The 113,328-nt window shown below is 71.4% G+C and carries 103 protein-coding genes, 2 pseudogenes and 1 riboswitch (1 of these 106 only partly in view); of the genes and pseudogenes, 41 read left to right on the forward strand and 64 right to left on the reverse strand.

From position 1 onward, the window contains the following. The 5 genes from ACP4J0_RS18795 to ACP4J0_RS18815 all read right to left on the reverse strand — a co-directional run. A partial coding sequence (locus ACP4J0_RS18795) for a 4Fe-4S binding protein (protein ID WP_426599817.1) occupies positions 1-726 on the reverse strand: 726 nt, incomplete at its 3' end. A 2-nt stretch (positions 727-728) separates the two neighbouring features. After that, positions 729-1,697 (reverse strand): complex I subunit 1/NuoH family protein, encoded by a 969-nt coding sequence (locus ACP4J0_RS18800; RefSeq protein WP_426599818.1) that lies wholly within the window; start codon positions 1,695-1,697, stop codon positions 729-731. After that, positions 1,694-3,301: an NADH-quinone oxidoreductase subunit C gene (locus ACP4J0_RS18805; protein ID WP_426599819.1), complete on the reverse strand. Its 1,608-nt coding sequence runs from the start codon at positions 3,299-3,301 to the stop codon at positions 1,694-1,696. The genes ACP4J0_RS18800 and ACP4J0_RS18805 overlap by 4 nt, the downstream gene beginning before the upstream one ends. After that, on the reverse strand, positions 3,298-3,969 hold the full coding sequence (locus ACP4J0_RS18810; RefSeq protein WP_426599820.1) for an NADH-quinone oxidoreductase subunit B: 672 nt from the start codon (positions 3,967-3,969) through the stop codon (positions 3,298-3,300). The genes ACP4J0_RS18805 and ACP4J0_RS18810 overlap by 4 nt, the downstream gene beginning before the upstream one ends. Continuing rightward, positions 3,960-4,415, reverse strand: coding sequence for an NADH-quinone oxidoreductase subunit A (locus ACP4J0_RS18815; protein ID WP_426599821.1), 456 nt, complete (start codon positions 4,413-4,415; stop codon positions 3,960-3,962). The genes ACP4J0_RS18810 and ACP4J0_RS18815 overlap by 10 nt, the downstream gene beginning before the upstream one ends. Before the next feature lie 187 nt (positions 4,416-4,602). Here ACP4J0_RS18815 and ACP4J0_RS18820 point away from each other — a divergent pair, with 187 nt between their 5' ends. The 7 genes from ACP4J0_RS18820 to rarD all read left to right on the forward strand — a co-directional run bounded on the left by ACP4J0_RS18820 (position 4,603) and on the right by rarD (position 14,338). Continuing rightward, entirely contained in the window at positions 4,603-5,832 is a 1,230-nt protein-coding gene (locus tag ACP4J0_RS18820) for a sensor histidine kinase (protein ID WP_426599822.1), read from the forward strand. A gap of 437 nt (positions 5,833-6,269) precedes the next feature. Further along, a complete protein-coding gene (locus ACP4J0_RS18825) occupies positions 6,270-7,637 on the forward strand; it encodes a sensor histidine kinase (RefSeq protein ID WP_426599823.1) in 1,368 nt (455 codons plus the stop codon). Between the two features lie 434 nt (positions 7,638-8,071). Continuing rightward, positions 8,072-8,731 (forward strand): response regulator transcription factor, encoded by a 660-nt coding sequence (locus ACP4J0_RS18830; RefSeq protein WP_426599929.1) that lies wholly within the window; start codon positions 8,072-8,074, stop codon positions 8,729-8,731. Positions 8,732-9,013: 282 nt separating this feature from the next. Further along, entirely contained in the window at positions 9,014-10,942 is a 1,929-nt protein-coding gene (locus ACP4J0_RS18835) for a 2-oxoacid:acceptor oxidoreductase subunit alpha (RefSeq protein ID WP_426599824.1), read from the forward strand. After that, complete coding sequence (locus ACP4J0_RS18840) at positions 10,935-12,014, forward strand: 2-oxoacid:ferredoxin oxidoreductase subunit beta (RefSeq protein WP_426599825.1); 1,080 nt, start codon at positions 10,935-10,937, stop codon at positions 12,012-12,014. Before ACP4J0_RS18835 ends, ACP4J0_RS18840 begins: the two co-directional genes overlap by 8 nt. A 227-nt stretch (positions 12,015-12,241) precedes the next feature. After that, positions 12,242-13,096 (forward strand): SDR family oxidoreductase, encoded by an 855-nt coding sequence (locus ACP4J0_RS18845; protein WP_426599826.1) that lies wholly within the window; start codon positions 12,242-12,244, stop codon positions 13,094-13,096. Positions 13,097-13,291: 195 nt separating this feature from the next. Further along, positions 13,292-14,338 carry an EamA family transporter RarD gene (gene rarD, locus ACP4J0_RS18850; RefSeq protein ID WP_426599827.1) on the forward strand — a complete coding sequence of 349 codons (1,047 nt, stop codon included), beginning with the start codon at positions 13,292-13,294 and terminating at the stop codon, positions 14,336-14,338. A 122-nt stretch (positions 14,339-14,460) separates the two neighbouring features. Here rarD and ACP4J0_RS18855 read toward each other — a convergent pair whose 3' ends face one another. Then, complete coding sequence (locus tag ACP4J0_RS18855) at positions 14,461-15,111, reverse strand: CGNR zinc finger domain-containing protein (protein ID WP_426599828.1); 651 nt, start codon at positions 15,109-15,111, stop codon at positions 14,461-14,463. Between the two features lie 21 nt (positions 15,112-15,132). Between ACP4J0_RS18855 and ACP4J0_RS18860 the strand changes: the two genes are divergently transcribed. Both ACP4J0_RS18860 and ACP4J0_RS18865 read left to right on the forward strand, forming a co-directional pair. Beyond that, complete coding sequence (locus ACP4J0_RS18860) at positions 15,133-15,609, forward strand: VOC family protein (protein WP_426599829.1); 477 nt, start codon at positions 15,133-15,135, stop codon at positions 15,607-15,609. A gap of 159 nt (positions 15,610-15,768) precedes the next feature. Further along, positions 15,769-16,746, forward strand: coding sequence for a M28 family metallopeptidase (locus ACP4J0_RS18865; RefSeq protein WP_426599830.1), 978 nt, complete (start codon positions 15,769-15,771; stop codon positions 16,744-16,746). A gap of 220 nt (positions 16,747-16,966) precedes the next feature. On the opposite strand, the gene ACP4J0_RS18870 is transcribed toward ACP4J0_RS18865, so the two are convergent. Beyond that, positions 16,967-17,482, reverse strand: coding sequence for a hypothetical protein (locus ACP4J0_RS18870; RefSeq protein WP_426599831.1), 516 nt, complete (start codon positions 17,480-17,482; stop codon positions 16,967-16,969). 720 nt (positions 17,483-18,202) lie between these two features. Between ACP4J0_RS18870 and ACP4J0_RS18875 the strand changes: the two genes are divergently transcribed. Continuing rightward, the gene (locus tag ACP4J0_RS18875) at positions 18,203-18,448 is read left to right on the forward strand and encodes a hypothetical protein (protein WP_426599832.1); all 246 of its coding nucleotides are present in this window, start codon (positions 18,203-18,205) and stop codon (positions 18,446-18,448) included. A gap of 375 nt (positions 18,449-18,823) precedes the next feature. Next, positions 18,824-19,429 (forward strand): flavodoxin family protein, encoded by a 606-nt coding sequence (locus ACP4J0_RS18880; protein ID WP_426599833.1) that lies wholly within the window; start codon positions 18,824-18,826, stop codon positions 19,427-19,429. Here ACP4J0_RS18880 and ACP4J0_RS18885 read toward each other — a convergent pair. The 4 genes from ACP4J0_RS18885 to ACP4J0_RS18900 form a co-directional block, all read right to left on the reverse strand. Next, positions 19,419-20,333, reverse strand: coding sequence for an ABC transporter permease (locus ACP4J0_RS18885; protein ID WP_426599834.1), 915 nt, complete (start codon positions 20,331-20,333; stop codon positions 19,419-19,421). The two genes, ACP4J0_RS18880 and ACP4J0_RS18885, sit on opposite strands and share 11 nt — an antisense overlap. 31 nt (positions 20,334-20,364) lie before the next feature. After that, positions 20,365-21,360, reverse strand: coding sequence for an ABC transporter ATP-binding protein (locus ACP4J0_RS18890; RefSeq protein WP_426599930.1), 996 nt, complete (start codon positions 21,358-21,360; stop codon positions 20,365-20,367). Between the two features lie 118 nt (positions 21,361-21,478). Then, on the reverse strand, positions 21,479-22,711 hold the full coding sequence (locus ACP4J0_RS18895; protein ID WP_426599835.1) for a LolA family protein: 1,233 nt from the start codon (positions 22,709-22,711) through the stop codon (positions 21,479-21,481). A 386-nt stretch (positions 22,712-23,097) separates the two neighbouring features. Beyond that, entirely contained in the window at positions 23,098-24,108 is a 1,011-nt protein-coding gene (locus ACP4J0_RS18900; protein WP_426599836.1) for a polyprenyl synthetase family protein, read from the reverse strand. 687 nt (positions 24,109-24,795) lie between these two features. Then, positions 24,796-24,963: riboswitch (cyclic di-AMP (ydaO/yuaA leader) on the forward strand. A 5-nt stretch (positions 24,964-24,968) separates the two neighbouring features. On the opposite strand from ACP4J0_RS18900, the gene ACP4J0_RS18905 reads away from it, so the two are divergent. Further along, entirely contained in the window at positions 24,969-25,469 is a 501-nt protein-coding gene (locus tag ACP4J0_RS18905) for a transglycosylase SLT domain-containing protein (protein ID WP_426599837.1), read from the forward strand. A 138-nt stretch (positions 25,470-25,607) separates the two neighbouring features. On the opposite strand, the gene ACP4J0_RS18910 is transcribed toward ACP4J0_RS18905, so the two are convergent. After that, positions 25,608-26,417 carry an HAD family hydrolase gene (locus ACP4J0_RS18910; RefSeq protein ID WP_426599838.1) on the reverse strand — a complete coding sequence of 270 codons (810 nt, stop codon included), beginning with the start codon at positions 26,415-26,417 and terminating at the stop codon, positions 25,608-25,610. A 280-nt stretch (positions 26,418-26,697) separates the two neighbouring features. Between ACP4J0_RS18910 and ACP4J0_RS18915 the strand changes: the two genes are divergently transcribed. The 3 genes from ACP4J0_RS18915 (at position 26,698) to ACP4J0_RS18925 (ending at position 30,126) form a co-directional block, all read left to right on the forward strand. Next, positions 26,698-27,768 (forward strand): GNAT family N-acetyltransferase, encoded by a 1,071-nt coding sequence (locus ACP4J0_RS18915; RefSeq protein ID WP_426599839.1) that lies wholly within the window; start codon positions 26,698-26,700, stop codon positions 27,766-27,768. A 28-nt stretch (positions 27,769-27,796) separates the two neighbouring features. Next, positions 27,797-29,281 carry a glycosyltransferase gene (locus ACP4J0_RS18920; protein WP_426599840.1) on the forward strand — a complete coding sequence of 495 codons (1,485 nt, stop codon included), beginning with the start codon at positions 27,797-27,799 and terminating at the stop codon, positions 29,279-29,281. 89 nt (positions 29,282-29,370) lie between these two features. Next, on the forward strand, positions 29,371-30,126 hold the full coding sequence (locus tag ACP4J0_RS18925; protein WP_426599931.1) for a polysaccharide deacetylase family protein: 756 nt from the start codon (positions 29,371-29,373) through the stop codon (positions 30,124-30,126). 35 nt (positions 30,127-30,161) lie between these two features. Here the strand turns inward: ACP4J0_RS18925 and ACP4J0_RS18930 are convergent, their stop codons facing one another. The 5 genes from ACP4J0_RS18930 to ACP4J0_RS18950 all read right to left on the reverse strand — a co-directional run bounded on the left by ACP4J0_RS18930 (position 30,162) and on the right by ACP4J0_RS18950 (position 38,083). Further along, positions 30,162-31,292, reverse strand: coding sequence for a glycosyl hydrolase (locus tag ACP4J0_RS18930; RefSeq protein ID WP_426599841.1), 1,131 nt, complete (start codon positions 31,290-31,292; stop codon positions 30,162-30,164). After that, a complete protein-coding gene (locus tag ACP4J0_RS18935) occupies positions 31,289-31,759 on the reverse strand; it encodes a hypothetical protein (protein WP_426599842.1) in 471 nt (156 codons plus the stop codon). The genes ACP4J0_RS18930 and ACP4J0_RS18935 overlap by 4 nt, the downstream gene beginning before the upstream one ends. Positions 31,760-31,941: 182 nt before the next feature. Then, a complete protein-coding gene (locus tag ACP4J0_RS18940) occupies positions 31,942-34,263 on the reverse strand; it encodes a glycosyltransferase (RefSeq protein WP_426599843.1) in 2,322 nt (773 codons plus the stop codon). A gap of 36 nt (positions 34,264-34,299) precedes the next feature. Next, positions 34,300-36,834, reverse strand: a complete 2,535-nt coding sequence (locus ACP4J0_RS18945) for a lipopolysaccharide biosynthesis protein (RefSeq protein WP_426599844.1) — start codon at positions 36,832-36,834, stop codon at positions 34,300-34,302. Further along, positions 36,827-38,083: a DegT/DnrJ/EryC1/StrS family aminotransferase gene (locus ACP4J0_RS18950; protein ID WP_426599845.1), complete on the reverse strand. Its 1,257-nt coding sequence runs from the start codon at positions 38,081-38,083 to the stop codon at positions 36,827-36,829. Before ACP4J0_RS18950 ends, ACP4J0_RS18945 begins: the two co-directional genes overlap by 8 nt. Positions 38,084-38,487: 404 nt before the next feature. Between ACP4J0_RS18950 and fahA the strand changes: the two genes are divergently transcribed. Beyond that, positions 38,488-39,720, forward strand: a complete 1,233-nt coding sequence (gene fahA, locus ACP4J0_RS18955; RefSeq protein ID WP_426599846.1) for a fumarylacetoacetase — start codon at positions 38,488-38,490, stop codon at positions 39,718-39,720. 356 nt (positions 39,721-40,076) lie between these two features. Then, a complete protein-coding gene (locus ACP4J0_RS18960) occupies positions 40,077-41,015 on the forward strand; it encodes a M56 family metallopeptidase (protein WP_426599847.1) in 939 nt (312 codons plus the stop codon). A 62-nt stretch (positions 41,016-41,077) separates the two neighbouring features. On the opposite strand, the gene recQ is transcribed toward ACP4J0_RS18960, so the two are convergent. Next, positions 41,078-43,084 carry a DNA helicase RecQ gene (gene recQ / locus ACP4J0_RS18965; RefSeq protein WP_426599848.1) on the reverse strand — a complete coding sequence of 669 codons (2,007 nt, stop codon included), beginning with the start codon at positions 43,082-43,084 and terminating at the stop codon, positions 41,078-41,080. A 232-nt stretch (positions 43,085-43,316) separates the two neighbouring features. Here recQ and ACP4J0_RS18970 point away from each other — a divergent pair, with 232 nt between their 5' ends. Then, positions 43,317-43,916 carry a Uma2 family endonuclease gene (locus ACP4J0_RS18970; RefSeq protein ID WP_426599932.1) on the forward strand — a complete coding sequence of 200 codons (600 nt, stop codon included), beginning with the start codon at positions 43,317-43,319 and terminating at the stop codon, positions 43,914-43,916. A 78-nt stretch (positions 43,917-43,994) separates the two neighbouring features. On the opposite strand, the gene nuoN is transcribed toward ACP4J0_RS18970, so the two are convergent. The 14 genes from nuoN to ACP4J0_RS19040 all read right to left on the reverse strand — a co-directional run bounded on the left by nuoN (position 43,995) and on the right by ACP4J0_RS19040 (position 60,164). After that, the gene (nuoN, locus tag ACP4J0_RS18975) at positions 43,995-45,653 is read right to left on the reverse strand and encodes an NADH-quinone oxidoreductase subunit NuoN (RefSeq protein ID WP_426599849.1); all 1,659 of its coding nucleotides are present in this window, start codon (positions 45,651-45,653) and stop codon (positions 43,995-43,997) included. Continuing rightward, positions 45,650-47,221: an NADH-quinone oxidoreductase subunit M gene (locus ACP4J0_RS18980; RefSeq protein WP_426599850.1), complete on the reverse strand. Its 1,572-nt coding sequence runs from the start codon at positions 47,219-47,221 to the stop codon at positions 45,650-45,652. Before ACP4J0_RS18980 ends, nuoN begins: the two co-directional genes overlap by 4 nt. A 5-nt stretch (positions 47,222-47,226) precedes the next feature. After that, positions 47,227-49,200: an NADH-quinone oxidoreductase subunit L gene (gene nuoL, locus ACP4J0_RS18985; RefSeq protein ID WP_426599851.1), complete on the reverse strand. Its 1,974-nt coding sequence runs from the start codon at positions 49,198-49,200 to the stop codon at positions 47,227-47,229. 15 nt (positions 49,201-49,215) lie between these two features. Next, positions 49,216-49,515 carry an NADH-quinone oxidoreductase subunit NuoK gene (gene nuoK / locus ACP4J0_RS18990; RefSeq protein WP_003974374.1) on the reverse strand — a complete coding sequence of 100 codons (300 nt, stop codon included), beginning with the start codon at positions 49,513-49,515 and terminating at the stop codon, positions 49,216-49,218. Continuing rightward, positions 49,512-50,369, reverse strand: a complete 858-nt coding sequence (locus ACP4J0_RS18995) for an NADH-quinone oxidoreductase subunit J (RefSeq protein WP_426599852.1) — start codon at positions 50,367-50,369, stop codon at positions 49,512-49,514. Before ACP4J0_RS18995 ends, nuoK begins: the two co-directional genes overlap by 4 nt. Further along, entirely contained in the window at positions 50,366-51,007 is a 642-nt protein-coding gene (gene nuoI / locus ACP4J0_RS19000) for an NADH-quinone oxidoreductase subunit NuoI (protein ID WP_426599853.1), read from the reverse strand. The genes ACP4J0_RS18995 and nuoI overlap by 4 nt, the downstream gene beginning before the upstream one ends. Next, a complete protein-coding gene (gene nuoH, locus ACP4J0_RS19005; RefSeq protein WP_426599854.1) occupies positions 51,000-52,376 on the reverse strand; it encodes an NADH-quinone oxidoreductase subunit NuoH in 1,377 nt (458 codons plus the stop codon). The genes nuoI and nuoH overlap by 8 nt, the downstream gene beginning before the upstream one ends. Next, positions 52,373-54,877, reverse strand: a complete 2,505-nt coding sequence (locus ACP4J0_RS19010; RefSeq protein ID WP_426599855.1) for an NADH-quinone oxidoreductase subunit G — start codon at positions 54,875-54,877, stop codon at positions 52,373-52,375. Before ACP4J0_RS19010 ends, nuoH begins: the two co-directional genes overlap by 4 nt. Then, positions 54,874-56,226, reverse strand: a complete 1,353-nt coding sequence (gene nuoF / locus ACP4J0_RS19015) for an NADH-quinone oxidoreductase subunit NuoF (protein ID WP_426599856.1) — start codon at positions 56,224-56,226, stop codon at positions 54,874-54,876. The genes ACP4J0_RS19010 and nuoF overlap by 4 nt, the downstream gene beginning before the upstream one ends. Next, complete coding sequence (gene nuoE / locus ACP4J0_RS19020) at positions 56,223-57,095, reverse strand: NADH-quinone oxidoreductase subunit NuoE (RefSeq protein ID WP_426599857.1); 873 nt, start codon at positions 57,093-57,095, stop codon at positions 56,223-56,225. The genes nuoF and nuoE overlap by 4 nt, the downstream gene beginning before the upstream one ends. Continuing rightward, a complete protein-coding gene (locus ACP4J0_RS19025) occupies positions 57,092-58,426 on the reverse strand; it encodes an NADH-quinone oxidoreductase subunit D (protein ID WP_426599858.1) in 1,335 nt (444 codons plus the stop codon). The genes nuoE and ACP4J0_RS19025 overlap by 4 nt, the downstream gene beginning before the upstream one ends. Next, positions 58,423-59,139: an NADH-quinone oxidoreductase subunit C gene (locus ACP4J0_RS19030; protein ID WP_426599933.1), complete on the reverse strand. Its 717-nt coding sequence runs from the start codon at positions 59,137-59,139 to the stop codon at positions 58,423-58,425. Before ACP4J0_RS19030 ends, ACP4J0_RS19025 begins: the two co-directional genes overlap by 4 nt. Positions 59,140-59,237: 98 nt before the next feature. Further along, positions 59,238-59,792, reverse strand: a complete 555-nt coding sequence (locus ACP4J0_RS19035; protein WP_018528252.1) for a NuoB/complex I 20 kDa subunit family protein — start codon at positions 59,790-59,792, stop codon at positions 59,238-59,240. A 12-nt stretch (positions 59,793-59,804) separates the two neighbouring features. Next, positions 59,805-60,164 (reverse strand): NADH-quinone oxidoreductase subunit A, encoded by a 360-nt coding sequence (locus ACP4J0_RS19040; RefSeq protein ID WP_003974383.1) that lies wholly within the window; start codon positions 60,162-60,164, stop codon positions 59,805-59,807. Positions 60,165-60,952: 788 nt separating this feature from the next. Here ACP4J0_RS19040 and ACP4J0_RS19045 point away from each other — a divergent pair. Together ACP4J0_RS19045 and def are read left to right on the forward strand one after the other, a co-directional pair. Continuing rightward, a complete protein-coding gene (locus ACP4J0_RS19045; protein WP_426599859.1) occupies positions 60,953-61,801 on the forward strand; it encodes a C40 family peptidase in 849 nt (282 codons plus the stop codon). Positions 61,802-61,970: 169 nt separating this feature from the next. Beyond that, positions 61,971-62,597, forward strand: coding sequence for a peptide deformylase (gene def, locus ACP4J0_RS19050; RefSeq protein ID WP_426599860.1), 627 nt, complete (start codon positions 61,971-61,973; stop codon positions 62,595-62,597). Between the two features lie 9 nt (positions 62,598-62,606). Here def and ACP4J0_RS19055 read toward each other — a convergent pair whose 3' ends face one another. Then, entirely contained in the window at positions 62,607-63,941 is a 1,335-nt protein-coding gene (locus ACP4J0_RS19055; protein WP_426599861.1) for a geranylgeranyl reductase family protein, read from the reverse strand. A gap of 47 nt (positions 63,942-63,988) precedes the next feature. Here ACP4J0_RS19055 and ACP4J0_RS19060 point away from each other — a divergent pair, with 47 nt between their 5' ends. Continuing rightward, entirely contained in the window at positions 63,989-64,507 is a 519-nt protein-coding gene (locus tag ACP4J0_RS19060; protein WP_426599862.1) for a GNAT family N-acetyltransferase, read from the forward strand. A gap of 166 nt (positions 64,508-64,673) precedes the next feature. On the opposite strand, the gene ACP4J0_RS19065 is transcribed toward ACP4J0_RS19060, so the two are convergent. Genes ACP4J0_RS19065 through ACP4J0_RS19080 form a run of 4 tightly spaced genes read right to left on the reverse strand, consistent with a single transcriptional unit; the run spans position 64,674 to position 69,575 of the window. Continuing rightward, complete coding sequence (locus ACP4J0_RS19065) at positions 64,674-65,384, reverse strand: demethylmenaquinone methyltransferase (RefSeq protein WP_426599863.1); 711 nt, start codon at positions 65,382-65,384, stop codon at positions 64,674-64,676. A gap of 43 nt (positions 65,385-65,427) precedes the next feature. Then, positions 65,428-66,546 carry an acyltransferase family protein gene (locus tag ACP4J0_RS19070; protein WP_426599864.1) on the reverse strand — a complete coding sequence of 373 codons (1,119 nt, stop codon included), beginning with the start codon at positions 66,544-66,546 and terminating at the stop codon, positions 65,428-65,430. Then, positions 66,546-69,014 (reverse strand): bifunctional polysaccharide deacetylase/glycosyltransferase family 2 protein, encoded by a 2,469-nt coding sequence (locus ACP4J0_RS19075; RefSeq protein ID WP_426599865.1) that lies wholly within the window; start codon positions 69,012-69,014, stop codon positions 66,546-66,548. The genes ACP4J0_RS19070 and ACP4J0_RS19075 overlap by 1 nt, the downstream gene beginning before the upstream one ends. Before the next feature lie 18 nt (positions 69,015-69,032). Then, positions 69,033-69,575 (reverse strand): hypothetical protein, encoded by a 543-nt coding sequence (locus tag ACP4J0_RS19080; protein WP_426599866.1) that lies wholly within the window; start codon positions 69,573-69,575, stop codon positions 69,033-69,035. A gap of 184 nt (positions 69,576-69,759) precedes the next feature. On the opposite strand from ACP4J0_RS19080, the gene ACP4J0_RS19085 reads away from it, so the two are divergent. Continuing rightward, on the forward strand, positions 69,760-70,803 hold the full coding sequence (locus ACP4J0_RS19085) for a chitinase (protein ID WP_426599867.1): 1,044 nt from the start codon (positions 69,760-69,762) through the stop codon (positions 70,801-70,803). Positions 70,804-70,876: 73 nt separating this feature from the next. On the opposite strand, the gene ACP4J0_RS19090 is transcribed toward ACP4J0_RS19085, so the two are convergent. The 6 genes and pseudogenes from ACP4J0_RS19090 to ACP4J0_RS19115 form a co-directional block, all read right to left on the reverse strand. Further along, on the reverse strand, positions 70,877-71,332 hold the full coding sequence (locus ACP4J0_RS19090; RefSeq protein WP_426599868.1) for an imidazolonepropionase-like domain-containing protein: 456 nt from the start codon (positions 71,330-71,332) through the stop codon (positions 70,877-70,879). A 105-nt stretch (positions 71,333-71,437) separates the two neighbouring features. Next, a complete protein-coding gene (gene mqnC, locus ACP4J0_RS19095) occupies positions 71,438-72,637 on the reverse strand; it encodes a cyclic dehypoxanthinyl futalosine synthase (protein ID WP_426599869.1) in 1,200 nt (399 codons plus the stop codon). Between the two features lie 78 nt (positions 72,638-72,715). Further along, positions 72,716-73,630, reverse strand: a complete 915-nt coding sequence (locus ACP4J0_RS19100) for a prepilin peptidase (protein ID WP_426599870.1) — start codon at positions 73,628-73,630, stop codon at positions 72,716-72,718. Between the two features lie 86 nt (positions 73,631-73,716). Continuing rightward, a pseudogene (locus tag ACP4J0_RS19105) lies at positions 73,717-73,956 on the reverse strand (hypothetical protein); the annotation flags it as partial. Between the two features lie 157 nt (positions 73,957-74,113). Further along, entirely contained in the window at positions 74,114-75,007 is an 894-nt protein-coding gene (locus tag ACP4J0_RS19110; protein ID WP_426599871.1) for a hypothetical protein, read from the reverse strand. Between the two features lie 33 nt (positions 75,008-75,040). Next, a complete protein-coding gene (locus ACP4J0_RS19115) occupies positions 75,041-75,466 on the reverse strand; it encodes an ATP-binding protein (RefSeq protein WP_426599872.1) in 426 nt (141 codons plus the stop codon). 215 nt (positions 75,467-75,681) lie between these two features. Here ACP4J0_RS19115 and ACP4J0_RS19120 point away from each other — a divergent pair, with 215 nt between their 5' ends. Continuing rightward, positions 75,682-76,533: a helix-turn-helix domain-containing protein gene (locus ACP4J0_RS19120; RefSeq protein WP_426599873.1), complete on the forward strand. Its 852-nt coding sequence runs from the start codon at positions 75,682-75,684 to the stop codon at positions 76,531-76,533. Between the two features lie 10 nt (positions 76,534-76,543). Continuing rightward, complete coding sequence (locus ACP4J0_RS19125) at positions 76,544-76,735, forward strand: DUF397 domain-containing protein (protein WP_426599874.1); 192 nt, start codon at positions 76,544-76,546, stop codon at positions 76,733-76,735. A 438-nt stretch (positions 76,736-77,173) separates the two neighbouring features. On the opposite strand, the gene ACP4J0_RS19130 is transcribed toward ACP4J0_RS19125, so the two are convergent. From ACP4J0_RS19130 to ACP4J0_RS19140, 3 genes are all read right to left on the reverse strand, one after another. Next, positions 77,174-79,534, reverse strand: coding sequence for a PQQ-binding-like beta-propeller repeat protein (locus ACP4J0_RS19130; protein ID WP_426599875.1), 2,361 nt, complete (start codon positions 79,532-79,534; stop codon positions 77,174-77,176). 157 nt (positions 79,535-79,691) lie between these two features. After that, positions 79,692-81,470 (reverse strand): serine/threonine-protein kinase, encoded by a 1,779-nt coding sequence (locus tag ACP4J0_RS19135; RefSeq protein ID WP_426599876.1) that lies wholly within the window; start codon positions 81,468-81,470, stop codon positions 79,692-79,694. An 87-nt stretch (positions 81,471-81,557) separates the two neighbouring features. Further along, complete coding sequence (locus ACP4J0_RS19140) at positions 81,558-82,406, reverse strand: menaquinone biosynthetic enzyme MqnA/MqnD family protein (protein WP_426599877.1); 849 nt, start codon at positions 82,404-82,406, stop codon at positions 81,558-81,560. Positions 82,407-82,725: 319 nt separating this feature from the next. On the opposite strand from ACP4J0_RS19140, the gene ACP4J0_RS19145 reads away from it, so the two are divergent. Together ACP4J0_RS19145 and ACP4J0_RS19150 are read left to right on the forward strand one after the other, a co-directional pair. Beyond that, positions 82,726-82,929, forward strand: a complete 204-nt coding sequence (locus tag ACP4J0_RS19145; protein ID WP_003974443.1) for a cold-shock protein — start codon at positions 82,726-82,728, stop codon at positions 82,927-82,929. A gap of 133 nt (positions 82,930-83,062) precedes the next feature. Continuing rightward, the gene (locus ACP4J0_RS19150) at positions 83,063-83,707 is read left to right on the forward strand and encodes a methyltransferase domain-containing protein (RefSeq protein WP_426599878.1); all 645 of its coding nucleotides are present in this window, start codon (positions 83,063-83,065) and stop codon (positions 83,705-83,707) included. 45 nt (positions 83,708-83,752) lie between these two features. Here ACP4J0_RS19150 and ACP4J0_RS19155 read toward each other — a convergent pair whose 3' ends face one another. The 11 genes from ACP4J0_RS19155 to ACP4J0_RS19205 form a co-directional block, all read right to left on the reverse strand. Then, positions 83,753-85,681 (reverse strand): AMP-dependent synthetase/ligase, encoded by a 1,929-nt coding sequence (locus tag ACP4J0_RS19155; RefSeq protein ID WP_426599879.1) that lies wholly within the window; start codon positions 85,679-85,681, stop codon positions 83,753-83,755. Positions 85,682-86,143: 462 nt separating this feature from the next. Then, a complete protein-coding gene (locus ACP4J0_RS19160) occupies positions 86,144-86,878 on the reverse strand; it encodes a TetR/AcrR family transcriptional regulator (RefSeq protein ID WP_426599880.1) in 735 nt (244 codons plus the stop codon). Between the two features lie 108 nt (positions 86,879-86,986). Next, the gene (locus tag ACP4J0_RS19165) at positions 86,987-88,300 is read right to left on the reverse strand and encodes a dicarboxylate/amino acid:cation symporter (protein ID WP_426599934.1); all 1,314 of its coding nucleotides are present in this window, start codon (positions 88,298-88,300) and stop codon (positions 86,987-86,989) included. A gap of 315 nt (positions 88,301-88,615) precedes the next feature. Then, positions 88,616-88,915 carry a DUF4229 domain-containing protein gene (locus ACP4J0_RS19170; RefSeq protein ID WP_426522278.1) on the reverse strand — a complete coding sequence of 100 codons (300 nt, stop codon included), beginning with the start codon at positions 88,913-88,915 and terminating at the stop codon, positions 88,616-88,618. A 153-nt stretch (positions 88,916-89,068) separates the two neighbouring features. Next, positions 89,069-89,593, reverse strand: a complete 525-nt coding sequence (locus tag ACP4J0_RS19175; protein WP_426599881.1) for an N-acetyltransferase family protein — start codon at positions 89,591-89,593, stop codon at positions 89,069-89,071. Positions 89,594-89,609: 16 nt separating this feature from the next. Beyond that, on the reverse strand, positions 89,610-90,260 hold the full coding sequence (locus ACP4J0_RS19180; RefSeq protein WP_426599882.1) for a UdgX family uracil-DNA binding protein: 651 nt from the start codon (positions 90,258-90,260) through the stop codon (positions 89,610-89,612). A 75-nt stretch (positions 90,261-90,335) separates the two neighbouring features. Next, positions 90,336-91,499 (reverse strand): aminofutalosine synthase MqnE, encoded by a 1,164-nt coding sequence (mqnE, locus tag ACP4J0_RS19185; protein ID WP_426599883.1) that lies wholly within the window; start codon positions 91,497-91,499, stop codon positions 90,336-90,338. A gap of 48 nt (positions 91,500-91,547) precedes the next feature. After that, positions 91,548-92,003, reverse strand: coding sequence for an Lrp/AsnC family transcriptional regulator (locus ACP4J0_RS19190; protein ID WP_426522274.1), 456 nt, complete (start codon positions 92,001-92,003; stop codon positions 91,548-91,550). A gap of 172 nt (positions 92,004-92,175) precedes the next feature. Then, on the reverse strand, positions 92,176-92,865 hold the full coding sequence (locus ACP4J0_RS19195) for a UbiX family flavin prenyltransferase (protein ID WP_426599884.1): 690 nt from the start codon (positions 92,863-92,865) through the stop codon (positions 92,176-92,178). Positions 92,866-93,094: 229 nt separating this feature from the next. Further along, positions 93,095-94,075 (reverse strand): helix-turn-helix domain-containing protein, encoded by a 981-nt coding sequence (locus ACP4J0_RS19200; RefSeq protein WP_426599885.1) that lies wholly within the window; start codon positions 94,073-94,075, stop codon positions 93,095-93,097. Then, positions 94,072-94,890 (reverse strand): peptidoglycan-binding protein, encoded by an 819-nt coding sequence (locus ACP4J0_RS19205; protein WP_426599886.1) that lies wholly within the window; start codon positions 94,888-94,890, stop codon positions 94,072-94,074. The genes ACP4J0_RS19200 and ACP4J0_RS19205 overlap by 4 nt, the downstream gene beginning before the upstream one ends. Before the next feature lie 389 nt (positions 94,891-95,279). On the opposite strand from ACP4J0_RS19205, the gene ACP4J0_RS19210 reads away from it, so the two are divergent. The 3 genes from ACP4J0_RS19210 to ACP4J0_RS19220 all read left to right on the forward strand — a co-directional run bounded on the left by ACP4J0_RS19210 (position 95,280) and on the right by ACP4J0_RS19220 (position 97,241). Next, positions 95,280-95,714, forward strand: coding sequence for a peptidoglycan-binding domain-containing protein (locus ACP4J0_RS19210; RefSeq protein ID WP_426599887.1), 435 nt, complete (start codon positions 95,280-95,282; stop codon positions 95,712-95,714). Between the two features lie 199 nt (positions 95,715-95,913). Beyond that, the gene (locus ACP4J0_RS19215) at positions 95,914-96,180 is read left to right on the forward strand and encodes a twin-arginine translocation signal domain-containing protein (RefSeq protein WP_345591181.1); all 267 of its coding nucleotides are present in this window, start codon (positions 95,914-95,916) and stop codon (positions 96,178-96,180) included. Continuing rightward, positions 96,177-97,241 (forward strand): peptidoglycan recognition protein family protein, encoded by a 1,065-nt coding sequence (locus tag ACP4J0_RS19220; protein ID WP_426599888.1) that lies wholly within the window; start codon positions 96,177-96,179, stop codon positions 97,239-97,241. Before ACP4J0_RS19215 ends, ACP4J0_RS19220 begins: the two co-directional genes overlap by 4 nt. A 53-nt stretch (positions 97,242-97,294) precedes the next feature. On the opposite strand, the gene mqnP is transcribed toward ACP4J0_RS19220, so the two are convergent. Further along, positions 97,295-98,200, reverse strand: coding sequence for a menaquinone biosynthesis prenyltransferase MqnP (gene mqnP / locus ACP4J0_RS19225; protein WP_426599889.1), 906 nt, complete (start codon positions 98,198-98,200; stop codon positions 97,295-97,297). Then, the gene (locus tag ACP4J0_RS19230; RefSeq protein WP_426599890.1) at positions 98,197-99,654 is read right to left on the reverse strand and encodes a menaquinone biosynthesis decarboxylase; all 1,458 of its coding nucleotides are present in this window, start codon (positions 99,652-99,654) and stop codon (positions 98,197-98,199) included. Before ACP4J0_RS19230 ends, mqnP begins: the two co-directional genes overlap by 4 nt. A gap of 90 nt (positions 99,655-99,744) precedes the next feature. On the opposite strand from ACP4J0_RS19230, the gene ACP4J0_RS19235 reads away from it, so the two are divergent. Then, positions 99,745-100,137, forward strand: coding sequence for a PLD nuclease N-terminal domain-containing protein (locus ACP4J0_RS19235; protein WP_426599891.1), 393 nt, complete (start codon positions 99,745-99,747; stop codon positions 100,135-100,137). 33 nt (positions 100,138-100,170) lie between these two features. Here ACP4J0_RS19235 and ACP4J0_RS19240 read toward each other — a convergent pair whose 3' ends face one another. Both ACP4J0_RS19240 and ACP4J0_RS19245 read right to left on the reverse strand, forming a co-directional pair. Beyond that, positions 100,171-102,069, reverse strand: coding sequence for a protein kinase domain-containing protein (locus ACP4J0_RS19240; RefSeq protein WP_426599892.1), 1,899 nt, complete (start codon positions 102,067-102,069; stop codon positions 100,171-100,173). Positions 102,070-102,202: 133 nt separating this feature from the next. After that, positions 102,203-103,981: a protein kinase domain-containing protein gene (locus ACP4J0_RS19245; protein ID WP_426599893.1), complete on the reverse strand. Its 1,779-nt coding sequence runs from the start codon at positions 103,979-103,981 to the stop codon at positions 102,203-102,205. 295 nt (positions 103,982-104,276) lie between these two features. On the opposite strand from ACP4J0_RS19245, the gene ACP4J0_RS19250 reads away from it, so the two are divergent. Both ACP4J0_RS19250 and ACP4J0_RS19255 read left to right on the forward strand, forming a co-directional pair. Next, a complete protein-coding gene (locus ACP4J0_RS19250; protein WP_426599894.1) occupies positions 104,277-104,717 on the forward strand; it encodes a peptidoglycan-binding domain-containing protein in 441 nt (146 codons plus the stop codon). A gap of 90 nt (positions 104,718-104,807) precedes the next feature. Further along, positions 104,808-105,251, forward strand: coding sequence for a peptidoglycan-binding domain-containing protein (locus ACP4J0_RS19255; protein ID WP_426599895.1), 444 nt, complete (start codon positions 104,808-104,810; stop codon positions 105,249-105,251). Positions 105,252-105,297: 46 nt separating this feature from the next. On the opposite strand, the gene ACP4J0_RS19260 is transcribed toward ACP4J0_RS19255, so the two are convergent. Then, the gene (locus ACP4J0_RS19260; protein WP_426599896.1) at positions 105,298-105,705 is read right to left on the reverse strand and encodes a VOC family protein; all 408 of its coding nucleotides are present in this window, start codon (positions 105,703-105,705) and stop codon (positions 105,298-105,300) included. A gap of 118 nt (positions 105,706-105,823) precedes the next feature. Here ACP4J0_RS19260 and ACP4J0_RS19265 point away from each other — a divergent pair. Beyond that, positions 105,824-106,122 (forward strand): annotated as a pseudogene (locus tag ACP4J0_RS19265) (helix-turn-helix transcriptional regulator); the annotation flags it as partial. On the opposite strand, the gene ACP4J0_RS19270 reads toward ACP4J0_RS19265, so the two are convergent. Then, on the reverse strand, positions 106,118-106,288 hold the full coding sequence (locus ACP4J0_RS19270) for a hypothetical protein (protein ID WP_426599936.1): 171 nt from the start codon (positions 106,286-106,288) through the stop codon (positions 106,118-106,120). The pseudogene ACP4J0_RS19265 and the gene ACP4J0_RS19270 overlap by 5 nt on opposite strands. A 42-nt stretch (positions 106,289-106,330) precedes the next feature. Here ACP4J0_RS19270 and ACP4J0_RS19275 point away from each other — a divergent pair, with 42 nt between their 5' ends. Then, positions 106,331-106,966: a hypothetical protein gene (locus tag ACP4J0_RS19275; protein WP_426599897.1), complete on the forward strand. Its 636-nt coding sequence runs from the start codon at positions 106,331-106,333 to the stop codon at positions 106,964-106,966. A gap of 45 nt (positions 106,967-107,011) precedes the next feature. Here ACP4J0_RS19275 and ACP4J0_RS19280 read toward each other — a convergent pair whose 3' ends face one another. Beyond that, on the reverse strand, positions 107,012-107,386 hold the full coding sequence (locus ACP4J0_RS19280; protein WP_426599898.1) for a MerR family transcriptional regulator: 375 nt from the start codon (positions 107,384-107,386) through the stop codon (positions 107,012-107,014). 65 nt (positions 107,387-107,451) lie between these two features. Between ACP4J0_RS19280 and ACP4J0_RS19285 the strand changes: the two genes are divergently transcribed. The 7 genes from ACP4J0_RS19285 to ACP4J0_RS19315 form a co-directional block, all read left to right on the forward strand. Next, positions 107,452-107,787, forward strand: a complete 336-nt coding sequence (locus ACP4J0_RS19285; RefSeq protein ID WP_426599899.1) for an EthD domain-containing protein — start codon at positions 107,452-107,454, stop codon at positions 107,785-107,787. 68 nt (positions 107,788-107,855) lie between these two features. Next, a complete protein-coding gene (locus tag ACP4J0_RS19290) occupies positions 107,856-108,578 on the forward strand; it encodes a MerR family transcriptional regulator (protein WP_426599900.1) in 723 nt (240 codons plus the stop codon). 132 nt (positions 108,579-108,710) lie between these two features. Continuing rightward, positions 108,711-110,111: a condensation domain-containing protein gene (locus ACP4J0_RS19295; RefSeq protein WP_426599901.1), complete on the forward strand. Its 1,401-nt coding sequence runs from the start codon at positions 108,711-108,713 to the stop codon at positions 110,109-110,111. Positions 110,112-110,218: 107 nt separating this feature from the next. Further along, positions 110,219-110,935 carry a tRNA-dependent cyclodipeptide synthase gene (locus ACP4J0_RS19300; protein ID WP_426599902.1) on the forward strand — a complete coding sequence of 239 codons (717 nt, stop codon included), beginning with the start codon at positions 110,219-110,221 and terminating at the stop codon, positions 110,933-110,935. Positions 110,936-110,947: 12 nt separating this feature from the next. Then, positions 110,948-111,754, forward strand: coding sequence for a class I SAM-dependent DNA methyltransferase (locus ACP4J0_RS19305; protein ID WP_426599903.1), 807 nt, complete (start codon positions 110,948-110,950; stop codon positions 111,752-111,754). Further along, on the forward strand, positions 111,751-112,785 hold the full coding sequence (locus ACP4J0_RS19310) for a squalene/phytoene synthase family protein (RefSeq protein ID WP_426599904.1): 1,035 nt from the start codon (positions 111,751-111,753) through the stop codon (positions 112,783-112,785). Before ACP4J0_RS19305 ends, ACP4J0_RS19310 begins: the two co-directional genes overlap by 4 nt. Continuing rightward, a protein-coding gene (locus tag ACP4J0_RS19315; protein WP_426599905.1) for an SAM-dependent methyltransferase crosses the window boundary here: on the forward strand, positions 112,782-113,328 show its 5' portion. 302 nt of this gene lie beyond the right edge of the window; the window shows 547 of its 849 coding nt (coding positions 1-547); the start codon lies at positions 112,782-112,784; the stop codon falls past the right edge of the window. The genes ACP4J0_RS19310 and ACP4J0_RS19315 overlap by 4 nt, the downstream gene beginning before the upstream one ends.

The following is a 113,328-nucleotide window of genomic DNA, read 5'->3' on the forward strand; positions in this document are numbered from 1 at the left end:
GTCCGGCGTCGGCCCCGGCTGGTCCGGCGTCGGCCCCGGCTGGTCCGGCGTCGGCCCCGGCTGGTCCGGCGTCGGCCCCGGCTGGTCCGGCGTCGGCCTCGGCTGGTCCGTCTGCTGCTTGGAGTCGCCCATCGCGCGGGTGGGCTGCTCGGCGGCGCGGGCCTGCTCGGCGGCGTGCGGTTCGGCCGTCCCGGCCGCTTCCTGCTGGGCGGCCAGTTTGTCAGCGGCCTTGCGGGCGGCGGCGAGTTCCTTGGGTTCCTCCGCGCCGGGGTCGAGGGCGGGCGGGGCCGGGACCGTCCACATCCACTCGCGGAGCTTGTCGCGCTCGTGGGTGAGGTCTCGGATGTCGGTCTCGGAGTACTCGAACTCCGGGGACCAGAACAGGGCGTCGAACGGACAGACCTCGATGCAGATGCCGCAGTACATGCACAGAGAGAAGTCGATGGCGAAGCGGTCGAGGACGTTGCGGCTGCGGTCGCGTCCGCCGGGGGTCGCCGCCGGGACCGTCTCCTTGTGGGAGTCGATGTAGATGCACCAGTCCGGGCACTCGCGGGCGCACAGCATGCAGACCGTGCAGTTCTCCTCGAACAGGCCGATCACACCGCGGCTACGGGGCGGGAGCTCGGGCTGGGTGTCCGGGTACTGCTCGGTGACGGTCTTCTTGGTCATCGTGCGGAGGGTGACGGCCAGGCCCTTGGCCAGACCCGAGCCGGGGATGGGGGGCATGGTTACTGGATCACCACCTTGACGATGCCGGTGAGGGCGATCTGGGCGAGGGAGAGGGGGACGAGGAGGGTCCAGGACAGCTTCTGGAGCTGGTCCTCGCGCAGGCGCGGGTAGGTCACTCGCAGCCAGATCACGACGAAGGCCAGGACGGCCGTCTTCAGCAGGGTCCACACCCAGCCGAGGCCGTCGGCTCCCCAGGGGCCGTGCCAGCCGCCCAGGAAGAGGACGGTGGTCAGGCCGCACAGGACGACGATCCCGGCGTACTCGGCGAGGAGGAACAGGGCGAAGCGCAGACCGGTGTACTCGGTGTAGGCACCGAAGATGATCTCGGAGTCGGCGACGGGCATGTCGAACGGGGGCCGTTGCAGTTCGGCCAGCCCGGCGACGAAGAAGACGATCGCGCCCACGATCTGCCAGGGCAGCCACCACCACTCGAAGGCGTCGAGGATGCCGACGAGCGAGACCGTGCCGGCCGCCATCGCCACGGAGGCGGCGGTGAGCAGCATCGGGAGTTCGTACGCGAGGAGCTGGGCGGCGGTGCGCAGGCCGCCAAGGAGGGAAAACTTGTTGGCGGAGGACCAGCCGGCCATGAGCGAGCCGAGAACGCCCACGCCCATGACGGCGAGAACGAAGAAGATGCCCGCGTCGACTACCTGACCGACCGCGCCCTCTCCGGGGCCGATGGGGATGGCCAGGAGAACCAGCAGGTACGGCAGGAGGGCCACGGCGGGGGCCAGCTGGAAGATACGGCGGTCCGCGTCGGCGGGGACCACGTCCTCCTTCTGCGCGAACTTCACCCCGTCCGCGACGAGCTGGGCCCAGCCGTGGAAGCCACCGGCGTGCATCGGGCCCAGGCGGCCCTGCATGTGGGCCATCACCTTGTGCTCGGTCTGGCCCACGATCAGGGGGAAGGTGAGGAAGACGACGAAAACGATCAGGAGGCGCAGGGTGACGTCGAGCGCGTCGTTCACTGCTGACCTCCTGAGGAGTTCGGGCGGTTCTGGTTCTGGGGCGTGTCGGAGGCGGACGGGGTATCGGTGTCGTCGGGTGCCTGGGGCTCGCCGTTGGGGCCGGGCTCGCCCGACGGCACAGGCTCAGCCGAAGCCGCAGGCTCATCCGGAGAGGCAGGCTCGCCCGAAGCATCGGGGGTGTCGGAGGTGCCGGGCTCGGGACGGGTTTCGGTGGCTTCGCGCGCCTCGGGGCTTGGAGCCGCCTCCGGCCTCGGAGCCGGCTTGAGGCTTGGGGGTGCCTCGGCGCCTTGCCCGGCTTCCGGTTCCTGGCCCTGCTCGGGTCCCGGTTCCTGGCCTCGTCCTGGTTCCGGTTCCTGCCCCCGCCCTGCCTCGTCGAAGGCGGGGCGGGCGTGGTGCCATGGGGCGTCCGGGCTGCGGGGCGCGGAGGGGGTCGCCTTCGGGGCCGGTTCGTCGGTGGTCGGGGTCGTGGCAGCGTCGTCCCCGACGGGGATGGGGCCGACGACCGTCTCGTCCGCCGCCCCGGCGCCCGAGGCGGCGCGCTGGCTCGCTGAGCCCTCCGACGCGCTCCGGGTACGCCGGGAAGCCGCGGTGCCGCCCGATCCGGCCCGCTGCGACGCCGCGTCTTCACCGGCGCTGCGGGCACGTCCAGTCCGCGGGGCCGCCGCCGACCCGCCGCCGTCCAGCCCAGCCGAGCCCCGCCCGGCCGAGCCCTGCCCAGCCGCAGTCTCCGCGGCGGGCTCGTCCGTCGGAGCGCCCGCCCGCTGGGATGCGGAGCCCTCGCTCGCGCTCCGCGCACGCCTGACCGGCGGGGCAGCCGAGTGCTCGGCAGCGGGGGGCGTCTGACTGACGGAGCCCTCCGCGGCCGTGCGGGAACGGCGAGGAGAAGCAGGAGTGTCGGCACCGGATGCCGTCTGACTGGCGGAGCCTTCGGTGGCCGTACGGGTGCGACGGGGCGGGCGGTCACCTGCCGCGCGGGCCGGGCGCTCCCCCGCCGCACGCCCCGCCCCGCGTGCCGGGCGGCCCGGAGCGGGGGGCAGCTGGCCTTTCAGCGGGCCCCACTCGTTGGGATCGGGGACGCCTGGCGGCAGCATCTGACGGCGCCGGGGACCGCCGTGGTCGGACTCGCCCGGCTCCTTGGCCCCGGGCCAGGCCTTGGCCACGCGGGCGGCGAGGACGAAGTCCTTCCGCAGGGGGTGGCCCTCGAAACCCTCCGGCAGGAGCAGGTGGTCCAGCGCGGGGTGGTCCTCGAAGACGACGCCGAACATCTCGTGGGTCTCGCGCTCGTGCCAGGCCGCACCCGCGTACACCGCGACGGCGGTGGGCAGCACTGGGGACTCGTGCGGAACCGTCGTGCGCACCAGCAGTCGGCGCACCGGTGCGAGAGCCACGACATGCGCCGCGACGCGAAAACCCGTGCCCGGTTCGTCGACCGCGCTCAGCCAGTCGAAGTACGTGCAGCCCAGCCGGTCGCGGGCGGTCTCCAGGGCGGAGATCCAGGACGCCGGCGGCACGTCCACGGTGAGGACGTCGTACATTTCCTCGGCCGTGGCCTCCGTGCCGAAGAGTTCCTCGGCGTCGGCGGGCAGCCAGCCGACCGCGGTCATCGCGCCTCCCCCGGGTCCGAGGCCCGCTCCCCGGCGGAGTCCGGGGCGGGGGCGGTTTCGGGAGCGGGGGCGGTTTCGGGGGCGGTGTCAGGAGCCGGCGGTCGCACGAGGCCGCTCCGCAGTGCGGCCGCCGACGGCCGCGGCGGGCTGCCGTACCGCTCCCCCAGCGACTCCCGGGCGATCTTCTCCTGGAGCTTCAGGATCCCCTGGAGCAACGCCTCGGGGCGCGGCGGGCAGCCGGGAACGTAGACGTCGACCGGGATGATCTGGTCGACGCCCTTCGTCACGGAGTAGGAGTCCCAGTAGGGGCCGCCGCAGTTGGAGCAGGCGCCGAAGGAGATGACGTACTTCGGCTCCGGCATCTGTTCGTACAGGCGCTTGACGGCCGGCGCCATCTTGTCGGTCACCGTGCCCGAGACCACCATCAGGTCGGCCTGGCGGGGGCCCGGCGCGAACGGGATGACGCCGAGCCGGATGAAGTCGTGGCGGGCCATCGACGCGGCGATGAACTCGATCGCGCAGCAGGCGAGGCCGAAGTTGAAGACCCAGAGGGAGTACCGGCGGCCCCAGTTCAGGACCACCTTCATGGGCTCGGGGGCGAGGCGTGCGAGCGCGCCCAGCCTCTTGGGCTCGGGGAGGAGCACGGGTTCGGAGGGGTTCACGTCCATGACAGGACGCCCTTCTTGTATGCGTACAACAGCCCTACGGCGAGGAAGCCGAGGAAGATGAACATCTCCACGAGGGTCGTCGCGCCGTAACCGGGGTCGGCGAAGACCGTCGCCCAGGGGAACAGGAAGATCGAGTCGACCGCGAAGATGACGTACAGAAAAGCGTAGACGTAGTAGCGGACCTGAGTGTGGGCCCAGCCCTCGCCGACGGGGTCGACACCGCACTCGTACGTCAGCAGCTTCTCGGGCGTCGGGACCACCGGCCGCAGCAGGCGCCCGGCTCCGAAGGCGACGGCGACGAAGAGCACGCCCACGAGGGCGAGCAGTCCGACGACCGAGTAGGACTGGAAATAGTCGGCGGCCAGCTCGACGGTCGCGTCATCGACGGTGGTGTCAGCGACGGTCACATGGACGGCGCTCACATCGCCGACGGTCGGTTCCGGCACCTGCGTCCCTCGCTCCCTGTCCCGAACGCTGCTGTTCGACGATCTGTACGCACGGGAGTCTAGGGCCTGATAAAGAGACGGTAAGCAGCCCGTCGCACCTTTGGACGTGAGGGGTGGGGTTTTCCTCAGTGCGTTCCGGCGGTCCACCTCATGGCGCGGCGCCGCTCCGCACGGCACGCTGACTCGTATGACCGAACGTCTCTCGACACCGATCCCTGCCGGTAACACCGGCGCAGCGCCCGGTGACCGCCCGCCGCCGGCGCGTTTCGCCTACGACTGGCACACCTGGAAGGAGATCTCCCACCTGCTGGCGAATCTCCCGGCGTCGCTGCTCGGATTCACTTACGTCGTGACGATGCTGGCCGTCGGCGTCGGGTTGACGGTCACGGTGATCGGGTTCCCGCTGCTGGCGGCCGGGCTGCTGGGCGCACGGCAGTTGGGCAAGCTGGAGCGGGCGCGGGCGCGGGCACTGCTCGGGGTGCGGGTGGACGAACCGAGCCGGTTGCCGTGGCGGAAGGGGGACGGGCTCTTCGCACAGTTGTGGATGTCGTTGAAGGACCCGGTGGGCTGGCGCACCGTCCTGTACGACTTCATACGGCTCCCCTGGGGCATCCTCACCTTCGTCATCACGTTGACGTCGCTGTTCGTGCTGTGGCCGGTACTGCCGTTCATCGCTCGGGGCCTGGCCAACGCCGACCGGGCGATGGTGCGCGGACTGTTGTCCCCGTCCGACGAGCTGGAACGGCGGATCGCCGAGCTGGAGTCGGACCGGGGGGTCGTGGTGGACACGGCGGCGGCCGACCTGCGCCGCATCGAACGCGACCTGCACGACGGAGCACAGGCCCGCCTCGTCAACCTGGCCATGGGACTGGGCCTGGCCAAGGAGAAGCTCCTGGAGGACCCCGACGCGGCGGCGGCCATGGTCGACGAGGCGCACGGCGAGGTGAAGCTGGCCCTGCAGGAACTGCGGGACCTGGCCCGGGGCATCCACCCCGCCGTCCTGACCGACCGCGGCCTGGACGCGGCGCTCTCCTCGGTCGCCTCCCGCTGCACCGTGCCGGTCAAGGTGACCGTCGACCTGGCGGAGCGCCCCGCGGCGGCCATCGAGGGCATCGCCTACTTCACCGTCTCGGAACTGCTGCAGAACATCAGCAAGCACAGTGGGGCGAAGTCCGCGTCCGTGGAGGTGTGGCGGTCGTCCGACCGACTGCTCATACAGGTGGGGGACGACGGCCGCGGAGGCGCACGCCTCGACGGCGGTACGGGGATGAAGGGCCTCGCCGAACGGCTGACAGCCGTGGACGGCCTCTTCGTCGTCGACTCACCCGAGGGCGGCCCGACAGCAGTCACGGCCGAGCTGCCGTGGCGCGACCGCGAGGAGGCCCGGGACACCTCCCGCGCCTCCGCTACGAGGTAACGGACCCCTAGACAGCCGAGTGGACCGCCCGCCCCGACGACCGGCGAGGGGGCAGCTCGGTCACCGCCGAGACCGACGGGCACCCCGGACACCACCGAGACCGACGGGGCAGCCCGGACGCCACCGAGACCGACGGGGGCAGCTCGGACACCACCGGCCATGGCAAGACGGCAGGGGCACCACGTGCACGCCGGCACACCCCGCTCCATCCCATCCTCCAACCCGATCCCCCAGCCCCACCCGCGTCCGCGTCCGCGTCCGCACCCAACCCCATCGGCATTCCCACCTCCGTGCACATCCCCCTCTTTCGCCGCCCCTCGGGGGTGGGGAAAACCCCCCTCTTGAGACGCCGACGAGCTCCATGGCCCGTGAGTGTGCGGTCGAGGAGGGTGGAGTTACGACAGCACAGCCGTAGGACGAGGAGAAGGACGGCACCGATGGCCACGGAACACGGACAGAGTTACGGGTTCGGGAGCGGGCTCGACTTCCCTGGAGGCACCGGTGCGAGGCGTCACCGGCTGCCGGCAGGGCTGCGGGCACCGTTCGAGGCACGCAGTTGGCGGGAATTCGGCTACGTGCTGCTGAGCCTGCCGATCGGCATCCTGCTCTTCACGTACGCCGTCACGATGATGTCGCTGGGAGCGGGCCTGCTGGTGACGTTCCTGGGCGTCCCGGTACTGGCGGCGGCCCTTGCCGGATGCCGTGCCCTCGGCGCGATGGAACGGGCGCGGGCCCGCGCCCTGCTGGGTCTCGAGGTGTCCGACCCGGAGCCGCTGCGAATGAAGAAGCAGGGCGCGATGGGCTGGATGGGAGCCGTACTCAAGAGCGGCACCTCCTGGCGGAGCGTGCTGTACGCGATACTGCAGTTCCCGTGGTCGGTGTTCTCGTTCGTCGTCGCCGTCAACGTCTGGGCTTTCGGCTGGGCGATGCTGACATACCCGCTGTGGTTCTGGGTGTTCCCGATGTACGTCGGCCAGGACGGTCTCCAGCTCTACGGCGACCAGACGCACCGGGTCTACTTGGACAATCCCTTCGAGATCACCGTGACCGCGATGGTCGGCCTTCTGTTCACGCTGGCGACGCCGTGGATCGTCCGGGCCCTGACGACGGTGGACCGGTTGATGGTGCACGGGCTGCTCGGGCCGTCGCGGCTGGCGACGCGGGTGGTGGAGCTGGAGTCGGGCCGGGGGGTCGTGGTGGACACGGCGGCGGCCGACCTGCGCCGCATCGAACGCGACCTGCACGACGGAGCACAGGCCCGCCTCGTCAACCTGGCCATGGGACTGGGCCTGGCCAAGGAGAAGCTCCTGGAGGACCCCGACGCGGCGGCGGCCATGGTCGACGAGGCGCACGGCGAGGTGAAGCTGGCCCTGCAGGAACTGCGGGACCTGGCCCGGGGCATCCACCCCGCCGTCCTGACCGACCGCGGCCTGGACGCGGCGCTCTCCTCGGTCGCCTCGCGCTGCGCCGTACCGGTGCGGGTTGAGGTCGACCTGGTGGAGCGGCCGGCGTCGGCGATCGAGGGCATCGCGTACTTCACCGTCTCGGAGCTGCTGCAGAACATCAGCAAGCATGCGCGGGCCACGTCGGCCGCCGTGGAGGTCTGGCGGGTGGAGAACCGGCTGATGCTCCAGGTCGTGGACAACGGCGTGGGCGGGGCGGCCGTGGGGGCCGGGTCGGGGCTGGCGGGACTGGCGGAGCGGCTCGACGCGGTGGACGGCATCCTCGTGGTGGACTCACCGGCCGGCGGGCCGACGCGGGTGACGGCGGAGCTGCCGTGGCGGAACGAGCCGGTGGCCGGGTGAGCAGCCACGTGGCGCACCACTGACACCCCCGCGCCGCACCGCATGCTCCACACCACGCCACGCCACGTCACGTCACGACCGCCACGCCACGCTCGCCACGTCGCGCCGTGGCGTCGTGGCGTCGTGGCACGTCGTAGGTCGTGTCGCGCCGTAGGTCGTGCCGTGCCGTAGGTCGTGTCGCGCCGTCGGCCAATAACGCCGGACCCCTTTCTCCCCCTCCCTCCCCTCCCCACGGGACCCCGACGGCGTGATCGGAAACCGGCCACCGAGCAGCCGGACCCGGACTGACCCATCGCTCTTCCCGTTGCCCGAACCCATCCGGCCCCCGATGGTGGAATGCTGGACCTGTCGCACGGACGGTTCGTGGACGCGGCACGGGCCGCGCGGGCCACGCGACGACAGGCTGTGGGGGGCCGAAGATCGTGGAGGACAGGGTGCGGGTGGTCATCGCCGAGGATTCAGTGCTGCTCAGAGAGGGGCTGACCCGGTTGCTGACCGACCGCGGGCACGACGTCGTCGCCGGTGTCGGTGACGGTGAGGCACTGATCAAGACCATCACCGAGCTGGACGCGCAGGGCGAGCTGCCGGACGTCGTGGTGGCGGACGTACGGATGCCGCCGACACACACCGACGAGGGTGTGCGCGCCTCGGTGCAGCTGCGCAAGGCACACCCCGGTCTCGGCGTACTGGTGCTGTCGCAGTACGTGGAGGAACGCTACGCGACGGAACTGCTGGCCGGTTCGAGTCGCGGCGTCGGTTACCTGCTCAAGGACCGGGTGGCCGAGGTGCGGGAGTTCGTGGACGCGGTGGTGCGCGTGGCGCAGGGCGGTACGGCCCTGGATCCGGAGGTAGTCGCTCAGTTGCTCGGGCGCAGCCGCAAGCAGGACGTCCTCGCGGGGCTGACCCCGCGGGAGCGGGAGGTTCTGGGCCTCATGGCCGAGGGCCGGACCAACTCGGCGATCGCCCGGCAGCTCGTCGTGAGCGACGGGGCCGTAGAGAAGCACGTCAGCAACATCTTCATGAAGCTGGGTCTGTCCCCGAGCGACGGTGATCACCGTCGGGTACTGGCCGTACTCACGTATCTCAATTCCTGACATCAGCAGCCCACACCTCGGAACCAGCCGTCGGTCCCGGCGGACCGGCTGCCTGTCCGAGCGCACGAGAAGCCGAAGTACGAACAGGGTGCGTCCTGCACGGAAGTCACGAGGGTCGGAGGGCTGGAAAACCATGGAATACCAGGGCGGCGGGCCATCGGGAAGTCGTGTCCATCATGCGAATGTCCACCGGAAGTCAACCCCTGCGGACGTAGGGTTGATGCTGGGACGGTCGGTGGGAGACCAGTCCCCTGACAGCCGCCTCGAGGGAGGTCCAGTTCAGTGACCAGCCAGGTCAGCAGCCCAGCGGAGCAGGCCGACGGAACCGTCGTGGGAGAGCAGCGCAAACCGGTCGGGGCGAAGGCCGTCCGCCGGCTGGACCGGGTGATCATCCGGTTCGCGGGGGACTCGGGCGACGGGATGCAGCTCACCGGCGACCGTTTCACCTCGGAGACCGCGTCGTTCGGCAACGACCTGTCGACGCTGCCGAACTTCCCCGCCGAGATCCGGGCACCCGCCGGCACCCTGCCGGGTGTCTCGTCGTTCCAGTTGCACTTCGCCGACCACGACATCCTCACCCCGGGTGACGCGCCCAACGTGCTGGTCGCCATGAACCCGGCCGCGCTGAAGGCGAACATCGATGACCTGCCGCGAGGTGCGGAGATCATCGTCAACACGGACGAGTTCACCAAGCGGGCGATGCAGAAGGTCGGTTACGACTCGTCGCCGCTGGAGGACGGTTCCCTCGACGGCTACCACCTGCACCCGGTGCCGCTGACCACTCTGACCGTCGAGGCACTCAAGGAGTTCGACCTCACCCGCAAGGAGGCCGAGCGCAGCAAGAACATGTTCGCGCTCGGGCTGCTGAGCTGGATGTACCACCGGCCCACCGAGGGCACGGAGAAGTTCCTGAAGGCCAAGTTCGCGAAGAAGCCCGACATCGCCGCGGCGAACATCGCCGCGTACCGGGCGGGCTGGAACTTCGGTGAGACCACGGAGGACTTCGCGGTCTCCTACGAGGTGGCTCCGGCGTCCACGGCTTTCCCGCCGGGCGTGTACCGCAACATCTCCGGGAACCTGGCCCTGGCCTACGGCCTGATCGCCGCCTCCCACCAGGCCGACCTGCCCCTCTTCCTCGGCTCCTACCCCATCACCCCCGCGTCGGACATCCTGCACGAGCTGAGCCGGCACAAGAACTTCGGCGTGCGGACCTTCCAGGCCGAGGACGAGATCGCCGGCATCGGCGCCGCGCTGGGTGCCGCCTTCGGCGGATCACTCGCCGTCACCACCACCAGCGGCCCCGGTGTGGCACTGAAGTCCGAGACGATCGGGCTCGCGGTCTCGCTCGAGCTGCCGCTGCTGGTCGTGGACATCCAGCGCGGCGGCCCCTCGACCGGTCTGCCCACCAAGACCGAGCAGGCCGACCTCTTGCAGGCGATGTACGGGCGCAACGGAGAGGCGCCGGTCCCCGTCGTCGCCCCGCGCACCCCGGCCGACTGCTTCGACGCCGCGCTGGAGGCCGCGCGGATCGCGCTGACCTACCGCACCCCGGTCTTCCTCCTCTCGGACGGCTACCTCGCCAACGGCAGCGAGCCGTGGCGGATCCCGGAGCCGGACGAGCTGCCGGACCTCGCGGTGCAGTTCACCCAGGGCCCGAACCACACGCTGGACGACGGCACCGAGGTGTTCTGGCCGTACAAACGCGACCCGCACACCCTCGCCCGTCCCTGGGCCGTGCCGGGCACCCCCGGGCTGGAGCACCGGATCGGCGGCATCGAGAAGCAGGACGGCACCGGGAACATCTCGTACGACCCGGCCAACCACGACTTCATGGTCCGCACCCGCCAGGCCAAGATCGACGGCATCGACGTCCCCGGCCTGGAGGTCGATGATCCGGACGAGGCGCGGACCCTGGTCCTGGGCTGGGGTTCGACGTACGGGCCCATCACCGCCGCCGTGCGCCGGCTGCGCAGCGCGGGGGAGGCGATCGCGCAGGCGCACCTGCGTCATCTCAACCCCTTCCCGCACGACCTCGGCGCGGTGTTGGAAAGGTACGACAAGGTCGTGATCCCCGAGATGAACCTCGGCCAGCTCGCCACCCTCGTCCGGGCCAGGTATCTGGTCGACGCCCAGTCGTACACCCAGGTCAACGGCATGCCGTTCAAGGCGGAGCAGCTCGCCACGGTCCTGAAGGAGGCCATCGATGGCTGAGACGTCCACGGAGGGAACAGGCACGATCGAGGCGCTTTCCCTCGTCCCCAGGGCAGAGGGCAAGCAGTCCATGAAGGACTTCAAGTCCGATCAGGAAGTCCGCTGGTGCCCGGGCTGCGGCGACTACGCCATCCTCGCCGCCGTGCAGGGCTTCATGCCCCAGCTCGGCCTGGCGAAGGAGAACATCGTCTTCGTCTCCGGCATCGGCTGCTCCTCCCGGTTCCCGTACTACATGAACACCTACGGGATGCACTCCATCCACGGCCGCGCCCCCGCCATCGCCACCGGCCTGGCCACCTCCCGCCGCGACCTGTCCGTCTGGGTCGTCACCGGCGACGGCGACGCCCTCTCCATCGGTGGCAACCACCTGATCCACGCCCTGCGCCGCAACGTCAACCTCAAGATCCTCCTCTTCAACAACCGGATCTACGGCCTGACCAAGGGCCAGTACTCCCCCACCTCCGAAGTCGGCAAGATCACCAAGTCGACCCCGATGGGCTCCCTGGACGCGCCCTTCAACCCGGTCTCCCTGGCCATCGGTGCGGAAGCCTCCTTCGTCGCCCGCACCGTCGACTCCGACCGCAAACACCTCACCGAGGTCCTGCGCCAGGCCGCCGAGCACCCGGGCACCGCCCTGATCGAGATCTACCAGAACTGCAACATCTTCAACGACGGCGCCTTCGAAGCCCTCAAGGACAAGCAGCAGGCCGAGGAAGCCGTGATCCGCCTGGAACACGGGCAGCCCATCCGCTTCGGCACCGGCGCGGGGAAGGGCGTCGTCCGCGACCCGGCCACCGGCGACCTGAAGGTCGTCACCGTCACCGCCGACAACGAAGCCGACATCCTGGTCCACGACGCCCACGCCGCCTCCCCCACCACCGCCTTCGCCCTCTCCCGCCTCGCGGACCCCGACACCCTGCACCACACCCCCATCGGCGTGCTGCGCTCCGTCGACCGGCCCGTCTACGACACCCAGATGTCCGACCAGCTCGACCAGGCCATCGAGCGAGACGGCAAGGGCGACCTCGCCGCTCTGCTGGCCGGCGGCGACACCTGGACAGTCGTCGGCTGAGACCGGCGGCGGTTCGCACCCCGGGAAGAGGCCCGGACGATTCCGTCCGGGCCTCTTCCCGTGCCATGCCATGCCATGCATGCCATCAGGGCTCCACTGCGCGGCTCCACCCCTCCGCCGACTTACCCTTACGTAAGTAACTTACTTCAAAGTGGGCACTTTCCAGGGGTAAGCGCAACCTTTATGGTGGGTGACATCGCCCCCCACACTCAAGGAGTACGGAAGCCATGAGCATCGTCGTCACCGGAGCCACCGGACACCTCGGACGCCACGTCGTACGGCAACTGCTGGAGAAGGTGCCGGCCGGCCAGATCACCGCGGTCGTCCGGGACCGCGAGAAGGCCGCCGGGCTCGCCGACCGTGGCGTACGGCTCGCGGTCGCCGACTACAACGCCCCCGAGACCTTCGACAACCTGTTCACCGCCGGCGACAGGGTGCTGCTGATCTCCGGCAACGAGTTCGACAAGGGCCGCGTCCAGCAGCACACGGTCGTGATCGACGCGGCCAGGAAGGCCGGTGTCGCCCTGCTCGCCTACACCAGCGCCCCCGGCAGCCTCACCGCCGCGCTCGCCGACGACCATCGCGCGACGGAGAAGGCGCTGGTCGACTCGGGCGTGCCGTACGTGCTGCTGCGCAACGGCTGGTACCACGAGAACTACACCGAGCAGCTCGCCCCCGTTTTGGAGCACGGCGCCGTCGTGCAGGCAGCCGGTGAGGGCCGGCTCTCCTCCGCCTCCCGCGCCGACTACGCGGCCGCCGCCGTCGCCGTACTGACCGGCGACGGCCATGAGAACAGGACGTACGAGCTGGGCGGCGACGAGGCCTGGAGCTTCGCCGAGTACGCGGCCGAGCTGAGCCGGCAGACCGGCAAGAAGATCGTCTACAGCCCCGTCTCCACCGAGGCGTACACCGGCATCCTCACCGGCGCCGGGCTGCCGGGGCCGCTGGCCTCCGTCCTCGCAGGCGTGGACGCCGCCATCGAGAAGGGCGAGCTGGTCGTCTCCACCGGCGACCTGTCCCGGCTGGCCGGGCGTCCGACCACGCCGCTCGTCGAGGCCCTCGCCGCCGCGCTGAAGAGCTGACCTCCACGCGCAATCACGCAGGGCTCTGCCGCGGTCCCCACCCTGGACCTCCGCAACACCCGCACCCATACCCACGCACCCGCCCACCTGTCATGACCGTATGCCGATACGGGCATGACAGGCGGGCGGGTGCGGCGCTACCTTCGTCCTTGCATGCGTCTGTCCCGGCATGCCGTACGCGAGAAGGAGGTGCCCGTGGCCGGGTCTTCGAGGAGTGAGCAGCGAATAGGCCTGGTGAACGGCTTCGCGGCATACGGGATGTGGGGGCTCGTTCCACTGTTCTGGCCGCTGCTCAAGCCTGCCGGAGCCGGGGAGATCCTCGCCCACCGGATGGCGTGGTCCCTGGCCTTCGTCGCCGTCGCCCTGCTCGTCGTACGGCGCTGGGCCTGGGCCGGCGAGCTGCTGCGGCAGCCACGCAGGCTCGGCCTGGTCACCGTGGCCGCCGCCGTCATCACCGTCAACTGGGGCGTCTACATCTGGGCTGTGAACAGCGGCCATGTCGTCGAGGCCTCGCTCGGGTACTTCATCAACCCGCTGGTCACCATCGCGATGGGCGTGCTGCTGCTGAAGGAGCGGCTGCGGCCCGCGCAGTGGGCGGCTGTCGGGACCGGCTTCGCGGCCGTGATCGTCCTCGCCGTCGGCTACGGCCAACCCCCGTGGATCTCCCTCTGCCTGGCCCTCTCCTTCGCCACGTACGGCCTGGTGAAGAAGAAGGTCAACCTCGGCGGCGTCGAGTCGCTGGCCGCCGAGACGGCCATCCAGTTCCTGCCCGCGCTCGGCTACCTGCTGTGGCTCGGCGCCCAGGGCGACTCCACCTTCACCACCGAGGGCGCGGGGCACGCGGCGCTGCTCGCCGCGACCGGTCTGGTCACCGCCGTCCCCCTGGTCTGCTTCGGCGCTGCGGCGATCCGTGTGCCGCTGTCCACGCTGGGGCTGTTGCAGTACCTGGCCCCGGTCTTCCAGTTCCTGCTCGGCGTCCTGTACTTCGGCGAGGCCATGCCGCCCGAGCGCTGGGCCGGCTTCGGGCTGGTGTGGCTGGCGCTCACCCTGCTCACCTGGGACGCCCTGCGCACCGCCCACCGGACCGCCCGGACGCTCAGGGCACAGCTCGACCGAACGGGCGACGGCGTACCTCCGGTCAAGGGGGGCGCCGTACAGACACCGGGGGTCGTGGCCTCCGGCGTACCGGCGCCCGACACCTCGGGGTCCGAACAGCTGGACACCGCGGCGGGGAAGCCATAACCCTCCGGCCTCCCCGCCCGGCTCCTCGCCCACTTCGCTCCTCGCTTCGCCCCTCCGTATTACTCTCCGTCATGCTCTCCGCTTCGTCTTGGCTCTCCGCTTCGTCTTGGCTCTCCGCTTCGTCAGCCCTTCCCCGGCTCGCGCCGCGCGCGGTGCGCCCGGGCCTTCTCCCTGTTGCCGCAGTGCTCCATCGCGCACCAGCGGCGGCGGCCCGGACGTGAGGTGTCGACGAAGAGCAGGTAGCAGTCGTGAGCACCGCACTCACGGATGCGGTCGGCGTACGGGCCGGTGAACAGCTCGATCGCGTCACGCGCGACCGTCGACAGCAGGCGGGCACCCGTGGCACCCGGGGCCCAGCCACGGGTGCCGTCCGCTTCCATACGGGTGACGAGCGGAGGGCCGGCCGCGGCGGCGTTGACGGCGTCAAGGTGACCGGGCCGGAGAGGACGTCCATGTGCGCGGTCCGCGGTGAGCATGAAGAGGGCGTCCCGCAGGGCCCGGGCCCGCTCCACGTCGGTCCGGTCCACGGCCAGGTCCAGTCCGTCCGGCAGTCGGCTGCGGTCGGCCCAGGCCGCCAGGTCCGCGGGCTCGTGCAGCACCTCCCAGCGCGCGAAAGCGCCCGGCCCACCCGTCGTCAGCAGTTCGAGGCAGAGCGCACCCGGGTCAAAACGGTACGGCTTGCCCTCGTGCGACAGCAGCGTCAGACCAGGAGTAACGGGACTGCCAGGAGTACCGGCGGGCGATTTTGGCGATTCCGCTGACCGCTCATTCATGTAACCAGTATAACTGGTTACATGACATCGACCCCGGGCACACTTCCCGCTCCACTGCATTTCAAGATCGTCGTCGACGCGACCGCCCCGCACGCACAGGCGGACTTCTGGGCCGCGGCCCTTCACTACGAGGTGGAGGACAACAGCGCACTCATCGAGAAACTGCTGGGCTTCGGGGCCGTACCGGCCGAGCTGACCGTCGAGTCCCACGGGCGCCGCGCCTGGCGGGACCTCGCCGCCGTGCGACACCCGGACGACCCCTACCAGGAGGAGAGCGGCACCGGACTCGGGCGGCGACTGCTGTTCCAGCGCGTACCGGAGAGCAAGACCGGCAAGAACCGGATCCACCTCGACCTGCACTCGGGCGAGGGATCGCGCGAGGAGGAGGTCGCCCGGCTCGAGGCGCTGGGCGCGAGCGTCCTGCGACAGGTGAAGGAGCCGGGCGGGGAGTGGGTGGTGATGGCGGACCCGGAAGGGAACGAGTTCTGCGTCCACTGAGAGTGGATCAAGGGCACATGACGGCGCGTTCCGATATACGCAACTCCGTGGCCGGATAACGGCCTTGACGAAGCGTCCGCCCCGGCCACACCATCCAGGCACCCCATTCACTGTGGAGTCCCCTCCCCGGGGACCCCCTAGGGATTCGGAGCCCCCCACATGAAGCTCCCCCTGCCCGGGCGCGCCCTGACGGCCGGTGCCGTCGCGGTCGCCACGCTGATGACCGGCGGATCCGTGGCCGACGCGGCGCCCGCCGCCGAGCACCCCGCGTCCGCCTCCGAACCGGCGACCGTCTCCGCTGCCGCCCCCGACATACCGATAGCCAATGTCAGGGCCCACCTGACACGGCTGCAGTCGATCGCCGCGGCGAACGGCGGCAACCGCGCCCACGGCCGCCCCGGCTACCAGGCCTCGCTCGACTACGTGAAGGCCGCGCTGGACGCGGCAGGGTTCACCACAACCGTCCAGCGGTTCACCGCCTCCGGCCGTACCGGCTACAACCTGATAGCCGACTGGCCGGGTGGTGACACGGATCAGGTTGTCATGGCCGGGTCACATCTGGACAGTGTCTCCTCCGGCCCGGGCATCAACGACAACGGCTCCGGCTCGGCGGCCGTCCTGGAGACCGCGCTCGCCGTGGCCCGGTCCGGTCACCAGCCCACCAAGCACCTGCGTTTCGCCTGGTGGGGTGCGGAGGAACTGGGACTGGTCGGGTCCCGCCACTACGTCAACAGCCTCGGTTCCACGGGCCGCGCGAAGATCAGCGGCTATCTGAACTTCGACATGATCGGCTCCCCCAACCCCGGCTACTTCGTCTACGACGACGATCCCACGATCGAGAAGACCTTCAAGGACTACTTCACCGGCCTCGGCATCTCCACGGAGATCGAGACCGAGGGCGACGGTCGCTCCGACCACGCACCCTTCAAGAGCGCGGGGGTCCCCGTCGGCGGCCTCTTCAGCGGCGCCGGCTACCGCAAGACGTCGGCGCAGGCGGCCGAATGGGGCGGCACCGCGGGCCAGCCGTTCGACCGCTGCTACCACTCGTCCTGCGACACCACCGCCAACATCAACGACACGGCACTGAACCGCAACAGCGATGCCATCGCGCATGCGATGTGGGAACTGTCGCAATAGGGCATACAGCAGGGCATACGTCAGGACGCACGTCCCGCGGCGGGGCCATCCGGCCCGGGCTGCCGGACGGCCGGCCGACGCAGCCAGTCAACCGGCCCGGTCAGCCGGTCGAAGAAGCCAGTCGGCCGGCCGGCCGGTCTGCGCAGCCGGCGGGTCGGCCGGTCGGTCTGCGCAGCCGGCGGTCCGGCCGGTCGGTCTGCGCAGCCGGCGGTCCGGCCGGTCAGCCGGTCTGCGTGCGGACGCGTCCGGCGAGGCGGCCCATCCGGGCGCGGGCGGACTCCAGTTGATCGGCGTCCTCGGCGGCCGGGCCCTCCTCGGCGGCGAGTTCGCTCCACAGGCCGACCAGATCGTCCCCCATCTCCAGCCCTCGCTCCGGATCACGTACGGCGCGCCAGGCGGTGGCCGCGCTCTGGACGTTGCCGTAGGCGGCCTCCTGGTCGCCTGCGCGGCGGTGCATCCGGGCCAGGTCCAGGGAGAGACGGAAGGCTCGGTCCGGGTCACCCGACAAGTACGCGATGTACGCGGCGAGTTCCCGGAGCCGGAGTACTTCCGGGTGCTCCGGCCCCAGCGTTTCCGACGCCTCCGTCACGGCTTGTTCGGCCAGCTGAGCCGCCTCCTCCGTACGCCCTCCCTTGACGGCTTCGTTGATCCGGCCCGTCGGCTCCGCGAGGAGCGCTGGGGTGGTGGCGTCACCGGGTGCGGTGAGCGGTTCGTCCCCGAGCACGGCCTCGGCCACGGCGTCGAAGCCGCGGGCGGGGGTGGGGGTGGGCTTGTGGTCGGGGCCGAGGTCGGCAACCGGTTCAGGGACGAGGGCAGACTTTGGGGCTGTGACCCGCTCCGGCGCGGCGGCCGACTGGGGCCGGGCGACGGACTGGGGCCCGGGGAGAGGCTGGGGCCCGGGCAGGGACTGGGGCCCGGGCAGGGACTGGGACCCGGGGAGGAACTGAGGCCCACGGAGCGACTCACGCCCACTGACCGGCTCAGACGCACGGACGGACTCAAACGCAGGGGCCGGCTCAGACGCAGAGACCGGCTCAAACGCAGAGGCCGGCTCAAACGCGGGCGCCGGCCGACGTCCGACGGCAGACCCGGACCCGGGCTCGGGCTCGGGCTCGGGCTCGGGCCCGGCGACCCGCCCGGTCGCCGTCCGAGGTCCCGCACCTTCGGGAGTGCCGGTCGCGGGGGCACCGTCCATCCGGGGCGGCGGCCCGAACTCTCCGGTCGGCGGTGCCACCGTCCCGGGTGCCGCCGCGCTCCCGGCCGGTTCCGGCAGAGCCCGCAGCGTGAACGTCGGCGCGGATTCGCCGGCCGGCGTCCGCTGCGGCTCGGGCACCGCCGGCGGGCGGAACGCAGGGACGCCGTCCCTCACCGGCTCCACCGGCCGGAGGACGGGCGTGGACTGGCCCCGTCGTACCGCCGGCTGCTCGGGAGCCGTCGGCGCCGGTTCCGCGGCGAGGTGGCTGGAACCGTCCGGGTCGACCCGGAGCGGGACGGAATAGCCGATGCGCTCGTCGTGGATCGTGGCGAGGACGGGAAGGCCGGCGGCGACGGCGAGGCGGTGGAGGCGGTTCAGGACCGCGTTCTGGATCTCCTCGCCGGGGGCCGCGACGACCAGCGTCCCGTCGACCGACGCGCTGCGCGCGCCGGAGCCGGCCCCCGGCACGCGGACGTCGATCGGCGTCGCCGCCGCAGGGTCGGGTGAGCGCTCCGCGCCCTCGTGGACCCGCTGCTTGTCGCGGCCGAGTCGAGACATCGTTCCCCCACTCATCGGCGGCTTCCGTCGGCGGCTTGTCGCCTGCCGTCCAGAGCCTGTCATGCCTGTCGTGCCTACCTGTCATACACCTACCGTCGAGTCTCGCCGCTCGCTCGCGATTCTCGCGTCACCGGGGTGTCACAGGCTCGTTCCAGGAGGTCACGCCCGTATCGGGAGACCGACGCGGGCCGGCCCCCACGGGGGACCTGGGGCGGGTGCGCCGAGCCGGCCCGAAGGAGAGACGGAAATACCTGCGGAACTACATGCGTATGCATATGATGCATGTGCTGGTATCCGCGCACGCCGATGACTCCGGGGGACCTCATGACCCGCCGTTTTCTCTTCCTGCTGGGCAGCAGCCGCCCCGAAGGCAACACCGAACTGCTCGCCCGCCGCGCCGCCGAACAGCTTCCCGCGCACGTCGAGCAGCGGTGGATCGGCCTCGCCGAGCATCCGTTGCCCGAGTTCGAGGACCTGCGGCACGACAGCGACCACGTACGCCCCACGGAGGGCAACGCGGGCCTGCTGCTCGATGCCACCCTCACCGCCACGGACATCGTGATCGCCTCGCCGCTGTACTGGTACTCGCTGTCCACGCCGGTCAAGCGCTACCTCGACCACTGGTCCGGCTGGCTGCGCACCCCCGGTCTCGACTTCAAGGCGACCCTGGCCGGCCGCACCCTGTGGGGCGTCACCGCGCTCGCACACCAGGAGCAGGAGGCCGCCGACCCGCTGATCGGCAGCCTGAACAACTCGGCGGCCTACATGGGGATGCGCTTCGGCGGCGTGCTGCTCGGCAACGGCAGCAGGCCCGGTGACGTCCTGAAGGACACCGAGGCACTGGCCCGCGCGAAGACGTTCTTCGCGCAGGAGGCGCCGCTCGCCCGTTTCCCGTGGGAGCGGGCGGCGGACACCGCTCCTACGAGGTGATGTCCTTGGCCGTGAACCGTGCCCAGGCCGCCGAGCCGAACACCGCCGCGTAGAGGGCCTGGAGGCCGAGGTTCTTCACCAGGTCGTCCCAGTAGACCGGCTCGCGCATCAGGTCTGCGAAGGACAGCCAGTAGTGCGAGAAAAAGTACGGCTGGAGCGCGTCGAGCTGCGGGATCTGCTCGAGGATCTGGACGGTGATCAGCAGCCCGACCGTGGTCGCCATCGCCGCGATGCCGCTGCTCGTCAGGGTCGAGACGAACAGGCCGAGGGCCGCGACGCCCACGAGTGAGGCGGCCACGACCAGGGCGATCAGCAGCGCGCGCCCCAGGCCCTCCAGGTAGGTGATGCGGGTGCCGGAGATGGTGGTCAGATCACCGACCGGGAACAGCAGCGCCCCGACCGCGAGCGCCGAAACCGCGACCACCAGCGTGGCGGCGAGGCAGAAGGCGAACACCGTGGCGTACTTGGCGAGCAGCAGCCGGGTGCGGCCGGCCGGGGCGACCAGGAGGTAGCGGAGCGTGCCCGCGCTCGCCTCGCCCGCGATCGCGTCGCCCGCGATGACGCCGACGGCCATCGGCAGGAAAAACGGGAGGGTCGCGGCGAGCGCGGTGAAGACCAGGAACAGACCGTTGTTGCTGATCTGCGAGATGAACGCCGGTCCCGCGCCGCCGCCACCACCGCCACCGCCACCGCCACCGCCGAGCGACGCCCCGTCGCTCGTCTCGATCTTCACGGCGATCCCCACCAGGACCGGCACGGCGGCCAGCACGCCCAGCAGGGCGAGGGTGCGCCAGCGCCGGAAGGTGATCAGCACTTCGCTGCGGAGCAGTCCGAAGGACCACAGCGGACTCGGGGCACGCACCGTCCGCGCCACCTCGGTCTGTGACACCTCAGCCCGCGGCATCTCAGCCCGCGGCATCTCAGCCTGCGGCATCTCAGCCTGCGACATCGAAGCCCTCTCCGGTCAGTGCCACGAACGCGTCCTCCAAGGAAGCCCGTTCCACTGCGAAGCCCCGGACCCGGACACCGGCCGTGACCAGCGCGGCGTTCAGGTCGGCGAGGTCGCGGTCGGGTGGCTCCGCAGTCACCCGGTCCTCGGCGACGACCACGTCCCCGGCCCCCTGTTCCTTCATCACCCGGGCGGCCTCCCCCGTGTCCGGCGTCGTCACCACGAGCCGGCGGCGCGCCCCGGCCGCCAGGTCGGCGACCGCGCCCTGGGTGATCAGCCGCCCTCGGGCCATCACGGCGGCGTGCGTGCACACCTGCTCGATCTCGTCCAGCAGGTGGGAGGAGAGGAAGACAGTGGTTCCGTCGGAGGCCAGTTCGCGCACGAGCGCGCGGATCTCACGCATGCCCTGGGGGTCGAGCCCGTTGGTCGGCTCGTCCAGGACCAGCAGGCGGCGCGGCTGGAGCAGCGCCGCGGCGAGCCCGAGGCGCTGCTTCATGCCGAGCGAATACGCTTTCGCCTTCTTGCCGGCGGCGGCCGCGAGGCCCACCCGGTCCAGCGCCGCCGCGACGCGCTCACGCCGGGTGCGCGGGTCGGCGGTCGGGTCCGCTGCGTCGTAGCGCAACAGGTTGTCGCGGCCGGAGAGGAAGCCGTACAGGGCCGGGCCCTCGATGAGGGCACCGACCCGGGGCAGTACGGCGCGGGCGGCACCCGGCATGGTCCGGCCCAGCACCCGGGCGGTGCCCGAGGTGGGTTCGATCAGGCCCATCAGCATGCGGATGGTGGTGGTCTTGCCGGAGCCGTTGGGGCCGAGGAAGCCGAAGACGCTGCCCGCCGGGACGGTCAGGTCCAGACCGTCGACGGCGAGCTGGCCGCCGCGGTAGCGCTTGGTGAGCGCACGGGTGGCGATGACGGCGTCATCCGTGCCGCTCTCCTCACTCGCGCCCACCGGTTCCGTGGCGGACGGTTCGGCCGGTTCGGCCATCGGCTCCCTCACTTCGAAATCGCTCCTACGCACTGACGCCCCGGTGCCCGGCACCGGGTGACGGGCACCTGATGCCCAGCACCCGACGCCCGGCACCCGGGGCTCTTGACGCCGACGCTTACTGGGCTGCGTCGGCCGCCTTGACCAGCGCGTCCTTGGTGACCGCACCCGCGTAGACCTTGCCGTCGTCCGTGATCAGGGCGTTGACCAGGCGGGTCTTGAAGACGGTACCGGAGCCGAAGTCGCCCTTGACCTGGTCGCCGAAGGAGCCGAGGAAGCCGCCGAGGTCGCCGCCCGCGGAGGCCGTGGGCAGGCCCTGACCGCCGGTGTCGAAGGTGGCGATCGAGTTCCAGCCCTCGCCGATGACCTCCGGACCGCCCTGCTCTGCCAGGCCGTCCATCTCCTCGGCGAGGTCGCCCCCGGCCTCCCGCCCGCGCTCCGGCGCCTCGGCCACCTCGTCACCCTCGGTGACCTTCGCGCCCTTGGGCGGGGTGAAGTCGAACGTCGATGCGTCCGGCTTCGCGAAGCTGACCTCGGTGAAGCCCGCGTCCACGACCGCGGCGCCGCCGCTCGCCGGAGTCAGCGTGAACTTCAGCGGCATGCCGGTCTTGGCGTCCACCGCGACGCTGATGGCGCCGACCGTGGAACCGGACTGCTTGGGCTTGATCATCAGTCGGTACGCGTCCCGGCCGGCCACCTGCGCGGTGCCGTCGACGGTCACGGAGGTGGTGTCGTCGACCGCCTTGAGGGCCTGGTCGGCGAAGTCCTTCGGGGTGGCCGGCACCTCCTTCTCCGGCTGCTCGGCGCTGCCGGAGATGGTCGAGTGGTAGACCTCGTTGGACTTGCTGTCGTAGCCCCACACGTCCTTGCCGTCGTGGATCAGGCTGTACTCGGCGGCGTTCTCCAGCAGCGACAGCTTCTGCCGGTCGGGGCCGTCGGCGGCGACCCGGAGCGTGTGGGTGCCGGTCACCAGCTCGGTGAGCTTGGCCGACGGGTCGGCCGCGGAGCCCTCCTCGTCACCGCCCGGACCACCCGAACCGCCGGCCATACCGGACATCAGGCCGCTCTCCAGGCCGCCGAGGTCCGGCAGGCCCAGGTCCGTGCTGATCTTGACCGTGCCGGACAGCTGCTGGACGTCCGACTTGGCGATCTTCTCGATGAGCTGCTCCGCCGTGACCTTCGGAAGGTCGGGGTCCCCGGAGTCGGCGATCGCCGGGACGAGGCCGATCGTCGCGGCCGCCACTCCCATCACCGCGACCGGAACGACGTACCGCGCGGCCCTGCGCCGCCCTGCCCGCAGGCCCTCGTCCGCCCCGGCCGTCGTGTTGTCGTCGGAATCGATCGGTGCCATGTGTGCCCTGCCTCCTCGTCGGCGGCGGCTGTCTCGCGACCTCGCACTCGTCCACCCGTGAGCCGCCATTCTCACCCGAATCGGTGAGGATTGGTGTTTTCCGTGGTGTCCATCTGACCAAATCGGCCAGGCGGAATCGTCAGACCGCGGGCTCAACTCCGTCTACTCCTGCGGGATGACACGGAGGGGTCACGACTCCCCCGGCCCGTAGGGGGTGGACCCCCACAGCCGTACGCCGCGCATCGCCGCCGTACGCCATGATCCGCCCTACGCCGCCACCCGCCGCAGGCCACCACCCGCCGCCCTACAACGGCCCGCCCGGCACAGGTCACCACCCGCCGCCCTACGGCGGCCCGCCCGGCGCAGGTCCCGGGTGGCCAGGGTGCTCAGCCGGCCCGGTGCACCACGGCGTCACACAGCTCCACCAGCGCGGCCTTCGCCTCGCACTCCCTGAGCGGGGCCAGCGCCGCCCGGGCGTCCTTGGCGTACCGCACCGTGTCGCGTCGCGCCTGCTCCAGCGCGGGGTGGGCGCGCAGCAGCCGCAGCGCCTCCGCGTGCCGCGCGTCGTCGCTCAGGTCGGAGCCCAGCAGTTCGCACAGGGCGATGTCGTCGGCCAGCCCCAGCCGGGCCGCCCGCTCGCGCAGCCGCAGCACCGGGAGGGTCGGGATGCCCTCGCGCAGGTCGGTCCCGGGCGTCTTCCCCGATTCCTGGGAGTCGGAGGCGATGTCCAGGACGTCGTCCGCGAGCTGGAAGGCGACGCCGAGCCGCTCGCCGTACTGGGTCAGCACGTCCACGACCGTCTCGTCGGCGCCGGACATCATCGCGCCGAACCGGCAGGAGACCGCCACCAGCGATCCCGTCTTGCCGCCCAGCACGTCGAGGTAGTGGTCGACGGGGTCCCGGCCGTCCTGCGGCCCCGCCGTCTCCAGGATCTGTCCGGTGACGAGCCGCTCGAACGCCAGGGCCTGCACGCGGACCGCCTCGGGCCCGAGGTCGGCGAGGATCTGGGAGGCGCGGGCGAACAGGAAGTCGCCGGTGAGGACCGCGACCGAGTTGCCCCAGCGGGTGTTGGCGCTGGCCACGCCACGCCGCACGGCGGCCTCGTCCATCACGTCGTCGTGGTAGAGGGTGGCGAGGTGGGTCAGCTCCACGACGACGGCCGAGGGCACGATCCCGGGGGCATAGGGGTCGCCGAACTGGGACGAGAGCATCACCAGCAGTGGCCGGAATCGTTTGCCGCCGGCCCGCACCAGATGCTGGGCGGCCTCCGTGATGAACGGAACCTCGCTCTTGGTTGCCTCAAGCAACCCTTCCTCGACAGCAACCAATCCGGCCTGGACATCGGCTTCCAGAGCCTGGTCCCGCACGCTCAGCCCGAACGGCCCGACGACGGTCACGAGGGGTCTCCTGTCTGCTGGTGTCTACTGGCGATTACCTGGTTTGTCGATAGGTCGCTGCCACCACTCGAGCCAGCGTATCCGGTCACCTTTCGATCACCGCGAGCGCCCACCGTTACAGGCCGGTCGGTATCGGATCATGAACAGTATGTTTTTGATCAGGCGATATGAGCAGATATTGATCGACATCGCCGGGGCCAGAACCCGCCACTGATGATCACATCACCCCTCCCAACGGCTCGCACTCCGAATACGTCACCCACTCGGCTCACCCTGCCCCACCCCGAACGGATGCCCCCAGGGCGCGCGGAAACACCGCTCAGGGCGGGGTCACACACGGGGTGCGCACGACAGCAGGCCCGCCCGGCCGTCGACCAGCACCCGAACCCCTCCCACCCATGGGCAATTGACCCACAGTTGGCCTCAATGCCCGATTTGCCACACTTGTCGATGCGGGTGAGTTGACTCACTCCTCCGCACCTCCGGGCAACCCTGCCGCCGACTGTGCCCTCCCTTTGCCCCGCAAGGCATTTGGCCCTTGGCAGCCGCAAAGGATCAAGTACCTCAAACCCCTCAGATCAAGGTCAACAGGCGCGTTGGGTGATTCCTGCACTTGTTTCGGACATGTGCTCTCGCATACGTTCCCGGCCTGTCGGGCGGACGCCGAATCCTGCCACCGCCCGGACGCACAGTCATCCGCCAACAAACTCGCAGGCAGGAGCGGGGGACCCAGGTAAGTCGCCGCACCGGTCACCACCGGAGCGGCTCGGGGTGAAGCCGTGTCCGTCAGGACCCGGCCGGGCACCTCCCCGCCCGAACCCGACAGCTCACCTCGCAGGCGTAAGGAGAGGGACTCACACATGTCTGCCAACGGTCAGAACCGTCACGCCCGGACCAGCCGCCTCGCCCGCAAGCTCGCCGTGGCCGGCACCGGCGCCGCCGTGCTCGCCCTGCCGCTCCTCGGCGCCACCGGCGCGTCCGCGGCCACCCCGGCCACCACCACGGCCGCCGCGGCCGCCACCACCGCGGCGACGACCTACCCGGACAACCTCGACGGCTGGATCCGGGAGTCGCTCGACATCATGGCCCAGCACGGCATCCCCGGGACGTACGAGGGCATCCACCGCAACATCATGCGGGAGTCGTCCGGCAACCCGTACGCCATCAACAACTGGGACATCAACGCCATCAACGGCACCCCGTCCAAGGGGCTGCTCCAGGTGATCGCCCCGACCTTCGAGGCGTACCACGTGCCCGGCACCTCCTGGGACCCGTACGACCCGGTCGCCAACATCACCGCGGCCTGCAACTACGCGGCCGACCGATACGGCTCGATGGACAACGTCTTCGGCGCGTACTGAGACGCACTGCCACAGAGGCACTGCCACAGAGGCACTGAAGCACTGGCGCCTGAGGAACTGAAGCACTGACGCCTGAGGCACTGAGGCACTGACAAAGAGGCTCCGGCCGAGGAGGCTCCTCGGCCGAGGGGGCTCCGCTCAGGAGGCCCCGAAGACCCGCTCGAGGACGACGGCCACGCCGTCGTCCTCGTTCGTCGTGGTGACCTCGTCGGCCACCGCCTTGAGTTCGGGGTGGGCGTCGGCCATGGCGACACCGTGTGCCGCCCAGTCGAACATGGGGATGTCGTTGGGCATGTCCCCGAAGGCGATCGTCCGCCGTCGGCTCACCCCCAGGCGCTCGGCGGCCAGCGCCAGGCCGGTCGCCTTGGTGATGCCGCACGGCTGGAGCTCGACCGTCCCCGGCCCCGACATGGTGACCGTGGCGAGGGAGCCCACCACCGCGCGCGCCGTCGCCGCCAACTCGTCGTCGGACAGGTCGGGGTGGCGCAGCAGCACCTTGCTGATCGGCGTGGACCACAGTTCGTCGCGCCGCTCGACCCGCACCGCGGGCAGCGTGGGGTGGGGCATCAGGTACCCGGGCTCGATGAGCGTGAGGCCGTCGACGCCGTCCTGGTCGACCGCGGCGTACACCTGCCCCACCTCGGCCTCGATCTTGCCGAGTGCGGTCTCGGCCAGTTCCCGGTCCAGGGTGACCGACCACAGCATCCGGTTCGCGCCGGCGTCGTACACCTGGGCACCCTGTCCGCACACCGCGAGTCCCGTGCAGCCGAGGCGGTCGAGCAGGGACCGCACCCGGGGCGCCGGCCGCCCCGTCACCACCAGGTGCCGCGCACCGGCCCCTGCCGCCCGCGCCAGCGCGGCCAGCGACCGGTCGGAGACGGTGTCGTCGCCGCGGAGCAGCGTGCCGTCGAGGTCGGTGGCGACGAGTGAATATGCGGTGCGGTCCATGATCAGAGAATACGGACACCGCACCTGTCCGACTCACCCGCGATCGCATCCGAACGAGGACGCGCGAGTACGGCACGAGTGCGCACGAGTACGGCACACGGGCGCACGAGGACGCACGAACCTGTCCGAAACCTGGCACATCATCGGCTAAAGCCGGTTAAAGGCCTGTGCACCGGTTGGCAACAACATGGTCCGCTACCTACCGGCCGGGAGCCCCCGGAGGTACCTTCCTGTTGTCCAGGGGGAACTTGATCGGGGGGTCGGGTTGAACAGCGGACGTGTGCGTGTGCTCAGGCCGGAGGAGCTGGGCGAGGGGGAACGGGAACACTGGCGGGAGCTGCGCGCCAAGTCGACGGCACCACGCAATCCGTTCATGGAACCGGAGTTCACCGACGTCGTGGGCCGGGTACGGCCGCGGGCGCGGGTGGCGGTGGTGTACGACGGCGGGGAGGCGTCCGGTTTCCTGCCGCACGAGCGCGGGCAGCTGGGCCAGGGCCGGGCGATCGGACTCGGGGTGTCGGACTGCCAGGGTGCGGTGCTGCGCCAGGACCTCGCCCTGAACACCCGCGAACTGCTGCGGGCCTGCTCCCTGTCGAGCTTCGCCTTCGACAACCTGGAGGCGGACCAGGAGCTGTTCGTGCCGTACGCCGCCGAGGAGCTCACCACCTACGTCATCGACGTCGAGCGGGGGTACGAGGCGTACGAGGGCGTACTGCGCGACCGGTCACCGAAGTTCCTCAAGACCACCCTCGCCAAGGAGCGCCGGCTCGGCCGCCAGGTCGGTGACGTGCGCTTCGTGTTCGACGAGCGTGACCCGGCCGCGTTGCGCACGCTCATGGAGTGGAAGTCGGCGCAGTACCGCAGGACGGGGCGCCGCGACCGGTTCGCACAGGAGTGGATCAGCCGGCTCGTGGCACGGCTGGCCGAGACCCGGGCACCGGAGTGCACCGGCACGCTGTCCGTGCTCTACGCCGACCGCCGGCCGGTCGCCGCCCACTTCGGACTGCGCTCGGCGACGGTGCTGGCCTGCTGGTTCCCGGCGTACGACCCGGACTTCGCGAAGTACTCGCCGGGGCTGATCCTGCATCTGCGGATGGCCGAGGCGGCCGCCGCCGAGGGCATCGGCATGCTCGACATGGGGCGGGGCCCGGCGGAGTACAAGGACTCGCTGAAGACCGGTGAACTGCCCGTGTACGAGGGAGCGGCGACGCGTCCGGGGGCGGGCGCCGCGCTGCACTGGCTCGGCCGCGAGCCGGCCCGCCGCGCGCACGGCTTCGTGCGCGACCGGCCCCGGCTGGCGTCGCTGGCGGTGCGGACGTTGAGGGGCGCGGCCCGGCTTCGCCGGTCATGACGGAGGGCATCTACGAGGGGGTGGGCGCATGGCCGGTGTGCGGCGTGCGCGGCATGAGACACGGCGGGAGATAGAGGGGTTCCTCGGCATCGGGCCGGTGCAGGTCGCCGAGCTGGACATCGGAGCCGACGACCCCGAGGCAGGGGAGGGCGCCGAGGGGGCAGCTCGTGCCGACGGGGCTCCCGGCGTCCGGAGGGCTCGTGCCGAGGGAGCCGACGGCATTGAGGCAGCCGCTCGTACCGAGAGAGCTCCTGGCGTCCAGTCGGCTGCCGGCTCCGTGGCGACGGAGCTGAGACCGGGGCCGGGCAGCGCGCCGGTGACGTCCGGCGCGGTGTTCGCCCTGGTCAGGAGGGCGGGGCGGCCCGTCGGTACGGTGCTCGGGCAGGTACCCGAGGGCGCGGATCCCGCGGAGGTGCTGGCCGGGCTCGCCCGGCAGCTCCCCCGGGAGGCGCCGCCCGAGCCGTTGCCCCGGCCGCCGTCCGCCTGCGTCGTGGTCGCCACCCGGGAACGCGCGGACCAGCTCGCCCGCGCGCTGGACTCGCTGCTCGCGCAGGACCACCCGGACTTCGAGATCATCGTCGTCGACAACGCGCCCGTGACCGGCGAGACCCGGGAACTGGTCGAGCGGAAGTACGGCGAGCGGGTGCGGTACGTGTGCGAACCGGTCCCCGGACTCGCGATCGCGCACAACCGGGGTCTCGCGGCCGTACGGAGCGAGGTGATCGCGTTCACCGACGACGACGTGGTCGCCGACCCGCGCTGGCTCACCGAACTGACCGCTCCGTTCGCCGCCGACCCGCGCCTGGGCTGCACCACGGGGCTGATCCTGCCCGCGCGGCTGCGCACCCCCGCCCAGGTGCTGCTGGAGAGCCACGGCGGTTTCGCGAAGGGCTTCACCCCGCGCACGTACGACCCGGCTGACCCGCCCGCCGACGAGCCGCTCTTCCCGTTCACCGCGGGCCGGTTCGGCTCGGGCGCCAACATGGCCTTCCGTACGGCGGTGCTGCGGGCGGTCGGCGGCTTCGACCCGGCGACCGGCGCGGGCACGCGCGCACGGGGAGGCGACGACCTCTACGGATTCGTCCGCGTCCTCGCCGAGGGGCAGCGGCTGCGTTACACCCCGAGCGCACTGGTCTGGCACCACCACCGGGAGACCTGGCGGGACCTGGAGACCCAGGCGTACGGCTACGGCGCGGGCCTCACCGCGTACCTCACGGCGATCCTGGTGAACCGTCCGTCGCTGCTGCCTGCCTTCCTCGCCCGGGTGCCGGGCGGGCTGGCGCACGCGCGGGGGCTGACCGCCGTACGCGCCACCGCCGTACGCGCCACCGCCGACGGCGACGCCACCGACGGCACGGGACCGGCGGCGGGCGTGCCGGGCGGGCACGACTCCCGTACGCATCCCTGGCCGCGGCGCCTGTCCCGGTTGCAGCGCCGGGGCATGCTCTACGGCCCCGTCGGCTATCTGCGGGCCCGCCGCGCCCTGCGCACGGTCGCACTGGAGGCGCGATGAGCGAGGCGGAGGCTCCGGGAGCGACCGGGGCACGGGAGGAGGCCCCGGCTGTGGGCGGGCACATACCCGTCTTCCTCTACCACGCCGTGATGGACGATCCGCCCTCGTGGATCGCCGAGTTCACCGTCAGCCCGAGGCAGTTCGCCGCCCACCTGGACGCGATCGTCGACAGTGGCATGACGCCGGTCACGATCAGCGCGCTCGCCGGCCATCTCGCAGGTCGGGCGCCCCTGCCGCACCGGCCCGTGCTGCTCACCTTCGACGACGGCTTCGCCGACCTGCCCGGTCCCACGGCCGAGGCGCTGGCCGAGCGCGCGCTGCCCGCCACCGCCTACCTCACCACCGGGGCCATCGCCCCGGGCGGGCGCAGTCTGCTGCCGCCCGCCCCGATGATGACCCTGGACGCGGTAGCGGTGCTGGAACGTTCCGGCATGGAGATCGGCAGCCACACCGTCACCCACGCCCAGCTCGACACCCTGTCCGCCAAGGACCTGGCGTACGAACTGCGCACGTCCAAGGCGATGCTGGAGGACACCCTCGGACACCCGGTCCGTCACCTCGCCTACCCGCACGGCTACAACAGCGCGAAGGTGCGGTCGTTGTCGGCCCGCGCCGGGTACGAGACGGCGACCGCCGTGCGGCACGCGCTCAGCTCGGACCGCGACGAGCGGTACCGCATCGCCCGGCTCATCGTGCGGCGCGGCCACACGGTCGCCGACGTCGAGGCGTGGCTGGCGGGAGGGGGCGCCCGGATCGCCCCCTACCGCGACGGGCCGAAGACGGTCGCGTGGCGGTGGTACCGGCGGGGGCGTGCCATGGTCCGGGGCCCCGAGTTCGCCGGGTAGTCAGTGGGTAGTCGGTGGTCGGCAGGGCGCTCCCGTCACTCGAGTGGCTGGTTGAGGTGGGGGTCACCGGCCACCTTGCGCAGGCTGGCCCACGCCCGGTCCCCCGCCACGGCCAGGTTGCAGTGCGGTCCCGGGTCCCGGTAGTTCCACTGGAGGGCGGCCTTGACGCCCTCCAGCTCCTTCAGCACCCCGGGCACCTGCGCGTACCAGTCCGCCTGCCGGTCCGGCCGCTTCGGATCGGATGCACTGCCGAACTCCGAGAGCATCAGGGGCTTGTCGTCGGAGATGTTGGCGCGGATCCAGTCGTGGGTGGCGTGCTGTGTCTGGGCGAAGCTGAGCCAGTCCGTCTTGTGGCAGAGGTAGTAGTTGTACTGGTTGTAGCCGATCCAGTCGACGTACTCGTCCCCCGGGTACATCTTCCCGAACAGGTCCGCGTGGTCCAGGTAGCCGGTGATGATCCAGGTCCACACGACGTTGTCGACGCCCAGCTCCCGGAACCGGTCGTGGATGTGCCGGTAGGCCCGTACGTAGTCGGCCGGGGTGCCGTTGTCCGGCGTACGGGTGTCCATCTCCAGGTCGAAGGAGAGGAACACCTTCTTCCCCGTGCGCTCCCCGTACTCCTTGATGCGCTGTGCCTGGACGTCGATCACGGAGTCGTCCAGGTCGCCGGCGGCTATCTGCTTCCAGGTGGGCTGCTGCTGCTTCGTGCCGCCCCACCACTTGCTCTCCCAGGAGAGCAGCAGCATGCGGTCCTCGCCGACGCGCTGTTCCTGCTCGGTGAGCAGTTGTCCCTCCAGGCGGGTCTCCGTGACCGCCGACATGTCGTGGTACGTGTACACGATGTCGAGCCTGCGCCCGACGTTCTCCTCGTACGCGTCCACCTTCTCGGCCAGGTCGGACTTGTCGTGCGGCACGAAGGCGCCGAACCACGCGCCGCAGGGCGGTTCGAGAATCTCGGTCGGGCGGCACTTGGCGTCGTCGGCCGGGTCGGCGGGGCCGGAGGCGTCGCGCAGGGCGAGCACCGCGACCAGGACCGCGCACGTGGCCGTGACGGATGTGATCAGCAGACGACGCCGGCCCGGGCCCCTGGGGGCCTTGGGCCTGCGGTGCTGTCCGGTCGTCGTCGAGTCCGCAGTCGTGCGGCGAGCGGGACGGGCGAACCTCACGAAGTGGAACCCTTCCGTGTCCTCGGCGCCGTCCCCGGCACCGTCGTGGCCGTCGGGGAGGCACGCAGGCGCGGGCAGAACGCGGCGAGCGTGGTCAGCAGGGTGAGCGTCAGCAGGACGCGGTCCCCGCTGAAGGCGTGCGCGGCTATCAGTACGGTGGCGACGAGCATCGCGGCGCTCACGCTCAGCAGGACGGCCAGCATCAGCCGTTCCAGCAGGTCGGAGTGGCGTTCGAAGTCTGCCTCCCGACGCTCGACGGGGCCCTCCGCACGGCGGACCCGCAGCGCGGGGCCGCAGATCCTGACCAGGGCCGCGCCCGGGCCGACGGCCAGGAAGGCGGCGACCGCCGCGCCGCGCAACGGTGAGCCGCCGGGCAGGGCGAGCGCGGCGAGCGCCAGCCAGCCGCCGAACGGCGGCAGCATACGGATCACGAGGTCCTGCGGAGTCATGGCGTCCTGCGGAGTCATGGCGTCCTGCGCAGTCGTGGCGTCCGGCCGTGTCCTTACGTCGCCGTGCCGTGTCCTTACGTCGTCCTGCGATGTCGCGGCTTCCAGCGGAGTCACGGTTTCCTGCGACGTTCCGGCGTTCCGCGGAGTCACGGCGTTCCGCGGTGTCCCGGCGTTCTGCGGAGTCCCGGCGTCCTGCGGTGTCATCGTCCGGTTCCCTCCCCTTCTCGGCTCGCCTGTTTCAGGACGTAGAGCACTCCGGCGCTGTTCTCCGCCACGCGCTCGAACCGCGGCGAGTTCGCGACGGACTCCCGCACTCGTCTCAACTGGGCCTCGTCCAGCTGGCCGTTCATCTCCGAGTTGGCCACCTGTCCCTGGGTGAGCAGGAAGTAGGCGCGGGCCGGTGCTTCCACCGCGGACATGTCGCGGGCGAGGACGGCGGCCGGGTCCCGGACGATCTCGTCGATGTGGCTCCGGTCGTCGTCGAGGAACCAGTAGTGGTCGACCCTCCAGTACTGCTCGTAGGCGAGCGGATAGTTCCGGTTGGCGGCGACGACCAGGGAGTCGTCGGGCGCCTGGTCGAAGAGCTGCTGGACCATGGCCACCTCCCGGGACGGGAAGTAGTTGATGCGGTCCTTGCCCGAGTAACTCGGCACGAAGGCGAGGGTTCCGGCGAGCAGCACCAGCGGCGGCACCCAGGCCCCGTACCTCAGCGGGGGCAACGAGGGCAGCGGCAGGCGACGACGCCGGGCGGAGATGGCCGGCGAACGTCCGGCCGTTTCCCGCGCGGCGGCGTCGGCGGCCAGCGTGCGGACCTTCGGCAGCAGTGCGGCGGCGGCGAAGAAGGCCGCGCCGGGCAGTGTGAACATCAGAACCCGGAAGATCATCTCGCTGCCGTAGCTGCTCGCCACGAACATCGGCAGCGGCGCCGCCGCGACCAGCAGCAGCGGCAGTGCCCGGTGCCGCAGCACCCGCTGGCGCAGGAGGCCGGCCAGCGCGAGCAGCAGTACCGAACCCGACAGCAGCCGGGCCGCCCATGAGGTCATCACCGCGCCGGTGCCGGTGGGGGTGGCTCCGTATCCCGTCTCCACGTTGGCGCCGACGTCACCGACCGAACGGATCATGTCCGGCATGGCGGCGGACAGGAAGGGCAGCGCGGCCGTGAGGCACCAGGCCAGGAAGACGACGACCGTCGTGACCGCCGGAACCCAGTCCCGGTGGCGACGCGTGAAGGCCAGGGCGACGAGCGTGACGACGAGCATGGCGGGGGTCAGCTGGTGCGATACGACTATGGCGGTGACCAGCACGCTGAGCAGTACGGTCCACACCGCCTGCCCCTGCCGGCCGCGCCGCCCGCCGGAACGGCCGTAGCGGCGCAGTACGACCGCGATGACGCCCAGGTGCAGGACGAAGGCGACGGACTGCGGGGAGAAGTAGTCCTGGCCCACCCAGTTGGCGACGTAGAACAGCCACACGGCGGTCCAGATCAGCCGCCGGTCCTCGGTGAACGTCCGGTAGATCAGCAGCAGCGGGAGCAGCAGCATCAGGCTGGAGGCCAGCGGCCACCAGGCCATGTACATCGCGGCGTTGTCCACGCCCAGCAGTCGCACCAGCGCGGCCTGGGCGGCGAAGAAGCCGGGCCACTGGTCGTAGACGGCCATGTCGCCGAGCTGGTCCGCGGTCTGGAGCCCGCCGGACGTCAGGAGGTGGTCGATGACCGCGTCGTGCTTCCACGCCCACGCGTAGAGCGGGGTCGGGTAGAGGACGGCCTGGGTGGCCCGCTCCATCACCAGCAGGCCCAGGACGTACGCGAGCGACCAGGCATGGCGACGGCGCGGATCGCGGACCGTGAACCAGAACCCGGTGGTGAGCACGGCGAGGCCGGCCCAGAAGGTGGGGTGCACCGCGCTGACCAGGCCGAAGTCGTCCAGGGCGGACACGTCGGTGTGACGCGTCGCGTAGCCCCACAGGGCGAGCGCGACGAGCAGGGGCACGGCCGGCCAGGCGGCGGCCGCGCGGGCCGGCCAGGCGGCTGGGGTGAGGTCGGACAGATCCGTCACGGGCGGCTCGGGGACGGAGCCCGAGGACTCCGCGGTAGAGGGGTGATGGGCGCTTGTGGTGATCCCCCGGCCCGGCCGGGCGGACGCCTCCTCCGAGGTCCTGGGAGCCGACTCCTGTGAAGTGCGGGGAGTCGGCTCCTGCGCGGTGCGGGAGGGCGCGACCGTCTCCCGCGTGTAGCCGCGCTCGGGCTCGTGGTCGTCGTGCTCGGGCCCGTGTTCGTGGTCGTCGTGTTCGTGGTCGTCGTGCTCGGGGTCGTGCTCGTGCTCGGGGTCGTCGCGGTTGCGGTTGTGGTCGCGGTCGTCGCGGTCGGGTCCGTGGTCCTGTTCGTGCCCGCGCGCGGGGGTTGCCCCGGTGCCCGGCGCGTCCGAGGGTGCCGGTGCGTCCCGGTTCGACGCGTCCGGGGTCTCCTGCCCGGGCGCGGGCTCTGGTGCGGATCTCTCCCGTGGAGTTGCTGGCGGACGCACGACGGTTCCCCCCTGGCGATTCGGCTCTGTGCTTGATCAGTCCCTGGACTTGTCGTTCGGTCTGGTGCGGTGCGGGGGCTGTGCCATCTCCGTCATGCCCCGCATCGAGGCCGGGCGGCGCAGGGACAGGAGCAGGACGGCGAGGACGAGGAGCAGGAGGAGAGGCGGCACGACCGGTGCCAGCTCCTGACGCCAGACCCAGCTCCCCACCGCGGCGAGATACAGGACCCCCCAGCGCCCCTGCCACGGCAGCCGGTTCCCCGCCTTCGCGAGCAGCAGCCACAGCGGCACGAGGCACAGCAGCTGCAGGACGAGCGGCGTCCAGCGCAGCAGTGGGCCGGGCCCGTCGAGCCCTACCGCTTCTGCCAGGAATCCGGCCGTCTCGGTGTATAACGCCCCGCCTACCGCCTCCGGTTCCCGGCCGAGGGCGACGGGCGCCGCGTGGAGGGCGAGGACGGCGGCACCCAGCGCGGTGCCGGGCAGCCATGGGTCGGGCGAGGCGCACAAGGTCACGGATGCCACGAACACCACAAGCAGCAGGGCCCCCGCGATCAGCGCCGGCAGCGGCAGCCCCCGCATCAGTTCCTGCCCCGTGAGTTCGGCCCCTGTCCCGGACGCGCCGTCCAGCCACGGCAGTTCACGCATTGCCACCAGGAACACCACGGTGGCGACGCCGAGCAGCAGCCACAGGGCGGGCCGCAGACGCCGCTCGGGGATCGCCCCGAATCCGTCGTCGTCCCCGACGAACCTGCCGTCATCGCCGTCGGGGCCGGCATCGGCGTGGAGGACGTGGTCCCCCTCGTGGCCGTGCTCCCCGTCGTGGCCGTGGTCCCCGTCGCGGTCACCGGGCCCGGAGCGACCGGAGTCGGCGTCAGCTCCGGCGCCAGCGCCGGCGCCGGAGCCGGAGCCCAGGTCCGAGTTCACGTCGGTAACGTCGTCCGGGCCGGATACCGGCCCGGGCTCGGCGTCGGGGTGCCGCGACCGCCGGACGATCACCGCGAGGGTGTCCGCCTCCAGGGCTTCCCGCTCGTACCCCGGCCGCCCTATGAAAAGGGCGACCGTGTCGTCCCGTGACGCCTCGTCGGTCTGCTCCTGCTCGTACGCCGCCCGCCGCGCCCAGCTCGTGCCGTACCCCGCGGTGGCGTTCAACCGCGCCCAGCGGGTGCCGTAGGAGGTGCCGGGGCCGGGTTTCCGCCCACCCCGCAGCCGGGCGCCGCCGGAGGAACCCGAGTCCCCGGGACTGCCGGAATCATCGGCTCCGTCGATGCCGCGGAGGGCGGCGCGCAGGCCGGGCGCGCAGCCGACGGCGACCACCGTCATGCTCCCCAGCACCGCCCAGCCGGCGCCCGCGATCCCGGCCGGGGTGAACAGCATCGCCGCGCTGCCCAGCACGAGGAGGCACATGGTGCCCTGCACGGCGGCGAGCACGCCGGTACGTCCCTGCACGCGGAGCACGCCGATGTACAGCTCGACCACGATCCTCGGCAGCGCCCCGACGGCCAGCAGCCGCAGCACCGTGGAGCCGTGCTCGGCGTAGTCCTCGTCGAAGGGCGCGAGGATCTGCGGGGCGAAGACGACCAGGACGAGCACCACCGGCACCAGCAGCAGCGTCATGCGGCGCAGCGCCCCGCGGACACCGTCGGCGAGGCGGCGCGGGTCGTGCGAGGCGTGCGCGGTGAGGGAGGAGGCCATGTTGATGGCCATGAACTCCATCGTGCCGCCGACGGTGTAGGCCACGTAGAAGTAGCCGTTCTCCGCGGCGCTGAAGTTGACCGCGACCATCACCGGCAGCAGGTTGATCATCGCCAGGCTGAACACCGCGCCCAGCGAGTCCCCGGCGAGGAACCGGCCCATCTCGCGGACCTTGGGCGGCTCCACGTCACGGTCGGCGGCGGCCTGGCGCGGGATGAGTCTGCGGAAGATCAGCCAGCCGAGGGGCAGGGTGGAGAAGGCGATGGCCACGGCCCAGGACACGAAGATGCCGAGCACCGGCAGCGTGGTGGCGAAGACGGCGAGCAGGATCAGCTTCCCGACCGAGAACACCGCGTTCCCGGCGGGCACCCACTCCGCCTTGCGCAACCCGGTCAGCACGCCGTCCTGGAGGGTGAGCAGCGCCCAGGCCACGCACGCCGCGACGAACAGCGCCCCCGCCTCGGCGGTGCCCAGCGGTGCGTACGACGCACCCCACAGGTCGAGGGTGAGCAGGAAGACGACGGCGGCCACGGCGACGACCACCGAACTGGCCGCGTACGCCCGCCACACCAGCCACCCGGTCGCACGGCCGGCCCGCGGCACGAAACGGACCACGGCGCCGATCATCGTGGTCGCCGTGATGCTGGCGAGCAGCCGCATGGCGGCAATGGCGGCGGAGCCCTGCCCGACGGCCTCCTCGGAGTAGTAGCGGGCGGCCACGAGCCAGAAGCCGAGGCCGAGCACGGCGGAGACACCGGTGCTGAGCATCAGGAAGTAGGCGTTCTTGAAGAGCGAGTCGCCGCCGCGCCCGCTCTCCGGCAGCCTCTTGCCGCCGCCCGCGGGCGCCGCGGTGGTCTCGTGCACCTGAGTCTCAGCCACCGGACGGAGCCAGCCCTTCCGGTGCCTCGGCCGGCCGTACTCCGGACTCCTCCAGCGCCGCGACGGCCGCACGGGCCCGCAGCGGATCCACCGGCAGGGCGTGCCGCGCGAACCAGCGCGCCCCCTCGGGGGAAGGCGACGGGTCGGTGAAGGCCGTGCCCGCGTAGTCGTCCAGCGGCGGGTCGTAGAGGTATCCGACGACGATGCCGCGCCGGGCCAGCGCCCGGGCCGCCGCGTCCCGGTCCGCCACGAGCAGCGGCACGCGGAACAACGGCTGCGCCGTGTCCGGTGACCGGCTCCTCGCGCCTTCCCACGCGTCCGGCCGCGCCCAGCGCGTCGACAGCAGCAGCTCCGTGCCCGCACGGCAGTCGGCGAGTACGTCGTCCAGTCGGCCGAGCCCGCGTCCGATGCGCCCGAGCCGGAACCGGCCGCCCCGCAGCCGGTAGTCGTGCATGTCGACGCGGACCCAGGAATCATGGGCGTCCAGGTCGGGGGCCGAGGCGACCGCGCGGGCCAGCTCGTCAGGTCGCAGCGGCATCCGGATCCCCTCCCGCTCCGTCAGCCCCAGCAGCCGCATCGTGGCCCAGGCGGCCGACCGAAGCCGCAGTCCGCGTACGGCGGCCTCCGCGTACGGCCGTACGGCATAGGCGGCTTCCGCCGTCGCGCGGCGGGGAAGCAGCAGGTCGTCACAGGCCTTTTCCAGTGCCTCCCGCAGCCCCGGATCGGCGACCGCGAGGATGCCTCCGGCCTTCGCGCCGACGTGCTTCGACAGGCTGAAAACGGAGGCGTCGCCCCAGGCGCCGACCGGCCGTCCCCCCACCTCGCTGCCGATGGCGTGCGCCGCGTCCTCGAACAGCGGGATTCCCAACGCGTCGCAGCGGGCCCGCAGTCCGGGCGCCGGGTCCGGGTTTCCGTACAGGTTCGTCGTCAGCACGGCGGACAGCGAGCCCCACGTCTCCTCGGGCACGGCATCGATGTCGATGGACGCGTCCGACGGATTCAGCGGCGCCTGCACCGGCCGCAGTCCGGCGGCGAGCACGACGAAGAAGATGACGTCGTCGTTGACCGGCGACATCAGCACCCGGCCGCCCGGCGGGCACCAGTGACGCAGTGCCGCGTACAGCCCGAAACGGCACGACGGTACGTACACGCATTCCCGGCCGAGTCGGCTGCGCATGGTCTCTTCCAGCCGCTTCCTCGGCTGCGAACCAGACCGCACCGATCCCGGACCGGCCTCCCCTGTGGCCATCCGCCCCCCTGGTGTGCCATCGAAAGCCCCCTCCCCGAGGCTTTCCGGCACCCGCCCAGAGTCACCCCGTTCGCACCGCTCCGTCAAGATTGCGTACCGGCCTGTGGACAACTTCCCGCACTCAAGCGGAAGCGGAGCGCCACATCCCCGGCCGTACACGCGGGCGTACGCGGGCGGTGCGGGAGTCGCACCACCGGTCACTCCGCTCGCCTTCCGCACCGGCACCCGGGCCACTCGGCGCACGTCGGCCCACCGGGCACGCCCTCCCCCGCCACGCACCGCCGCCTCCCGACACACTGCCCAAGACCGGTGTGCCACCCGTAACGTGTGGCCCGGCCACGAACCGCGTGGCGCACACGGCGCGCACGGCGCACATGGCGAGCACGAAAGCGAGGCAGCACCCGATGCCCCCCTTCGATGTCCCCGAGGGCGACCCCTTCGGCCCGCACAACCTTCCGTACGGCGTGTTCTCGGTCCCCGGCACCCAGGAGCGGACGGTGGGCGTCCGGCTCGGCGACCACGTCCTCGACGCCGGCGCGGCGGCCCACGCGCTCGGCTCGCCGTACGCCTCCCTGCTCGCACGGCCCACCCTGAACCCGTTGCTGGCGGCCGGCCGCACCGCCTGGTCCGACGTACGGCGCGCCCTGACGGCCTGGGTGACCGTCCCCTCCCACCGCGAGACCCTCGAACCCCTCTTCCACCCCCTCTCGTCGGTGACCCTCCACCTGCCCTTCGAGGTCGCGGACTACGTCGACTTCTACGCCTCCGAGAACCACGCCCGGAACGTCGGCCAGATCTTCCGCCCCGACGCCGCCGACTCCCTCACCCCGAACTGGAAGCACCTCCCGATCGGTTACCACGGCCGCTCCGGCACGGTCGTCGTGTCGGGCACGGACGTCGTACGACCGTCCGGGCAGCGCAAGGCCCCGGCCGACGCCGCTCCCGTCTTCGGTCCGTCCGTCCGCCTGGACATCGAGGCGGAGGTCGGCTTCGTGGTGGGCGTGCCGTCCGAACTGGGCAGCCCGGTGGCGCTCGGCGACTTCCGCGAGCACGTCTTCGGACTCTGCCTGCTCAACGACTGGTCCGCGCGGGACGTCCAGGCCTGGGAGTACGTCCCCCTCGGTCCGTTCCTCGGCAAGTCGTTCGCCACGTCCGTGTCGGCCTGGGTCACGCCGCTGGACGCCCTGGAGGAGGCGCGGGTGGCCCCGCCGGAGCGCACGCACGAACTGCTGCCCTACCTGGACGACACCACCGGGGAGCGGGACGAGCCCGGAGGCTACGACCTGCGGATCTCCGTCGCCGTCAACGGCCACGTCGTGTCCGAGCCGCCGTTCTCCACCATGTACTGGACGGCCGCCCAGCAGTTGGCCCACATGACCGTCAACGGCGCCTCCCTGCGCACGGGCGACCTCTACGGATCCGGCACGGTGAGCGGGCCGACGGAGCGGGAGCGCGGGTCCCTGCTCGAACTGACCTGGAACGGACGCGACCCCCTGGAACTCCCCGACGGCAAGCGGACGTTCCTGGAGGACGGGGACGTGGTGACCCTGTCCGCCTGGGCCCCGGGTCCGGGCGGCACCCGGGTGGGGCTGGGCGAGGTGACCGGGCGGGTGACCGGGCCACGGGCCGGGCGGTAGCAGGGCGGTAGCTCACGGGGCACCCGCGGACCACGGACCGGAGGACCGGACACCAACTCGCAGGGCCGCGCCAGGCCAAGGAAACGGACGACAGCTCACAGGGCTCCCGCCGGGCCACGGACCGGGTGGAAGCCCACGGGACTGCCGCCCGGCCGGACCAGTTGACCGCTGGGGCCTGACTCACACCGCCCGTCACCGTCATACTGGCGTCGGGCGGTGTGCGCGGCGTCTCCGCACCCGCGCGACGAGCACCGCCGCACCGAGGCATCCCAAGACACACCGAGGCCTCGGCGCCGCCCACCAGAACCGCACCACAGCCAGAGCCGCCCTTCCGACCAGGATCCGGAGCCCGTGGCATGACCGTCTGCCTGCTCCTGCTGTTCGTCGTCGCCGTGACCGCCGCGGTGCCGGTGCCGCGCGCGCTGACCCGGTCCTCGTGGCCCGAACGGGACCCGGTGGTCGCACTGTGGGTGTGGCAGTGCCTGGTCGCCACCGTCCTGCTGTGCTGCCTGACGGCCCTCGTCCTCGGCGCCGCCGCCGTCTTCGGCACCGTCCGCGCCCAGCTCTTCGCGCCGGCGCCGCCCGCGGTGACCGCTGCCTACAACCTCTCCGCCGGCTCGCCCTGGGCGGCCGCCCTCACCCTGCTGCTGGCAGGCGGCGCCGCCTGGACGACCGCCATGCTCGCCCGCGAGCTCGTCGAGGCCCGCCGACGGCGCGCCCAGTCACGTGCCCACCTGCGCGAACGAGCCCCCGACCTGCCCGCCGGACTCCCCGCCGCCCGCGGCCCCCTGCTGGTGCTGGAGGACGAGTACCCGGACGCCTGGTGGATGCCCGGCAACCCGCCCCAGCTGATCGTCACCACCGGCGCTCTGCAGCGCCTCACCGACCACCAGCTCGACGCCGTCCTCACCCACGAGCGCGGCCACGCCCGGGCCCGCCACGACTGGCTGCTCCACCTGTCCACCGCCCTCGCCACCGGCTTCCCGCGGGTCCCCCTCTTCGCTCACTTCTGCGACCAGACCCACCGCCTGGTCGAACTCTCCGCCGACGACACCGCCTCCCGCCGCTGCGGTCACCTGACCACGGCGCTGGCCCTGATCGAGCTGAACCAGCACCGCGGTGTCCTGTCCTGCTCCTCCAGCCACCGCCTCCTCGGCGAACGCGTCGACCGCCTCCTCGAACCCCCGCCCCGCCTGCTCCCCCGGCATCGGGCCCTGACCACCGCGACAGCCGCCCTGGTCCCCCTGCTTCCTCTGCTGATCACCTTTGCCCCGGGCCTGACGGCGCTGGCGTAGGCAGCCGCGCCCCCGCATGACGCCCACCCGGGCGCGGCTCACCACCGCCTTCGGCAAGCCCTCTACATCCAGTCGTCGGGCTCGGGCTCGGGCTCCGGCTCGGGCCAGGCGTCCGTGTCGTCCGCGCCGGGGCCTGGGTCGACCGACGGACGCCCCGGGGCAGGCGCCGCGGCCGGTCCGTCCAGTCCCGCCAGCACCGCCAGCACGCCCTCCCCGTACGTGGCCAGCTTCTTCTCACCGACCCCGCTGATGCCTCCGAGCTGCCCGATCGAGGTGGGCCAGGCGGTGGCGATCTCCCGGAGCGTGGCGTCGTGGAAGATGACGTACGCCGGAACGCCGTGCTCGCGGGCCTGCTCCGCACGCCAGGCACGCAACGCCTCGAAGGCGGGGAGCAGTTCGTCGGGCAGTTCGACCGCGGCGGCCTTGGACTTGCGGTCCCCGCGTCCGCCGCCCGCCGACCGGGCCGCGGCCGGCTTCTTGGGCTCCTTCCGCAGCGGCACCTCCCGCTCCCGCCTCAGTACCGCCCCGCTGTTCTCGGTCAGCACCAACGTGCCGTACTCGCCCTCGACCGCGAGCAGCCCCTGGGCCAGCATCTGCCGGGCGACGCCACGCCACTCGCCCTCGGTGAGCTCCTCGCCGATACCGAACACGGAGAGCTGGTCGTGGTCGAACTGGATCACCTTGGCGGTGCGCTTGCCCAGCAGGATGTCGATGATCTGTCCCGCGCCGAACTTCTGCCCGCGCTCCCGCTTCAGCCGCACCACCGTCGACAGCACCTTCTGTGCCGGGACCGTGCCGTCCCAGGTCTCCGGCGGGGTGAGACAGGTGTCGCAGTTGCCGCAGCCGGCCGGGTCCGGGTCCTGCCCGAAGTAGGCGAGGAGCTGGCCGCGGCGGCACTGCGCGGTCTCGCACAGGGCGAGCATCGCGTCCAGGTGGGACTGGGCCCGGCGGCGGAACACCTCGTCACCCTCGCCGGACTGGATCAGCTTGCGCTGCTGTATGACGTCGTTGAGGCCGTACGCCATCCAGGCCGTCGACGGCAGCCCGTCACGCCCGGCGCGTCCGGTCTCCTGGTAGTAGCCCTCCACCGACTTGGGCAGGTCCAGGTGGGCGACGAACCGCACGTCCGGCTTGTCGATGCCCATGCCGAAGGCGATGGTCGCCACGACCACCAGGCCGTCCTCCCGCAGGAACCTCGACTGGTGGGCCGCGCGGGTGCCCGCGTCCAGGCCCGCGTGGTACGGCACCGCCTCGACGCCGTTGCGCGACAGGAACTCGGCGGTCTTCTCGACGGAGTTGCGCGACAGGCAGTACACGATGCCCGCGTCCCCGGGGTGCTCCTCGCGCAGGAAGCTCAGCAACTGCTTCTTCGGGTCGGACTTCGGCACGACCCGGTACTGGATGTTGGGCCGGTCGAAGCTGGCCACGAAGTGCCGCGCCGTCGGCATGTTCAGCCGCTCGGTGATCTCGCGGTGCGTCGCGTGCGTGGCCGTCGCCGTGAGCGCCAGGCGGGGCACGTCCGGCCAGCGCTCACCGAGCAGCGACAGGGCGAGATAGTCGGGCCGGAAGTCGTGACCCCACTGCGAGACGCAGTGCGCCTCGTCGATCGCGAAGAGGGAGATCTTGCCCCGGGAGAGCAGGTCGAGGGTGCCCTCCAGACGCAGCCGCTCCGGCGCCAGGTACAGCAGGTCCAGCTCGCCGGCGAGGAACTCGGCCTCCACCACGCGCCGCTCGTCGAAGTCCTGCGTGGAGTTCATGAACCCGGCCCGCACTCCGAGGGCCCGCAGCGCGTCCACCTGGTCCTGCATCAGCGCGATCAGCGGCGAGACCACGATGCCCGTGCCGGGCCGGACCAGGGACGGAATCTGGTAGCACAGCGACTTGCCGCCACCGGTCGGCATGAGCACGACGGCGTCGCCGCCCGCGATCACGTGGTCGACGACCGCCTCCTGCTCGCCGCGGAAGGCCTCGTACCCGAAGACCCGGTGCAGCGTGGCCAGCGCCTCGCTGTCCACGTCCCGCACCTGTGTCGCCTCTGTCATCTCGCCGATCACGCCCGTCCCGCCCATCGCCTCGTCCCCCGTACGTCCTGCCTCGCCCGTCTGGTCTGTCTGGTCCGTCCTGTCCCGACCACTCCCTCAACGATAGGGGTCCGCACCGACAGCCCTGGAGTTATCCACAGACCGCCCGCCATGGCCGGCGTCAAGGACACGACAGTCGTTCACACGTTCGCGGGAGACCCGCCCGTTTCCGCCGGATAGTCTGATTGCACCCGCGAGACTCCGTCCCATGGGAGCACTGATGAGCGTCGCACCGAAGGCGTCCACACCCGCCTGGCCGATCCCGCCCGAGGGTGGCTGGACCGCGGACGACTTGGACCAGCTTCCGAATCTGCCTCCGCATACGGAATTGATCGACGGGAGCCTGGTCTTCGTGAGTCCGCAGACCGCCTTTCATGAACGAGCTGTCGACTTCTTCAAATGGCAGTTGCAGTCGTTGGCGCCTGCCGAGTTCGAGGTCTTTCGTGAGTTCACGATCGACATCGACGCGCAGAACAGGCCAGAGCCGGACGTCATCCTGTTTCGGGCCGACGCCTGGACGGATTCGACCCAGACCCGGTTTCCGTCATCGGCCGTCACGCTGGCAGTCGAGGTGGTCTCCACCGACTCGGTCTCACGAGACCGCGAGACCAAGCCGGTGAAGTACGCCAGGGCGAAGATCCCCCACTACTGGCGTGTCGAGAGCGAGAACGGGCTTGCGGTGGTCCACGCCTTCGAGCTGGAGCCCACCACCGGCGCCTACACCAGCGTGGGCATCTTCCGCGAGCGCATGAAGGTGATCGCGCCCTTCCCGATGGATCTGGACCTGACAGGCATCAAGGCCCGTCCCAGCGGCGAGTGACCCCCGCGCACGTGACGGCGGCCCGGCACCCCGAAAGGGTGCCGGGCCGCTGCCGTACCGGCATGCGCGAGCGCCGCGTCAGCGCACGAACACCCCCGCCTGTCCCGCCAGGTCCAGGAAGTACTGCGGCGCCACACCGAGCACCACCGTGACCGCCACTCCGACGGCGATGGCCGTCATCGTCAGCGGCGACGGCACCGCGACGGTCGGGCCCTCCGGGCGCGGCTCGCTGAAGAACATCAGGACGATCACGCGGATGTAGAAGAACGCCGCGATCGCCGACGAGATCACGCCGATCACGACCAGCGGGGCCGCGCCGCCCTCCGCCGCCGCCTTGAACACGGCGAACTTGCCCGAGAACCCGGAGGTCAGCGGGATGCCCGCGAAGGCCAGCAGGAACACCGCGAACACGGCCGCCACCAGCGGCGACCTGCGCCCGAGCCCGGCCCACTTCGACAGGTGCGTCGCCTCGCCGCCCGCGTCGCGCACCAGCGTGACGACCGCGAAGGCGCCGATCGTGACGAAGGAGTACGCGGCCAGGTAGAAGAGGACGGACGAGATGCCGTCCGGCGTGGTCGCGATGACACCGGCGAGGATGAAGCCCGCGTGCGCGATCGACGAGTACGCCAGCAGCCGCTTGATGTCGGTCTGCGTGATCGCGACGATCGCACCGGCCAGCATGGTGACGATCGCCACGGCCCACATCACCGGCCGCCAGTCCCAGCGCAGGCCGGGCAGGACGACGTAGAGGATGCGGAGCAGCGCGCCGAAGGCGGCCACCTTGGTCGCCGCCGCCATGAAGCCGGTCACCGGCGTCGGCGCGCCCTGGTACACGTCCGGCGTCCACATGTGGAACGGCACCGCGCCCACCTTGAACAGCAGGCCCATGACGATCAGCGCGGACCCGACGAGCAGCAGCGCGTCGTTGCCCATGGTGTCGGCGAGTGCCGGGGTGACGTTCTGCACGGTGCCGTCGACGACCTGCGCGATCGTGCCGTACGACATGGAGCCCGCGTAGCCGTAGAGCAGGGCGATGCCGAACAGGGTGAACGCGGAGGCGAACGCGCCGAGCAGGAAGTACTTGACCGCCGCCTCCTGCGACATCAGCCGCTTGCGGCGGGCCAGCGCGCACAGCAGGTACAGCGGGAGGGAGAAGACCTCGAGGGCCACGAACAGCGTCAGGAGGTCGTTGGCCGCCGGGAAGACCAGCATGCCGGCGACGGCGAAGAGCAGCAGCGGGAACACCTCGGTGGTGGTGAACCCGGCCTTCACCGCCTTCTGCTCGCTCTCGCTGCCCGGCACGGACGCGGCCTGCGCGGCGAAGGAGTCGACGCGGTTGCCGTGCGCCTCCGGGTCGAGGCGCCGCTCGGCGAACGTGAACAGGCCGACCAGACTCGCCAGCAGGATCGTGCCCTGCAGGAACAGGGCCGGTCCGTCGACGGCGATGGCGCCCATCGCCGCGATGCCCGCCTTGGTGGTGCCGTAGCCGCCCGCCGCGAGCGCGACGACCGCGGCGAACGCGGCGACGAGCGCGACGGCGGACACGAACATCTGCACGTAGTAGCGGGACCTGCGCGGCACGAAGGCCTCGATCAGGATCCCGATGATCGCCGCGCCGATGACAATGAGGGTGGGCGACAGCTGCCCGTACTCGATCTTCGGCGCGTCGATCTTCGCGATCGGATCGGCCGCCGTAGCCGCCGTTGTCCACAGGCTGTGGACGGCTGTTGCGCTCACTTGGCCGCCTCCACCTCGGGCTGGGGGTCCTTCTTCTGTACGTCGGACATGGTCTGCTCCACGGCGGGGTTGACGATGTCCGTGAGGGGCTTCGGATAGACGCCCAGGAAGATCAGCAGCGCCACCAGCGGCGCCACGACCACCAGCTCGCGCACCCGCAGGTCGGGCATCGCGGACACCTCCGGCTTCACCGGGCCCGTCATCGTCCGCTGGTAGAGGACGAGGGTGTAGAGCGCGGCGAGCACGATGCCGAAGGTGGCGATGATGCCGATCACCGGATAGCGCGTGAACGTCCCGACCAGGACCAGGAACTCGCTGACGAAGGGCGCGAGGCCCGGTAGCGACAGGGTCGCCAGGCCGCCGATCAGGAAGGTGCCGGCGAGGACCGGGGCGACCTTCTGCACTCCGCCGTAGTCGGCGATGAGCCGCGAGCCGCGCCGTGAGATCAGGAAACCGGCGATCAGCATCAGGACGGCGGTCGAGATCCCGTGGTTGACCATGTACAGGGTCGCGCCGGACTGGCCCTGGCTGGTCATCGCGAAGATGCCCATGATGATGAAACCGAAGTGGGAGATCGACGCGTAGGCGATCAGCCGCTTGATGTCGCGCTGGCCGACCGCGAGCAGCGCGCCGTAGATGATGCTGATGACCGCCAGGGCGAGAATGACCGGCGTCGCCCACTTGCTCGCCTCCGGGAACAGGCCGAGGCAGAAGCGGAGCATCGCGAAGGTGCCGACCTTGTCGACGACCGCCGTGATGAGCACGGCGGTCGGGGCGGTCGACTCCTGCATGGCGTTGGGCAGCCAGGTGTGCAGCGGCCACAGCGGCGCCTTCACCGCGAAGGCGAAGAAGAAGCCGAGGAACAGCCACCGCTCCGTGCTGGTCGCCATGTCCAGTTCGCCGCTCGCCCGGGCCTCGGCGATCTCGGTGAGCGAGAAGTTCCCGGCGACCACGTACAGCCCGATCACCGCGGCCAGCATGATCAGACCGCCGGCCAGGTTGTAGAGGAGGAACTTCACCGCGGCGTACGACCGCTGCGTCGCCGCCGTCTTCTCACCGTGCTCGTGGGCCCGGTCCCCGAAGCCGCCGATGAGGAAGTACATCGGGATCAGCATGGCTTCGAAGAAGATGTAGAAGAGGAAGACGTCGGTGGCCTCGAAGGAGATGATGACCATCGCCTCGACGGCCAGGATCAGGGCGAAGAAGCCCTGCGTCGGCCGCCACCGGCTGCTGCCGGTCTCCAGGGGATCGGCGTCGTGCCACCCCGCGAGGATGATGAACGGGATCAGCAGGGCGGTCAGCGCGATCAGCGCCACCGCGATGCCGTCCACGCCCAGCTCGTACCGGACGCCGAACTCCGCGATCCAGGAGTGGGACTCGGTGAGCTGGTAGCGGTCGCCGTCGGGGTCGAAACGGATGAGGACCGCGATCGCCAGCGCGAGCGTGGCCAGCGAGACCAGCAGCGCCAGCCACTTGGCAGCGGTGCGTTTCGCGGCCGGCACCGCGGCCGTGGCGATCGCCCCGACGGCCGGAAGGGCCGCCGTGACTGTGAGCAGGGGAAAGGACATCGGTATCAAACCGCCCTCATCAGCAGGGTCGCGGCGACGAGGACCGCCGCACCGCCGAACATCGAGACCGCGTAACTGCGCGCGAACCCGTTCTGCAGCTTGCGCATCCGCCCGGACAGACCGCCGACCGATGCCGCCGTCCCGTTGACGACCCCGTCGACCAGGCTGTGGTCGACGTAGACCAGGGAGCGCGTGAGGTGCTCGCCGCCGCGGACCAGGACGACGTGGTTGAAGTCGTCCTGGAGCAGGTCGCGCCGGGCGGCCCGGGTGAGCAGCGACCCGCGCGGGGCGACGGCCGGGACCGGGCGGCGGCCGTACTGCGCCCAGGCGAGCGCCACGCCGATCACCATCACGGCGACCGTGGAGATCGTGACCGTCAGGGCGCTGATCGGCGCGTGGCCGTGGTCGTGTCCGGTGATGGGCTCCAGCCAGTGCACGAAGCGGTCACCGACGCTGAAGAACGCGCCGCCGAACACCGAGCCGACGGCCAGCACGATCATCGGGATCGTCATGATCTTCGGCGACTCGTGCGGGTGGGGCGGCGTGTACGCGCCGCGAGTTTCGGCCGCGGGCTCCACGTCGGGCTTCGCGGGTGACGGCGTCGGGGCGTTGCGCCAGCGCTCCTCGCCGAAGAACGTCATCAGCATCACGCGCGTCATGTAGTACGCCGTGATGGCCGCGCCCAGCAGGGCGCAGGCGCCGAGGATCCAGCCCTCGGTGCCGCCCTTGGCGAACGCCGACTCGATGATCTTGTCCTTGGAGAAGAAGCCGGACAGCCCCGGGAAGCCGATGATGGCGAGATAGCCGAGGCCGAAGGTGACGAAGGTGACCGGCATGTACTTCCGCAGTCCGCCGTAGCGGCGCATGTCGACCTCGTCGTTCATGCCGTGCATGACGGAACCGGCGCCGAGGAACAGCCCGGCCTTGAAGAAGCCGTGCGTCACCAGGTGCATGATCGCGAAGACGTAGCCGATGGGGCCGAGGCCGGCGGCCAGCACCATGTAGCCGATCTGCGACATGGTCGAGCCGGCCAGTGCCTTCTTGATGTCGTCCTTGGCGCAACCGACGATCGCACCGAACAGCAGCGTGACCGCGCCGACGATGGTGACCACCAGCTGCGCGTCGGGCGCGCCGTTGAAGATGGCGCCGGAGCGGACGATCAGGTACACGCCCGCCGTCACCATGGTCGCGGCGTGGATGAGGGCCGAGACCGGGGTCGGGCCCTCCATCGCGTCCCCGAGCCAGGACTGCAGCGGCACCTGGGCGGACTTGCCGCAGGCGGCGAGCAGCAGCATCAGGGCGATCGCGGTCAGCTTGCCCTCGTCGGCTCCGCCTGCGAGTCCGGCCTCCCCGTGGCCGCCGAGCACCGGCCCGAAGGCGAAGGTGCCGAACCACAGGAACATCAGCATGATCGCGATGGACAGGCCCATGTCGCCGACGCGGTTGACCAGGAAGGCCTTCTTCGCGGCGGTGGCGGCGCTGGGCTTGTGCTGCCAGAAGCCGATCAGCAGGTAGGAGGCGAGACCGACGCCCTCCCAGCCGACGTACAGCAGCAGGTAGTTGTCGGCGAGGACGAGCAACAGCATCGCCGCGAGGAACAGGTTCAGGTAGCCGAAGAAGCGGCGGCGGCGTTCGTCGTGCTCCATGTACGCGACCGAGTACAGGTGGATGAGCGAGCCGACGCCGGTGATCAGCAGGACGAACGTCATCGACAACTGGTCGAGCCGGAAGGCGACGTCGGCCTGGAAGCCCTCCACCGGGATCCAGCTGAACAGGTGCTGCGTCAGGGTGCGGTCCTCGGCGCCGCTGCCGAGCATGTCGGTGAAGAGGACGACACCGATCACGAAGGACGCTGCCGCCAGCAGCGTGCCGATCCAGTGGCCGACGGCGTCCAGCCGGCGTCCGCCGCACAGCAGGACCACCGCTCCGAGCAGGGGCGCCGCCACCAGCAGCGCAATCAGATTCTCTGCGTTAGTCACGGTTCTAGCGACCCCTCACAGCTTCATCAGGCTGGCGTCGTCGACCGAGGCCGAGTGGCGGGAACGGAACAGGGACACGATGATCGCGAGCCCGACCACGACCTCCGCGGCGGCGACGACCATCGTGAAGAAGGCGATGATCTGGCCGTCGAGGTTGCCGTGCATCCGGGAGAAGGCGACGAACGCGAGGTTGCAGGCGTTGAGCATGAGCTCGATGCACATGAAGACCACGATCGCGTTGCGCCTGATCAGCACACCGGTGGCGCCGATCGTGAACAGCAGGGCCGCGAGGTAGAGGTAGTTGACGGGGTTCACTTCGGCGCCTCCTCGGACCGCTTGGAGTTGCCGGACTCGACCGCCCTGCGCTCGAGGCGCTCCTCGGACCGCTGCTCCAGCGCCTTCAGATCACCCAGCGCCTCCATCGACACGTCGCGGATCTGGCCCCGTTCGCGCAGCGTCTTGCTGACGGTGAGCTCGGACGGGGTGCCGTCGGGCAGCAGGCCCGCGATGTCGACCGCGTTGTGCCGGGCGTACACGCCGGGTGCCGGCAGCGGTGGCAGGTGCTTGCCCTCGCGGACGCGCCGCTCGGCCAGTTCGCGCTGGGTCGCCGCCCGTTCGGTGCGCTCGCGGTGGGTGAGCACCATGGCGCCGACCGCGGCCGTGATGAGCAGGGCGCCGGTGATCTCGAAGGCGAAGACGTACTTGGTGAAGATGAGGGACGCGATGCCCTCCACGTTGCCGTTCGCGTTCGCCTGGGCCAGGCCGCTGAACTCCGTGACGGACGCGTTGCCGATGCCGGCGACGAGCAGGATGCCGAAGCCGAGCCCGGACAGCAGGGCCAGCCAGCGCTGGCCCTTGATGGTCTCCTTCAGGGAGTCCGCCGCGGTGACACCGACGAGCATCACCACGAACAGGAACAGCATCATGATCGCGCCGGTGTAGACGATGATCTGCACCACGCCGAGGAAGTAGGCGCCGTTGGCGAGGTAGAACACCGCCAGGATGATCATGGTCCCGGCGAGGCAGAGCGCACTGTGCACGGCCCTCTTCATGAAGACGGTGCACAGGGCGCCGATCACCGCGACCGTGCCGAGGATCCAGAACTGGACGGCCTCTCCGGTGGAGGTGCCGGCAGCGAGAGTCGCTGCGGCGGCGAGCTGCCCGGTCATCGGCGGATCACCTCCTCCGACGCCGGTTCGGTCCCGCCGAAGGTCGAGTCGGCTTCCTGGACGACCTCTCCCTCGGAGTGGGCGACCTGCTGGACCGTCCCGGGGGCGGCCTCGGTGACCAGGCCCCGGTAGTAGTCCTGCTCGTCCATGCCCGGGTAGATGGCGTGGGGCGAGTCGACCATGCCCTCCTCCAGGCCGGCCAGCAGCTGCTCCTTGGTGAAGATGAGGTTGGCGCGGCTGGAGTCGGCCAGCTCGAACTCGTTGGTCATCGTCAGCGCGCGCGTGGGGCACGCCTCGATGCACAGGCCGCACAGGATGCAGCGGGCGTAGTTGATCTGGTAGACGCGGCCGTACCGCTCACCGGGCGAGTAGCGCTCCTCGTCGGTGTTGTCCGCGCCCTCCACGTAGATGGCGTCGGCGGGACACGCCCAGGCGCACAGCTCGCAGCCGACGCACTTCTCCAGGCCGTCCGGATGGCGGTTGAGCTGATGCCGCCCGTGGAAACGCGGAGCGGTGGTCTTCCGCTGCTCCGGGTACTGCTCGGTCAGCCGCTTCTTGAACATGGCCTTGAAGGTCACGCCGAAGCCGGCCACGGGGTTCAGGAAACCGGGGTCGGTCTCCTTGGGTTCCTCAGCCATCGGACGCCTCCTTTCCATCCGTAGATCCGCCCAGAGATCCGTCACTCTGAGTATCGGTCCCACCACTGACAATCAGCTCCCGCTCGCGGCGCGGACTGCGTCGCGGCACCGGCGGCAGCTCCTGGCCGGGCATCGGCGGTACGGGGAACCCGCCGGCCATCGGGTCGAAGGCGGCCGGCTCCGCCACGGGCTGCTCGGCCTGCTTGCCCTTCTCGCGGTACATGTCGACGACGAAGGACAGCACCAGCAGGGCCAGGACGCCGCCGGCGACGTAAAGGGCGATGTCGCTGAAGTCGTAGCCCTCGTTCCTGAGGGCCCGCACGGTCGCGACCAGCATCAGCCAGACCAGGGAGACCGGGATGAGGACCTTCCAGCCGAGCTTCATCAGCTGGTCGTAGCGGACCCGGGGGAGCGTGCCGCGCAGCCAGATGAAGAAGAACAGCAGCAACTGGACCTTGACCACGAACCAGAGCAGCGGCCACCAGCCGTGGTTGGCGCCCTCCCAGAAGGTGCTGACCGGCCACGGGGCCCGCCAGCCGCCGAGGAACAGCGTGGTGGCGACCGCCGAGACCGTCACCATGTTCACGTACTCGGCGAGCATGAACATCGCGAACTTGATCGAGGAGTACTCGGTGTTGAAGCCGCCCACCAGGTCGCCCTCGGACTCCGGCATGTCGAAGGGGGCGCGGTTGGTCTCGCCGATCATGGTGACGACGTAGAGGATGAAGGAGACCGGCAGCAGCACGATGTACCAGCGGTCGCCCTGCTGGGCGACGATCTCCGAGGTCGACATGGACCCCGAGTAGAGGAACACCGAGGCGAACGCGGCGCCCATCGCGATCTCGTAGGAGATCATCTGCGCGCAGGACCGCAGTCCGCCGAGCAGCGGGTACGTGGAGCCGGAACTCCAGCCCGCGAGCACGATGCCGTAGATGCCGACCGAGGCGACCGCCAGGATGAACAGCAGCGCGATCGGCAGGTCGGTGAGCTGCATCGCGGTGCGGTGGCCGAAGATCGAGACCTCGTTGCCGGCCGGTCCGAAGGGGATCACCGCGATCGCCATGAAGGCGGGGATGGCCGCGACGACCGGCGCGAGGACGTACACCGCCTTGTCGGCGCGCTTGACGACGACGTCTTCCTTGAGCATCAGCTTGATGCCGTCGGCGAGCGACTGGAGCATGCCCCAGGGGCCGTGCCGGTTCGGGCCGATGCGCAGCTGCATCCAGGCGACGACCTTGCGCTCCCACACGATGGCGAACAGCACGGTCACCATCAGGAAGGCGAAGCAGAACACCGCCTTGATGACGACCAGCCACCAGGGGTCGGTGCCGAACATCGAGAGGTCTTCAGCGGCGAGGTACGGGCTCATGCCTCCACCTCCTTGGGGGCCTCACCGGCGGACGTCGCCGGACCGATGCGGACGAGGGTTCCGGGCAGCACCCCGGCGTCGGAGGCGACGCCGGCGCCGGCCGAGTTCAGCGGGAGCCAGACCACCCGGTCGGGCATCTCGGTGACCTGCAGCGGGAGTTCGACGGCTCCGGCGGGGCCGGTCACGGCCAGGAGGTCGCCGTCCTTGACGCCCGCCTCGGCTGCCGTGGCGGCCGACACGCGCGCGCGTGCGGCGTGCCGGGTGCCGGCGAGCGCCTCGTCGCCCTGCTGGAGGAGGCCCTGGTCGAGCAGCAGCCGGTGCCCGGCCAGTACGGCCTCCCCGGCGGCCGGCCGCGGCAGCGCGCTCGCGGTCCCCAGCGGGTCGCCCGCCCGCGGCCCGTCCCAGGTGCCGAGCCGGTCGATCTCCGCGCGCGTGGTGCGCAGGTCCGGCAGACCCAGGTGTACGTCCATGGCGTCGGCGAGCATCTGGAGCACGCGGGCGTCGGCGGGCGCGAGGCGGCGGGTCATCTGGTCGGGCTTGAGCGCGGCCTCGAAGAACCGCACCCGGCCCTCCCAGTTCAGGAAGGTCCCGGCCTTCTCGGCGACCGCGGCGACGGGCAGGACGACATCGGCGAGCTCGGTGACCTCGCTGGGCCGCAGCTCCAGCGACACCACGAAGCCGGCCTCGGCGAGTGCCGCACGCGCGCGTGCCGGATCGGGCAGGTCGGCGACCTCCACGCCCGCCACCAGCAGGGCCTGCAGCTCTCCCCGGGCCGCGGCCTCGACGATCTCGCCGGTGTCACGGCCGTAGCGGTGCGGGAGGTCGGCCAGGCCCCAGACCGCGGCGACCTCCTCGCGCGCGCGGGCATCGGTCGCCGGTCGGCCGCCCGGCAGCAGCGACGGCAGCGCACCGGCCTCGATCGCGCCTCGCTCCCCGGCCCGGCGCGGGATCCACACCAGCCGGGCACCGGTCGCGGTGGCGGTCCGTACGGCGGAGGTGAGGCCGCCGGCCACGGCCGCCAGCCGCTCCCCGACGACGATCACGGCGCCCTCGGCGCGCAGGGCCTCGGCGGCCCGTGCCCCGTCGTCCTCCAGGCCGACGCCGCTCGCGAGGGCGTCCAGCCACTCGGTCTCGGTGCCTGGAGCGGCCGGGAGCAGGGTGCCGCCGGCCTTCTCCAGACCCCGTGTGGTGTGCGTGGCGAGCGAGAAGACCTTCTGCCCGTGCTTGCGCCAGGCCTTGCGCAGCCGCAGGAAGACGCCGGGGGCCTCCTCCTCGGCCTCGAACCCGACCAGCAGGACGGCGGGCGCCTTCTCCAGCGCGGTGTACGTGACGCCCGTACCGTCGAGGTCGCGGCCGCGTCCGGCGATCCGGGAGGCCAGGAAGTCGGCCTCCTCGGCGCTGTGCACGCGCGCGCGGAAGTCGATGTCGTTGGTGTCGAGCGCCACGCGGGCGAACTTGCTGTACGCGTAGGCGTCCTCGACGGTGAGCCGGCCGCCGGTCAGCACACCGGTCCGGCCCCGCGAGGCGAGCAGCCCCTGCGCGGCGATCTGCAGGGCCTCCGGCCAGGAGGCCGGCTCCAGGTCGCCCTCGGCGTTGCGCACCAGCGGCGTCGTCAGCCGGTCCCGCTGCTGCGCGTACCGGAAGGCGAAACGCCCCTTGTCGCAGATCCACTCCTCGTTGACCTCGGGATCGTCGGCCGCGAGACGTCGCATGACCTTGCCGCGCCGGTGGTCGGTGCGGGTCGCGCAGCCGCCGGAGCAGTGCTCGCAGACGGACGGCGAGGAGATCAGGTCGAAGGGGCGGGAGCGGAACCGGTACGCCGCCGAGGTGAGCGCGCCGACCGGGCAGATCTGGATGGTGTTGCCGGAGAAGTACGACTCGAAGGGGTCGCTCTCTCCGGTGCCGACCTGCTGGAGCGCGCCCCGCTCGATCAGCTCGATCATCGGATCGCCCGCGACCTGGTTGGAGAACCGGGTGCAGCGCGCGCACAGCACGCACCGCTCGCGGTCGAGCAGCACCTGTGTGGAGATCGGCACGGGCTTCTCGTAGGTCCGCTTCTTGCCCTCGAAGCGCGATTCGGCCTGGCCGTGCGACATCGCCTGGTTCTGCAGCGGGCACTCGCCGCCCTTGTCGCAGACCGGGCAGTCCAGCGGGTGGTTGATGAGCAGCAGCTCCATCACACCGTGCTGTGCCTTCTCGGCGACGGGCGAGGTGAGGTGGGTCTTCACCACCATCCCGTCGGTGCAGGTGATGGTGCAGGAGGCCATGGGCTTGCGCTGGCCCTCGACCTCGACGATGCACTGGCGGCAGGCGCCGGCCGGGTCGAGGAGGGGGTGGTCGCAGAACCGGGGGATCTCGATGCCGAGCTGCTCGGCGGCCCGGATGACCAGGGTGCCCTTGGGCACGCTGATCTCGACGCTGTCGATCGTCAGCGATACGAGGTCCTCGGGCGGGACCGCCGCCTCTCCCCCGCCGGAGGGAGCGCTGGTGGTCACAGTCATGCGTTCACCTCCGTACGGTGGTCGGCCCAGGCCGTCGACTTGGCCGGGTCGAAGGGACAGCCGCGGCCCGTGATGTGCTGCTCGTACTCCTCGCGGAAGTACTTGAGCGAGGAGAAGATCGGCGAGGCGGCGCCGTCGCCGAGGGCGCAGAAGGACTTGCCGTTGATGTTGTCGGCGATGTCGTTCAGCTTGTCGAGGTCGCTCATCGAGCCCTTGCCGGCCTCGATGTCGCGCAGCAGCTGGACGAGCCAGTACGTTCCCTCGCGGCACGGTGTGCACTTGCCGCAGGACTCGTGGGCGTAGAACTCGGTCCAGCGGGTGACGGCGCGCACGACGCAGGTCGTCTCGTCGAAGCACTGGAGCGCCTTGGTGCCGAGCATGGAACCGGCGGCGCCCACTCCTTCGTAGTCGAGCGGGACGTCGAGGTGCTCGTCGGTGAACATCGGCGTCGAGGAGCCGCCCGGCGTCCAGAACTTCAGCCGGTGGCCGGGGCGCATGCCGCCGCTCATGTCGAGGAGCTGGCGCAGCGTGATGCCGAGCGGGGCCTCGTACTGGCCGGGGCTCGCGACGTGACCGCTGAGGGAGTAGAGCGTGAAGCCCGGAGACTTCTCGCTGCCCATCGACCTGAACCAGTCCTTGCCCTTGTTCAGGATCGCGGGAACCGACGCGATCGATTCGACGTTATTCACCACAGTCGGGCAGGCATAGAGGCCGGCCACAGCAGGAAAGGGGGGACGGAGCCGCGGTTGACCCCGGCGGCCTTCGAGCGAGTCGAGCAGTGCGGTCTCCTCACCGCAGATGTACGCGCCCGCGCCCGCGTGCACGGTGAGAGTGAGGTCGAGTCCGCTGCCCAGGATGTTCTCGCCAAGGAAGCCGGCCGCGTAGGCCTCGCGCACGGCCTCGTGCAACCGCCGCAGCACCGGTACGACTTCACCACGCAGATAGATGAAGGCATGCGAAGACCTGATGGCGTAACACGCGATGACGATGCCCTCGATGAGGCTGTGCGGGTTCGCGAAGAGGAGCGGGATGTCCTTGCAGGTCCCCGGCTCCGACTCGTCGGCGTTGACAACTAGATAGTGAGGCTTGCCATCTCCCTGGGGAATGAACTGCCACTTCATCCCCGTCGGGAACCCCGCGCCGCCACGTCCGCGCAGACCGGAGTCCTTGACGTACGCGATCAGGTCGTCCGGCGACATCGCCAGCGCCTTGCGGAGCCCCTCGTACCCCTCGTGCCTCCGGTAGACGTCGAGAGTCCAGGACTCGTCCTCGTCCCAGAAGGCCGACAGCACGGGTGCGAGCAGCTTCTCCGGGCTGGTGCCCTTGATCTCGGCTGCCACGGTCATCACTCCCCCTCCTCGGCGGTAGGCCCTGCCGGGTTGGAAGGGTCGGATGCCGATGTGTCCTGCGGCGCGTCGTGCGAGCTCAGGTGTTCCGTCGGGGACGGGTCGTGCACGGCCCGGTCCTGCGGCGCGTCGTGCGGTCCGCCGTCCCGCGGGTGCACCACGCGCGCGGCGGGCGCCTCGCCCTTGGCCAGCTTGAGTCCGGCCAGGGAGGCGGGACCCGCGCTGCCGCCGGCCGCGACGGCGCCGTCCCGCTCGTCGGGGAAGCCCGCCAGGATCCGGGCGGTCTCCTTGAAGGTGCAGATCGGCGCACCGCGCGTGGGCGTCACCGGCCGTCCCGCGCGCAGGTCGTCGACGAGGCGTCGGACGCTCGCCGGGGTCTGGTTGTCGAAGAACTCCCAGTTGACCATCACGACCGGCGCGAAGTCGCAGGCCGCGTTGCACTCGATGTGCTCCAGGGTGACCTTGCCGTCCTCGGTGGTCTCGCCGTTGCCGACGCCGAGATGGTCCTGGAGGGACTCGAAGATCGCGTCGCCGCCCATGACCGCGCACAGCGTGTTGGTGCAGACGCCGACCTGGTAGTCGCCGCTCGGCCCGCGCCGGTACATGGTGTAGAAGGTGGCGACCGCGGTGACCTCGGCCGTGGTCAGGCCCAGCATGTCCGCGCAGAACCGCATCCCGGTGCGCGTGACGTGTCCCTCCTCGGACTGCACGAGGTGCAGCAGGGGCAGGAGGGCGGACCGGGAGTCCGGGTAGCGGGCGATGACCTCGCGCGCGTCGGTCTCCAGCCGGGCCCGGACGTCGTCCGGGTAGGCGGGCGCGGGCAGTTCCGGCATGCCCAGGCTGACGCCCCGCTCCGAAGAAGAGGTGGTCACCGGTCGACGCCTCCCATCACGGGGTCGAGGGACGCCACGGCGACGATGACGTCGGCGACCTGGCCGCCCTCGCACATCGCCGCCATGGCCTGCAGGTTGGTGAAGGACGGGTCGCGGAAGTGGACCCGGAAGGGGCGGGTGCCGCCGTCGGAGACGACGTGCACCCCGAGCTCGCCCTTGGGCGATTCCACCGCCGCGTAGGTCTGGCCCGGAGGCACGCGGAAGCCCTCGGTGACCAGCTTGAAGTGGTGGATCAGGGCCTCCATGGAGGTGCCCATGATCTTCTTGATGTGGTCGAGGGAGTTGCCCAGTCCGTCCGGTCCCAGGGCGAGCTGGGCGGGCCAGGCGATCTTCTTGTCGGCGACCATGACCGGGCCGGGCTGGAGCCGGTCCAGGCACTGCTCGACGATCCGGAGCGACTGGCGCATCTCCTCCAGCCGGATCAGGAAACGGCCGTAGGCGTCGCAGGTGTCGGCGGTCGGGACGTCGAAGTCGTACGTCTCGTAGCCGCAGTACGGCTGGGTCTTGCGCAGGTCGTGCGGCAGGCCGGTGGACCTGAGGACGGGGCCGGTGGCGCCGAGGGCCATGCAGCCGGCCAGGTCGAGGTAGCCGACGTCCTGCATGCGGGCCTTGAAGATGGGGTTCCCGGTGGCGAGCTTGTCGTACTCCGGGAGGTTTTTCTTCATCTTCTTCACGAACTCACGGATGTGGTCCACCGCCCCGGGCGGCAGATCCTGGGCGAGGCCGCCCGGGCGGATGAACGCGTGGTTCATACGCAGGCCGGTGATCAGCTCGTAGATGTCGAGAATCAGCTCACGATCGCGGAAGCCGTAGATCATGATCGTGGTGGCGCCGAGTTCCATGCCGCCGGTGGCGATGCACACCAGGTGCGAGGAGAGCCGGTTCAGCTCCATCAGCAGGACCCGGATGATCGAGGCCCGGTCCGGGATCTCGTCCTCGACGCCGAGGAGCTTCTCGACGCCCAGGCAGTACGCCGTCTCGTTGAAGAACGACGTCAGGTAGTCCATGCGCGTCACGAACGTGGTGCCCTGCGTCCAGGTCCGGTACTCGAGGTTCTTCTCGATGCCGGTGTGCAGGTAGCCGATGCCGCAGCGGGCCTCGGTGACCGTCTCGCCGTCGATCTCCAGGATCAGGCGGAGGACGCCGTGGGTGGAGGGGTGCTGCGGGCCCATGTTGACGACGATGCGCTCGTCGTCGGTGCGGGCGGCGGACTGGACGACCTCGTCCCAGTCGCCGCCGGTGACCGTGTAGACGGTGCCTTCGGTGGTCTCGCGCGCGGAGGCCGCGGACGCTGACTGTGTGCTGCTCACGAGTACGACCTCCGCTGGTCCGGAGCCGGGATCTGGGCGCCCTTGTACTCGACGGGGATGCCGCCGAGGGGGTAGTCCTTGCGCTGCGGAAAGCCCTGCCAGTCGTCCGGCATCATGATCCTCGTCAGCGCCGGATGACCGTCGAAGACGAGGCCGAAGAAGTCGTACGTCTCGCGCTCGTGCCAGTCGTTCGTCGGGTAGACGGGGACCAGTGACGGGATGTGCGGATCGCTGTCGGGCGCGCTGACTTCGAGGCGGATCAGCCGGTTGTGGGTGATCGAGCGCAGGTGGTAGACGGCGTGCAGCTCGCGGCCCTTGTCGTGCGGGTAGTGGACGCCGCTGACGCCCGTGCAGAACTCGAACCGCAGGGCCGGGTCGTCGCGCAGCGTGCGGGCGACGCGGACCAGATGCTCGCGCTCGATGTGGAAGGTCAGCTCGTCGCGGTCGACGACCGTCTTCTCGATGGCGTTGTCGGGCAGGAGTCCCTGCTCCTCGAGCGCGCCCTCGAGTTCGTCGGCGACCTCGTCGAACCACCCGCCGTAGGGCCTGCTCGCCGGCCCGGGGAGCCGGACGGAGCGGACCAGCCCGCCGTAGCCGGAGGTGTCGCCGCCGTTGTTGGCGCCGAACATGCCGCGCTGGACGCGGATCTCCTCGCCACCCTGGCCGCGCTGGCCGGGGAGGTTCTCCGCGGAGAGGTCCTTCTCCGGGTTCACCCCGTTCGCGCCGCCCGCCGCGTCGTTGGCGCCACCCGCGGCGTTGTTCGCGTCACCCGCGGCATTGTTCGCGTCACCCGCCGTGTTCTTCGCGTCGCTCACCGCAGCAGCCCCTTCATCTCGATGGTGGGCAGGGCCTTGAGCGCCGCTTCCTCCGCCTCACGGGCCGCTTCCTCGGCGTTCACCCCGAGCTTGGAGCTCTGGATCTTCTGGTGGAGCTTGAGGATGGCGTCCATCAGCATCTCGGGCCGCGGCGGGCAGCCGGGGAGATAGATGTCGACCGGGACGATGTGGTCGACGCCCTGGACGATCGCATAGTTGTTGAACATGCCGCCCGACGAGGCGCAGACCCCCATGGAGATCACCCACTTCGGGTTCGGCATCTGGTCGTAGACCTGCCGCAGCACCGGCGCCATCTTCTGGCTGACCCGGCCCGCGACGATCATCAGGTCGGCCTGCCGCGGTGACCCGCGGAAGACCTCCATGCCGAAGCGCGCCAGGTCGTAGCGGCCGGCGCCGGTGGTCATCATCTCGATGGCACAGCAGGCGAGGCCGAAGGTGGCGGGGAAGACGGACGACTTGCGTACCCAGCCCGCGGCCTGCTCGACGGTGGTCAGCAGGAAGCCGCTCGGCAGTTTTTCTTCGAGTCCCATGTCAAAGGCCCCTCAGTCCCATTCCAGGCCGCCGCGCCGCCATACGTACGCGTACGCGACGAAGACGGTGAGCACGAAGAGCAGCATCTCCACGAGCCCGAAAATCCCCAGGGCGTCGAAGGTGACGGCCCAGGGGTAGAGGAAGACGATCTCGATATCGAAGATGATGAAGAGCATCGCCGTCAGGTAGTACTTGATGGGGAAGCGCCCGCCGCCGGCCGGCGTGGGGGTCGGCTCGATGCCGCACTCGTAGGCCTCGAGCTTCGCCCGGTTGTACCGCTTCGGACCGATCAGCGTGGCCATGACCACGGAGAAGATCGCAAAGCCTGCCCCGAGGGCTCCCAGTACGAGGATGGGCGCATACGCGTTCACCGCTCCTCGCTCCTCTCAGTCGGCATTGACTGCATGGGCTCCCCCCTGGTCGAGCGAAGCCGAGACCGGGGAGGTTGCATCGGACTCACCACCGCCCCAGCAACCCCACGAGCCCCGCTCGTCCCGGCGAAGATCGCGAACATGTGAAGCAGGTCACAAGCCCAACTGCCTCGCATCCTATGCCCGCCACTCTGTGATCTGCGACACGGGGTATCGCACAAGCTTTGTGATCTCCACCACCTGACGAAGGATCATGAAGTCGGATGAGCGGTGATCTTCACACAGGAAGCGTTCACCTGATCACCAGAGGTGACATTTTCGCTCATCATCGCTGGCCAGAGGTGGCGATCAGGGTGCGTCTCAATATCAAGATGCTTCCCTTGCATGCAAATTGGCGCTGGACTGGATCACTTGATAGAGGACGCGTTCACACATCGGAGGGAGGCACCGGGTGCGATGTGGACGCGTGCACGCGTTCACGAGCACGAGCGACCCGGCCTCGCGTCACGGACGCGACCGACAGGGCAACCGTTCCGTGACGTGCGCCACATCCATGAGAGACGTCTGAGAACCGGGCTTGGCCAACTGTCCCAACAAGTGGTAAGCGCGGGGCAATTCGGGCGTAACGATCAAAGGCCGTGATCACAGGCCGGTTACGGGCCGCCCGCAATGTCCGCTAGGGCGTCAATAAGGAGCGACACGCCCGGGATTCGACTCCTGATTGAACAACTGTGTCGCAGCACACGTTTCTTGAAGGTATGGAGGAGCTCCTGATACCGGTTGTCCCTATGTCCCACACCGCTCACATACGCAGCCACCGGAAGCCCCGCCGCAGCGCGTCGACCATCGCGATGCGGGCCGGAGTTGCCGGTGGCGTCCTCAGCACCCTGGCAGTGGCCGGGGCGTCGGGTTCGGCCAACGCGGCCGAACCGGTGACGCAGACCCTTGAACTGCCCACCCTGACGGCCGACCTGGCCGCTCAGATCGCCCAGTCCGCGGACGTCACGCAGCAGGCGGCCGCGAGCTACGAGCTGCAGGCCGAGCGTGACGCGGCCGCCGCGCAGGCCGCCAAGAAGGCCGAGGCGGACCTCGCCGAGGCCAAGAAGAAGGCCGCTGCAGCGAAGCAGCAGGCCGCGGAGGCCGCGCGCAAGGCGGCCGCCGAGCGCGCCTCGCGCAGCGCCGAGCGCGCCGCTCTGAGCGCCTCGGTGGACACCGGGTCCTCCGACGGCTCGGGCAGCAGCGTCGGCAGCAGCAGCTCGTCCTCGTCCTCGTCCTCGGCCACCGGTTCGGCCGCCGCGGTCGTCTCCTTCGTGCAGTCCCAGGTCGGCGACGCCTACGTCTCCGGCGGTACCGGCCCCAACTCGTGGGACTGCTCCGGTCTGGTGCAGGCCGCCTTCAAGCAGGTCAACATCGACCTGCCGCGCGTCTCCCAGGCCCAGTCGACCGCCGGCACCCAGGTCGGACTGGACAACCTCCAGCCGGGCGACATCCTGTACTGGGGCGGTGCGGGCAGCGCGTACCACGTGGGCGTGTACGTCGGTGACGGCATGTTCGTCGGCGCGCAGAACTCGTCCACCGGTGTCGTCAAGGCGTCGCTGTCGTACGACCCGCCGAGCGGTGCGGTGCGCGTCCTGTAGTCCACGCACGCGCACCCGCGCACCCGCGCACCCGCGCACCCGCGCAAGGCGGACACATCCGCACGAAGGGCCGCAGCCACTCAAGGGGCAGCGGCCCTTCGGCCTCTCCTGGCATGCTCGGCGCGGGCCGGTTTCCCGTCGGCCCGTCCACGAGCCGAAGGAGAACGTCATGCCGAGTGTGTTCGTACAGGGCCGGCCCGCCGCCGCCTCCTACCCGCCGCTCGCGCCCGAGGCCCGGCGCGGGTCGGTGCGGCGTGTCACCGAGGTCGGCGAAGGGGTGCTGCACAGGCCGTGCCGGGACGTCACCGAGTTCGGACCCGACCTCGCCGCGCTCGTCGACGACATGTTCCGCACGATGTACGTGGCCGAGGGGGCCGGACTGGCGGCGAATCAGGTGGGCGTGGAGCTGCGTGTGTTCGTCTACGACTGCCTCGACGACGACGGTGTCCGACATGTCGGGCACATCGTCAACCCCGTGCTGGAGCCCCTCGACCCGGCCGCACGCCGGCTGCTCGACGAGGGTGAGGGGTGTCTGTCGGTGCCGGGCGCCGTCATGGCCGTACCCCGGCCCGACCGGGCCGTCGTACGGGGCCTCGACCGGGACGGCGCCCCGCTCGTCGTCGAGGGCACCGGCTACTTCGCGCGCTGCCTCGCCCACGAGACCGACCACGTGAACGGACGCGTCTATCTGGACCGTCTCTCCGGCCGGGACCGGAAGGCGGCGCTGCGGCAGTCGGCGGACCGGCGGGACGAGGTCCTCGCGCGCCGGGCCGCCAACGCCGCGGCCCTCGGCTGACCCGCCCGATCAGGCCTTCGGTGCGACCTTGCTCAGTCCGTTGATGATGCGGTCCATCGCGTCGCCGCCCGTCGGGTCCGTCAGGTTGGCGAGCATCTTGAGGGTGAACTTCATCAGGATGGGGTGGGTGAGGCCGCGCTGGGTCGCGATCTGCATGACCTTCGGGTTGCCGATGAGCTTCACGAAGGCGCGGCCCAGGTTGTAGTAGCCGCCGTAGGTGTCCTTGAGGACGCGCGGGTAGCGCTGCAGGGCGATCTCGCGCTGGGCCGGCGTGGCCCGCGCGTGTGCCTGGACGATGACGTCGGCGGCGATCTGGCCGGACTCCATGGCGTAGGCGATGCCCTCGCCGTTGAAGGGGTTCACCAGGCCGCCGGCGTCGCCGACGAGGAGGAGGCCCTTGGTGTAGTGGGGCTGGCGGTTGAAGGCCATGGGGAGGGCGGCGCCGCGGATCGGGCCGGTCATGTTGTCCGGGGTGTAGCCCCAGTCCTCCGGCATGGAGGCACACCAGGCCTTGAGGATCTCGCGCCAGTCGAGTTCCTTGAAGGAGGCGGAGGTGTTCAGGACGCCCAGGCCGACGTTCGAAGTGCCGTCGCCCATGCCGAAGATCCAGCCGTAGCCCGGCAGGAGGCGGTCCTGGGCGCCGCGGCGGTCCCAGAGTTCCAGCCAGGACTCCAGGTAGTCGTCGTCGTGGCGCGGCGAGGTGAAGTACGTACGGACCGCGACGCCCATCGGACGGTCCTCGCGGCGGTGCAGGCCCATCGCCAGGGACAGCCGCGTGGAGTTGCCGTCGGCGGCCACGACCAGCGGGGCGTGGAAGGTGACCTCGCGCTTCTCCTCCCCCAGCTTGGCGTGCACGCCGGTGATGCGGCCGGTGCGGTCGTCCACGACCGGGGCGCCGACGTTGCAGCGCTCGTACAGGCGCGCGCCGGCCTTCTGGGCCTGCCGGGCGAGCTGTTCGTCGAAGTCGTCGCGCTTGCGGACGAGTCCGTAGTCGGGGAAGGAGGCGAGATCCGGCCAGTCCAGCTGGAGGCGGGAGCCGCCGCCGATGATGCGCAGGCCCTTGTTGCGCAGCCAGCCGGCCTCCTCGGAGATGTCGATGCCCATGGCGACGAGCTGCTTCACCGCGCGCGGGGTGAGTCCGTCACCGCAGACCTTCTCCCGGGGGAAGGCGGTCTTCTCCAGCAGGAGGACGTCGAGCCCTGCCTTGGCCAGGTGGTAGGCGGTGGTGGAGCCGGCTGGCCCCGCGCCCACGACGATCACATCGGCGGTGTTGTCGGAGAGGGGCTCGGTCACGGCGGGATCTCCCCAGAGTTCGGAATCTGCGTGCCGACGGGCACTGGACATGGGCAGTCTATTCAGCGTCACCGACCACCCGGCTGAAGGGCTGCCCAGTGAAGCGACCTCTCCCCGCTGTACGGTTGCGCGTCCCCACCGACGAGGACGCCGTCGCCTGGCACCGGATCTTCGACGACCCGGACGTCATGGAGTTCCACGGCGGGAGGTCCGCGGAACTGTCCGTCTACGAGGAACTCACCGCCCGCCAGCGGCGGCACGACGCCGAGCGCGGCTTCTGCCTGTGGTCCGTCGTGGACGAGGACGGCCGGGTCATAGGCTTCACCGGCGCCCAGCCGTGGCCGCAGGACTGGGGCCCCCAGGGCGAGATCGAGATCGGCTGGCGCCTCGGGCGGGCGCACTGGGGCAAGGGCTACGTCACGGCGGCGGCCCGGCAGACGCTGGAGCGGGTTCGGGCGGCGGGTGTGGCGGAGGTGGTCGCGATGGTCGACGCCCGCAACGCGCGGTCCATCGCGGTCACGGAGCGGCTGGGCATGCGACTCGCCGAGGTCTTCACCACCCCGCTCTCGCAGCAGCGGGGGCACTGCTACCGGCTCCCTCTGCACAACGGGTCATGACGGGCGGTAATGGGTTGGCACGGTGATGCTTCCGGGCGGTGCGCGACGGAGCTGCTCCGCCGGGTACCGCTGGGGAGGGGCGATGTCCGTGCGCCCGGTGACCGAGAAATCCGACGTTCGCGTACTGCGCCCGGTCGGCCTGGTGCCCAGCCCGCCGCGAACCTCCTCAGCGCTCCTCGGACCCGCTCTCCTTGTAGCCCCGGTGCAGCGCCACCACGCCGCCCGTCAGGTTCCGGTACGCCACCTTGGTCCAGCCGGCCTTGCCCAGCCGCTGGGCGAGCGCCGGCTGGTCGGGCCAGGCGCGGATGGACTCGGCGAGGTAGACGTACGCGTCGGGGTTGGACGACACCGCGCGGGCCACCGGCGGCAGGGCGCGCATCAGGTACTCGGTGTAGACGGTGCGGAACGGCGTCCAGGTGGGGTGCGAGAACTCGCAGATGACGACCCGCCCGCCGGGCCGCGTCACCCGGTGCATCTCGCGCAGCGCGGCGTCCGTGTCCTGCACGTTGCGCAGCCCGAAGGAGATGGTGACGGCGTCGAAGGTGTCGTCCCGGAACGGCAGCCGGGTCGCGTCGCCCGCGGTGAACGGCAGCCAGGAGTGCCGCTCCTTGCCGACCTGGAGCATGCCGAGGGAGAAGTCGCAGGGGACGACGTAGGCACCGGTGCGGGCGAAGGGCAGGGAGGAGGTCGCGGTGCCGGCCGCGAGGTCCAGGATCTTCTGCGCGGGGCGGGCGTCGACGGCCCTGGCGACCTCCTTGCGCCAGGCCCGGTCCTGGCCGAGCGACAGAACGGCGTTCGTCAGGTCGTACCGTTCCGCGACGTGGTCGAACATCGAGGCGACTTCGTGCGGCTGCTTGTTCAGGGAAGCGCGGGTCACGGGCCCATTGTTGCAGCACGCGTCCCTTCCGGCGCGGACGGGCTCACGGCAGCAGGCGCGGCCTCCTGCGCGCGGCGACATCCTCCACCCACCCGAACAGGAGCACGAACGCCGCGATCAGGGCCCACCCCACCCCCAGCAGGAACCACTGGCTGTCCAGCGGCAGGTACGCCTCGAACGTTGGCACCTCCCAGAACCGGTCGATCAGCGGCACCGCCAGGACGAGGGCGAGCTCGTGCCAGAGGTAGACCGTCACCGCGCGGGCGTTGAAGACGGTCACCAGCCTGTCCGGCCACGGGAACCGGGCGAGCCCCGTGAAGCCGATACCGAGCCGCTCCTTGGCGTACATCAGCAGCGTCACGAACCCGGCCGACCAGAAGGCCTGGGCGAGCGGGATGTCGTCGAGGTCGTACGTGCCGTACTCGGCCTGGTGCGCGAACGCGTACCAGGCGCCGTAGGCGAGTGCGCCGAGCGACAGGGTGACGACCGCGGCCGGCTTCGGTCGCCGCAGCACGCCGTCGCGGTGCGCGAAGCCCAGGAGCCAGCAGAAGAGGTACGTCGCCAGGTCGAGCAGTCCGGCCCCGAAGCGGTTCTCCGGCGGCTGCCAGGCGAACCGGAGGGCCAGGACGGGGCCGAGGGACAGCAGCAGCACCGGCACGGGAGCGAGCCGGAACACGCGCAGCAACAGCGGGGAGAGCAGGACGAACCACAGGTACGTACGCAGGTACCAGAGGACCTCCCAGGCCTGTTCGCCCCAGGCGCTGCCGGGCGGATCGCCGAGCGGCACGATCCAGAAGACGAGCTGCCACCCCGGCATCCACCCGTGCACCAGCATCGCGCCCACCACGACGACGCCCCAGCACCAGAACGGTGGGAGCAGGCGGCGCAGCCGGTTCCGGATCACCGTCGGGGCCGGGCGCCCGAGTGACTTGGCCATCAGGGTGCCGGCCAGGCCGAACATGACCCCCATGGAGGGGAAGACCAGCCCGGCCCAGGGCCAGCAGAAGACGTGGTACGCGACGACCCGGACCAGGGCGAGCGCGCGCAGGGTGTCGAAGTACCGGTCGCGCGCCGGCGATACGCCCGCGCCCACCGTGGGAAGCGTGCTCCCGCGGTGTGCCTCGGGAGCACGGCGCACCGCTCCCTTCCGGTGCGCGCCCATCAGCCGGTCCCCGTTGTCTCCGTGGACCCGAGGGGCCCCGTGGTCTCCGTGGGCCCGGTGGGCCCGGTGGGTTCGGTGGGTTCGGTGGGCCCGGTGGGCCCGGTGGGCCCGGTGGGCCCGGTGGGCCCGGTGGGCCCGGTGGGCCCGGTGGGCCCGGTGGTCTCCGTGGTCTCCGCGGTCTCCGTAGACCCGGTGGTCCCCGTGGTCTCCGTAGACCCCTTGGACCCCGTGGCCCCCGCCAGCGTCCCCACCTCGCCCGTCCGCTTCAGTTTCTGCCAGCGCAGCCGGCCGCCGGTGAGGGCGGTGACGCAGGAGTGGATGAGGACGAGGTACATCATCTGCCGGTAGGCGAGCTGCTGGAGCGGCATCATCAGCAGGTACCGGTACTTCTCCCGGTCGAGCCGGAAGGCGTAGGCCGCGCAGACGAGCTGGACGCCGAGCACCGCCAGCCACGCGAGCAGTGCCGACCGGAAGTCGACGAAGACCATCGAGTAGACGGTGAACACGTCGATGAGCGGGGCGAAGACCGGCGTGACCACCTGGAAGAGCACGACCAGTGGCATGCCGACCCGCCCGAAGCGGCCCGAGGGCCCCTTGTCCGTCAGGGAGCGGCGGTGCTTCCACAGCGCCTGCATGGTGCCGTAGGACCAGCGGTAGCGCTGCGACCAGAGCTGTCCCAGCGAGCCCGGCGCCTCCGTCCAGGCCCGGGCGTGCTCCTCGTACACCACCCGCCGTCCGGCCCGGTGCAGGGCGATGGTGATGTCGGTGTCCTCGGCGAGCGTGTCGTCGCTCATGCCGCCGGCCTCCAGGACCGCCTCGCGGCGGAACGCGCCGATCGCGCCGGGGATGGTCGGCATGCAGCGCAGCAGGTCGTACATGCGCCGGTCGAGGTTGAAGCCCATCACGTACTCGATGTGCTGCCAGGCGCCGATGAGGGTGCGCCGGTTGCCGACCTTGGCGTTGCCCGCGACGGCGCCGACGCCGGGGTCGGCGAAGGGCTGCACCAGGTGCCGTACGGTGTCCGGTTCGAAGACGGTGTCGCCGTCCATCATCACGACGATGTCGTACCGGGCGTGCCGCACACCGTTGTTGAGGGCGGCGGGCTTGCCCGCGTTGGCCTGCCGGACGACGCGGACGCCCGGCAGGCCGAGGGACTCGGCGATCTCGGCCGTGCCGTCCGTCGAGCCGTCGTCCACGACGATGATCTCGATCGGGTGGGTGCTGCGGGCCAGCGACCGGAGCGTGTTGGCGATGCACTCCTTCTCGTTGTACGCCGGGACGATCACGCTCACCGGGCCGGTGACGGGCGGCCCCCAGCTGAAGCGGCGTCTGTTGCGCTGTCGGTGGTGGCGGCGGGCGAGGATCAGCATCATCCCGAAGCGGCCCATGACGGCGACGCCCACGACCATGAGTCCCACCGACAGTGCCGGCACCGTCCACTCGGCGACGGCGACGGCCGCGATGAGCGCCTTGCCCTCGTAGAGGGTCGTGCCGGTGGCCTTGTGGTGGGCGGCCTGGAGCCCGCCGGTTCCGGTGCCGGACGCCTGGGCCGGGGCCCCGGGCCCGTCGGAGGGCTGCTGCTCGGCCATGACGCCGCTGATGGTGGTGAAGGTGTAGCCCTTCGCCTTCATCTTCTCGATGTACTTCGGCAGCGCCTCGATCGTCTGCGACCGCTCGCCACCGGCGTCGTGGAAGAGGACGGAGGCACCCTCGTCGTCCTCCGGCGTGGCCCACTCGACGATGTTCGAGACGCCGGGCCGCTTCCAGTCGTCGCTGTCGGTGTCGATGAAGACGCTCGTGTAGCCGTCCTCGCCGAGCTTCTCGTAGACGGGCCAGCTGTAGTTGTCGATGGCGTCCGTCTCGGAGGAGTACGGCGCCCGGAACAGCGTCGTGGTGATGCCGGCCGCGCCCGCGAGGGCGAGCTGGGTCTGTTCGATCTCGCGCGTGACGCGGGCGTCGCTCTGGTAGGAGAGGTCGACGTGGGTGAAGGTGTGGACGCCCACCTCGTTGCCCTGCTCGACCAGGTCCCGAACGATGTCCGGGTAGCGGGAGACCATCGAGCCGACCAGGAAGAACGTGCCGGGCACGTCGTACTCCTCCAGGATCTCCAGCACCTGCGGCGTCCAGGTGGGGTTCGGTCCGTCGTCGAAGGTCAGGGCGATCGTCTTGTCCGGGACGGAGACGGTGGTGGCCTGTCCGCCGCGGAAGGTGAGGATCGGCCCGCCGTCGAGGACCTCGTCGGGTACGTCGCTCGCGCTCGCGCCGGTGCGGACCCGCTGGTCGCCGCCGACCTCCGCGCGCAGGTAGCCGTCGAGGAGCATCACGCAGGTCAGCGCGAGCAGGAGCAGCAGGGCGAGCAGGACCCGCGGGCGCTGGAGGGCGGCGGCGCGGCCGGCGGCCCGCTCGATGCGGGTGGGGGCTCGGCGGCGTCCGCGGGAGGGCGGGGAGGGGGATGTGGTCGTGGTCATGGAGGTGGGGGAGTCCGGTCAGTCGGTGGTGGCGGCGCTGGGAGCGGTGGCGCCGGAGGAAGCGGTGGGGGCGGGCGTGGAGGGGGCGGCGGAGGCTGCGTCGGAAGGGGCGGCGGCGGGGGCGGTGGAGGCGGGCGCGGAGGGGGCGCCGGACGCTGCGTCGGTGGCGCCGGAGGGCGGGGCGCCCTCGGGCGCGGAGGAGGCGCCGGAGGGCGGGGCGCCCGTGGGCATGACGCCGCCCTGTGGTCCCGCGCCACCGCCCGGCCCGGGGCCGCCACCGCCCGGTCCGGGGCCGCCGTCCTGTCCGCCTCCGAACGGCAGCAGCGAGGACGGGTTCAGCGAGGTGCCGACGCCCATGAAGGCCAGGCCCAGGACGGCCGCGTAACCGACGCAGACCGCACCGACCAGGAGGCCCAGGCGGCGCGACAGCCGCGCCCGGCGTCCGGAGTTGTCGACGAACACGGGCCCTTCCGCGGACCCGTTGCCGCGTTTGCGACGGCGTCCGCGCGCGGGCGTCTCGCCGGCGGCGGCGCGGGATTCGAAGGCAGGCTCGGAATGCATTCCCCGGACGTTAGGGACCCTTGCCTGTCGCGAACTCGGACCGCGATGTGAGATTCCGATGAAAGGCACCGCAGCCTGTCCGCGTCCTGTGAGACGAGGGGGACGCGGCCCCTTTCCTCAGGAAAGCCCCAGCAACACGTGAGAGGTTCACTCGTCCGACGACGAGAACGGGAGCGTGCTGCACATGAGGGCTTACCGGAAGGCGGCGGCCGGGTGCGCCCTGCTGCTCGCCCTCGCCCTGGCCACCGCGGGCTGCGCCGGGCAGGACGACGGCACGGGCGACGGCACGGGCGACGCGGGCGGCACGGGGGACAAGGCCACCACGGCACCGTCCGAGTCGTCCGCGCCGGTCACCGCCTACGCCCCCTACGTCAGCGCCACCACGGCCTCCGCGACCGACTCCGGCGGCTCCCCGGCGACGTACAACCTGGCGTTCGTCATCTCCTCCGGCGACGACTGCGTCCCGCGCTGGAACGGCGTCCAGGACATCGACGACGCCTCCGTCGCCTCACGCATCGCGGAACTGAAGGAGTCCGGCGCCACCGTCCGCGTCTCCTTCGGCGGCGCCTCCGGCACGGAACTGGCGGCGGCCTGCGACAGCGCCCCGGACCTGGCCGACGCGTACGGCGCGGCCCTGGACGCGGCCGGTTCCACGCGAGCCGACTTCGACATCGAGGGTGACGAGCTGACGGACGCCGGCTCCGTCGCCCTGCGCTCGGAGGCGATCGCGCTGCTCCAGGAGGAGCGGAGCGACCTGGAGGTTTCCTTCACGCTGCCGGTGATGCCCTCCGGCCTGGACGCCGACTCCCTGGCACTGCTGGCGTCCGCCAACGACCACGGCGTACGGGTCTCCACGGTCAACCTCATGACCATGAACTACGGCGAGTCGTACGACGGTGACATGGGCGACTACGCCCTCGCCTCGGCGAAGGCCGCGCACACCCAGCTGACGGAGACCTTCGGTACCTCGGACGCGGACGCCTGGCGGGGCATGGCGCTGACGTCGATGCTCGGCGTCAACGACGTCGCCGGTGAGACGTTCACGCTCGCGGACGCCGCCGAGGTCCGGGCCTTCGCACAGGAGAAGGGGATCGCCTGGGTGTCGATGTGGGCGGCGTTCCGCGACCGGCAGTGCGAGGACGGCGACGAGGACGCGGACGACGCGGCGACCGACTGCAGCGGCGTGACGCAGGAGGCGGGGGCGTTCGGGGAGGCGTTGGGGGGCTGACGGGTGGCGTTCGAGGGCTGACGGGTGGCGTTCGGGAGCTGACGAGTGGCGTTCGGGGGCTGACGGGCGCTGGTCAGCGGCGCCGGTGCACCAGGCGTCCCGCGCACACGGTGGCGACGCACGCACCGCTGTCGTCGAGTACGGCGAGGTCCGCCCGGCCGAGGCCGACGAGGGCGGTGGGACGGGACCGGGCGAGGACCACGACGTCGTTGCGCTCGGCCGCCGCCCGCAGTCCGGGCGCGTCGACGTGCTCCGCCAGGACCGCCACCGCGCCCAGCTTCAGCACGGCGTGGATCCGCTCGCGCGGCGTGGGCGCGTCCGGCAGCGGGCCCTCGTGGACCCGCCCGGGACCGAGGACACCGGGCCAGCGCCGCACCCGCGCGGCCGGGAACCGTTCCGCCAGTTCGGCGAGCGGTCCCACGGCGGCGATCCGGCCGCCCTCGACGGCGACGGCACCGTCCTCGATGTCCTCGGCCGGTGCGGAGCCCCAGGTGTACCGCACCCGGTCGGCGGCGTGAATCGTCAGCACGGTGAAGTCGGTCGCCCGTAGTCGGTCGTCGGTTCTCGGTCGGTTCTCGCTGGCCGGTCTGGCCGGTCTCGTCGGTCTGGCCGGTCTCGTCGGTCTGGTCGGTCCTCAGTTGGAGGCGAGCAGCTTCAGTTCCGGGTGGGCGGTGCCGCCCTCGATGGCCGTCGACGAGATGTGGGAGACGACGCGCTCGTCGACGGGGTCGTTCGCCGGGTCGTCGTGCACGACGAGGTGCTCGTACGTCGTGGCGCGCTGCGCCGGTACGCGTCCCGCCTTGCGGATCAGGTCGATGATCTCCAGCCGGTTGGAGCGGTGCTTGGCACCGGCCGACGACACCACGTTCTCCTCCAGCATGATCGAGCCGAGGTCGTCGGCGCCGTAGTGCAGGGAGAGCTGGCCGACCTCCTTGCCCGTCGTGAGCCAGGAGCCCTGGATGTGGGCGACGTTGTCCATGAACAGCCGGGCGATGGCGATCATCCGCAGGTACTCGAAGAGCGTGGCCTGCGTGCGGCCCTTCAGGTGGTTGTTCTCGGGCTGGTAGGTGTACGGGATGAAGGCGCGGAAGCCGCCGGTGCGGTCCTGCACGTCCCGGATCATGCGCAGGTGCTCGATGCGCTCGGCGTTGGTCTCACCGGTGCCCATGAGCATGGTGGAGGTCGACTCGACACCCAGCCGGTGCGCGATCTCCATGATCTCCAGCCAGCGCTCGCCGGACTCCTTCAGCGGGGCGATGGCCTTGCGCGGGCGCTCCGGGAGCAGTTCGGCGCCGGCGCCGGCGAAGGAGTCGAGCCCGGCCTCGTGGATCCGGGTGATGGCCTCCTCGACCGACACCTTCGAGATCCGCGCCATGTGCTCGACCTCGCTCGCCCCCAGGCTGTGGATGACGAGCTGCGGGAACTCCTTCTTGATGGCGGCGAAGTGCTTCTCGTAGTACTCGACGCCGTAGTCCGGGTGGTGGCCGCCCTGGAACATGATCTGCGTGCCGCCCAGTTCGACGGTCTCCGCGCAGCGGCGCAGGATGTCGTCGAGGTCGCGGCTCCAGCCCTTCTTGGTGTCCTTGGGGGCCGCGTAGAAGGCGCAGAACTTGCACGCCGTGACGCACACGTTCGTGTAGTTGATGTTGCGCTCGATGATGTACGTGGCGATGTGCTCGGTGCCGGCGTACCTGCGCCTGCGTACGGCGTCGGCGGCGGCGCCGAGCGCGTGCAGCGGGGCGTCGCGGTAGAGGGCGAGCGCCTCTTCGGGGGTGATCCGCCCACCGGCGGCGGCGCGGTCGAGGATGGGCTGAAGGTCGGCCTTCTCGGTCACCGGCGTCCCTTTCGCAGAGTTCGTAAGGGTTGTGGACGGACCAGGCCAGCCTACGCCAGCCCTTTTCGGCGCTGATCCTCAGGCCGCGTAGGCGCCCGCGAGGACGCCGAGGAACGCGCCCGCGATCAGGAACGGCCCGAACGGGATGGCCGTCCTGCGCCCCGCCCGCCGGGTGACGACGAGGGCGCCGCCGTAGAGCGCGCCGAGCAGGAACCCGGCGAAGGTGCCGAGCATCACCGTCGGCCAGCCGTACCAGCCGAGGACCGCACCGGCGCCCAGCGCGAGCTTGACGTCGCCGAAGCCCATGCCGGCCGGGTTGATGAGGAACAGCACGAGGTAGCCGGCGCCGAGGGCGAGGGCGCCCAGCAGGGCGGTGGTCCACTCCCCGGCGTGCTCGGGTACGAGGGCGGTGAGACCGAGGAGGACGAGCGCGGCGCCGGCGAGCGGCAGGGTGAGGGGATCGGGCAGGCGCCGTACCCGCAGGTCGACGACGGCCAGCAGCACGCCGGCCGGCGCGAGCAGCAGCCAGACGGCCAGCTCGGGCCGGGTACCGGTGGCGGCGGCGAGGGCGACGCAGACGAGAGCGGTGACGGCGGCGAGGGGGGCGGTACGGGGGCCGTACCGGGCCGGCCCGCCCGACTGCCCGTGCGCGACCGGCCCGCCCGACTGCCCGTGCGCGGCCGGCCCGCCCGTGACAGACCGGTCCGCGACCGGCCCGCCACCGCGGGGCCCGCCCGGCTGCCCATCCGCGACCGGCCCACCCGCGACCGACCCACCCGGCTCCCCGCCCGCGACCGCCTCGGCCGCGCACGGCCCGCACCGCGCCCGCCCGAGCCAGCCCCGGACGGGGTGCGCGCCGGGGCACCGCTCGCGCCACGCCTCTCCCGAGGGGGCGGAGAAGCGGTAGGCGGCCCGCGGCAGCAGCGCTCCCGTCACCGCGCCCCACACCGCGGCGACGACGATGACGATGACGTCGAGGTGATCGAGGCTCATCCGGCGGCTCGGCTCAGCCCGCTGCCGCGACGCCGTCGCGGCAGGTCGCGCAGCGACCGGTCGAGCAGGCGTACGCCCTCGAGGTCGGCGCCGACGAGCAGCAGGGCGGCGACGAGCTGCCGCGCCGGCAGCTGACTGGGCCCGGAACCCGGCACCCGCCCCGGCACCCCGACGCCGGACAGCGCGGCCAGGACGACGAAGGCGAGGAACGCCTTGACGAAGTCCCCGAACGACCGACGCCGCACCCGCACCGGCTGAGGCGTCCGGTTCCTCGGAGCCGGGGCAGCCGTCAAGCTTGCGGAGCTTGAGGTACGGCGTCGCGGCATGGCGATGTCCTGGGTCGTGGGCCGTGCCGGAGAAGACACGGGAGCGTCCGGTATGAGGGATGCGCTGAGCCTACAGAGATCCAGGACATGGAGGTCCAGGACATGGAGGTCCAGGACATGGAGGTCCAGGACATGGAGGTCCAGGAGATCCGGTCCATCAATCGCTGAACAGGTCCTCGGCCCGCTCCGCGGTCACGGCACGCCGAGCCCAGACTTCGAGCTGGTTCAGATCCGAGCAGGCAAGCACACGCTCCCGCACTGCATCGGACACCGGGATGTCCCGCCACTCCAGGATCCGCAGGGTCATCTCGGCCCGATCCTCGACGCGTCCTTCCTCACGCCCCTCCACCCGGCCTTCCTCGCGGACCTTCTCGGCCACCGGGTTGTTGAAGAAGTAGCGGATCTCCGACATCAGGTCCCTCCAGATCTCCTTGGCCCGGGAATCCGCCAGGCACGATTCGATGAGCTGTCCGAACACCGCCGCACTCTCGGCATCGACAGTCCGCAGAGCGAAAGCCAACGGCTCCAGTATGGCGGCGGCCTTGGCGCCCCGCCCATGCGTCATGGCCGACAGGACGGCGAGCGGAATGTCCCTCTCGGCCTCCCGCTCACTTGCGATCACCGGCACGTTGTCCGGGCCGATCACGAGCGGGCGCACCGTCATCGAGTGCCAGCCGGGCAGGCCCCGCCGAATCGGCTGCGCCGCCCAGCGCGCCGTCGCGCTGTTCTGTGTGATCACGACGAGCACAGGCTCCCAGCCGTACTTCGCGTACAAGTACGAGAGGTAGTAGGGCCAGCTGCCGCGCTTGCCCTCGTCCTGCTTCCCCTGCGCCTCGACGACGAGGAGGTACGTGCCTTCGTCCGTGTCGACCCGCATCAGCGTGTCCACACGCCGTTCGACGGGCTCGATCTCGGTGACGTCGGTGTTCAGGACCGCGAAGTCACGCGGTTCCGGGAACGGAACACGCAGCACGCTCTGAAACGCCCGCGTCAGCAGCGCGGGGTCCTTCTGGAAGACCCAGTGCAGCGCCTCGTGCGACGAGCTGACCATCAGCTCTCCTTCCTGTACGACGCGATCAACGCGCTACGCCGCGACGAGGTCACACCACACGTACTTGCCCCGGTTCCCGCCCCTGGCCAGCGGTTGCCACCCCCACACGTCGGCACACTCCCGCACCAGCGCGAGCCCCCGCCCCTCCTCCGCATCGGCGAGCGACGCCCACTTCCCCGGCGGCTCGGGCGGTTCCGGGTCGGCGTCCCACGCCCCCACCCGCAGCACGCCGGCCGCCCACCGCACGCGCAGGGCAGCGGGTCCCTTCGTGTGGCGTACGGCGTTGGAGACCAGCTCCGTGGCGAGCAGTTCGGCGGTGTCGACGAGGCGGATGAGTCCGTGCATGGTGAGGATGAGCCGGAGGGTGCGGCGGCAGACGGTGACGGCGCGCAGGTCGTTCGGGATGTAGAGGGTGTACTCCCAGGGGGTGGCCGGGTCGGTCGGCAGGGCTTCGGGCATGACTGATCTCCGATCAGGTAGAGGGAAGGGGGCCGGTGGCATCGCCGCACCGTCAAGGCGTGACGAAGCGGTGCACTTCCGACACCGAGGTAGGCGCAGCGTGTTCTGCGCGTCACCGACGGTAGAGCAAAAATTTTTGCCCACGCAAGCCGTTGCCTTAATCTGACCCCGTAAGCGGTACAGCCGGAGGGCGAGTTGGCAGCGGGAGGGGTCGCGTGGCGCCCAGAAGTCGACCGACGGCGCGGCAGGTGCGTCTGGGTACGGAGCTACGCAGACTGCGGGAGGCCGCCGGACTGAAAGCCCGTGAAGTGGCGGGGCTGCTCAGCTCGACTTCGGCCCAGATGAGCCAGGTCGAGGCCGGCTTCGCCGGAGTGAGCGAGGAGCGCGTGCGCAGACTGGCCGCTCACTACGCCTGCGCCGACGACACCCTGGTCGACGCCCTGGCAACGATGGCCACCGAGCGCACCCACGGCTGGTGGGAGGAGTTCCGGGGTGTCCTTCCCCCGGTCTTCCTCGATGTCGCCGAAGTGGAACACCACGCGACATTCCTGCGCGAGGTCGTGATCACGCACGTGCCCGGCCTGCTGCAGACCCCGGACTACGCTCGCGCGGTCTTCGGCTACATGGTCCCGGAACTGCCCGACAGCGAGCTGACTCCGCGTGTCGAGCACCGGCTGAGACGCCGTGCGGTCATCGAGCGTGTCCCTCCGGCCCCGTACGAGACCGTCGTTCACGAAGCCGCGCTACGCATCCGCGTAGGCGACCGCAAGGTAACTCGTACCCAACTGCAGAGGATTCTGGACGAGACGGAGAGGGAGCACGTCACGGTACGAGTCGTCCCGTTCGACACGGACCATTTCGCCGGTGCCAGCGCCGCCATGATGCATGTGGGCGGGCCGCTGCCACGCCTGGACACCGTACTTCGCGACTCCCCCAGCGGCACTGCCTTCCTCGATGCCGAATCCCAGCTCGATCGCTTCCGGGCCCTGTTCCGTAAAGTGAGGAAGGCTGCACTCGACCCCGCCCGGACGCGGGACTTCATCCATCAGCTGGCGAAGGAACTGTGAGGCTCGCGGCGTGACCGGACCTACCGACTGGCGAAAGTCCTCCTACTCCGAGGGCGGCGACGGCAACACCTGCGTCGAGATCGCCCCGCTCCCCACCCACGTCGCGATACGCGACTCGAAGGCTCCCTCCCGGGGCACGGTGACCGTCCCGGTCGAAGCCTTCACCGCACTCGTCCAGAACCTCAAGACGGCAACCCGCTGAACCTCCCCACCCCTGCGATAAGTCCCTACGCACGTTCCAGGCAGTAGGCATCGCACGTGCACGGGGGAGAACACGGCGTCGCACAGGCCGACGGACTGGCACGTACTCGACCTGGAGAAGGACCCGGCACCGGGCGACCCGCAACGCGTACGCGAACTCGCCGGCACCCTGCGCGACGGCCGTAAGGCGCGCGGCGAACTCACCACCGCACAGACCGCGCTGTCCGGAGCGCACGGCTGGGTCCGCACCGCCACCGAGAAGGTGGACTCCTACGACCCGGCCTGGAACGGCGGCAAGGACGTACCCGAGCCAGACGAGGCCGACGTGCGCCGCGGCCGAGCGGAACGTCACCTGCGACGCCGATGCGACGGGCATCGGCCGACCGGAAAGGATGACGGGCCGCGGGACCGAGGGGGTCCCCGCGGCCCGTCGCCCTCGTTACACCGCCGGCAGCGCGTAGATCTCGTGGCCGTGCGTCGCCATCAGCCGGTTCCCCGAGCGGGCGACCTGCCACGGCTCGCCGACGGCCTTGCTGTCGGTGTACGTCCAGCGGAGCTTGCCCGTCCGCGTCTCCAGGGCGACGATGCCGCCGTCGAGGGAGCCGGTGGCGCCGTACAGGGTCGAGCCCACGCGGAGGAACGACTCCGGGCCCTCGACGTCCAGTTCGTCGCAGAGCCAGGTCCGCTTGCCGGTCTTGACGTTCACCGCCCATACGCCGTCGTCGTGGTCGCTGACGTAGAGCACGCCGTCGAAGACCGTCGGGTTGTCGAAGCCCCGGCGGCCGGCCGGGTCGAGCGTCCAGACCGTGCGGCCCTTCTCCACGTCGACGGCCTCGAGTGCGTCGCCCGGGAGGAAGACGAGGCCGTTCGCGACCGTGGGCCGCCAGGACCACTCGTCGCCGATCTTCCGGGTCCACACCTGGCCGCCGGTGGCGGTGTCCCGGACGGTGAGGTTGAGGTTCGAGTCGGCGTAGACCAGGTACTTGCCCGAGGCGGTGCCCTGGACGTCGTAGTCCTTCGTGCCCCAGTCCCGGTGCTGGACCCACGCGGTCCTTCCCGTGGTGTGGCTGATGGCCGCGACGGCCGTGCGGTACTCGGTGGCGCTCTTCGACTGACCGTGGTCTTTCGCCGTGACGTAGACGTTCTTGTCGTCGATGGCGATCGTGTCCTCGACGGACAGCTGCTTGCCGAGACGGCTGCGCCAGGCCTCTTCGCCGGTCTTGACGTCGTAGGCGACCAAGGCGCCCTCGTAGTCGCCGTCGGCGAGGAACACCTTGCCGCCGTGGAAGAGGAGCAGGGCTCCGGGCCGGCAGATGCCCGCCTTGGTCCAGCGGGCCTTGCCGGTCTTCACGTCGTAGGCCACGAGCGGGTCGCCGCTGACCAGGAGCAGTCCGTCGTGCGTGAGGAGCGGTACGCGCGGGTGGGTGCTGTCCTTCTCGGCCGACTTGTGCCACAGCGGCTGCGGGGCCACCCCGGCGGGCGGGGTCGTGAAGTTCTCGTCCACGGGCTCTGCCGACCCGCCCTTGCCCGGAGCGTCCGTCGCGTCGTCGGAGGCGCCGTCCCCGTCCCCGGAGGCGAGCAACCACCCGCCGCCGACTCCGGCCACCGCGACCGCCGCCGCGGCGCCGAACGCCAGACCGAGCGCCCGCCGCCGGGAGCGGTCCGGCGCCGACGCCCCGCCCGCGCCGACCTGCACCGTGCCGGGGAGGGGAGCGCCGTACCCGGGTGACGGTGGCGGCGTACCACCGGGCGGCGTGCCGTATCCGGCCGACGGCGTACCGGCCGGTGGGGTCCCGAGCTGCGGCGTACCGGCCGACGGTGTCCCGGTCGGCATCGTCGGCGCCGGACCGAACGCGGAGGCTGCCTGCGCCGGCGAGACGTTCGGGGGTGCCTCGGGTGCCTCGGGTGCCTCCAGGTCGAGGATCCCCGCGGCGTGGGTCGCGATCGTCGAGGCCACCGCCGAGGGCAGCCAGTCGTGCAGGGCGGCGTCGATACCCTGCCCGGCCAGTGCCGTGACGATCTCCCCGGGCGCCGGGCGCTGCGCCGGGTCCTTCATGAGGCAGGCGCGGATCAGCCCGAGCAGGGACGGGGGTACGCCCGTCAGGTCGGCCTCACCGTGCACGACCTGGTAGAGCAGCGCGGCGTGCGACGCCGTGCCGTCGCCGAAGACGCTGCGCCCGGTCGCCGCGAACGCGAGCACGGAACCCAGCGAGAACACGTCGCCCGCCGTGCCGACGTCCTTGCCCATGGCCTGCTCCGGCGACATGTAACCGGGCGAGCCGACCACCACTCCGGTCTGCGTCATCCGGCTGCCGTCCACCGCCCGCGCGATGCCGAAGTCGATGAGGCGCGGTCCGTCGGCGGCCAGCAGGACGTTGGAGGGCTTGAGGTCGCGGTGGATCAGTCCCGCCGCGTGGATGTCCTTCAGGGCCGCGGCGAGCCCGGCGGCCAGCGCGCGGACCGTGTGCTCCGGCAGCGCTCCGTGCGCCGCGACCACGTCCGTCAGGTCGGGACCGAGGACATACGAGGTGGCGAGCCACGGCAGGGAGGCGTCCGGGTCGGCGTCCACGACGGGGGCGGTGAACCGGCCGGAGACCGCCCTCGCGATCTCCACCTCGTGCCGGAAACGGGCACGGAAGTCACCGTCCGCCGCGAGATCGGGGCGGACCACCTTCACGGCGACGGTGCGGCCACCGGGCGAACGGGCGAGGTAGACGCGGCCCATGCCACCGGCACCGAGTCTGCGCAGGAGGCGGTAACTGCCCAGCTGCCGCGGATCGTCCGAGTGCAGTGTCTCCATGGCCGGCCTTCCCCGTCGTGACGCGCCGCCGACCAACAGCTGGCTCCTGCGGCGGTGTTCGTTGTCGCAGTCACCCTAGTGACAGGGGTGGCCGGCCCGGTTGCAGGGGCACGACGGGCCCGCCGGCGCGACGCCTCGGTTACTCGGCCTGCTCGGCCTACTCGACCTTCGACAGGCGCGCCTTCGGCCGCCCCGAGTCCTTGCTGTCGGACTCGTACTGGAGGTCGTCGCCGACCGGTGTGAGGCGGACGGTGTGGAGGGCCTGGTTGCAGACGTCGCGGTTGCCCTCGGCGCCCACGGCGCTCGTGACGATCTGTTTGTCCGTCACCTTCTTCAGGGTCAGTACGTCATCACAGATGCCGCCGAAGATGTCGGTGTGGCGCAGGGTGCCCAGGCGCTTCCCCACGTCGGCCTTCCCGACCGTCAGCCGGAAGGTGCCGAGCGGCAGGCTGCCCTCGGCGGCAGCGACCGCCTGGCCCTCCCAGGTGCCGAGGTAGCGCCCGGGAACGGTGCGGGGGGCGGCGGGCGACTGCGTGGCGGTGTCCTTTCCGCCGGGGGTGGTCTTGCCACCGTCGCCCGGCAGCACGTCCAGGACGAACACCGACCCGACCGTCACCGCCGCCACTGCTCCCGCCACCGCGAGTGCCACGGTGCAGCTGAGCCGACGGCCGCGTCCGCCGGTGCACCTGGTGGCGGTCGCGGCCACGGAGAGGGCGAGCCCGCCCGGTGCGGGGTCGTCGCCTCCCGGCCGACCGCCTCCCGGCCGACCGCCGTCCGGCCGACCGCCGTCCCCCGGTCCCTCGCCGCCCCTCGGTCCGGGGAACGGAGGGGCCGGTGGAGTGCCCGGTGGAGCAGCCGGTGGAGCAGCCGGTGAAGTGGCCGGTGGCGGCATCACCGGTGGCGGGCCGAAAGCGCCTTCGGCGGCACCCGCGTCGGCCGCCCCCGCCGTCACCGACGGCCGGCTGAACCCCACCGGCCCCGACGGGTGCCCCGGGGCCGGCGCCCCCGCCTCCAGGTTCAGCAGCTCTACGGCGCTCCGGCTGACCCGCTCCACCAGCGGCCCCGGCAGCCAGCCGCCGGACACGAGCCGGGCCGCGCCCTCGGGTGCGAGACGCCGGGCCACCTCCCCGGGGGTCGGCCGGGCCGCCGGGTCCTTGGCCAGACACGCCGCCACCAGGTCCCGCAGAACCCCGCCCGTCTCCCCTCCCGTCCCCCCGCCCGCCTCCTCCTCCAGGGCGTCGAGCTGGGGCTCCTCGTGGACGACCTTGTAGAGGAGCGCGGCCGAGGAGTCCCCGGGGAAGGGCGGCGCGCCCATCGCCGCGAAGGCGAGGACGGCGCCCAGCGAGAACACGTCCGCCGCGCCCGTGACGCCCCTGCCGAGGATCTGCTCGGGCGACATGTAGCCGGGCGAGCCGATGGAGACGCCGGTGGAGGTCAGGGACGCCGTGCCGTCCGTGGCGCGGGCGATCCCGAAGTCGATCAGGAGGGGGCCGTCGAGGGTCAGCAGGACGTTGGACGGCTTCACGTCCCGGTGGACGAGGCCCAGCTCGTGGACCGCCGCCAGGGCCTCGCCCAGTCCCGCGCCGAGCGCCCGCACCGAGCGGGCCGGCAGCGGGCCGCCGTCCGCGACGGCCGCCGTCAGGGACGGACCCGCCGCGTATGCCGTGGCGACCCACGGCACCCGCGCCTCGGGGTCGGCGTCGAGTACGGGCGCGGTCCAGGCGCCGCCCACCCGGCGCGCGGCGTCCACCTCGCGCCGGAAGCGGGCCCGGAACTCCTCGTCGAGGGCGAAGTGCGGGTGCACGATCTTCACGGCGACCGTGCGGCCGCCCGCGCTGCGGCCCAGGTAGACGCGGCCCATGCCGCCGGAGCCCAGTCGGCCGAGCAGCCGGTAGGGCCCCACGGCGGTGGGTTCGTCGACTTCGAGCGGCCGCATGGCGTCCACCCCTCCCCCGTACGCCAGTACCTGCGAGCAGGGTAGTGGGCGGGGGTGGCGGGCGGCCCGCGAAAAGCCCGCCGCGGATCAGGCCTGGAGCAGGTCCACCTTCACGTCCGCCGGGAAGCCGGTGCTCGGGCCCACGCGCCGGGCGAACTCGGTGACCGCCTCCAGCTGGGGGGCGCCGAAACGGAAGTCGAGGGTGGTGAAGTACTTCGCGAGGGTCTCCTCGTCGAAGGCCTCCCAGCGGGCCGCCTGCTCGGCGACCTTGCCGACCTCCTCGAGGGAGAGGTTGCGGGAGGCGAGGAAGGCCTCGTGCACCTTGCGGGTGAGCTCCGGTTCGCGCTCCGCGTAGTCCTTGCGCGCCGCCCAGACCGCGAAGACGAACGGCAGGCCCGTCCACTCCTTCCACAGCGCGCCCAGGTCGTGCACGTCGAGGCCGTAGCGCGGGCCGTCGATCATGTTCGCGCGCAGGGCGGCGTCGCCGATGAGGACGGCCGCGTCGGCCTCCTGCATCATCAGGCTCAGGTCCGGCGGGCAGGTGTAGTAGTCGGGCTGGACGCCGAACCGCTCGGCCAGCAGCAGCTGGGCGAGGCGGACGGAGGTGCGCGAGGTCGACCCGAGGGCGACCCGGGCGCCGTCCAGCCGGTCCAGGGGGACCTGCGAGACGATCACGCACGACATCACCGGACCGTCGCAGCCGACGGCGATGTCGGGGAAGGCCACCAGGTCGTCCGCGTTCTTCAGGAATTCGATCAGGGTGACGGGACCGATGTCGAGATCGCCCTGCACCAGCTGCTCGCTGAGCTTCTCCGGGGTGTCCTTCGTCAGCTCGAAGTCGAGGAGCGTACCTGTTCTCGCGAGCCCCCAGTACAGAGGCAGGCAGTTCAGGAACTGGATGTGGCCGACGCGCGGCCGGGTGCGAGAATTGTCCACATCGCGAGGCTAGCCCTCCCCCGGTATCCGCCCGCTGCCGACCCCCGTCGGCCCCGTCGGCCCCCGCCGACTCCGGCGTCAGCCGAACGGCCGAGACGTTCAAACATTCGGGTGAAGTGATCTTGGCCTCTGTTGCGCTCGGGGCCCTGCGTGCTAGGCTCACAGCAAGTTGCAGTTTGGTTTCCCTTGCAGTACAGAGCCTGCGGAGCATGTGACCGCGGGCTCTCGTCGTTCTCAGACGTATGCAGTTGTGCGGAATTCCCGTCTTCACACTTGCTGGTTCTGGAGCAGGGCAACCCTTTGGGCCCAAGGAGGGCTTATGGCTACCGGAACCGTGAAGTGGTTCAACGCCGAAAAGGGCTTTGGTTTCATCGCCCAGGAAGGCGGCGGCCCGGACGTCTTCGTCCACTACTCCGCGATCAACGCTCAGGGATTCCGTTCCCTCGAGGAGAACCAGCAGGTGTCCTTCGACGTCACGCAGGGTCCGAAGGGCCCGCAGGCGGAGAATGTCACTCCTGTCTGATTGACAGCAGTACCCAAGGAGCCCCGCGCCGACTTCGGCGACGGGGCTCCTGCCCTTTCCGGCGGCCGTTTCTGAATTCTTGGTGAAATCCCGCCGTCACTGGCCACCGCCGGCCACCGCTAGGGTCCCCGCCATGACTGACGACACCGGCTTCCTGGACACCACCCGGACCTTCTACGACACCATCGCCGAGGACTACGCCGACCGCTTCCGGTCCGCGGGCGCCGGCACCCCGCTGGACCGGGCGCTGATGAGCGCCTTCGCCGAGCTGGTGGGACCGGAGGGGCAGGTGGCCGATCTGGGCTGCGGGCCCGGCCGGGTCACCGCCCACCTCGCCTCGCTCGGCCTGCGGGTCTTCGGCCTCGACCTCTCCGCCTCGATGCTCGCGATCGCGCGCCGCGAGAACCCCGGCCTCCGGTTCGAGCAGGGCTCCATGCTGGAGCTGGACCTGCCCGACGGCGCCCTCGCGGGCGCGGTCTCCTGGTACTCGTCGATCCACACGCCGTGGGAGCGGCTGCCGGACCTCTTCGGGGAGATCCGGCGCGTGCTGGCCCCCGGCGGGCACCTGCTCCTCGCCTTCCAGGCCGGCGACGAGCCCCTCCGCCTCGACCGGCCCTTCGGCCACCCCGTCGCCCTGGACTTCGAGCGGCGGCGTCCCGAGCCGATGGCGGAGCTGCTGGAGAAGGCCGGGTTCACGGTGCTGTCCCGGACGGTGCGCGTACAGGAGGAGGACACCTCCTCGAAGGTCCCGCAGGCCTGCCTCATCGCCCGCCGCTGACCGCCCGGCGGTGGCGGCCCCGCGCACGACCGCCCGGCAGGGGGCCTACGTCTCGTACAGCCCCTCGACCGCATCCGCGAAGTCCCGCATGATCTCCTCGCGCCGGAGCTTCATCGACGGCGTCAGATGGCCCTCCCACTCCGTGAAGTCCCTCGGCAGGACGGCGAAGCGGCGGATGGACTCCGGGCGGGAGACGAGCTTGTTGGCCTCGTCGACCGCCCGCTGGAGCACCGCCAGGACCTCCTCGTCGTCGGTCAGCAGCTCCGGTGGCACGGGGTGCTTGCCGTTCATGCGACGCCAGTGGGTGACGCCGTCGGGGTCGAGGGTGAACAGGGCGGCGACGTAGGGGCGGCGGTCGCCCAGGACGATGCACTGGGAGATCAGGGGGTGGGAGCGCAGCCAGTCCTCCAGCGGGGCCGGGGCCACGCTCTTGCCGCCCGCGGTGATCAGCAGTTCCTTCTTGCGTCCGGTGATCGTCAGGTAGCCCTCGTCGTCCAGGCTGCCGATGTCGCCGGTGGCGAGCCAGCCGTCGGGGGCGGCCGGGACGACGCCGCCCGCCTCGGTGTCCCAGTAGCCGTGCAGGACCTGGTCGCCGGCGACGAGGATCTCGCCGTCGGCGGCGATGCGGACGCGGGTGCCGGGCAGCGGCCAGCCGACCGTGCCGAGCCGCGGCTTCAGCGGGGGTGTCACCGTCGCGGCGGCCGTGGTCTCGGTGAGGCCGTACCCCTCGAAGATCTCGATGCCGGCCCCGGCGTAGAAGGCGGCCAGGCGGCGGCCGAGCGGGGAGCCGCCGCAGATGGCGTACCGGACCCGGCCGCCCATGGCGGCCCGGATCCTGCGGAAGACGAGGGGGTCGTAGAAGGAGCGGGCGGTCTTCAGGGCACGGCCCGGGCCGCCGCCCGTGCCCGCCTGGCGGGCCTCCATGGCCTCGCCGTAGCGCACCGCCACCGAGACGGCGCGGTCGAAGGCCGAGGCCCGGCCGCCCGACTCGGCCTTGGCGCGGGCGCTGTTGAAGACCTTCTCCAGCATGTACGGGATGGTGAGGAGGCAGGTCGGGCGGAAGGCCGCCAGGTCCGGCAGCAGGTTCTCGGGTTTCAGGCTCGGCGCGTGGCCGAGGCGGACCCGGGCGCGGACGCAGGCCACGGCGACCATGCGGCCGAACACGTGGGACATCGGGAGGAAGAGCAGGATCGACGGCTCCTCGCCCGTCTGCGCCTTGAAGACGGGGTAGAGCAGCTCGATGGCGTTGTCGACCTCGGCGAAGAAGTTGCCGTGGGTCAGCGCGCAGCCCTTGGGGCGGCCGGTGGTGCCCGACGTGTAGACCAGGGTGGCGAGCGTGCTCGGGCTCAGCATGCCCCGGCGGACGTCCACCTCCGCGTCCGGCACCCTCGCCCCCAGCTCCGCCAGCCGCTCCACGTGCCCGTTCTCCATGACCCACAGGTGCTTGAGGTCGGGGATGCGGTCCAGCTCGGGGCCGAGGGCCGCGGCCTGCGCGGCGGTCTCGGTGACCAGGGTGACCGCGCCGCAGTCCTGGAGGATCCAGCGGGTCTGGAAGAGGGAGGAGGTCGGGTAGACGGGGACGGTGACCAGGCCGGCCGCCCACGCGGCGAAGTCCAGCAGCGTCCACTCGTACGTCGTACGGGCCATGATCGCGACGCGGTCGCCCGGCGCCAGACCCTCGGCGATCATGCCCTTGGCCACCGCCAGCACCTGCCCGGCGAACTCGGCCGCCGTCACGTCGGACCAGCCCCCGTCCGGTGACCTGCGGCTGAGGACCACCTGGTCCCCGGCCGCGGCCGCGTTGTCGAAGGGCAGGTCGGCGAGCGAGCCGCGGCGCACCAGCGGCGCGAACGGCGGTACGTACGCCTCCCGTACGGCCCCGTCCAGCCGCCGCGTCTCGGGCGCCACCAGGGTGGGGCCGGGCGAGTCGGCGTAGGCGGCGGACGCGGCGAAGGAGGGAAGCGGGGTGGACACGGGCGGCTCCTGGGACGTGCAGCGGCGGGACTGCTTCTGCTGTCACTTCTGTGACTGCTGCAAGGCTGCAACTGCAGCAACGGCTGCGACTGCTCTGCTGCATGACGTACGTGCCTCGCGCGCCGAGGTGTTCAACGCCGGGCGCCGAGGCGTGCGTCGCCGGGTTCCGCGGACGTGGGTCACCGGCAGTGGGTCCCGGGATCGTACGGGCCTCTCGTGGGGAGTTGGTGCGGGTTCCGGGATGGTCCCGCGTCGGGGGTGTGCAGTCTCGGGGGTTACCTGCCAGTAGGTCAGGTTCGTCCCGCTATGACCATGACACCCCGACCGCCCGCCCACCGAGGACCGCACCTCGACCCGCTTCCCGTTCGCGACCCTGACGGTGCCGTACGGGGCCGGGGACGGGCGGTTCGAGCTGCGCGGCGATCAGGGGCGGCGGCTGCACCTGTCCGGCGAGGCCGGGCCCTACCCGGCCTGAACCGGGGCCGCCTGGGCCGGGGTCGCCTGGGCCGGGGTCGCCTGAACCGCGGTCTCCCGGGCCGGGGGCTCCGGCCCGGAGTCCTCCGGCGGGGACCAGGGGCGGCCCGCCATCAGGTCGCCCAGGCCCGCCCAGGCGAAGTCCATCAGGGTCGCCGCCGCCTGCTTCGCGGTGACGCCCTCGGTGGCGCCCGCCCAGTCGGCGAGCGATTCGGCGGCGCCGACCAGCGCCTCGGCCAGCCCGGCGACCTCGCCCGCGGGCAGGCGCGGGTCCCGGTGCGCGTCCCGCGCCGCGGCGGCGATCAGCTGCGTCACGAACGCGACGATGTCCTCGCGCATCGCCGCCACCTCGGCCGCGAACCGCTCACCGTGGGTACGGGCGTGGAGGTGCAGCACCCGCCAGGCGTCGGGGTTCTCCGCGGTGTGGGTGAAGAACGCCCGCAGTCCCGACCAGAGTTGCCCGTCGGCGGGCAGCCCCGGACGCACACCGGCCCGGACCGCCCCGGTGAGGGCCCGGGCCTCGCGGCGGATGCAGGCGGTGAAGAGGTCGTCCTTCGAGTTCAGGTACAGGTACACCAGCGGCTTGGAAACACCCGCCAGTTCGGCGATCTCGTCCATCGACGCCGCCATGTACCCGCGCCGCCCGAAGACGCGCACGGCGGCGTCCAGCATCTGCTGCTCACGGACCGCACGCGGCATCCGCTTGGTTTTCCCAGCACCCATGCGAATCAGCGTACGGTCCGTGCGGCGGTGGTCAGGACGCCGACGCCGTCCCGACGCGAGGGTCGGGACGGCGTCGGGACGGCGCGGACGGGACGGACGGGACGACGGTCAGGCGGCGACCGGGACCGGCTCCGAGGCCTGCTTCTCCTGCTCCGGCTCGTCGATCGGCGAGCTGTGCGCCGAGTCGTAGGCCTTCCGGTCGAGCAGCCCCTCACGGGCCGAGACGATCACCGGGACCAGCGCCTGACCTGCGACGTTCGTAGCCGTCCTCATCATGTCCAGGATCGGGTCGATGGCGAGGAGCAGGCCGACGCCCTCCATGGGCAGGCCCAGCGTGGACAGGGTCAGGGTCAGCATGACCGTGGCGCCGGTGAGGCCGGCCGTGGCGGCGGAGCCGACCACCGAGACGAAGGCGATCAGCAGGTAGTCGCCGACGCCGAGCTGGATGTCGAAGATCTGCGCGACGAAGATCGCGGCGATCGCCGGGTAGATCGCGGCGCAGCCGTCCATCTTCGTCGTCGCGCCGAACGGCACGGCGAAGGACGCGTACTCCTTCGGCACGCCGAGGCGCTCAGTGACCTTCTGGGTCAGCGGCATGGTGCCGACGGAGGAGCGGGAGACGAAGGCGAGCTGGATCGCGGGCCAGGCGCCCTTGAAGAACTGGAGCGGGCTGGCCTTGGCGACGGTGGCGAGCAGCACCGGGTAGACCACGAACATCACGATCGCGCAGCCGACGTAGATGTCGGCGGTGAAGGTGGCGTACTTGCCGATGAGGTCCCAGCCGTAGGTGGCGATGGCGTTGCCGATGAGGCCGACGGTGCCGAGCGGGGCGAGGCGGATGACCCACCACAGGGCCTTCTGGAGGAGTTCGAGGACGGACTCGCTCAGGTTCAGGATCGGCTGGGCCTTCTCGCCGAGCTGGAGGGCGGCGATACCGGCGACGGCGGCCATGAAGACGATCTGGAGCACGTTCAGCTCGGTGAACGGCGTGATGACGTCGGTGGGCACGATGCCGGTCAGGAAGTCGATCCAGGAGCCGGTGTTCTCGGGCTTCGCGCCGTCGGCCGGCGTGAGGCCGGTGCCGGCGCCGGGGTTGGTGACGAGGCCGATGGCCAGGCCGATGGCCACCGCGATCAGCGACGTGATCATGAACCAGAGAAGGGTGCGGGACGCCAGGCGGGCCGCGTTGTTGACCTTCCGCAGGTTGGTGATCGACACCAGGATCGCGAAGAAGACGAGCGGTGCGACGGCCAGCTTCAGCAGGCCGATGAAGGTGCCACCGACCTTGTCGAGGGTGGTGACCAGCCAGGAGAGGTCCTGGCTGCGGGCCAGCCAGCCGAGCAGGACGCCGAGGACGAGACCGGCGAGTATCTGGGCCCAGAAGGGCACCTTGAAGTACTTCGTGACGGAAGACACGGACAGGCTCCGTAAGGGGGACGGGACGCGGGGACGGACGCGCTGGGCTGACGTGGAGAACGACGGATGAGGGGGAACGTCAGGGGCGACAGTTCGCGGACGCGCACCGACAGAGGTCCACGTGCAGGCGCGCCACGAGCGCGAGGCTCGGTGGGGTGTGGGGCGCGGCTGCGTGCTTCATGCACACGACTTTAACACCTGCGCTTTGGGACCCCCAAAGCCTCGCTTTGAGAGGCAGGGAGCGCGTACTGCCCGTAAAACGCAGAAGGCCCCGGTTTCCTGTGCTTTGGGAAACCGGGGCGTGCGGGTGCGTGACGTGCGTTACGAGGTCTGGCCCTGGGCGCGTGCCGCGTCGTCGGCGGTGTCCTCCTGGCCGCGGTTGGCCTCGAGGTTGGCCTTCATACGCTCCACGCGGCCGGCGACCTGGACGGAGGCCCGGTCCCGCTCCTTGCGCAGCGCGATGTAGCTGATGGGGGCCGAGAGCAGCAGGGAGAGCAGGAGGATCCACATGCCGTTGGAGTCACCGAGACCGCGCGGGAACACGCCGGCGTAGACGAGCCCCCAGACGGCCACGAGGCAGCCCACGAAGATCCCGAGGCGCATCAGCGTGTAGCGGAGCATCTCAATCCACTCTTCCGTTTCTGGCACAAAGAGGCACTGTCCAGTGAAACATGCCGGGATGCCGTCCTTGCAGCGGGGTGGGGTCCTGCCGGCGGGGTGGGGGCCTGCCCGGCGAGGTCGGGGCCTGCCGGGCGGGCGGCAGGCGTGCCGGGCTCAGGTCAGCGGCAGCAGCAGGAAGACGTCGTCGCGGTCGTCGCCCGGCGCCACCCGGATCGCGCCGGGTACCCGGCCGACCTCCTTGTAGCCGCAGGACTCGTAGAACCGCTCCAGGCCGAGGCCGCCCCGGCAGGTGAGCCGGATCGCCTCGATGCCGTCGACGGTGCGGGCGGCGTCCGCGGCGGCGGCCATCAGGTCCCGGCCGTAGCCCCGGCCCTGGTGGCGCGGGTGGACCATCACCGTGTAGAGCCACAGCCAGTGGGTCATCAGCCGGTGCGTGTTGCGGGTGAGGAAGGCGGTGGCGGCCACCTGCCCCTCCTCGTCGTGGCCGACGAGGAGGCGGGTGCGGCCCTCGGCCATGGCCACCATGTGCTTGACCAGTTCGGGGCGGATCTCCTCCCTCGTCACCGGCGGTACGAAGCCCACGGAGCCGCCCGCGTTGGAGACGTCGGTCCACAGGTCGAGTACGCCGTCGCGCAGGTGGGGAGTGACGGGCGGGTCGAAGGTGAAAGTAAGGGACACACCAGCATCGTAACCATTACGCGAGTGCCCGTGCCGCCACCCTGAGGTCCGAGACCAGCCCCCGGTACGCCCCGTCCCGGTCCTCGGCCCGCAGCACCGCCGAGGGGTGCACGGTGGGCACCAGCCGTTCCCGGCGGCCGTGGATCTCCTCCTCCAGCACCGTGCCGCGCACCCGCGTGACGCGGAACGAGGAGCCGAGCAGGGCCTTGCCCGCCGTGGCGCCGAGCACCACGATCAGTTCGGGTTCCACGCGGGCCAGCTCGGCGGCCAGCCAGGGCCCGCAGGCGGTCGTCTCACGCAGGGTGGGCGCCTTGTGGATACGGCGCTTGCGGGGCTCGGACCGCGTGAACTTGAAGTGCTTCACGGCGTTGGTGACGTACGCGTCGCCGGGATCGATCCCGGCCTCCTCCAGGGCCCGGTCCAGCAACCGGCCGGCCGGTCCGACGAAGGGCTCCCCCTCACGGTCCTCCTGGTCGCCGGGCTGCTCGCCGACCAGCATCACGCGGGCGTCCGCCTTTCCGGCGCCGAACACCGTCTGGGTGGCGGCCGCGTGCAGGGGGCAGCCCCTGCACCCGGCCGCCGCCTTGCGCAGGGCCGCGAGTCCGCCGCGTTCCGGGACGAAGGGGGCGGCGGTGTAGGCGTCCTCGGGAGCCTTGGTGGTGGCCATGCCCGCCGGGTACCCGGGGGCGTGGGCTGCGAACGAAGGGGCGGTCCGGGGGCCGGGGGGTGGCCCGGGAGGGGGTCAGACCCGCATGGGCTGCGGCGAGTCCCTGCGTGCCGCGTCGGGTCCCTCGAACTCCCGGATGATCTCGTACCGGGTGTTCCGCTCGACCGGCCGGAACCCGGCGTCGCGGATCAGGTCGAGCAGGTCGTCCCGGGTCAGCTTGTTCGGTGTGCCGAAGTCGTCCGCGTCATGCGTGATCTTGTACTCGACGACCGAGCCGTCCATGTCGTCGGCGCCGTGCTGGAGGGCGAGCTGCGCGGTCTGGACGCCGTGCATGACCCAGAAGACCTTGACGTGCGGGACGTTGTCGAAGAGCAGCCGGGAGACCGCGAAGGTCTTCAGCGCCTCCGCTCCGGTCGCCATCTGAGTGCGGGCCTGGAGCCGGTTGCGGACCTTGCCGTCCTTCATGTCCACGAAGTCGTGCTGGTAGCGCAGCGGGATGAAGACCTGGAAGCCGTTCGTCTCGTCCTGGAGCTCGCGCAGGCGCAGCACGTGGTCCACTCGGTGGCGCGGCTCCTCGATGTGGCCGTAGAGCATGGTGCACGGGGTCTTGAGCCCCTTCTCGTGCGCCAGGCGGTGGATGCGCGACCAGTCCTCCCAGTGGGTGCGGTGGTCGACGATGTGCTGCCGCACCTCCCAGTCGAAGATCTCGGCACCGCCGCCGGTCAGGGACTCCAGGCCGGCGTCGATCAGCTCGTCGAGGATGTCGGAGGCGGACATCCCGGAGATGGTCTCGAAGTGGTGGATCTCGGTGGCGGTGAACGCCTTGAGCGACACGTTCGGCAGCGCGGCCTTCAGCTCCCGCAGGGAGCGCGGGTAGTAGCGCCACGGCAGGTTGGGGTGCAGGCCGTTGACGATGTGCAGCTCGGTGAGGTTCTCGCCCTCCATCTCCTTGGCGAGCTTCACCGCCTCCTCGATGCGCATCGTGTACGCGTCCTTCTCCCCCGGCTTGCGCTGGAAGGAGCAGTACGCGCAGGAGGCGGTGCACACGTTGGTCATGTTGAGGTGGCGGTTGACGTTGAAGTGGACGACGTCGCCGTTCTTCCGCGTCCGCACCTCGTGCGCGAGGCCGCCGAGCCAGGCGAGATCGTCCGACTCGTACAGCGCGATGCCGTCCTCGCGGGTCAGCCGCTCACCGGAACGGACCTTCTGCTCCAGCTCCCGCTTGAGCCCGGCGTCCATGCGATACCTCTTTCTGAGACAGACTCCGTAAACCGTACGCCCCGGGGGCTACACCTCTTCGGGCAGCTCGCCCACCCGGTTCTCCCACTTGGTGGAGAGCACGATGGTGGTGCGGGTCCGGGACACGCCCTTCGTGCCCGACAGCCGGCGGATGATGCTCTCCAGGCCGTCCACGTCGGCCGCGCGCACCTTGAGCATGTAGGAGTCGTCGCCGGCGATGAACCAGCAGTCCTCGATCTCCCGCAGCTCCTTGAGCCGCTGCGCCACGTCCTCGTGGTCGGCGGCGTCGGAGAGCGATACGCCGACCAGGGCGGTGACGCCGAGGCCGAGCGAGGCGGCGTCGACGGTGGCCCGGTAGCCGGTGATGACGCCGGCCGCCTCCAGCCGGTTGATGCGGTCGGTGACGCTGGGTCCGGAAAGTCCGACGAGGCGCCCCAGCTCCGCGTAGGAGGCCCGGCCGTTCTCCCTCAGGGCCTGGATGAGCTGCCTGTCCACCGCGTCCATGCGATCGAAGCCTTCCACTGAAGAGTTCTGAAGATGTGGGTAACAAACGTGTGGGGGAAGGTGGTGCTCGGGTGATGCTCGGGTGGTGCTTGACGGTTCTCGGGTGGTGCTTGATGGTGCTCGGGTGGTGCTCGATGGTGCTCGCCGGTCTCGCTGATGTCCGGGGTGGTGCTCAGTCGGTGGGGCGGGCCCCGCCGAGGTCGCCGCGCCAGCGGCGGTAGAGGTCGTGCCCGACGCCCGCCGCGTCGAGGACACGTCCGGCGACGAAGTCCACCAGGTCCTGGATGTGCGTCGCCCCCGCGTAGAAGGCCGGCGAGGCGGGCACCACGGTCGCGCCCGCGTCGTCCAGTGTCACCAGGTGCCGCAGCGTCCGGCCGTCCAGCGGGGTCTCCCGCACGGCCACGACCAGCTTGCGGCGCTCCTTCAGGGTCACGCTCGCCGACCGCTGCAGCAGGTCCTTCGACAGCCCGAGTGCGACGCCCGCGACGCACGCCGTCGACGCGGGCACGATGAGCATGCCCTTGACGGGGTACGACCCCGAGGACGGCCCGGCCGCGAGGTCGCCCGCGCTCCAGTGCCGTACCCGGTCGCCGTCGAGGTCGACGTCGAAGGTGCCGGGCTTCCCGTCGGCGCCCCGGGACAGCCACGCGCGCAGGTCGGTCCGCCAGTGGGCGTCCCGGAAGGAGATGCCGGTCTCGTCGAGCAGCGTGAGCCGCGAGGCCCGGCTGACCACCAGGTCGACGCTCTCGCCCGCGGCGAGCAGTGCCCGCAGCACCGAGGCGGCATACGGAGTGCCGGAAGCGCCGGACACCCCCACGATCCAAGGCCGGCGCGGCGTCTCTCCTGGCTTGACTGGGTTCACGGGACCGAGCCTATCCGGCGCCGCGGAGTGGGAACCCGCCAAGGGTGCCCGGCCGTACCGGACGGGGGCGCCCTGCTGTGCCTTCCGGGCCTGGGCGACGTGACACGGGCGTCTTTTCCGAGGCGCCCCCGACCCCGAGGCGCTCCCCGCATCGAGGCGCCCCCGCCCCACGGCGCCCCGGCCCCGAGGTGGGCCCATCACGGGGTGGGCCCACCCCGGTGGGCCCGGATCAGGTTCCGAAGCACTGCTCCGGCCCGCCGTCCGCGGGCAGCAGGCAGGCCTGCGCATTCGCCGGGTCGCCGCCGGTCATCAGGGTGTAGACGTAGCCGTCGGCGTCGTGCCGGTCCCGGATCGACGCGTGCCGGGTGGGACGGCCCGGGACCCTCAGCTCGATCCGGTCCCCGACCCGGCCCAGCCAGATCCGCGCCCAGAACGCGTCACAGTGCTCACTGTGCCGGATCTCCATGCGGGCCCCGCCGGGGAAGCGCGCCTCCGCCACGGCACCGAATTCGGAGCCCGGCTCGGTACAGCCCTGCGACTCGGAATTCTCGCCGTCGCACGCCGTGCCCCGGCAACCGGGCTGTGCCGGGACCGGCTCGGCGGGTCCCCGGATCAGCGGAACGGCGGCGAGTACGACGGCGGACAGCAAGGCGGAGACCCCGACCGGCCACCAGCGGTGCACGATCCGGCGCCAGTGGCTCCACCGGCGCCACTGGCCGGGCGCCACCGCGCTCGGTCCCGGGTCCGTCACCGCGGCGCACCCAAAGCGCTCGGGTGCCCGCGGCGTCCGTGTCACCCCCGGCCAGGGCTTCCAGGGCGTCAAGGGCTTCCACGGCGTCGGGGGAGTACGGTCCGCCTCCTCGTCGGCCGCCCGCCGCGGTGCGCGGTGCGGTGCGCGGTGCGGTGCGCGGTGCGTCTGCGGCGCGTCGGCGCCCCGCTCGGTCCCGTCGCCGCGCTGCCGCCTGCCGCTGGACTCGGTCTCGGCCACTTCCCACAGGGCCATCAGACGCGCGGGCGGCTCGTCGGCCAGGGCGCAGAATTCGGCGACCGTTTCACGCGGCGGCAGATTGCGTCCGGTGAGATAGCGGTGCCAGGCCGACTTGCTGGCCGAGGTCCGGTCGGCCAGCGCCCCCAGGCTGAGCCCGGTCCGCTTCTTCAGCGCCACCAGCTCCGCCGCGAGCCCGGCCAGCTCCTCACGCCGCCCGCTCATCGGCGCAGCTCCTCCCAGGTGTGCTCGCCGATGACCCCGTCGACGACGAGACCCCCGCGGTCCTCCTGGAAACGCTTGACCGCACGTTCCGTCATCGCGTCGTAGGCGCCGTCGACTTCGGCCACCGGGTAGCCGTGGTACTCCAGCAGGCACTGGGCCTCCACCACGTCCCAGCTGATCACCAACTGGTGCAGGTAGGTCCGCCGGGTGTCGCTGTAACCGGCGGTGAGCAGGGCTCCCTTCCGCTCCACCGGGCAGTCGTAGGTGGTACCGGCCTCGAAGACGAAGTCGTCCGGCCGTTCCCGGTGGCTCACCCCGCCACGGTCCCAGGTCGCGGCGACGGTGACGGCCGTACTGGCCATGATCAGCAGCGATATCAGGTAGGGCGCCCGGTACCGGGCCCACGCCACAGGTCCTCGCCCGCCCTGCCGGGCCGCCCCGCTGTCCGGAGCCGTGCCGTCGGCCGGAGGCGTGCCGTCGGCGGGCACCGCCCCGTCGGCCTCCTCCCGGCCCGGGGCGGCCGGTAAAGAGGCACCCGAGGGAGGGGAACGGAGCCAGTCACCGGCCGCGAGCGCGTGCAGTGCCCGCCACCGGTCGCCGTCCTCGCCCGCCAGCGCGGCCAGCTCCGCGACCGCCTCGCGTGGCGGGAGCTTCTTGCCGTTGAGGTACCGCTCCCACGACGACCTGCTGTAACGGGTGCGCCGCTCCAGCGCGGCCAGACTCATTCCGGTGCGGTCCTTCAGCTCCCGAAGCCCGGTCACCAGGCGCCGGGCAGGCGGGCTGAGTTCCTCGGGCAGAGATCTCCACGGCGCCATGGCAGGAGGAAATCCTCTCGTTGCGGGCGTACTCCAGGGCCTTCTTCCCTTGTGTCCTCTCCCGTGTGGACCGCTTCCTCCGGAAGCGTCCCGGACCGTGCCCCGGAACAGAGCGCCCGGGCCGTGTCCCCGCAGGTGAGCGCCGGGGACGTCCCGGGGACACCCGGGACGTCCCGGATCATAGCGCTGCCGGGAAAACTGCCGACAGGCTGGACCGCGTCCGAACGAACCCGCTGGAACGATCCGACGGGCCGTCAGCTTCCGTCGCGCAGAGAGCAGTTGCGATGCGCGCTCACCAGAGGACAGCTCTGCTGGTCGCGGCCACGGCGCTGGCCGGCGGAACGGCCGCGATCACCCGCACCCCCGCCACGACGACACAGGAGTGACTCGTGCACCTCGTACGAAGCAGCCGCCGCGCACGGCGATGGACGACAGTGCTGGCCGGTGCGACGGCCACCGCCGCACTGGTCCTGCTCCCCCTCGGCAACGCGCAGGCGGCGACGAACCACGCCCCGCGGGCGACCGCCCTGGCCGACTCCTGCCGCGGCGTCAGCACGGTCGGCCTCTACTGCGGCTATCACACGGGGACCGCCTGGGCCGAGCGCGGCAGCACCGGCGCCCATGTGAAGGAGATCCAGGCGCTGATCAACGAAACCACCCGCTACCCGCAAGCCGGCGGCGGCAAGCTGGCCGTGGACGGCGTCTACGGGCCCGCCACGGAGTCCGCCGTCACCTGGTTCCAGTGGTACTACATCGGCGAGAGCGCCTCCGACGGCATCGTCGGCCCCCAGACCTGGGACGAACTGCGCTACGGCAACCGCTGACCGCACCACAGGCACAGCGCACAGCACGCAGCACACGGCACGCAGCACACGGCACACGGCACACGGCACACCACCACAACACGCAGCGCGGGGGTGCGGTCTCCGCCGGCCGACCGGCCGACCGCACCCCCGTGCTGCCGCCGAAGACGCGCCACCACCGAAGACGCGCCACCACCGAAGACCCGAAGAGGAGACAGCGTTGCCCCCCGAGCACACCACGCGCCGAGGCTTCATCGGCATGGCGGGCCGGACGGCCGCGGCCGTCACCGCGGCGGCCGCCCTGCCGGTCATCTGTACCGGTCCGGCCCACGCGGTCGGCGAGGACGAACTCTCCTTCGTCCTGAGCCACGACCACCCCGACGCGATCATCCCCGACGTGTCCGACGCCGACTACGCGGCGGGCGTCTCCCGCGAGCCGCTGAACGCGACGTGCGGCTGCGCGCTGCCCGGAGGTGAGGGCGCGTGAGTATCCCCCGTTTCGTTCCCCGCGCCTCCTGGGGCGCCCGGTCGGCCACCAAGATCAGCACGAACATCTCCCCGGAGCTCGGGGGCGTCGCCATCCACCACACCGGAGGGTTCCGCTTCGCCGCCGCCGACCACCGCGACTGCGCGGGCCAGGTCCGGGGCATCCAGCGGGACCACATGGACGGCAACGGCTGGTGGGACATCGCCTACACCTACCTGGTGTGCAATCACGGCTACGTGTTCGAGGGCCGGGGCGTGGGGCTCCGCTCGGCCGCCAACGGCTCCGACTTCGGCAATCAGCGGTACTACGCCATCTGCGGCCTGGTCGGCGGCTTCATCGTCTACGACGAGATCACTCCGCAGCTCGTCTACGGCTTCCGCAGCGCCATCGCCCACCTGCGCAGCGTCGGCAACGCGGGCACGGGCACGGAACCGCACGGCATCTTCGTCTCGACCGACTGCCCGGGGTCGCGCCTGTACAGCCTCATGCCCGACATGGAACCGGGACCGGGCAAGGGCAGCGGCGGCTGGGTGCCGAAGCCTCCCCCGCCCATGGACTCCTCGTACCCCTCGGCCCCCGTCTTCCCCGGTGTGTTCCTGCACTACCCGCCCGCGACGGTGCACTCGAGCGCCCGCACGTGGCAGCAGCGCATGGCGGCCCGCGGCTGGTCGATATCGGTGGACGGCGTCTACGGCGAGCAGTCCCGCCGGGTCTGCCTGGCCTTCCAGCAGGAGAAGGGACTGACCGTCGACGGCGTGGTCGGCGCCCGCACCTGGTACGCGGCCTGGAACACGCCCGTCACGAGCGGCGGCTCCGACCCGTCCGCGGCCCCGGCGTGGCCCGGCACGCTGTTCAGCTACCCGCCGGCCACCGTCCACCCCGGCGTCCGCACCTGGCAGCAGCGCATGGCCGCGCGTGGCTGGAACATCGGCACCGACGGTGTGTACGGGCCGCAGTCCCGCACCGTGTGCCTCGCCTTCCAGCGGGAGAAGGGGCTCACCCCCGACGGCATCGTCGGCCCTGCCACCTGGCAGGCGGCTTGGGCCTCACCCGTCACCTGAGGCGCACCGTCACGCGGCCGGTCACGCGGCCAGGCCGTCACACGGTCGAGCCGTCACACCGTCAGGCCCCGCACCAGCAGATCCAGCAGCGCGCACACGAACAGCGCGATGCCGATGAAGCCGTTGACGCTGAAGAACGCCCTGTTCAGGCGGGTCAGGTCATGGGGGCGCACGATGGTGTGCTCGTAGACGAAGGCGCCGGCGACGATCAGCAGGCCGAGCCAGAAGAAGACGCCGGCGTCGGTGGCGACGGCGTACCAGGCGAACAGGGCCGTGGTGACCGTGTGGCAGGCGCGGGCGCCCCAGATGGCCGCCGGGATGCCGAAGCGGGCCGGGACCGACTTCACGCCGACCTGCCGGTCGGTCTCGACGTCCTGGCAGGCGTAGATCAGGTCGAAGCCGCCGATCCAGATGCCGACCGCGAGGCCGAGGATCACGGCCTCCCAGGACCACTCACCGGTGATCGCCAGCCAGCCGCCGATCGGACCCATCGCCTGGGCGAGGCCGAGGATGGCCTGCGGGAAGTTCGTGAACCGCTTGCCGTACGGGTAGACCACCATCGGGATCACGGCGACGGGGGCCAGGGCGAGGCAGAGCGGGTTGAGCAGGGCCGCCGCGCCCAGGAAGACGACGAGGGCGATCAGCGCGCCGGTCCAGGCGTGCTTGACCGACATGGCGCCGGTGACCAGTTCGCGGTGGGCGGTGCGCGGGTTGCGGGCGTCGATCTCGCGGTCGATGATCCGGTTGACCGCCATCGCGAAGGTGCGCAGGCCGACCATGGCGACGGTGACCAGGAGCAGCCGGCCCCAGTGGATGTTCTCGTCCCACTCGTACATCGCGGTCAGCGCGGCGATGTAGGCGAAGGGCAGCGCGAAGACCGAGTGCTCGATCATCACCAGGCGCAGGAACGCCTTGGTGCGCCCCGGCTGCTGCGGTAGCGCGGCGGAAGCCGACGTCACAGTCCGTACTCCTTCCAGCGGCGGTCGACCTTCGCCGCCGTCTCCGGGTCGGACAGCACCATGTCCGGCCAGCCCCCGTCCCGCGTGTACCCCTCCTCGGGCAGCTTCTTCGTGGCGTCGATGCCCGCCTTGCCGCCCCAGAACTGCTGGTAGGAGGCGTGGTCGAGGTGGTCGACCGGGCCTTCGACGACGGTGAGGTCGCGGGCGTAGTCGGTGTTGCCGAGGGCCCGCCAGGCGACCTCGTGCAGGTCGTGGACGTCGCAGTCGGAGTCGACGACCACGATCAGCTTGGTCAGCGACATCATGTGGGCGCCCCAGATGGCGTGCATCACCTTCTGGGCGTGCTTGGGGTACTTCTTGTCGATCGAGACGATCGCGCAGTTGTGGAAGCCGCCGGCCTCGGGGAGGTGGTAGTCCACGATGTCCGGGACGATGATCTTCAACAGAGGCAGGAAAAAACGCTCCGTGGCCCGGCCCAGCGGGCCGTCCTCCGTCGGGGGCCGCCCGACCACGATCGACTGGAGCAGCGGACGCTTCCGCATCGTCACGCAGTCGATCTTCAGGGCGGGGAAGGGCTCCTGCGGGGTGTAGAAGCCGGTGTGGTCGCCGAAGGGGCCCTCGGGGAGCATCTCGCCGGGCTCCAGCCAGCCCTCGATGACGACCTCCGCCTGCGCCGGTACCTGGAGCGGGACGGTCTTGCAGTCGACCATCTCGATCCGCTTGCCCTGGAGGAACCCGGCGAAGAGGTACTCGTCGATGTCGCCGGGGAGCGGGGCGGTGGAGGCGTACGTCACGGCGGGCGGGCAGCCGAAGGCGATCGCGACCGGCAGGCGCTCGCCGCGCCGGGCGGCGACCTGGTAGTGGTTCCGGCTGTCCTTGTGGATCTGCCAGTGCATGCCGATGGTGCGCTTGTCGTGGCGCTGGAGGCGGTACAGGCCCAGGTTGCGGATGCCCGTCTCCGGGTCCTTGGTGTGGGTGAGGCCCAGGTTGAAGAAGGAGCCGCCGTCGTCGGGCCAGGTGAAGAGGGCGGGGAGCCGGTCGAGGTCCACGTCGTCGCCGGTGAGGACGACCTCCTGGACGGGGGCGCTGTCGCCCTTCACCTTCTTCGGCGGTACGTGCGTCATCGCGCCGAGCTTGCCGAAGGCCTCGCGGATGCCGACGAAGCCCTGGGGCAGCTCGGGCTTCAGCAGCCCGCCGATCTTGTCCGAGATGTCGGCGTACGACTTCAGGCCGAGGGCCTTGAGCAGGCGCCGGTCGGTGCCGAAGACGTTCATCGCGAGGGGCATGTCGGAGCCCTTCACGTTCTCGAAGAGAAGGGCGGGGCCGCCGGCCTTGTTCACTCGGTCGACGATCTCCCCGATCTCCAGGTGGGGATCCACCTCGGCCTTGATGCGCTTGAGGTCGCCGTCGCGCTCCAGGGCCCTGAGCAGGGAGCGAAGATCGTCGTAAGCCATGCCGTCCAGTATCCCCGAGCGGCTACCCTGGCCCTGTACCTGGGGGCCGTGACGCGTCCCCGCCCATCGCTTCCGCTGGAGAGAGGCCCCATGCTCCGGGTGCTGATGTTCGTCGTACCACTGGCGTTGAGCGTCTACGCGTTCATCGACTGCATCAGCACGAAGGACGCCGACATCCGCCACATGCCCAAACCGCTGTGGGCGATCCTCGTACTGCTCTTCCCGCTGGTCGGCTCGATCTCCTGGCTCATCGCCGGCAAGAAGCGGCAGCCGGCGGGCGCGTCGCCCCGGCTGGGCGGCGGCCGGCGGCAGTGGGTCGCGCCGGACGACAATCCCGAGTTCCTGAAGTCCCTCGGCAAGGACGAGGAGAAGGGCGGGCAAGAAGACCGGGGCGACCGTGGCGAGGGCGGCCCGTCGGACACCGGCCGGAGCGGCCCCGAGGACGACGAGGACCGCAGGGGCGGCAGGCGGGACGAGGCCTGACGCTCCTCCGCGTCAGGCCCTGGTCCAGCTCCGTCAGATCCTGGTCCAGCGCTGGGAGGCGGAGCCGGTACACGTCGTGGTCGTCAGGCCGACCATGGACGCCCGGCGGTTGAGATCGAGGCAGCCGCCCGTGGTGAGGCTCCTGATCGAACCGTTCGCCCCCTCCCGCCACTCTCCGCCCGCCTGGCCGCAGGCGGCCCTGACGAGCCAGGCGTTCGCACTCCTGGCGTGGACGCACTGGGCTGTCCCCACGTTGAGGATCCTGAAGGCCCCGCCCGAGGTGCTCTGGAAGCGGAAGACGGCCATGTCGCCCGAGCAGTCGCCGTCGTCGATGGGGTAGCCGACGTACATGCACTTCCCGCTCGACCCGTTCTTCAGCATGAAGCTGTCCGACGTGGACCCGCCGCCGCCCTCCGAGCCGCCGTTGCCGGACCCGCTCGCCCCGGGCCCGCTCGCCCCGGACCCGCTTCCCGAGCCGGAGGCACCCGAGCCGGACGACTCTCCCGCACCGGAGGATCCACCCGCTCCGGAGCCCGAGCCGCCGGAGCCCGAGCCGCCGCCGGACGCTCCTGTCGCGGCAGCCGCGTCCCCGCCCCCGCCGGGCGCGGTGCCGTCGCCGGCCTGGCCTCCGCCCTCCTCCCCTTCCCCGCTCTTGTCCTGCGTGTCCTTCGCGTCCTTCTTCCCGTCGTCGGGACTGCCGGAAGCGGAGGCGCTCGGGCCGGTAGGGCCGGTCGAGCCGGTGGCGGAGTCCGCGGGGCCCGGGGTGGCGGTTCCGGTGGCCGCGGGCGGCGCGCCCGCGGCCCGGTCCTTGTCCGATTCGCTCATCACGTACGGCAGCAGCGTGACACTCAGCGTCGCCCCCGTCACCACGACCGGGACCACGAGCGCCAGCACCTTCGTACGCCGCCGCCGCTCACGCTTCTCCGGCTGCCCGCCCGTGACCACAGGGACGGACGGTACGGAAGGGGCCGCCTCGTCCGGCTCGGGAAGCTGCACGGGCTCCGGAACCGTCGAGGCGAAAGCCGCCCGCTCGGCCAGCGGACCGCTCACCGTCTCGGGCCACAGGGGCGGAGCGAACGGCCCGTGCCGCTCCGCGATCTCCACCAGCTCGGCCGCCGTCGGCCGGCCCTCGTGGTCCTTGTCCAGGCAGGACGCGACGACGTCGGCGAGTTCGGCGTCCAGCTCCCGCAGCGGCTGGAGGTCGGGTTCCTCGTGCACGATGCGGTACAGCACGGCGTGCCCGGACTCGTCGCCGAAGGGCGGCCGGCCGCTCGCCGCGTACGCGATCACCGAGCCGAGCGCGAAGACGTCGACGACGCCGCTCGACGCCCGTTTCCCGGACGCCTGCTCGGGCGACATGTACGCGGGCGTGCCCACCACCATGCCGGTCTGCGTCAACTGGCTCTGCTCGGCGGCCCGGGCGACCCCGAAATCGATGAGGGTGAGGCCGTCGAGGGTCAGCATGACGTTGGACGGTTTGAGGTCGCGGTGGACCATGTCCAGCGCGTGCACCGACGCCAGTGCGGTGGCGGCCTCCCGCAGGACGAGCCACAACGCCTCCGCGGGCAGGGGCCCGTGCAGGTCGACGGCCTCGCGCAGGGTGATGCCGGGCACGTAGGCGGTGGCGAACCACGGCGGCCGGGCGTCCCGGTCACCGGCGAGCAACGGCGCGGTGGCCTCCTCGGGCAGACGCGCGAGGTTGTCCAGCTCGTGCCCGAAGCGGCGGAGGAAGTCGTTGTCCTCGGCGATCGCCGTCGGCAGCACCTGTTTGACCGCCGCGTACCGGCCCTCGTGGACACCGAGGTAGACGCGGCCCATACCGCCGACGCCGAGCCGGCCCAGCAGCGGGATCGGTCCGATCCGGCGCGGGTCGTCATCCTCCAGCGGCTCGGCGCCACTGCCCGTGAGGCCGCTTCCGGCTTCCCCGCTCAACTCTCTCCCCGTTCACCGGCTGCCGCGAGCCCCGGTGTGGGCGGCCACGGCCACAGATCGAAAGCTACATCTTTAGCACGTCCACCCCAAGTGCCGCTCTGGGAACCGCGTGTGATGGGGCGTCAGGCAGATGTCAGGCGGACCGCGTCAGCGACTCGATCCGGGCGGCGGTGAGTGCCCGGTCGAAGGCCCGTACGTCCCTGATGGCGCCGGGGAAGAAGTCGCGGGGCTCCCCTTCGTAGGACGCCCGGCCGATCATGAAGGCACCGGTGGCGGGGACCGGGCCGGTGTCCTCGACGACCGCCTCCTGGACGCCGTTGACGTACAGCCGCAGCTTGCGGGCCTGGCCGTCGCAGACGCCGGCCAGGTGGGTCCAGACGTTCGGGACGGGCTCGGTCCGGCCGACGGCGCGCAGGTCGGGGCGGGCGAAGGCCCAGCCGTTGTCCGCGCTGGAGTACTGGAGGTAGAAGCCGCTGGCGGTGCCGCCGTCCTGGCTGACCGCGGTGGCGAAGACATCCGGCACGACGGACAGCCGGACCCAGGCCGCGACCGTGAAACTCCGGCCCGCTCCCGTCTGCAGCACCGGTTCTGCGGTCACCATCTGACTGCCGGTCCCGTCGAAGGCGGCACCACCGCCGCCGGGCTGCCATACGACGCCGGTCGCGGTGGCCTCGTGCCCGCCGGCGGTGTCCCGCGCGACCGCCCCCGACGCCTCGTCGAGGGGCCAGTGCCCGACGGGTCCCGGGGGGAGCGGGGTGGCGGCGGGGGGTGAGGACGAGGGCGCCGGCGCGGCGCCGGGGCCGGGGCCGTCCGAGGTTCCCGACCGGTTGAGCCAGAATCCCGTTCCGACACCGAGCGCGGCGACCGCTCCCGCACCGGAGAGCAGGAAGGCCCGGCGGCTGCGGCCCCCGCGCTCACCCCGCGCGGTCGGGCGTACGTCCGGAGGGCCGGGCGTCGGCGGCCGCCCGGTGTCCACCCGGGTGGCCGGGTGGGCCAGGGGCGTCGCGGGAGGAGGCGGGGCGACCAGGGTGGGCACCGCGTCCGTACCGGTCGGGCGGAGGGACGGCGTCCACTGGCCGGCGCCGGGCAGGGCCGTGGCGCTCTCGTCGCCCGGCGGGCCGACCCGGGCGAGGATCTCGCGCGGTGTCGGACGGCGGGCGGGGTCCTTGGCCAGGCAGTCGCCGATCAGGGCGCGCAGCGCCGGGTCGGTGACGGCGTCCACGTCGGGGGCGTTGTGCACGACGCGGTAGAGGAGCGCGGGAGTCGGCCCGCCGCCGAAGGGGTTGGCGCCGGTCGCCGCGAAGGCCAGGACCGCGCCCAGGCAGAAGACGTCGCTGGCCCAGGTGACCTCGTCGCCGTTGACCTGCTCGGGGGACATGAATCCCGGGGAACCCGCCATGTGGCCCGTTCCGGTGATCGACTCGGCGTCGACGCTGCGGACGATCCCGAAGTCGATGACGCGCGGCCCGTCCTCGGCGAGCAGCACGTTGGAGGGTTTGAGGTCGCGGTGGACGAGGTTCGCGGCGTGGATCGACACCAGCGCCTCGGCCAGCCCGGCCGCCAGCGCGCACACCGCCCGCGGGTCGAAGGGCCCCCGTTCGGCGACCGCCTGGTCCAGCGACGGTCCGGCGATGTAGCTGGTGACCAGCCACGGCAGGGCCGCGTCCGGGTCGGCGTCGACGACGGGTGCGGTGAAGGCCCCGCTGACCCGCCTGGCCGCCTCGACCTCACGGCGGAAGCGGTCGCGGAACTCCGGCCGGCGCAGCAGTTCGCCGTGCACCACCTTGACCGCGACGAGCCGTCCGCCCGGGGAACGGCCGAGGAAGACCCGGCCCATGCCGCCCGCACCCAGCCGGCTCAGCAACCGGTACTCCCCGACCGAGCGCGGGTCGTCCGGCTCCAGCGCTGACACAGATGCCTCCCGGCGTGCGGTCTCCGCCCGTCCTCTCCCCGTACGGGCAGGCCAAGCATAGGGGCAGCCGCACCTCGTTCCCCGAACCGGACGTCGTCCCCCCGTCCCAGCTCCGCCGGAATCGGCGCAGGTCATCAGGCGGGACGTCCCTGAGAGCCCCCGGGACGTCCCGGAGTCTCCCGAGACGTCCCCGAGTGCTTGCCCATCGGTGGGCGCGAACCCAGGATCGACACCGCCGGGCGAGGCCCCGTCCACCGGCCGGGCCCTCGACGCAGGAGCAGGAGTCTGGAGACGCATGAACCTCAGGAAAAAGCTCGTCGGTGCCACCAGTGTCCTCGCGGTCTCCGCGGGCCTTCTCGGAGCGGGCGTCGTCACCGCACCCGCCGCGCACGCCGCTTCGACCTGTACGACGGCGGTGCTGACGAACATGGGCGGCCACTACTACGCGAACCAGCCGTCCACGAACAGCTGGTCCACGAACTGCCTCCTCTCGCAGGGCAACCAGGGCTACGCGGTGGAGGCCCTCCAGCGGTCGTTGAAGAGGTGCGTGAACTCGTGGACGCAGAACAACGTCGTCATGGACGGCATCTACGGACCGAAGACCGCACAGGCCGTGAGGTACGCGCAGGCGAAGTACGGCGTCGCGGTGGACGGCGTGTACGGGCCCGACACCCGTGACGCCATGCGCTGGTGGTCGGAGAACTACGGCAGTGGCGGCGACGCGTGCCGTAGCTGACGGGACCGCCCGCACGGGCCGTCCACCGCCGCGGCCCCGCCCACCGCGAGGCGGGCCCACACCCATTCCGTTCCCGATGGAAGGAACCCCATGAACATACGCCGTACCGCGGCTTCCCTCGCCACCCTCGGACTGGTCGCCACCGGCGCGGTCGTCGGCACGGCGGGCACCGCCCAGGCCGCCACCCACTGCCAGGGAACCTCGACGTACTCCAACCAGTACGGCGACTACCTGAAGCCGACCACGACGAACGGCAGCCGCAACGTCAACTGCCTCCTCTCCAGCGGTGACGGCTTCGACGGTGGCGGTCAGAACGCGGCCGTCAAGCAACTCCAGCGGTCGCTGAACAGGTGCTTCGCCGGCGCGGACCTGGACGTGGACGGCATGTACGGGCCTGCCACCGTCAACAAGGTGAAGGAGGCACAACGGAGCAAGGGCATCGCCGCGGACGGCGTGTTCGGCCCGGAGACCTCCCGGTACATGAACTGGGCGATGAAGGGCGCCACCGGCTGCACGTACGGCGGCGTCGCCTAGCCGACAGCTCGTGGCGGCCCGCCGACGGGGGTGGCGGGCCGCCACATCAGCGGGCGTACGCGGCGAACTTCTCGATGGCGGCCGGGGTGACCGGAGTGAAGAAGTTGACCAGGTTGCCGTCGGGGTCGCGGACCAGGAGCGCGCGGTTGCCCCAGGGCATCGTCGTGGGCTCCTTGACGAAGTCCGCCACGAACCCGGTCAGATTCCGGTGCACGCTGTCCACGTCCTCGACGAGGAACTCGATGATGACGCTGCGGTTGTCGGCCGGGGCGGCGGAGCCGGGCGCGAACAGCGGAACGGTCCGGGTACCGCCGATCGCGAGGGTGCCCGATGCGGTGCGCAGCTCGGCGAAGTCCTCGGTGGGCCGGCTCGCCCGCACTCCGGTGGCGCGCTCGTAGAAGCCGACGAGGCGGGCGACGTCGTCCGTGATGACGCGGATCGAGACGAGGTTCATGGATTCACTCCTGGTCGTTCGTTCGGCCGTTCGTTCGTTCGGCCGGTCGCGCTGATGACCGCACGCTACGAGCGATACCGGACAGAATCCGACCGGTATCCACGGCAGACTTCCAGGCATGTCCCGCCCCGTGTCCCGCGTGCTCACCCTGCTGGAACTCCTCCAGGCGGGAGGCACCCGCACCGTGGCCGAACTCGCCGACCGGCTCGGCGTCGGCGAGCGCACGGTGCGCCGGTACGTCGACCACCTCGTCGACCTCGACATCCCCGGGGAGTCGGTGCGCGGCCGCTACGGCGGCTACCGGCTCGGCCCCGGCCACCGCATGCCTCCGCTCATGCTGACGACGACGAGGCCCTGGCCGTGTTGCTCGGCCTGGTCGCCGGCCGGCGGACCGGGATCACGGCGGCGGCGGTCACCCGTCCTGGAAGACCGCTTCGGCCGTTGACGCGGTGACCGCGCGGGCGAGCCAGTGCCGGAGGACCTCGGGGTCACCGCATTCCATGATGCGCGTGCGCACGTCGTCGGAGACGTCGAGACCGCGCTGTTCCAGGACCAGCAGGACATCCAGGGCGCCCTGCTGCACGCGGCCCTGCTCACGGCCTTCATCGCGTGACGGAGGTTGAGGATGGAACCGGTGGAATCGGCGGAATCGGTGAAACCCGGCACGCTCGTCCACGACCCGCGCACCCGCAGGGTCGGCGAGTACCGGGAAACGGCGGGCCCCTGCGCGATGCTGCGTCCCGTCGGCGGTGGCCGGGAGTGGCAGGCGGACCCGGCGCTGATCCGGGCGGCGACGGCCGAGGAACGGCTGAGCGCCGGCGTCTGGGCAGCCAACAACCGTTCTCTCACCGGCGCGTTGGCAGCCGAACCGCTGGTCAAGGTCGGACCGCCGCCCGAGCCGGTCGCCGGCTGCGCCACCTGTGCCCGGCTGGCCGAGCGGCGCGCACACGCGCGTGCCACCGGTGACGGCAGCGCGGAGACCGACGCCGATGTGCTGCTGGCCCGGCACCAGCGGCATGAGCACCGTGGCCGTCGGCTCTTCCGCTACGTACCGTTCACGATCGTCCAGGACCCCTCGGCGCTCCCCGAGTACCAGGCGCACTGCGTGTCCGGCGACGAAGCCGACTGCGGTGCCACATCCGGCCCGTGCCCCGCCCCGGCGGATGTCGAGGAGTGGCAGCGCGGGCACACGCAGGAGACCCGGCACACCCGCTACCGGCGCTGCTTCGCCGACTACGCGGTACTGGAGTGCCGCGCCTGAGCCGGGCGGCGTCCTCTGGTCCGCACGCTGGTCCGAACCCCCGGTTCACGCATCGTCGTCCGCCGACCGTGCCAGGTACGCGTGGTTGTCCTGGATGAGGCGGTCCAGCGCGTCCCTGGCGGCCGCGAGGCCGTCGATGGCCCCGGACAGCCGGGCCCGCTCGCGGGCCATGATCTCCAGTGCCTGCCGTGCCCCGTCCTCGCTCGGCTCGGACATGCAGGGCACCATCTCGGCGATGGTGCCGCTGGAGATGTCCGCCGCCAGGAAGGCCCGCACCAGGCGCACCCGCTGGACGTGCTCCTCCTCGTAGTGGCGCTGTCCGCTGGGCGAGCGGGAGCTGACGAGCAGGCCCTGCTCCTCGTAGTAGCGCAGCGACCGGCGGCTGGCTCCCGTCCGGGCGGACAGTTCACCGATCCGCATGCCGAACTCCCCCATACGTCTGACCACTTGACCCTGACATTGATGTGAGCTTTTAGGTTAACTCCATGCTGAAACTCATCTTCATGATCAACCGCGCCGAGGGAATGCCGTACGAGCGTTTCGTCGAGCACCACCGGGACCGGCACGCGCCGCTGTTCACCTCCATCCCGGAGGCGGAGCGCCATGTGCGCAAGTACACCGTGTCCCACCCGGTCCCCGCCGAGAACTACCCGGACCGGGCCTACGACGGCCTGACGGAGATCTGGTTCGAGGACTGGGAGGGCCACGACGCCTTCTTCGCCTCCGACAACTACCGGACACTGGTCCACCCCGACGAAGCACGCTTCATCGACATGGACTCGGTGGCCGTGATGGTCACCGAGGAGAAGCAGATCATCTGACGGACGACTCGACGGACGGACACGGACTCGGACCCGGCTCTTGCGGTGGCTGTCCTAGGCTGCGGGCCGTGACGCCAGACGACCGCCGTCTCCGCACCGTCGACCTGGCCCGGTCGGCCGGTCTCTCGACGCAGCAGATCCGCAACTACGAGGACGCCGGTGTCCTTCCCCCGGCCGGGCGGACCGAGTCCGGTTACCGCGTCTTCGGGGAGGTGCACCGGCACGCGCTGCTGACGTACCGGGCGTTGCGGAAGGGGTACGAGCCGCTGACGGCGACGCGGATCATGCGGGCGGTGCACGACGGGGACGTGCCCGGCGCACTCGCCCTGGTGGACGCCGCGCACGCCGCCCTGCACGAGGAGCGGGTGTCGCTGCGGGCCGCGAGCGACGCGCTGGATGCGCTCGCCCGGGACGAGCCCGAGCCGCTGACCCGCCCGGGCGGCGGCCTGCGCATCGGCGAGGTCGCCGCGCTGATCGGCGTACGGACGTCCGCGCTGCGGGTGTGGGAGGCGGCGGGGCTGCTCACGCCCGGCCGGGAACGCGGCACCGGGTACCGCGTGTACGGTCCCGCCGACGTGCGCGACGCACGGGTCGTGCGCACGCTGCGCCGCAGCCACCACCTCTTCGACCAGATCCGCCCCGTCCTGGCCGGGCTGCGGCGCGAGGGCGGCGGCGAGGCCCTGCGGGTGGCGCTCGGGGCGCGCGGGCAGCTGCTCACCGCGCGGACCCGGGCGATGCTCGCGGGAGCGGGTGCCCTCCACGCCTATCTGGAGCGCACCGGCTCCGAGTGAACGACAGCACTCCGAACCGCCGTTCGAGAAGCCATCCGTTCCGTTGAACCGTGGCGACACATCACGTGCGCGGTCGCGGCCACGGCATTCCCTTGGTCGGGTCTGTTACACCTGCGAACGGAGACTCCCCTCGTGCGAATGACCGACATCCAGCGCTGCGAGATCCGGCCGGGGCGCCTCGTCGAGTGGACGCTCAGTCCCAGGACCCTCGACATCGCGGCGTCGTTGCCCGAGGACACCCGGCCACCGGCGTACATCCAGGAGTCGCACATCCGCACCGCCCGGTCGGTCCGCGAGGGCGGCCTGTCCGTGCCGACCTGGCTCGGCACGGCCTTCGACATCCCGGGCCCGGTCGATCTCGACGTACTCCAGGAGGCGCTGCGGGCCTGGACCCTCCGGCACGAGACGCTGCGCAGCGGCTTCCGCTGGAGTGGTGCGGCCGGTGACCCGATGCGGCGTTTCACCCTCGACGCGGACGCCGTCTCCCTGCACCGCGAGGACGTCGGCGACTTCCCGGACGCCTCCGGTCTGGCCCGCCACCTCCAGGCCCGCTTCGACCACGTCGCGGACGCGCTGCGCTGGCCGAACCTGATCTACGCGGCGGTCGTCCGCGACGACGGGGTCAGCGTCTACATGGCCTTCGACCACAGCAACGTCGACGCCTACTCCATCTACCGCATCCCCGCCGAGATCGACGAGTTGTACACGGCGGGCGTCGAGGGCCGGACCGTGCCGCGTCCGCCGGTCGGCAGCTACGTCGACTTCTGCGAGGCCGAACGGGCCGACGCGGACCGGATCGACGGCTCCCACGACATCGTCGCCCGCTGGCGGGAGTTCATCCGGCGGTGCGGGGGGCGGCTGCCGTCCTTCCCCGTCGACCTCGGCGTGGAGCCCGGCGGCGCGCTGCCCGAGCAACGCCTCCTGCGCGAACCGCTGGTGGACGCCGCCGACGCCGCCGCCTTCGAGGCGTACTGCCGTCCCTACGGCGGCAGCCTGATCGGCGTGCTGGCCGCCACCGCGCTCATCGTCCACGAGATCGGCGGCGCGCCCGTCTACCGCACGGTCGTGCCGTTCCACACCAGGTCGCGGTCCCAGTGGTCCCAGTCCGTGGGCTGGTACGTCGGCGGCGCACCGATCGAGATCCCCGTGGCGGGGGGCCAGGACTTCCCGAGCACCCTGCGCACCGTACGGGCCGAACTCCAGGCCAGCCGGCGGCTGTCCCGCATGCCGATCGACCGGGTGCTGCGCCTGCTCGGCACGGACTTCCGGCCCACGTCACCGGACCTGTACTCGATCGTGTCCTACGTCGACGCCCGCGACGTCCCCGGCTCCGGCCGCTGGCCGGACCGGACGGCGTACGCCCTGCTCCGGGTCTCGTACGGCGACCAGATGTGCGCGTGGGTCACCCGGCTCCCGGAGGGCCTGTGGTTCGCGAGCCGCTACCCGGACACCGACATGGCGCACAAGAACCTGCGCCTGTACGTCGAGCGGCTGCGGGACATCGTCACGGGCGTCGCACGTCCACGTCCCTAGGAATGCCGCCGCCTTTTCGCACCTCTTATTGCGCCGCTCCCTTACCTCTCTCACCCGTCAGGCTCGGCCAGAGTTTGCGAACCGCATCGGATGTGTAATGTTCCAACGTGTCGGAACCCGCAACCTTTTCCCTCGAGCCATTGACAGATCAATGTGCTTCGATTTGCGCTCGCAAGGAGCATGTAGTCCTCGGCGTCAGCCCGGGGAACAGCTATTTCCGGGTCGCTCTGCTCACTGATCTGCTTCGCTGGCTCAGCGACAATTTCGCGCGGGTGGACGTCGTCGTCCCGGACGCGGCACTGATCCACACCTTCACCGCTCTCGGCTACGCGCCCGAGCGGGCGGCCGGCAAGGTACGGGCCGAGATCAACGTGCTGCGCAACCGCGTCGTGCGTGCGTGGGCCGCCTCGGGCGGCCCACGCGGCGGCGACGGCGTCCACCTGATGTCCGAGCTCACCGACCGGGTCGCGTACCGGAACGCGCTGGCGCGGTGCGAGGCGGCGGTGCGCACGGACCCGGAGCTGCGGAGGGCCTGCCGGACCGCCAGCCGGGAGGTGCTGCTGTCCCGGCGTCCCGCGAGGGAGCCCGTCGACGAGGAGGTCGAGACAGGACTGCGCTATCTGCTCGCGGAACTGCCGTTCTTCGTCGCCTCGGCGGACATCTTCGACGTGCCGTCCTCCCTGACCTTTTACCACCGCCCCTTTCCCCTCGCCAATCTGATCTTTTCGAGACGCACACGACTTGCGGTCTCGGAACGGCAGGCCTATGCGCTCGTCCGGCCCGTCGACCTCTCCCCCCTCCCCCTCAGAACCACGACACGGTAAGGGAATCCACCCATGAGCATCGAGGCGCTCACCCACCCCGATCCCTACGCCAATCTCGCGGCGTCGTACGACCGGCTGGCCGAATGGGCCGTCACCGAACAGCAGGAATCCGCGCGCGGCCACATGGCCGATTTCCTCCAGGCGTTCTGGAAAACCAAGCCCGGCCCGGTGCACCGGGTGCTGGAACTGTGCTGCGGTACCGGCCTGATGCTCGCCGAACTCACCCGGCGCGGCTACGCCATGACCGGTCTCGACCGGTCACCGGCGATGCTGGAACAGGCCAGGCGGCGGCTGGGCGAGGACACCGTCCTGATCCGGTCCGAACTGCCGGAGATCCCGGACGACATCGGCGGGTTCGACGCCGTCATCAGCGCCGCCGGCGGGTTCAACTACCTCTCGGAGCGGCGGATCGACGCCACCCTCGCCGCCGTGGCCCGCTTGCTCCCGCCCGGCGGGACGTTCGTCTTCGACGTCTACGGCCAGGGGTTCTTCACCAAGCTCTTCGACCCGTCCGCACCGCGCGTCATGGCGCTGGAGATGGAGGACACCTCCTACATCTGGACGTTCACCACGGCGGCCGGCGACGCCCACTACGACATGGCCTACAGCCAGTTCCACCGGGACGAGAACGGCACCGGGGACTCCTGGGTCCGCACGCGGGACCTGCACCGCTTCTACAAGCTGCCGCACGACACCGTCCGCCGTCTGGCCGCCGAGCACGGCTTCACCGAGGCCGAGGTCCACGACAACTACACGTCCGCACCCTCCGGCCCGCACACGCTGTACGACACCTGGACCCTCACCCGGGGCACCGGATGACCGCCGCCGACATCCGGGCGGCGAACCTGGGCGACCCGGAGCTCCGCCGCGCCTACGCGGCGTGCGAGTCCTTCCTCCGGCGCAACTTCGTGAAGCACTACTTCCTGCTCCGGCAGCTGCTGCCTCCCGGAAGACGCCCCTACTGGGACGCGGTGCTCACGTTCTCCATCCACGTCGACACCCTCATCGACGACGCCCGTGTGCCGGTCGCGGAGCGCGTCACCCGCTACGACGCCTACCTCCGCGACCTGTTCGCCCTCCTGGACGGGGAGGACCCCTGGACCGGCCCGCCGCAGTCACGCCAGGACGACCTCGGCCGGACCTCCGCCCGCGCCTTCGCGCACTTCACCCGCGTCTGGGACATCCCCCGCAGCTCCGTCCAGCTGGCCGCGACGAGCATCGCCGCCGATCTGCACGTCACCGAATACGCCTCGTTCCCGGATCTGGAGCGGCACATCCGCAGGACCGGCGGCGAGTACAACCTGTGGCTCAACGCGCTGCTCGGCCCCCGCGCCCACCACAGCGAGGAGGCCAAGGAACACGCCATGGCCGCCATCCTCGGCCTCCAGCTCACGGACAACCTCCGCGACCTCCGCGAGGACCTCGCGGACGGCCGGCTCTTCCTCCCCCTCGCCGACCTCCGGGCGTTCGGGATCGACCGCGCCGAGCTGGAGGCGGCGGCCCGGGACCGCCGCATGACCGACGGACTGCGCGACCTGGCACGCTTCGAGGCCGAACGCGCGCGTGGCTACCTGGACAGAGCCGCCGACTGGTGGCGCTGGGCGGACGCCGGCGCCCGGGAGCTGCCCCGGCAGTACGTGCGCATGGCCGGGTACATCCTGCGCCAGGTCGCCCACTCCCGCCACGACGTCTTCCACGCCCCCGCCCTCCGAGGGCGGCTGGCCTGCATGACCTCCTCGGGCGCCAGCCTCACCCTCGGCTACGCCCGCAGGGCGGCCGGCCGCCGCTTCACGTCCCCCGGGAACACGGCGGGCCGCACGCACACCCCGGAAGGGAACCGCCCGTCATGATGCCGGACCAGCTGGACACCATCGGGGACTACTACGACTCCCACGCCGGGCTGGCGCACGCGGTGCTGGGCACCCGGGCCATGCACAAGGGCTACTTCACCGGCGCCGGGGACCCCGCCACGTACGCCGAGGCCGCCGACCGCCTCACCCGGACGGCCGGACGACGGCTTGGGCTCGGCCCGGACCACGCCCTGCTCGACATCGGGTCCGGCGCGGGCCAGCCGGCGGTGCTCCTGGCCGAGGAGACGGGGTGCTCCGTCACGGGCGTCGACGCCACCCCCGGCCAGGTGGCCGCCGCGCGGCGACTGGCGGCGGGCGCGACGGCCCCGGACCGGATCTCCTTCGAGACCGGTGACGCCAGGCAACTGCCCCTCCCGGCGGACTCCTTCGACCGCGTCCTGATGATGGAGGTCGTCTCCCACCTGCCCGACACCCTCGCCGAGGGCAAGGCGGCGGCGTTCGCCGAAGCGGCCCGCTGCCTGCGCCCCGGCGGCCTGCTGGCCCTGGTGGACATGGTCCTGCCGCCCGGGGACGGTGAGCCCG

This window comes from Streptomyces sp. WG7 (assembly GCF_049975785.1).
GTDB lineage: Bacteria > Actinomycetota > Actinomycetes > Streptomycetales > Streptomycetaceae > Streptomyces.

Bases quoted from the DNA above. Each gene is read 5' to 3' on its own strand.
- ACP4J0_RS18805 (WP_426599819.1), bottom strand. From the start codon at position 3,301: ATGACCGCGGTCGGCTGGCTGCCCGCCGACGCCGAGGAACTCTTCGGC.
- ACP4J0_RS18810 (WP_426599820.1), bottom strand. From the start codon at position 3,969: ATGGACGTGAACCCCTCCGAACCCGTGCTCCTCCCCGAGCCCAAGAGG.
- ACP4J0_RS18820 (WP_426599822.1), top strand. From the start codon at position 4,603: ATGACCGAACGTCTCTCGACACCGATCCCTGCCGGTAACACCGGCGCA.
- ACP4J0_RS18825 (WP_426599823.1), top strand. From the start codon at position 6,270: ATGGCCACGGAACACGGACAGAGTTACGGGTTCGGGAGCGGGCTCGAC.
- ACP4J0_RS18840 (WP_426599825.1), top strand. From the start codon at position 10,935: ATGGCTGAGACGTCCACGGAGGGAACAGGCACGATCGAGGCGCTTTCC.
- ACP4J0_RS18845 (WP_426599826.1), top strand. From the start codon at position 12,242: ATGAGCATCGTCGTCACCGGAGCCACCGGACACCTCGGACGCCACGTC.
- ACP4J0_RS18855 (WP_426599828.1), bottom strand. From the start codon at position 15,111: ATGAATGAGCGGTCAGCGGAATCGCCAAAATCGCCCGCCGGTACTCCT.
- ACP4J0_RS18860 (WP_426599829.1), top strand. From the start codon at position 15,133: ATGACATCGACCCCGGGCACACTTCCCGCTCCACTGCATTTCAAGATC.
- ACP4J0_RS18865 (WP_426599830.1), top strand. From the start codon at position 15,769: ATGAAGCTCCCCCTGCCCGGGCGCGCCCTGACGGCCGGTGCCGTCGCG.
- ACP4J0_RS18880 (WP_426599833.1), top strand. From the start codon at position 18,824: ATGACCCGCCGTTTTCTCTTCCTGCTGGGCAGCAGCCGCCCCGAAGGC.
- ACP4J0_RS18885 (WP_426599834.1), bottom strand. From the start codon at position 20,333: ATGCCGCGGGCTGAGGTGTCACAGACCGAGGTGGCGCGGACGGTGCGT.
- ACP4J0_RS18890 (WP_426599930.1), bottom strand. From the start codon at position 21,360: ATGGCCGAACCGGCCGAACCGTCCGCCACGGAACCGGTGGGCGCGAGT.
- ACP4J0_RS18895 (WP_426599835.1), bottom strand. From the start codon at position 22,711: ATGGCACCGATCGATTCCGACGACAACACGACGGCCGGGGCGGACGAG.
- ACP4J0_RS18905 (WP_426599837.1), top strand. From the start codon at position 24,969: ATGTCTGCCAACGGTCAGAACCGTCACGCCCGGACCAGCCGCCTCGCC.
- ACP4J0_RS18910 (WP_426599838.1), bottom strand. From the start codon at position 26,417: ATGGACCGCACCGCATATTCACTCGTCGCCACCGACCTCGACGGCACG.
- ACP4J0_RS18920 (WP_426599840.1), top strand. From the start codon at position 27,797: ATGGCCGGTGTGCGGCGTGCGCGGCATGAGACACGGCGGGAGATAGAG.
- ACP4J0_RS18925 (WP_426599931.1), top strand. From the start codon at position 29,371: ATGGACGATCCGCCCTCGTGGATCGCCGAGTTCACCGTCAGCCCGAGG.
- ACP4J0_RS18935 (WP_426599842.1), bottom strand. From the start codon at position 31,759: ATGACTCCGCAGGACGCCATGACTCCGCAGGACCTCGTGATCCGTATG.
- ACP4J0_RS18950 (WP_426599845.1), bottom strand. From the start codon at position 38,083: ATGGCCACAGGGGAGGCCGGTCCGGGATCGGTGCGGTCTGGTTCGCAG.
- fahA (WP_426599846.1), top strand. From the start codon at position 38,488: ATGCCCCCCTTCGATGTCCCCGAGGGCGACCCCTTCGGCCCGCACAAC.
- ACP4J0_RS18960 (WP_426599847.1), top strand. From the start codon at position 40,077: ATGACCGTCTGCCTGCTCCTGCTGTTCGTCGTCGCCGTGACCGCCGCG.
- recQ (WP_426599848.1), bottom strand. From the start codon at position 43,084: ATGGGCGGGACGGGCGTGATCGGCGAGATGACAGAGGCGACACAGGTG.
- ACP4J0_RS18970 (WP_426599932.1), top strand. From the start codon at position 43,317: ATGAGCGTCGCACCGAAGGCGTCCACACCCGCCTGGCCGATCCCGCCC.
- ACP4J0_RS18980 (WP_426599850.1), bottom strand. From the start codon at position 47,221: ATGTCCTTTCCCCTGCTCACAGTCACGGCGGCCCTTCCGGCCGTCGGG.
- ACP4J0_RS18995 (WP_426599852.1), bottom strand. From the start codon at position 50,369: ATGACCGGGCAGCTCGCCGCCGCAGCGACTCTCGCTGCCGGCACCTCC.
- nuoI (WP_426599853.1), bottom strand. From the start codon at position 51,007: ATGGCTGAGGAACCCAAGGAGACCGACCCCGGTTTCCTGAACCCCGTG.
- nuoH (WP_426599854.1), bottom strand. From the start codon at position 52,376: ATGAGCCCGTACCTCGCCGCTGAAGACCTCTCGATGTTCGGCACCGAC.
- ACP4J0_RS19010 (WP_426599855.1), bottom strand. From the start codon at position 54,877: ATGACTGTGACCACCAGCGCTCCCTCCGGCGGGGGAGAGGCGGCGGTC.
- ACP4J0_RS19035 (WP_018528252.1), bottom strand. From the start codon at position 59,792: ATGGGACTCGAAGAAAAACTGCCGAGCGGCTTCCTGCTGACCACCGTC.
- ACP4J0_RS19045 (WP_426599859.1), top strand. From the start codon at position 60,953: ATGTCCCACACCGCTCACATACGCAGCCACCGGAAGCCCCGCCGCAGC.
- def (WP_426599860.1), top strand. From the start codon at position 61,971: ATGCCGAGTGTGTTCGTACAGGGCCGGCCCGCCGCCGCCTCCTACCCG.
- ACP4J0_RS19055 (WP_426599861.1), bottom strand. From the start codon at position 63,941: ATGTCCAGTGCCCGTCGGCACGCAGATTCCGAACTCTGGGGAGATCCC.
- ACP4J0_RS19070 (WP_426599864.1), bottom strand. From the start codon at position 66,546: ATGGGCGCGCACCGGAAGGGAGCGGTGCGCCGTGCTCCCGAGGCACAC.
- ACP4J0_RS19075 (WP_426599865.1), bottom strand. From the start codon at position 69,014: ATGACCACGACCACATCCCCCTCCCCGCCCTCCCGCGGACGCCGCCGA.
- ACP4J0_RS19080 (WP_426599866.1), bottom strand. From the start codon at position 69,575: ATGCATTCCGAGCCTGCCTTCGAATCCCGCGCCGCCGCCGGCGAGACG.
- ACP4J0_RS19085 (WP_426599867.1), top strand. From the start codon at position 69,760: ATGAGGGCTTACCGGAAGGCGGCGGCCGGGTGCGCCCTGCTGCTCGCC.
- ACP4J0_RS19100 (WP_426599870.1), bottom strand. From the start codon at position 73,630: ATGAGCCTCGATCACCTCGACGTCATCGTCATCGTCGTCGCCGCGGTG.
- ACP4J0_RS19110 (WP_426599871.1), bottom strand. From the start codon at position 75,007: ATGGTCAGCTCGTCGCACGAGGCGCTGCACTGGGTCTTCCAGAAGGAC.
- ACP4J0_RS19115 (WP_426599872.1), bottom strand. From the start codon at position 75,466: ATGCCCGAAGCCCTGCCGACCGACCCGGCCACCCCCTGGGAGTACACC.
- ACP4J0_RS19130 (WP_426599875.1), bottom strand. From the start codon at position 79,534: ATGGAGACACTGCACTCGGACGATCCGCGGCAGCTGGGCAGTTACCGC.
- ACP4J0_RS19135 (WP_426599876.1), bottom strand. From the start codon at position 81,470: ATGCGGCCGCTCGAAGTCGACGAACCCACCGCCGTGGGGCCCTACCGG.
- ACP4J0_RS19145 (WP_003974443.1), top strand. From the start codon at position 82,726: ATGGCTACCGGAACCGTGAAGTGGTTCAACGCCGAAAAGGGCTTTGGT.
- ACP4J0_RS19150 (WP_426599878.1), top strand. From the start codon at position 83,063: ATGACTGACGACACCGGCTTCCTGGACACCACCCGGACCTTCTACGAC.
- ACP4J0_RS19160 (WP_426599880.1), bottom strand. From the start codon at position 86,878: ATGGGTGCTGGGAAAACCAAGCGGATGCCGCGTGCGGTCCGTGAGCAG.
- ACP4J0_RS19170 (WP_426522278.1), bottom strand. From the start codon at position 88,915: ATGCTCCGCTACACGCTGATGCGCCTCGGGATCTTCGTGGGCTGCCTC.
- ACP4J0_RS19180 (WP_426599882.1), bottom strand. From the start codon at position 90,260: ATGGCCACCACCAAGGCTCCCGAGGACGCCTACACCGCCGCCCCCTTC.
- mqnE (WP_426599883.1), bottom strand. From the start codon at position 91,499: ATGGACGCCGGGCTCAAGCGGGAGCTGGAGCAGAAGGTCCGTTCCGGT.
- ACP4J0_RS19190 (WP_426522274.1), bottom strand. From the start codon at position 92,003: ATGGACGCGGTGGACAGGCAGCTCATCCAGGCCCTGAGGGAGAACGGC.
- ACP4J0_RS19200 (WP_426599885.1), bottom strand. From the start codon at position 94,075: ATGAGCGGGCGGCGTGAGGAGCTGGCCGGGCTCGCGGCGGAGCTGGTG.
- ACP4J0_RS19205 (WP_426599886.1), bottom strand. From the start codon at position 94,890: ATGGCGCCGTGGAGATCTCTGCCCGAGGAACTCAGCCCGCCTGCCCGG.
- ACP4J0_RS19230 (WP_426599890.1), bottom strand. From the start codon at position 99,654: ATGGCTTACGACGATCTTCGCTCCCTGCTCAGGGCCCTGGAGCGCGAC.
- ACP4J0_RS19235 (WP_426599891.1), top strand. From the start codon at position 99,745: ATGCTCCGGGTGCTGATGTTCGTCGTACCACTGGCGTTGAGCGTCTAC.
- ACP4J0_RS19250 (WP_426599894.1), top strand. From the start codon at position 104,277: ATGAACCTCAGGAAAAAGCTCGTCGGTGCCACCAGTGTCCTCGCGGTC.
- ACP4J0_RS19255 (WP_426599895.1), top strand. From the start codon at position 104,808: ATGAACATACGCCGTACCGCGGCTTCCCTCGCCACCCTCGGACTGGTC.
- ACP4J0_RS19260 (WP_426599896.1), bottom strand. From the start codon at position 105,705: ATGAACCTCGTCTCGATCCGCGTCATCACGGACGACGTCGCCCGCCTC.
- ACP4J0_RS19275 (WP_426599897.1), top strand. From the start codon at position 106,331: ATGGAACCGGTGGAATCGGCGGAATCGGTGAAACCCGGCACGCTCGTC.
- ACP4J0_RS19280 (WP_426599898.1), bottom strand. From the start codon at position 107,386: ATGCGGATCGGTGAACTGTCCGCCCGGACGGGAGCCAGCCGCCGGTCG.
- ACP4J0_RS19285 (WP_426599899.1), top strand. From the start codon at position 107,452: ATGCTGAAACTCATCTTCATGATCAACCGCGCCGAGGGAATGCCGTAC.
- ACP4J0_RS19305 (WP_426599903.1), top strand. From the start codon at position 110,948: ATGAGCATCGAGGCGCTCACCCACCCCGATCCCTACGCCAATCTCGCG.
- ACP4J0_RS19310 (WP_426599904.1), top strand. From the start codon at position 111,751: ATGACCGCCGCCGACATCCGGGCGGCGAACCTGGGCGACCCGGAGCTC.